87 protein-coding genes, 1 pseudogene and 1 riboswitch (1 of these 89 only partly in view) are annotated in these 115,343 nt (G+C 67.5%); of the genes and pseudogenes, 27 read left to right on the top strand and 61 right to left on the bottom strand.

The window, feature by feature from the left end:
- Together M8R19_RS18560 and M8R19_RS18555 are read right to left on the bottom strand one after the other, a co-directional pair.
- Positions 1-753, bottom strand: the 5' portion of a protein-coding gene (locus tag M8R19_RS18560; RefSeq protein ID WP_249918548.1) for a ParA family protein. It extends 15 nt beyond the left edge of the window; 753 of the gene's 768 nt are visible here — the first part of the coding sequence; the start codon lies at positions 751-753; the stop codon falls past the left edge of the window.
- 89 nt (positions 754-842) lie between these two features.
- Positions 843-1,736 (bottom strand): LysR family transcriptional regulator, encoded by an 894-nt coding sequence (locus M8R19_RS18555; RefSeq protein ID WP_249918547.1) that lies wholly within the window; start codon positions 1,734-1,736, stop codon positions 843-845.
- Between the two features lie 183 nt (positions 1,737-1,919).
- Between M8R19_RS18555 and M8R19_RS18550 the strand changes: the two genes are divergently transcribed.
- Both M8R19_RS18550 and gabP read left to right on the top strand, forming a co-directional pair.
- Positions 1,920-3,242, top strand: coding sequence for an MFS transporter (locus M8R19_RS18550; RefSeq protein ID WP_249918546.1), 1,323 nt, complete (start codon positions 1,920-1,922; stop codon positions 3,240-3,242).
- Between the two features lie 261 nt (positions 3,243-3,503).
- Positions 3,504-4,898, top strand: a complete 1,395-nt coding sequence (gene gabP, locus M8R19_RS18545; protein WP_249918545.1) for a GABA permease — start codon at positions 3,504-3,506, stop codon at positions 4,896-4,898.
- A 149-nt stretch (positions 4,899-5,047) separates the two neighbouring features.
- Here gabP and hemE read toward each other — a convergent pair whose 3' ends face one another.
- The 11 genes from hemE to M8R19_RS18490 all read right to left on the bottom strand — a co-directional run bounded on the left by hemE (position 5,048) and on the right by M8R19_RS18490 (position 20,773).
- A complete protein-coding gene (gene hemE, locus M8R19_RS18540; protein ID WP_249918544.1) occupies positions 5,048-6,112 on the bottom strand; it encodes a uroporphyrinogen decarboxylase in 1,065 nt (354 codons plus the stop codon).
- Positions 6,113-6,312: 200 nt separating this feature from the next.
- Positions 6,313-7,731 carry a glutamate synthase small subunit GltD family protein gene (locus M8R19_RS18535; protein ID WP_116424170.1) on the bottom strand — a complete coding sequence of 473 codons (1,419 nt, stop codon included), beginning with the start codon at positions 7,729-7,731 and terminating at the stop codon, positions 6,313-6,315.
- A gap of 27 nt (positions 7,732-7,758) precedes the next feature.
- Entirely contained in the window at positions 7,759-12,204 is a 4,446-nt protein-coding gene (gltB, locus tag M8R19_RS18530) for a glutamate synthase large subunit (RefSeq protein WP_249918543.1), read from the bottom strand.
- Positions 12,205-12,423: 219 nt separating this feature from the next.
- Positions 12,424-14,100, bottom strand: a complete 1,677-nt coding sequence (locus M8R19_RS18525) for an AAA family ATPase (RefSeq protein WP_074985590.1) — start codon at positions 14,098-14,100, stop codon at positions 12,424-12,426.
- A gap of 6 nt (positions 14,101-14,106) precedes the next feature.
- Entirely contained in the window at positions 14,107-15,213 is a 1,107-nt protein-coding gene (aroB, locus tag M8R19_RS18520) for a 3-dehydroquinate synthase (RefSeq protein WP_249918542.1), read from the bottom strand.
- Between the two features lie 51 nt (positions 15,214-15,264).
- Positions 15,265-15,783: a shikimate kinase AroK gene (aroK, locus tag M8R19_RS18515; protein ID WP_024128057.1), complete on the bottom strand. Its 519-nt coding sequence runs from the start codon at positions 15,781-15,783 to the stop codon at positions 15,265-15,267.
- 8 nt (positions 15,784-15,791) lie between these two features.
- Positions 15,792-17,879 (bottom strand): type IV pilus secretin PilQ, encoded by a 2,088-nt coding sequence (locus M8R19_RS18510; protein ID WP_074985595.1) that lies wholly within the window; start codon positions 17,877-17,879, stop codon positions 15,792-15,794.
- A 56-nt stretch (positions 17,880-17,935) separates the two neighbouring features.
- Positions 17,936-18,460 (bottom strand): type 4a pilus biogenesis lipoprotein PilP, encoded by a 525-nt coding sequence (gene pilP / locus M8R19_RS18505; protein WP_074985598.1) that lies wholly within the window; start codon positions 18,458-18,460, stop codon positions 17,936-17,938.
- The gene (gene pilO, locus M8R19_RS18500) at positions 18,457-19,113 is read right to left on the bottom strand and encodes a type 4a pilus biogenesis protein PilO (RefSeq protein WP_009613645.1); all 657 of its coding nucleotides are present in this window, start codon (positions 19,111-19,113) and stop codon (positions 18,457-18,459) included. The genes pilP and pilO overlap by 4 nt, the downstream gene beginning before the upstream one ends.
- Positions 19,110-19,709, bottom strand: coding sequence for a type 4a pilus biogenesis protein PilN (pilN, locus tag M8R19_RS18495; protein WP_009613648.1), 600 nt, complete (start codon positions 19,707-19,709; stop codon positions 19,110-19,112). The genes pilO and pilN overlap by 4 nt, the downstream gene beginning before the upstream one ends.
- Positions 19,709-20,773: a pilus assembly protein PilM gene (locus M8R19_RS18490; RefSeq protein WP_009613650.1), complete on the bottom strand. Its 1,065-nt coding sequence runs from the start codon at positions 20,771-20,773 to the stop codon at positions 19,709-19,711. The genes pilN and M8R19_RS18490 overlap by 1 nt, the downstream gene beginning before the upstream one ends.
- 185 nt (positions 20,774-20,958) lie before the next feature.
- Here M8R19_RS18490 and M8R19_RS18485 point away from each other — a divergent pair, with 185 nt between their 5' ends.
- Positions 20,959-23,391 carry a penicillin-binding protein 1A gene (locus M8R19_RS18485; RefSeq protein WP_249918541.1) on the top strand — a complete coding sequence of 811 codons (2,433 nt, stop codon included), beginning with the start codon at positions 20,959-20,961 and terminating at the stop codon, positions 23,389-23,391.
- Positions 23,392-23,788: 397 nt separating this feature from the next.
- On the opposite strand, the gene M8R19_RS18480 is transcribed toward M8R19_RS18485, so the two are convergent.
- The 8 genes from M8R19_RS18480 to tkt all read right to left on the bottom strand — a co-directional run bounded on the left by M8R19_RS18480 (position 23,789) and on the right by tkt (position 31,627).
- Complete coding sequence (locus M8R19_RS18480; protein ID WP_249918540.1) at positions 23,789-24,295, bottom strand: M48 metallopeptidase family protein; 507 nt, start codon at positions 24,293-24,295, stop codon at positions 23,789-23,791.
- A gap of 61 nt (positions 24,296-24,356) precedes the next feature.
- Complete coding sequence (locus tag M8R19_RS18475; protein ID WP_249918539.1) at positions 24,357-25,127, bottom strand: class I SAM-dependent methyltransferase; 771 nt, start codon at positions 25,125-25,127, stop codon at positions 24,357-24,359.
- Between the two features lie 43 nt (positions 25,128-25,170).
- Positions 25,171-25,593, bottom strand: a complete 423-nt coding sequence (locus tag M8R19_RS18470) for a hypothetical protein (protein WP_502942910.1) — start codon at positions 25,591-25,593, stop codon at positions 25,171-25,173.
- A gap of 67 nt (positions 25,594-25,660) precedes the next feature.
- Entirely contained in the window at positions 25,661-26,725 is a 1,065-nt protein-coding gene (gene fba, locus M8R19_RS18465) for a class II fructose-bisphosphate aldolase (protein WP_074985612.1), read from the bottom strand.
- Positions 26,726-26,818: 93 nt separating this feature from the next.
- The gene (locus M8R19_RS18460) at positions 26,819-27,160 is read right to left on the bottom strand and encodes an MliC family protein (protein ID WP_116424165.1); all 342 of its coding nucleotides are present in this window, start codon (positions 27,158-27,160) and stop codon (positions 26,819-26,821) included.
- Positions 27,161-27,276: 116 nt separating this feature from the next.
- Positions 27,277-28,440: a phosphoglycerate kinase gene (locus M8R19_RS18455; RefSeq protein ID WP_074985618.1), complete on the bottom strand. Its 1,164-nt coding sequence runs from the start codon at positions 28,438-28,440 to the stop codon at positions 27,277-27,279.
- A gap of 27 nt (positions 28,441-28,467) precedes the next feature.
- Positions 28,468-29,517: an erythrose-4-phosphate dehydrogenase gene (epd, locus tag M8R19_RS18450; RefSeq protein WP_116424164.1), complete on the bottom strand. Its 1,050-nt coding sequence runs from the start codon at positions 29,515-29,517 to the stop codon at positions 28,468-28,470.
- 112 nt (positions 29,518-29,629) lie between these two features.
- Positions 29,630-31,627, bottom strand: coding sequence for a transketolase (gene tkt, locus M8R19_RS18445; RefSeq protein WP_249918538.1), 1,998 nt, complete (start codon positions 31,625-31,627; stop codon positions 29,630-29,632).
- A gap of 302 nt (positions 31,628-31,929) precedes the next feature.
- Between tkt and M8R19_RS18440 the strand changes: the two genes are divergently transcribed.
- From M8R19_RS18440 to ligB, 3 genes are all read left to right on the top strand, one after another.
- A complete protein-coding gene (locus M8R19_RS18440) occupies positions 31,930-32,931 on the top strand; it encodes an ArsR/SmtB family transcription factor (protein WP_043313171.1) in 1,002 nt (333 codons plus the stop codon).
- A 16-nt stretch (positions 32,932-32,947) separates the two neighbouring features.
- On the top strand, positions 32,948-34,138 hold the full coding sequence (gene metK, locus M8R19_RS18435) for a methionine adenosyltransferase (protein ID WP_058070747.1): 1,191 nt from the start codon (positions 32,948-32,950) through the stop codon (positions 34,136-34,138).
- A 1,105-nt stretch (positions 34,139-35,243) separates the two neighbouring features.
- Positions 35,244-36,908 (top strand): NAD-dependent DNA ligase LigB, encoded by a 1,665-nt coding sequence (gene ligB, locus M8R19_RS18430; RefSeq protein ID WP_249918537.1) that lies wholly within the window; start codon positions 35,244-35,246, stop codon positions 36,906-36,908.
- 4 nt (positions 36,909-36,912) lie between these two features.
- On the opposite strand, the gene M8R19_RS18425 is transcribed toward ligB, so the two are convergent.
- Complete coding sequence (locus M8R19_RS18425; RefSeq protein WP_249918536.1) at positions 36,913-38,214, bottom strand: ferredoxin reductase family protein; 1,302 nt, start codon at positions 38,212-38,214, stop codon at positions 36,913-36,915.
- 170 nt (positions 38,215-38,384) lie between these two features.
- Here M8R19_RS18425 and M8R19_RS18420 point away from each other — a divergent pair, with 170 nt between their 5' ends.
- Entirely contained in the window at positions 38,385-39,128 is a 744-nt protein-coding gene (locus M8R19_RS18420; protein WP_249918535.1) for a metallophosphoesterase, read from the top strand.
- Here the strand turns inward: M8R19_RS18420 and M8R19_RS18415 are convergent.
- Positions 39,107-40,096 (bottom strand): CE1 family esterase, encoded by a 990-nt coding sequence (locus M8R19_RS18415; protein WP_249918534.1) that lies wholly within the window; start codon positions 40,094-40,096, stop codon positions 39,107-39,109. The genes M8R19_RS18420 and M8R19_RS18415 overlap by 22 nt on opposite strands.
- A gap of 146 nt (positions 40,097-40,242) precedes the next feature.
- Between M8R19_RS18415 and M8R19_RS18410 the strand changes: the two genes are divergently transcribed.
- On the top strand, positions 40,243-40,629 hold the full coding sequence (locus tag M8R19_RS18410; RefSeq protein WP_249918533.1) for a DUF1090 domain-containing protein: 387 nt from the start codon (positions 40,243-40,245) through the stop codon (positions 40,627-40,629).
- Positions 40,630-40,717: 88 nt separating this feature from the next.
- On the opposite strand, the pseudogene M8R19_RS18405 reads toward M8R19_RS18410, so the two are convergent.
- From M8R19_RS18405 to M8R19_RS18390, 4 genes and pseudogenes are all read right to left on the bottom strand, one after another.
- Positions 40,718-40,786, bottom strand: a pseudogene (locus tag M8R19_RS18405) (hypothetical protein); the annotation flags it as partial.
- A 186-nt stretch (positions 40,787-40,972) separates the two neighbouring features.
- On the bottom strand, positions 40,973-41,431 hold the full coding sequence (locus M8R19_RS18400) for a c-type cytochrome (RefSeq protein ID WP_074985423.1): 459 nt from the start codon (positions 41,429-41,431) through the stop codon (positions 40,973-40,975).
- 131 nt (positions 41,432-41,562) lie between these two features.
- Positions 41,563-41,949, bottom strand: coding sequence for an MAPEG family protein (locus M8R19_RS18395; protein ID WP_249918532.1), 387 nt, complete (start codon positions 41,947-41,949; stop codon positions 41,563-41,565).
- 119 nt (positions 41,950-42,068) lie between these two features.
- On the bottom strand, positions 42,069-42,899 hold the full coding sequence (locus M8R19_RS18390) for an EamA family transporter (RefSeq protein ID WP_074985427.1): 831 nt from the start codon (positions 42,897-42,899) through the stop codon (positions 42,069-42,071).
- Positions 42,900-43,053: 154 nt separating this feature from the next.
- On the opposite strand from M8R19_RS18390, the gene M8R19_RS18385 reads away from it, so the two are divergent.
- On the top strand, positions 43,054-43,668 hold the full coding sequence (locus M8R19_RS18385; RefSeq protein ID WP_009613681.1) for a LemA family protein: 615 nt from the start codon (positions 43,054-43,056) through the stop codon (positions 43,666-43,668).
- Positions 43,669-43,670: 2 nt separating this feature from the next.
- Positions 43,671-44,558 (top strand): TPM domain-containing protein, encoded by an 888-nt coding sequence (locus M8R19_RS18380; protein WP_249918531.1) that lies wholly within the window; start codon positions 43,671-43,673, stop codon positions 44,556-44,558.
- A 3-nt stretch (positions 44,559-44,561) separates the two neighbouring features.
- Here the strand turns inward: M8R19_RS18380 and M8R19_RS18375 are convergent, their stop codons facing one another.
- From M8R19_RS18375 to M8R19_RS18355, 5 genes are all read right to left on the bottom strand, one after another.
- Positions 44,562-45,338 carry an ABC transporter ATP-binding protein gene (locus M8R19_RS18375; protein ID WP_043313159.1) on the bottom strand — a complete coding sequence of 259 codons (777 nt, stop codon included), beginning with the start codon at positions 45,336-45,338 and terminating at the stop codon, positions 44,562-44,564.
- The gene (locus M8R19_RS18370) at positions 45,338-46,144 is read right to left on the bottom strand and encodes an ABC transporter permease (protein ID WP_009613685.1); all 807 of its coding nucleotides are present in this window, start codon (positions 46,142-46,144) and stop codon (positions 45,338-45,340) included. The genes M8R19_RS18375 and M8R19_RS18370 overlap by 1 nt, the downstream gene beginning before the upstream one ends.
- Before the next feature lie 60 nt (positions 46,145-46,204).
- Positions 46,205-47,212: an ABC transporter substrate-binding protein gene (locus M8R19_RS18365; RefSeq protein WP_249918530.1), complete on the bottom strand. Its 1,008-nt coding sequence runs from the start codon at positions 47,210-47,212 to the stop codon at positions 46,205-46,207.
- 140 nt (positions 47,213-47,352) lie between these two features.
- On the bottom strand, positions 47,353-47,760 hold the full coding sequence (locus M8R19_RS18360; RefSeq protein ID WP_074985434.1) for an acyl-CoA thioesterase: 408 nt from the start codon (positions 47,758-47,760) through the stop codon (positions 47,353-47,355).
- A 116-nt stretch (positions 47,761-47,876) separates the two neighbouring features.
- Complete coding sequence (locus M8R19_RS18355; protein ID WP_249918529.1) at positions 47,877-48,785, bottom strand: LysR family transcriptional regulator; 909 nt, start codon at positions 48,783-48,785, stop codon at positions 47,877-47,879.
- A 214-nt stretch (positions 48,786-48,999) separates the two neighbouring features.
- Here M8R19_RS18355 and M8R19_RS18350 point away from each other — a divergent pair, with 214 nt between their 5' ends.
- The 7 genes from M8R19_RS18350 (at position 49,000) to M8R19_RS18320 (ending at position 58,885) form a co-directional block, all read left to right on the top strand.
- The gene (locus M8R19_RS18350) at positions 49,000-50,181 is read left to right on the top strand and encodes an acyl-CoA dehydrogenase (protein ID WP_009613692.1); all 1,182 of its coding nucleotides are present in this window, start codon (positions 49,000-49,002) and stop codon (positions 50,179-50,181) included.
- Positions 50,182-50,271: 90 nt separating this feature from the next.
- Positions 50,272-51,495, top strand: a complete 1,224-nt coding sequence (locus tag M8R19_RS18345; protein WP_249918528.1) for a CaiB/BaiF CoA transferase family protein — start codon at positions 50,272-50,274, stop codon at positions 51,493-51,495.
- A gap of 149 nt (positions 51,496-51,644) precedes the next feature.
- Positions 51,645-51,748, top strand: a riboswitch (S-adenosyl-L-homocysteine riboswitch).
- 22 nt (positions 51,749-51,770) lie between these two features.
- Positions 51,771-53,180, top strand: coding sequence for an adenosylhomocysteinase (gene ahcY, locus M8R19_RS18340; protein ID WP_074985439.1), 1,410 nt, complete (start codon positions 51,771-51,773; stop codon positions 53,178-53,180).
- A gap of 123 nt (positions 53,181-53,303) precedes the next feature.
- The gene (metF, locus tag M8R19_RS18335) at positions 53,304-54,152 is read left to right on the top strand and encodes a methylenetetrahydrofolate reductase [NAD(P)H] (RefSeq protein ID WP_249918527.1); all 849 of its coding nucleotides are present in this window, start codon (positions 53,304-53,306) and stop codon (positions 54,150-54,152) included.
- Positions 54,153-54,221: 69 nt separating this feature from the next.
- A complete protein-coding gene (locus M8R19_RS18330) occupies positions 54,222-55,286 on the top strand; it encodes a hypothetical protein (protein ID WP_249918526.1) in 1,065 nt (354 codons plus the stop codon).
- Positions 55,287-55,533: 247 nt separating this feature from the next.
- Positions 55,534-57,540, top strand: coding sequence for an RNA helicase RhlE2 (gene rhlE2 / locus M8R19_RS18325; protein ID WP_249918525.1), 2,007 nt, complete (start codon positions 55,534-55,536; stop codon positions 57,538-57,540).
- A gap of 142 nt (positions 57,541-57,682) precedes the next feature.
- Positions 57,683-58,885 carry an ISL3 family transposase gene (locus tag M8R19_RS18320; protein WP_249916914.1) on the top strand — a complete coding sequence of 401 codons (1,203 nt, stop codon included), beginning with the start codon at positions 57,683-57,685 and terminating at the stop codon, positions 58,883-58,885.
- A 589-nt stretch (positions 58,886-59,474) separates the two neighbouring features.
- Here the strand turns inward: M8R19_RS18320 and M8R19_RS18315 are convergent.
- The 7 genes from M8R19_RS18315 to pip all read right to left on the bottom strand — a co-directional run bounded on the left by M8R19_RS18315 (position 59,475) and on the right by pip (position 68,044).
- Positions 59,475-60,209: an amino acid ABC transporter ATP-binding protein gene (locus tag M8R19_RS18315; protein ID WP_249918524.1), complete on the bottom strand. Its 735-nt coding sequence runs from the start codon at positions 60,207-60,209 to the stop codon at positions 59,475-59,477.
- Positions 60,202-61,164, bottom strand: a complete 963-nt coding sequence (locus M8R19_RS18310; protein WP_074985447.1) for an amino acid ABC transporter permease — start codon at positions 61,162-61,164, stop codon at positions 60,202-60,204. Before M8R19_RS18310 ends, M8R19_RS18315 begins: the two co-directional genes overlap by 8 nt.
- A gap of 72 nt (positions 61,165-61,236) precedes the next feature.
- Positions 61,237-62,034: a transporter substrate-binding domain-containing protein gene (locus M8R19_RS18305; protein ID WP_249918523.1), complete on the bottom strand. Its 798-nt coding sequence runs from the start codon at positions 62,032-62,034 to the stop codon at positions 61,237-61,239.
- A gap of 236 nt (positions 62,035-62,270) precedes the next feature.
- Positions 62,271-64,856 (bottom strand): glucans biosynthesis glucosyltransferase MdoH, encoded by a 2,586-nt coding sequence (mdoH, locus tag M8R19_RS18300; protein WP_249918522.1) that lies wholly within the window; start codon positions 64,854-64,856, stop codon positions 62,271-62,273.
- Positions 64,849-66,423: a glucan biosynthesis protein G gene (locus M8R19_RS18295; RefSeq protein WP_116424150.1), complete on the bottom strand. Its 1,575-nt coding sequence runs from the start codon at positions 66,421-66,423 to the stop codon at positions 64,849-64,851. Before M8R19_RS18295 ends, mdoH begins: the two co-directional genes overlap by 8 nt.
- 215 nt (positions 66,424-66,638) lie before the next feature.
- The gene (gene dtd / locus M8R19_RS18290) at positions 66,639-67,076 is read right to left on the bottom strand and encodes a D-aminoacyl-tRNA deacylase (protein ID WP_116424149.1); all 438 of its coding nucleotides are present in this window, start codon (positions 67,074-67,076) and stop codon (positions 66,639-66,641) included.
- Positions 67,073-68,044: a prolyl aminopeptidase gene (gene pip / locus M8R19_RS18285; protein ID WP_116424148.1), complete on the bottom strand. Its 972-nt coding sequence runs from the start codon at positions 68,042-68,044 to the stop codon at positions 67,073-67,075. Before pip ends, dtd begins: the two co-directional genes overlap by 4 nt.
- A gap of 111 nt (positions 68,045-68,155) precedes the next feature.
- Between pip and M8R19_RS18280 the strand changes: the two genes are divergently transcribed.
- The 4 genes from M8R19_RS18280 to M8R19_RS18265 all read left to right on the top strand — a co-directional run bounded on the left by M8R19_RS18280 (position 68,156) and on the right by M8R19_RS18265 (position 70,091).
- Positions 68,156-68,590, top strand: a complete 435-nt coding sequence (locus tag M8R19_RS18280; RefSeq protein WP_074985453.1) for a hypothetical protein — start codon at positions 68,156-68,158, stop codon at positions 68,588-68,590.
- Positions 68,587-69,060, top strand: coding sequence for an NUDIX domain-containing protein (locus tag M8R19_RS18275; RefSeq protein WP_249918521.1), 474 nt, complete (start codon positions 68,587-68,589; stop codon positions 69,058-69,060). The genes M8R19_RS18280 and M8R19_RS18275 overlap by 4 nt, the downstream gene beginning before the upstream one ends.
- A gap of 44 nt (positions 69,061-69,104) precedes the next feature.
- Entirely contained in the window at positions 69,105-69,566 is a 462-nt protein-coding gene (locus tag M8R19_RS18270; protein WP_167858372.1) for a M23 family metallopeptidase, read from the top strand.
- A gap of 93 nt (positions 69,567-69,659) precedes the next feature.
- Complete coding sequence (locus tag M8R19_RS18265) at positions 69,660-70,091, top strand: hypothetical protein (protein WP_009613720.1); 432 nt, start codon at positions 69,660-69,662, stop codon at positions 70,089-70,091.
- Positions 70,092-70,651: 560 nt separating this feature from the next.
- Here M8R19_RS18265 and hutG read toward each other — a convergent pair.
- The 8 genes from hutG to hutU form a co-directional block, all read right to left on the bottom strand.
- Positions 70,652-71,455 (bottom strand): N-formylglutamate deformylase, encoded by an 804-nt coding sequence (gene hutG, locus M8R19_RS18260; RefSeq protein ID WP_249918520.1) that lies wholly within the window; start codon positions 71,453-71,455, stop codon positions 70,652-70,654.
- On the bottom strand, positions 71,448-72,656 hold the full coding sequence (gene hutI, locus M8R19_RS18255; RefSeq protein ID WP_249918519.1) for an imidazolonepropionase: 1,209 nt from the start codon (positions 72,654-72,656) through the stop codon (positions 71,448-71,450). Before hutI ends, hutG begins: the two co-directional genes overlap by 8 nt.
- The gene (gene hutH / locus M8R19_RS18250) at positions 72,653-74,185 is read right to left on the bottom strand and encodes a histidine ammonia-lyase (RefSeq protein ID WP_249918518.1); all 1,533 of its coding nucleotides are present in this window, start codon (positions 74,183-74,185) and stop codon (positions 72,653-72,655) included. Before hutH (M8R19_RS18250) ends, hutI begins: the two co-directional genes overlap by 4 nt.
- 13 nt (positions 74,186-74,198) lie before the next feature.
- Positions 74,199-75,014, bottom strand: coding sequence for a quaternary amine ABC transporter ATP-binding protein (locus M8R19_RS18245; protein ID WP_051878578.1), 816 nt, complete (start codon positions 75,012-75,014; stop codon positions 74,199-74,201).
- Positions 75,011-75,865, bottom strand: coding sequence for an ABC transporter permease (locus M8R19_RS18240; protein WP_061563013.1), 855 nt, complete (start codon positions 75,863-75,865; stop codon positions 75,011-75,013). Before M8R19_RS18240 ends, M8R19_RS18245 begins: the two co-directional genes overlap by 4 nt.
- A 62-nt stretch (positions 75,866-75,927) precedes the next feature.
- The gene (locus tag M8R19_RS18235; RefSeq protein ID WP_074985466.1) at positions 75,928-76,896 is read right to left on the bottom strand and encodes an ABC transporter substrate-binding protein; all 969 of its coding nucleotides are present in this window, start codon (positions 76,894-76,896) and stop codon (positions 75,928-75,930) included.
- A gap of 74 nt (positions 76,897-76,970) precedes the next feature.
- On the bottom strand, positions 76,971-78,386 hold the full coding sequence (locus M8R19_RS18230) for a purine-cytosine permease family protein (RefSeq protein WP_074985468.1): 1,416 nt from the start codon (positions 78,384-78,386) through the stop codon (positions 76,971-76,973).
- Between the two features lie 137 nt (positions 78,387-78,523).
- The gene (gene hutU, locus M8R19_RS18225; RefSeq protein WP_116424142.1) at positions 78,524-80,200 is read right to left on the bottom strand and encodes a urocanate hydratase; all 1,677 of its coding nucleotides are present in this window, start codon (positions 80,198-80,200) and stop codon (positions 78,524-78,526) included.
- Positions 80,201-80,735: 535 nt separating this feature from the next.
- Between hutU and hutH (M8R19_RS18220) the strand changes: the two genes are divergently transcribed.
- Positions 80,736-82,265, top strand: coding sequence for a histidine ammonia-lyase (gene hutH, locus M8R19_RS18220; RefSeq protein WP_249918517.1), 1,530 nt, complete (start codon positions 80,736-80,738; stop codon positions 82,263-82,265).
- 235 nt (positions 82,266-82,500) lie between these two features.
- Here hutH (M8R19_RS18220) and M8R19_RS18215 read toward each other — a convergent pair whose 3' ends face one another.
- Together M8R19_RS18215 and hutC are read right to left on the bottom strand one after the other, a co-directional pair.
- The gene (locus tag M8R19_RS18215) at positions 82,501-83,088 is read right to left on the bottom strand and encodes a HutD/Ves family protein (protein ID WP_249918516.1); all 588 of its coding nucleotides are present in this window, start codon (positions 83,086-83,088) and stop codon (positions 82,501-82,503) included.
- Positions 83,085-83,795, bottom strand: a complete 711-nt coding sequence (hutC, locus tag M8R19_RS18210; RefSeq protein ID WP_074985492.1) for a histidine utilization transcriptional repressor HutC — start codon at positions 83,793-83,795, stop codon at positions 83,085-83,087. The genes M8R19_RS18215 and hutC overlap by 4 nt, the downstream gene beginning before the upstream one ends.
- Before the next feature lie 257 nt (positions 83,796-84,052).
- On the opposite strand from hutC, the gene M8R19_RS18205 reads away from it, so the two are divergent.
- Entirely contained in the window at positions 84,053-85,417 is a 1,365-nt protein-coding gene (locus tag M8R19_RS18205; RefSeq protein WP_249918515.1) for a formimidoylglutamate deiminase, read from the top strand.
- A gap of 377 nt (positions 85,418-85,794) precedes the next feature.
- Here M8R19_RS18205 and M8R19_RS18200 read toward each other — a convergent pair whose 3' ends face one another.
- The 7 genes from M8R19_RS18200 to M8R19_RS18170 form a co-directional block, all read right to left on the bottom strand.
- Entirely contained in the window at positions 85,795-86,355 is a 561-nt protein-coding gene (locus tag M8R19_RS18200; protein ID WP_249918514.1) for a lipocalin family protein, read from the bottom strand.
- A gap of 1 nt (position 86,356) precedes the next feature.
- Complete coding sequence (gene bamE, locus M8R19_RS18195; RefSeq protein WP_009613753.1) at positions 86,357-86,611, bottom strand: outer membrane protein assembly factor BamE domain-containing protein; 255 nt, start codon at positions 86,609-86,611, stop codon at positions 86,357-86,359.
- A gap of 69 nt (positions 86,612-86,680) precedes the next feature.
- Positions 86,681-87,289, bottom strand: coding sequence for a DUF924 family protein (locus M8R19_RS18190; protein ID WP_249918513.1), 609 nt, complete (start codon positions 87,287-87,289; stop codon positions 86,681-86,683).
- Positions 87,289-88,299 (bottom strand): class 1 fructose-bisphosphatase, encoded by a 1,011-nt coding sequence (locus M8R19_RS18185; protein WP_043268378.1) that lies wholly within the window; start codon positions 88,297-88,299, stop codon positions 87,289-87,291. Before M8R19_RS18185 ends, M8R19_RS18190 begins: the two co-directional genes overlap by 1 nt.
- Positions 88,300-88,468: 169 nt before the next feature.
- Positions 88,469-90,385, bottom strand: coding sequence for an esterase EstP (gene estP / locus M8R19_RS18180; protein ID WP_249918512.1), 1,917 nt, complete (start codon positions 90,383-90,385; stop codon positions 88,469-88,471).
- Between the two features lie 134 nt (positions 90,386-90,519).
- Positions 90,520-91,884 carry a DUF3999 domain-containing protein gene (locus M8R19_RS18175; protein WP_249918511.1) on the bottom strand — a complete coding sequence of 455 codons (1,365 nt, stop codon included), beginning with the start codon at positions 91,882-91,884 and terminating at the stop codon, positions 90,520-90,522.
- Positions 91,881-95,486 carry a DUF2339 domain-containing protein gene (locus M8R19_RS18170; protein ID WP_249918510.1) on the bottom strand — a complete coding sequence of 1,202 codons (3,606 nt, stop codon included), beginning with the start codon at positions 95,484-95,486 and terminating at the stop codon, positions 91,881-91,883. Before M8R19_RS18170 ends, M8R19_RS18175 begins: the two co-directional genes overlap by 4 nt.
- A gap of 527 nt (positions 95,487-96,013) precedes the next feature.
- Here M8R19_RS18170 and M8R19_RS18165 point away from each other — a divergent pair.
- Positions 96,014-96,253: a hypothetical protein gene (locus tag M8R19_RS18165; protein WP_064584754.1), complete on the top strand. Its 240-nt coding sequence runs from the start codon at positions 96,014-96,016 to the stop codon at positions 96,251-96,253.
- 112 nt (positions 96,254-96,365) lie between these two features.
- Here the strand turns inward: M8R19_RS18165 and M8R19_RS18160 are convergent, their stop codons facing one another.
- Both M8R19_RS18160 and M8R19_RS18155 read right to left on the bottom strand, forming a co-directional pair.
- Entirely contained in the window at positions 96,366-96,758 is a 393-nt protein-coding gene (locus tag M8R19_RS18160; RefSeq protein WP_249920194.1) for a DUF2846 domain-containing protein, read from the bottom strand.
- 689 nt (positions 96,759-97,447) lie between these two features.
- A complete protein-coding gene (locus M8R19_RS18155; protein ID WP_249918509.1) occupies positions 97,448-105,622 on the bottom strand; it encodes a two-partner secretion domain-containing protein in 8,175 nt (2,724 codons plus the stop codon).
- A 191-nt stretch (positions 105,623-105,813) separates the two neighbouring features.
- Here M8R19_RS18155 and M8R19_RS18150 point away from each other — a divergent pair, with 191 nt between their 5' ends.
- Entirely contained in the window at positions 105,814-106,461 is a 648-nt protein-coding gene (locus tag M8R19_RS18150; protein ID WP_181926027.1) for a DUF746 domain-containing protein, read from the top strand.
- 53 nt (positions 106,462-106,514) lie between these two features.
- On the opposite strand, the gene typA is transcribed toward M8R19_RS18150, so the two are convergent.
- Positions 106,515-108,335: a translational GTPase TypA gene (gene typA, locus M8R19_RS18145; protein ID WP_009613807.1), complete on the bottom strand. Its 1,821-nt coding sequence runs from the start codon at positions 108,333-108,335 to the stop codon at positions 106,515-106,517.
- Between the two features lie 132 nt (positions 108,336-108,467).
- A complete protein-coding gene (thiI, locus tag M8R19_RS18140) occupies positions 108,468-109,955 on the bottom strand; it encodes a tRNA uracil 4-sulfurtransferase ThiI (protein WP_249918508.1) in 1,488 nt (495 codons plus the stop codon).
- Positions 109,956-110,286: 331 nt separating this feature from the next.
- Here thiI and glnA point away from each other — a divergent pair, with 331 nt between their 5' ends.
- The gene (gene glnA, locus M8R19_RS18135) at positions 110,287-111,696 is read left to right on the top strand and encodes a glutamate--ammonia ligase (RefSeq protein ID WP_074980078.1); all 1,410 of its coding nucleotides are present in this window, start codon (positions 110,287-110,289) and stop codon (positions 111,694-111,696) included.
- A 570-nt stretch (positions 111,697-112,266) separates the two neighbouring features.
- On the top strand, positions 112,267-114,492 hold the full coding sequence (locus tag M8R19_RS18130; protein ID WP_502943067.1) for a mechanosensitive ion channel family protein: 2,226 nt from the start codon (positions 112,267-112,269) through the stop codon (positions 114,490-114,492).
- Between the two features lie 15 nt (positions 114,493-114,507).
- Here M8R19_RS18130 and M8R19_RS18125 read toward each other — a convergent pair whose 3' ends face one another.
- Positions 114,508-115,278, bottom strand: coding sequence for a bactofilin family protein (locus M8R19_RS18125; protein ID WP_074980084.1), 771 nt, complete (start codon positions 115,276-115,278; stop codon positions 114,508-114,510).
- Positions 115,279-115,343 lie beyond the last annotated feature (65 nt).

The raw sequence follows: 115,343 nt of genomic DNA, 5'->3' as shown, positions 1-115,343 counted from the left end.
ACTGTGCAGTTCGACGAACTGCTGGGTCAGCTTGTGGCGGGGGTCGAGGTAGATCAGCGGGGTGCAGGCCTGGTGCGACTCGCGCATCTTCACCGAGCTCATCAGGTACACCGGCAGCACCGGCATTTCCTCTTCCACCAGTTCGTCGAGCAGTTGCTGTGGCAGGCTGGCGCGCGGCTGGAACTGGTTGACCACGATGCCCTCCACTTCCAGGTCCTCGTTGTGGTCCTCCTTCAGCTCCTCGATCTCGCGCAGCAGGCCGTACAGCGCCTGGCGGGAGAAGCTGTCGCAGTCGAAGGGGATCAGGCAGCGGTCGGCGGCGATCAGCGCGGATACCGTGTAGAAGTTCAGCGCCGGCGGGGTGTCCAGGTAGATGCGGTCGTAGTCCTCGGCCAGCTCGTCGAGCAGTTTGCGCAGCTTGTTGATCTTGTGCTTGGCCTCGAGCTTGGGCTGCAGGTCGGCCAACTCGGCGGTGGCGGTCACCACATGGAGGTTTTCGAACGGCGTCTCGTAGATGTCCACCTTGCCCTTGCGGGCGAAGGGGCCGCTGGAGAGGCTCTGCTTGAAGAAATCGGCGATGCCCATGGGCACGTCGTCGCCGGTCAGGCCGGTGAGGTAGTGGGTGGAATTGCCCTGGGCGTCCAGGTCCACCAGCAGCGTGCGGTAGCCCTCGGCGGCGCTCACGGCGGCCAGGTTGCAGGCAATGCTCGACTTGCCGACCCCGCCCTTCTGATTGAAAACCACGCGACGCATGAGCACCCCTCCAAGCCGTTCAAGTGACACCGGATTCTATGCAATGCCCATGACAAGGGCGAGCACTTGCGCATGCCGCCGGGCGGCGTCTAACCCGCCGCGCCTCGGGTGACCAGCTCGATGAAGGCCAGCGCCGCCGGCGAGGTCTCGCTGCGCCGCCGCACCAGCCACACCGAACTGGTCGCGCCGGGGTCCAGCAGGGTGCGGTAGACCACCCCGTCCACCCGCGTGCGGCGGAACGAGCCGGGCAGCATGGAAACCCCCAGCCCCGCCGCCACCAGGCCGATGATGGTCATGGCCTCGCCGGCTTCCTGGCTGATGCGCGGGGTGAAGCCGGCCTGCCGCGCCAGCGCCTGCAACTGGTCGTAGAGGCCGGTGCCGTAGCTGCGCGGGAAGAACACGAAGGGCTCCTCGGCCAGCGCCGCCAGCTCCAGCCCTTCCAGCGACTCGCGGGCCAGCGGGTGGTCAGCGCGCAGCACCGCCACCAGTGGCTCGCTGAACAACTCCACCGCCTCCAGCGAGGCCGGCAGCTGGAAGGAACGGATCACCCCGACCTGCAGGCGCTCTTCCTGCAGTGCTTCGACGATCTGCCGGCTGCTCATCTCCTGCAGGTCCAGGTGCACTTCCGGGTAGGCCTGGCGGAAGGCGTGGATGCTGCGCGGGATGGCCGAGGTGAAGGGCGCCGAGGCGGTGAAGCCGATGCGCAGCTCGCCCAGTTCGCCCTGGTGCGCGCGGCGCGCCAGGAGCACCGCGCGGTCGACCTGGGCCAACACCTGGCGGGCCTCGTCGAGGAACAGCCGGCCGGCTTCGGTCAGCGCCACCCGGCGGTTGGTGCGCTCCAGCAGGCGCGCGCCTATCTCCTCCTCCAGCGCCTGGATCTGCTGGCTCAGCGGCGGCTGGGAGATGCCCAGGGCCTCGGCGGCGCGGCCGAAATGCAGTTCCTCGGCGACGGCGATGAAGTAACGCAGGTGGCGCAGCTCCATGGGAACTCCGAATGAGTCGAATTACATATCAAACGTGTCGATCAATATATTGGAAATAATAAAAGCCCTTCCTTATCCTTGTCACACAAGCCCAATAACGACTTTCCACTTTCTGCCAGCCTGGCTGCGCGGGCCGATTTCGCTCGCCGCGAGGCACACCCCTTTCCAGAATCGAGGTGAGTTGTGAGTCACTCTGCCGTGCGGGCTTCGTCGGATTCCGAACCCGCCTTGCTGCAGGCCGCCGAGGCGGCCAACCAGGCGCTGGCCGGCGCCGTGAACGACATCGAGAGCTACATCGAGAAAGGCACCCCGGCCTTCATGCGCACCTCGCTTGCGCTGTTCTCCGGCGGCTTCGCCACCTTCGCCCTGCTCTACTGCGTGCAGCCGATGATGCCGGTGCTGTCGCAGACCTTCGCCCTCAGCGCCGCGCAGAGCAGCCTGGTGCTGTCCATCGCGACCATCATGATGGCCCTCGGCCTGCTGGTCACCGGGCCGATTTCCGACGCCATCGGGCGCAAGCCGATCATGGTCGCCTCGCTGGCCTTCGCCGCCCTCTTCACCCTGGCCAGCGCGGTGATGCCGACCTGGCACGGGGTGCTGGCCATGCGCGCGCTGGTCGGGCTGTCGCTCAGCGGCCTGGCGGCAGTGGGCATGACCTACCTGAGCGAGGAAATCCACCCGCAGCACATCGGCCTGTCCATGGGGCTGTACATCGGCGGCAACGCCATTGGCGGCATGAGTGGGCGGCTGATCACCGGCGTGCTGGTGGACTTCATGTCCTGGCACGCGGCCATCGCCATCCTCGGCGGCCTGGCCCTGGTGGCGGCCGTGGTGTTCTGGCGCATCCTCCCGGAGTCGCGCAATTTCCGCCCCACCCCGCTGAACCTCCGGCAACTGGCCGACGGCTTCGCCTCGCACCTGCGCGACGCCGGCCTGCCCTGGCTGTTCCTCGAGGGCTTCCTGCTGATGGGCGCCTTCGTCACCCTGTTCAACTACATCGGCTACCGCCTGCTGGCCGATCCGTACCACCTCAGCCAGGCCGTGGTCGGCGTGCTCTCGCTGGTGTACCTGGTGGGCATCTACAGCTCCGCCTGGGTCGGCTCGCTGGCCGACCGCCTGGGCCGGCGCAAGGTGCTCTGGGCGGTGATAGTGCTGATGCTCAGCGGCCTGCTGCTGACCCTGCTGCCGGCGCTGCCGCTGATAGTCGCGGGCATGCTGCTGTTCACCTTCGGCTTCTTCGCCGCGCACTCGGTGGCCAGCAGCTGGATCGGCCGCCGCGCGCTCAAGGCCAAGGGCCAGGCCTCGTCGCTGTACCTGTTCAGCTACTACCTGGGCTCCAGCGTGGCCGGCACCACCGGCGGGGTGTTCTGGCACCACTTCGGCTGGACCGGCGTCGGCCTGTTCATCGCCGCGCTGCTGAGCACCGCCGTGCTGGTGGCGTTGCACCTGGCGCGCCTAGCAGTGTTACCGCGCACCCTTCCCGCACTGAGCACCTCGCATAGCTGAGTAGTTTCTACACACTCAGTTATGCCTCTGTCGGTGATAGATATGCCAGCGTCGCCTCTGGATATGACATTCCCATGATCGCGACGCCCCTATCCCGGGGCGTCGTGGCGCTTCTACCCAATTCTTTCGCGCCTACGACCAAGGTCGTAACAAAATGTGGCGCGCATCTTGCGTTCAGGAAAAGGAACACCTCGTTGGATTATCAAAACGGCTTCGGCTGCGCAGGACGCATTTCCTTCCTTTTCTCGCTGTAGGTAACGCATGAGCAGTACCCCATCCGCCGGTCTGGCCCAGGGCCTGAAGAACCGTCACGTCACCATGTTGTCCATCGCCGGGGCCATCGGCGCCGGCCTCTTCGTCGGCTCCGGCCACGCCATCGCCGAAGCCGGCCCGGGCGTCATGGTTTCCTACCTGGCCGCCGGCCTGCTGGTGGTCCTGGTCATGCGCATGCTGGCCGAAATGGCCGTCGCGCAGCCGGACAGCGGCTCCTTCTCCACCTACGCCGACCGCGCCATCGGCCACTGGGCCGGCTTCACCATCGGCTGGCTGTACTGGTGGTTCTGGGTGCTGGTGATCCCGCTGGAGGCCAACGCCGCCGCCGCCATCATCCACGCCTGGATCCCCGGCGCGCCGATCTGGGTCCTGGCCTTCGTGATCACCGCGGCGCTGACCGTGACCAACCTGTTCAGCGTGAAGAACTACGGTGAGTTCGAGTTCTGGCTGGCGCTGATCAAGGTCGGCTCGATCATCGCCTTCCTGGTCATGGGTTGCGCGGCCATCTTCGGCGTCTCGCTGAACCCCGAGGTCAGCGGCATCAGCCACCTGTACGCCGAGGGCGGCTTCCTGCCCAAGGGCTGGGGCGCCGTGCTGGCGGCCCTGCTGACCACCATGTTCTCCTTCATGGGCTCGGAGATCGTCACCATCGCCGCCACCGAGTCCAAGGACCCGGCGCAGCAGATCACCCGCGCCACCAACTCGGTGATCTGGCGTATCGCGCTGTTCTACCTGCTGTCGATCCTGATCGTGGTCTGCCTGGTGCCGTGGAACGACCCGCGCCTGGTGAGCATGGGCTCCTACCAGACCGTGCTGGAGCATCTGCATGTGCCCTACGCCAAGCTGATCGTCGACATCATCGTCCTGGTCTCGGTGACCAGCTGCCTGAACTCGGCGCTCTACACCGCCTCGCGGATGATGTACTCGCTGAGCAAGCGCGGCGACGCCCCGCGCATCGCCCAGGTGACCAGCGCCAGCCGCACCCCGGTGTACGCCGTGCTGCTGTCCACCGCCATGGCCTTCCTGTGCACCTTCGCCAACTACCTGGCCCCGGCCGAAGTGTTCAACTTCCTGCTGGCCAGCTCCGGCGCCATCGCCCTGCTGGTGTACCTGGTGATCGCCATTTCGCAGCTGAACATGCGCAAGAAGCTGCTCGCCCAGGGCCACCAACTGACGCTGAAGATGTGGCTGTTCCCCTGGCTGACCTGGGCGGTGATCATCTTCATCAGCGCCGCGCTGGTGATCATGATGATCCGCCCGGACCACCGCATGGAGGTGGTCGCCACCGCCCTGCTGACCATCGTGGTGGTGTGCTCCGGCCTGTTGGTCTCGAACCGTCGCAAGGCCCAACGCGCCACAGGCTACGCGGCCGACGCCGCCTGACGCAGCGCCCATGAAAAAGCCCCGCCATTGGCGGGGCTTTTTCGTTGGGTGCATGTTTTGTAGGAGCGCGCCCTGCGCGCGAATCGCGGGCAGGGCCCGCTCCTACAGGCTGGCACCGAATTTTCCGACCATGCCCGCAGGGCGAAGCGTCAGTGATACTGCGCCGACAGCTCGTGCACCGCCTCGAAGAAGACGCCGGCATGGGCCGGGTCGACTTCCGGGGTGATGCCGTGGCCGAGGTTGAACACGTGGCCGCTGCCCTGGCCGTAGGCGCCGAGGATGCGCGCCACTTCGCGGCGGATGGCTTCCGGGTTGGCGTAGAGCACCGACGGGTCCATGTTGCCCTGCAGCGCCACCTTGTCGCCGACGCGGGCGCGGGCGCTGCCGATGTCGCAGGTCCAGTCCAGGCCCAGCGCTTCGGCGCCGGTGTCGGCCATGGATTCCAGCCACAGGCCGCCACCCTTGGTGAAGAGGATCACCGGCACCTGGCGGCCGTCGTGCTCGCGGATCAGGCCGTCGACGATCTTCTTCATGTAGGCCAGGGAGAACTCCTGGTACGCCGCCGCCGAGAGGCTGCCGCCCCAGGAGTCGAAGATCTGCACGGCCTGGGCGCCGGCGCGGATCTGCCCGTTGAGGTAGCTGGTGACCGACTGCGCCAGCTTGTCGAGCAGCGCGTGCATGGCCTGCGGGTTGTCGTAGAGCATCGCCTTGGACTTGCGGAAGTCCCTGCTGGAGCCGCCTTCGACCATGTAGGTGGCGAGGGTCCAGGGGCTGCCGGAGAAACCGATCAGCGGCACCCGGCCGTTCAGTTCGCGGCGGATGGTGCGCACGGCGTCCATGACGTAGCCCAGGTCCTTCTCCGGATCGGGGATCGGCAGCGCCTCGATGTCGGCCAGGCTGGAGACCACCTTCTTGAAGCGCGGGCCCTCGCCGCTCTCGAAGAACAGACCCTGGCCCATGGCGTCGGGGATGGTGAGGATGTCGGAGAAGAGGATCGCCGCGTCCAGCTGCGGGTAGCGGTCCAGCGGCTGCAGGGTCACCTCGCAAGCCAGTTGCGGGTTCATGCACAGGCTCATGAAGTCCCCGGCCTTGGCGCGGGTGGCGCGGTATTCCGGGAGATAGCGGCCGGCCTGGCGCATCATCCACACGGGGGTAACGTCGACGGGCTGCTTGAGCAGGGCACGGAGGAAGCGATCGTTCTTCAGGGCAGTCATGGCGGCATCCGGCAAAAAAGTGCGGGCATTTTCGCAAAGCCCAAAGCAAAAGGCACGGCGGGGGCCGTGCCTTTTGTCCATCGCGGCATTCTGCCGCAGCGCTGGTGCTTCTGCTCTTCGTAGGAGCGAGCTTGCTCGCGAACAAACCCCTGCAGCGGGGCTAGGGTTCGCGAGCAAGCTCGCTCCTACAAGAGCAGGCGTCAGACGCCGAGGTAGTCGAGGATGCCTTCGGCGGCCGTGCGGCCTTCAAAGATCGCCGTCACCACCAGGTCGGAACCGCGGACCATGTCGCCGCCGGCGAAGATCTTCGGGTTGCTGGTCTGGTGCTTGAACTGCGCGGCGGCCGGGGCGATGACGCGGCCCTGGCTGTCGATCTCGACCTGGTGCTGCTCGAACCAGGGCGCCGGGCTCGGGCGGAAGCCGAAGGCGATCAGCACGGCTTCGGCCGGGATGATCTCCTCGGAGCCCGGGATCGGCTCGGGGCTGCGGCGGCCACGGGCGTCCGGTTCGCCGAGACGGGTCTCGACCACCTTCACGCCTTCCACCTTGTCCTCGCCGACGATGGCGATGGGCTGGCGGTTGAAGAGGAACTTCACGCCCTCTTCCTTGGCGTTCTTCACCTCTTTGCGCGAACCGGGCATGTTCTCTTCGTCGCGGCGGTAGGCGCAGGTCACGCTCTTGGCGCCCTGACGGATGGAGGTGCGGTTGCAGTCCATCGCGGTGTCGCCGCCGCCCAGGACCACCACGCGCTTGCCCTTCATGTCGACGAAGTCCTCGGGGGACTTCTCGAAGCCGAGGTTGCGGTTCACGTTGGCGATCAGGAAGTCCAGCGCATCGTGCACGCCGGGCAGGTCCTCGCCGGGGAAGCCACCCTTCATGTAGGTGTAGGTGCCCATGCCCATGAACACGGCATCGTACTCATCGAGCAACTGCTCCATGGTCACGTCCTTGCCGATCTCAGTGTTCAGGCGGAACTCGATGCCCATGCCGCTGAAGACTTCGCGGCGACGCGACAGCACGTGCTTTTCCAGCTTGAACTCGGGGATGCCGAAGGTCAGCAGGCCGCCGATTTCCGGGTTGCGGTCGAATACCACCGGGGTCACGCCGTTGCGCACCAGCACGTCGGCGCAGCCCAGGCCGGCCGGGCCGGCGCCGATCACCGCGACGCGCTTGCCGGTGGGCTTGACCTTGGACATGTCCGGGCGCCAGCCCATGGCGAAGGCGGTGTCGGTGATGTATTTCTCCACCGAGCCGATGGTCACCGCGCCGAAACCGTCGTTGAGGGTGCAGGCACCCTCGCAGAGGCGGTCCTGCGGACACACCCGGCCGCAGACTTCCGGCAGGGTGTTGGTCTGGTGCGACAGCTCGGCGGCGGCCAGGATGTTGCCTTCGGAAACCAGCTTCAGCCAGTTGGGGATGAAGTTGTGGACCGGGCACTTCCACTCGCAGTACGGGTTGCCGCAGCCCAGGCAGCGATGGGCCTGGTCAGCCGCCTGCTGCGGCTTGAACAGGTCGTAGATTTCCACGAACTCGCGCTTGCGCTGGCGCAGCAGTTTCTTCTTCGGATCCTTGCGCCCGACTTCGATGAACTGGAAGTCATTGTTGAGACGTTCAGACATTTCAAGACCTCTTCAGACTTCAGGCGCTTATTGCGGGTTGGCACGGGTGCTGGTCAGCAGGGAACCGAGGCTCGCGGCCTTCGGTTTCACCAGCCAGAACCGACGCAGGTAGTCGTCGAGGTTCTCCAGCAGGTTCGCACCCCACTCACTCGCCGTTTCCTCGACATATTCCACCAGGACCTTGCGCAGGTGGCTGCGCTGGGCCTCCATCGCCTCGCCGCTGATCCGCTGGATTTCCACCAGCTCATGGTTCACGCGGTCGACGAAGGTGTTGTCCATGTCCAGGACGTAGGCGAAGCCCCCGGTCATGCCGGAGCCGAAGTTGTAACCGGTCTTGCCCAGTACACAGACGAAGCCGCCGGTCATGTACTCGCAGCAGTGGTCGCCAGTGCCTTCCACAACCGCGTGGGCGCCGGAGTTGCGCACGCCGAAACGCTCGCCCGCGGTGCCGGCGGCGAACAGCTTGCCGCCGGTGGCGCCATACAGGCAGGTGTTGCCGACGATGGCCGACTCCTGGGTCTTGAACGGGCTGCCCTTGGGCGGGGTCACCACCAGCTTGCCGCCGGTCATGCCCTTGCCCACGTAGTCGTTGGCGTCGCCTTCCAGGTACAGGTGCAGGCCGCCGGCGTTCCACACGCCGAAGCTCTGCCCCGCGGTACCCTTGAAGCGGAAGGTGATCGGCGCCTTGGCCATGCCCTGGTTGCCATGCACCCGGGCGATCTCGCCGGACACGCGCGCGCCGATGGAACGGTCGCAGTTGCAGATGTCCAGCTCGTACTCGCCGCCCTTGGCGCCTTCGATGGCGCCGCGGGCCAGCTCGACCATCTTCTCGGCCAGCAGGCCCTGGTCGAACGGCGGGTTCTTCTCGACTTCACAGAACTGCGGCTTCTCGGCCGGGATCAGGTCGCTGCCCAGCAGCGGGGTGAGGTCGAGGTTGCCCTGCTTGGCGGTTTCGCCGGGCAGGATTTCCAGCAGGTCGGTACGGCCGATCAGCTCGGCGAGGCTGCGCACGCCCAGCTTGGCCAGCCATTCGCGGGTCTCGCTGGCGATGAAGGTGAAGAAGTTCGTCACCATCTCGACCGTGCCGATGAAGTGGTCCTTGCGCAGCTTGTCGTTCTGGGTGGCCACGCCGGTGGCGCAGTTGTTCAGGTGGCAGATGCGCAGGTACTTGCAGCCCAGGGCGATCATCGGCGCGGTACCGAAGCCGAAGCTCTCGGCGCCGAGGATGGCCGCCTTGATCACATCCAGACCAGTCTTCAGGCCGCCGTCGGTCTGCACGCGGACCTTGCCGCGCAGGTCGTTGCCGCGCAGGGTCTGGTGCGCCTCGGCGAGGCCCAGCTCCCAAGGCGAACCGGCGTACTTGATGGAGGTGATGGGCGAAGCACCGGTACCGCCGTCGTAGCCGGAGATGGTGATCAGGTCGGCATAGGCCTTGGCCACGCCGGCGGCGATGGTGCCCACGCCCGGCTCGGAGACCAGCTTCACCGACACCAGCGCCTGCGGGTTGACCTGCTTGAGGTCGAAGATCAGCTGCGCCAGGTCCTCGATGGAATAGATGTCGTGGTGCGGCGGCGGCGAGATCAAAGTCACGCCGGGCACCGCGTAGCGCAGGCGGGCGATCAGGCCGTTGACCTTGCCGCCGGGCAGTTGGCCGCCCTCGCCAGGCTTGGCGCCCTGGGCCACCTTGATCTGCAGGACCTCGGCGTTGACCAGGTATTCCGGGGTCACGCCGAAGCGGCCGGTGGCCACCTGCTTGATCTTCGAGCTCTTCAGCGTGCCGTAGCGCGCCGGGTCCTCGCCGCCCTCACCGGAGTTGGAGCGCCCGCCGAGGCGGTTCATGGCTTCGGCCAGGGCCTCGTGGGCTTCCGGCGACAACGCGCCGAGGGAGATGCCGGCGGCGTCGAAGCGCTTGAAGATCGACTCCAGCGGCTCGATTTCGTCGAGGCTCAGCGGCTGCGCGGCGGTCTTCACCTGCAGCAGGTCGCGGAGCATCGACACCGGGCGCTTGTCCACCAGCGCGGTGTATTCCTTGAACTTCTCGTAGTCGCCCTGCTGCACGGCGGCCTGCAGGGTGTTGACCACGTCCGGGTTGTAGGCGTGGTACTCGCCGCCGTAGACGAACTTCAGCAGGCCGCCCTGCTGGATCGCCTTGCGGTTGTTCCAGGCCTCGCCGGCGAGCAGCTTCTGCTCGTTCTCGATGTCGAGGAAGCGCGCGCCCTGGATGCGGCTGGGCACGCCCGGGAAGCACAGGCCGGTGACCTCGTCGGCCAGGCCGATGGCTTCGAACAGCTGGGCGCCGCGGTAGGAGGCGATGGTGGAGATGCCCATCTTCGACAGGATCTTCATCAGGCCCTTGGAGATGCCCTTGCGGTAGTACTTGAACACCTCGTAGAGGTCGCCCAGCACTTCGCCGGTACGGATCAGGTCGGCCAGCACCTCGTAGGCGAGGAACGGGTAGACCGCCGAGGCGCCGAAGCCCACCAGCACCGCGAAGTGGTGCGGGTCGCGGGCGGTGGCGGTCTCCACCAGGATGTTCGAGTCGCAGCGCAGGCCGGTCTGCACCAGGCGGTGGTGCACGGCGCCCACGGCCAGGGCCGCGTGCACCGGCAGCTTGCCAGGGGCGATGTGGCGGTCGGAGAGCACCAGCAGCACTTTGCCGGCGCGCACGGCTTCCTCGGCCTGATCGGCGATGTTGCGCACGGCCGCTTCGAGGCCGACGGACTCGTCGTAGTTCAGGTCGATGTGGTGGCGGTCGAAGCCCGGGCGCTCCAGGTTCATCAGGCTGCGCCACTTCGCCGGGGAGATCACCGGGGTGGTCAGGATGGCCTGGTTGGCGTGGTGCGGCGACTCTTCGAAGATGTTCTGCTCGACGCCCAGGCAGGTCTCCAGGGACATCACGATCGCCTCGCGCAGCGGGTCGATCGGCGGGTTGGTGACCTGGGCGAAGACCTGGCGGAAGTAGTCGTAGGGCGAGCGGATGCGCTTGGACAGCACCGCCATCGGGGTGTCGTCGCCCATCGAGCCGACCGCTTCCTGGCCCTGTTCGGCCAGCGGGCGCAGCACCTGGTCACGCTCCTCGAAGGTGACCTGGAACATCTTCATGTACTGCTTGAGCTGGTCGCTGTCGTAGCTGGCCACGCCCTGGTCGTCTTCCAGGGTCGCCTGGATGCGCAGCGCACTCTGGCGCAGCCACTGCTTGTACGGGTGACGCGACTTCAGGCGGTTGTCGATGTCCTCGGTCTGCAGCAGCTGGCCGGTCTCGGTGTCCACCGCGAGGATCTGCCCCGGGCCGACGCGGCCCTTGGCCAGCACGTCCTCGGCCTTGTAGTCCCACACGCCGATTTCCGAGGCCAGGGTGATGTAGCCGTTCCTGGTGGTGACCCAGCGCGCCGGGCGCAGGCCGTTGCGGTCGAGCAGGCAGACGGCGTAGCGGCCGTCGGTCAGCACCACGCCGGCGGGGCCGTCCCACGGCTCCATGTGCAGCGAGTTGAATTCATAGAACGCACGCAGGTCGGCGTCCATGGTCTCGACGTTCTGCCAGGCCGGCGGGATGATCATGCGCAGGCCGCGGAACATGTCCATGCCGCCGGTGACCATCAGCTCGAGCATGTTGTCCATGCTCGAGGAGTCTGAACCCACGCGGTTGACCAGCGGGCCGAGCTCGTCGAGGTTCGGCATGAACTCGTTGACGAACTTGCTGCGCCGGGCCTGGGCCCAGTTGCGGTTGCCGGTGATGGTGTTGATCTCGCCGTTGTGCGCCAGCAGGCGGAACGGCTGGGCCAGCGGCCACTTCGGCAGGGTGTTGGTGGAGAAGCGCTGGTGGAAGACGCAGATGGCGGTCTTCAGGCGCTCGTCGGAAAGGTCCGGATAGAAGGCGGCGAGGTCCGCCGGCATCATCAGGCCCTTATAGATCATGGTCTTGTGCGAGAAGCTGCAGACGTAGTGGTCGGCATCGGCGGCGTTGGCCACCGAGGAGCGCCGACGGGCGCAGAACAGCTTCACGGCGAAGTCCTGGTCGGACAGCCCTTCGCCACCGACGAACACCTGCTCGATCTGCGGCAGGCGCTCCAGGGCCAGGCGGCCGAGCACGCTGGTGTCGATCGGCACCTTGCGCCAGCCGACCAGCTGCAGGCCTTCGGCCTCGATCTCGCGATTCATGTTCGCGCGAGCGGCCTCGGCCTTCACCGGGTCCTGGTTGAAGAAGACCATGCCCACCGCATACTGGGCGGGCAGATCGGTCGCGAACTCGGCCTTGGCCACCGCCCGCAGGAACGCATCGGGCTTCTGGATCAGCAGCCCACAGCCATCCCCGGTCTTCCCGTCCGCGTTGATCCCACCTCGGTGGGTCATGCAGGTCAGTGCTTCGATGGCGGTTTGCAGAAGTTCATGGCTTGGCTCGCCCTGCATATGGGCGATCAGGCCGAATCCGCAGTTATCCTTGAACGTCTCAGGATGGTACAGACCTGCTTTCATAGGGAACTCTCACCGGCAAAACTTTTTTAATTCAGCGACTTCGCCTGTCTTCTCGCTCAAGCGGCAAGTTTCCGACAGGCAAAGGGAGGCCATTGTACATAGGTACAAGGCGCCTCACAAATTTTTGGCGAGAGGCTGAAACTGGATGTCGCATTCCTGAAAGAAAAAACCCGCCAGTCGTGCTTGTGACTGGCGGGTTTTCATTTTTGCGACAGCGCGTCAGTGGGCGCTGGCGATTTCCTGCTGGATGCTGGCGAAGGTGCGCGGCCAGGGTTTGCCGCCCTGGGCCTTGGCCGACAGGCTCTTCACCGCGGCCACGGCGGCGGCGCGGCTGGGGAAGCTGCCGTAGGTCACCACGTAGAAGGGCTTGCCCTGCAGGGTCTTGCGGAAGTAGCGGTACTCGCCGCCGCCCTGCTTGCTGATGTAGGCCTTGGCGCTGGCCTCGGAGCCAGTGCCCAGCACCTGCACAGCATAATTCCCCGCGGGCTGCGAGCGATACCACTGGCTACCGGCACCACCGGCGGCGGCGCTGGCCTTGGCCGGGGCCGCAGGCTTGCTCGGCGCAGCCTTGGCCACGGCCTTGGGTTCTGCCGGCTTGGCCGCGGGCTTGGCGACCGGTTTCACCGGCTCGGCCTTGGCCACCGGTTTGCTGACCGGGGCCGGGGCAGGCGTCGAAACCACCGGCTGCGCCGGAGCGCTCGCCACGCTCGGCGCCGACGGCACCGGATTCAGCGGTTGCGGCGCGCTCTTTCCGGCCAGCGGCGCGAGCGGCGGTGCAGAGGTGGTCACGGTCGGCGGCACGCCGGGCGCGGGCATGGCGCCTTCGTCAGCGTCTTCCTGGCCACCGGCCTGGGCCATGGGCTCGCGGATGACCGGCTGGGCCTCGCCCACCAGCGGCAGCGGCACCGGCTGGTTGGAACCGGCGAACTCCACCGAGGGGCCGGAGCCCGAGGCCGGCGCCTGGGCGGCGCCCGGCTGCGCGGCGGACCCCATCGGCAACTGCGCGGAAGCCTGGGTGGCGGCGCTATCCGGCTTGCTGGTGCGGCCCTGCATGAACCAGGCGGCGACAACGCCGATGGCGACCACGCCGAGGATCAGCAGATGTTTCTTCGGCAGGCGCAGGCTGGCGCCAGGAGCGGCCTTGCGGGCGCCGCCACGGTCGGCCAGCATCGCCTCGATCAGGGCGTCGCGGGCCACCTGGTTGATCGAGCCCGGCCAGCCGCCGGACTGCTCGTGGATATCGGCCAGCAGGTCGTCGGAAATCAGCTCCGCGCCCTGCCCTGCGCCTTCCAGGCGCTGCGCCAGGTATTCGCGGGTTTCTTCCTCGCTGTAGGGCTGCAGTTCGATGGCGTGGAAGCGCTCCTCGCCCTCGGACAGCGCCTCCAGCCGCGACAGCAGCTCGGGCTCGCCGAACAGGAACACGTGCAGGCGCGCCTCGCTGTTGCCGGCGGCCAGCAACAGCAGCACTTCCAGGGCGCCGTCACGCAGTTGCTCGGCATCGTCCACCAGCAGGTAGACGTCCTGCCCGGTGATCGCCAACTGGGCGACCTTGGCCAGGATGGCCTCGATGCTCACCTGGGTGATGCCAAGGCCCTGGGCCAGTTGGCGCATCAGGGTGGCTTCGTCGGCCGCCGAACGGCCGGAGATCACCACGCTGGACACCGCATCCTTGTTGGTGCTGGCCACCAGAGCCTGGCGCAGCAGCGTCTTGCCGCTGCCCAGGGGGCCGGTCACCGCCAGCAGCAGGTGGCTGTAGCGCGCCAGGTGGTGCAGTTGGCCCAGCACCGGCTTGCGCTGTGCCGGGAAGAACTTGAAGCCAGGAACCCGCGGAGCGAAGGGGTCGTGGCTGAACTGGTAGTGGGCCAGGAAGGCCTCATCGGCATGCAAGCTGGACATGGGACCTCAATGTTCTCCTAACTGATCGACCAGGGCCTGGTAATCAGTACGCAGGGTTTCTTCCAGAATCTCACGAGGGAAGTCCGCAGTGACCACCGCATCCCCCAGCCCTTTCAGCAATACGAGGCGCAGACGGCCGTCGAGCACCTTCTTGTCCACCGCCATGTGCTCGAGGAAGTCCCCGGCGCTCATTTCCTTCGGCGGCACCACCGGCAGTTTCGCCCGCTGCAGCAGGCGCACGCCACGGTCGCGCTCGGCGGCGGTCAGCCAGCCCAACAGATGCGACATCTGCAGTGCCATCACGGTTCCCGCACCCACGGCTTCGCCGTGCAGCCAGACGCCATAGCCCATGTGGGTCTCGATGGCATGACCAAAGGTGTGGCCGAGGTTCAGGGTGGCGCGCACCCCGGATTCCCGTTCGTCGGCGCCCACCACCCGGGCCTTGGCCGCGCAGGAGCGCTCGATGGCTTCGGCCAGGGCGGCGGAGTCGAGCGCCAGCAGCGCGTCGACGCTGTCTTCCAGCCAGGCTAGGAAAGGCTCGTCGCAGATCAGGCCGTACTTGATCACTTCCGCCAGGCCGGCGGACAGCTCGCGCTCCGGCAGCGTGCGCAGCGAGGCGGCATCGATCACCACCGCCTGCGGCTGGTAGAAGGCGCCGATCATGTTCTTGCCCAGCGGGTGGTTGATACCGGTCTTGCCGCCCACCGAGGAATCCACCTGGGACAGCAGGGTGGTCGGCACCTGGATGAAATCGACGCCGCGCTGGTAGCAGGCCGCGGCGAAGCCGGTCATGTCGCCGACCACGCCGCCGCCGAGGGCGATCAGGGTGGTCTTGCGATCATGCCGCGCCTGCAGCAGGGCATCGAAGATCAGCTGCAGGGTTTCCCACTGCTTGTAGGCTTCGCCATCGGGCAGGACCACGGAAATCTGCGCGTAGTCGGCCAGCGTCTTCTGCAGACGCGCCAGGTACAGCGGCGCGATGGTCTCGTTGGTGACGATGGCGACCTGCCGCCCACGGATATGCGGCGCGAAATAACGCGGATCGTCCAGCAGCCCTTCGCCGATGTGGATCGGGTAGCTGCGGTCGCCGAGATCGACAGTGAGTGTGCGCATGAAGCCCCCAGACAGGAAAGGGCACTAGGATAACGCAGAACCGCGCGCCCTTTAATGGCGCTCCAGCCTGCGCAGGCGATCGAGTATCTCCAGCACCACCAGGCGCGGTGGCCGCTCGTCGGTTTCCACCACCACGTCGGCGATCTCCCGGTACAGCGGATCGCGCAGTGCCATGAGGTCGCGCAGGATCTGCCCCGGGTTGGGCTTCTGCAGCAGCGGCCGGTTCCTGTCGCGGGCGGTGCGGGCGATCTGCTGGTCGACCGAGGCGTGCAAGTAGACCACCTTGCCGCCGGCCTTGAGCGCGGCGCGGTTGGCCTCGCGCAGCACGGCGCCGCCGCCGGTGGCGATCACCACGCCGTCGCCGTCGCAGAGCTCGGCGAGCATGGCGCTTTCCCGCTCACGAAAGCCGGCCTCCCCCTCGACGTCGAAGATCCAGGGGATGTTGGCTCCGCAGCGCTGTTCGATCTCCTTGTCGGAGTCCTTGAAGTCGAGGTGCAGCTCTTTGGCAAGAAGACGCCCGATGGTGCTCTTTCCAGCACCCATCGGGCCTACCAGAATCAAATTGGGCACGGCATTGATCAACGATCGATGGCAATGGCCTGATTATTCATGATCCGGGGAGTGAGGAAAACCAGAAGCTCGTTCTTGGTGTCCGTCACATAGTCGTTCTTGAACAGGCGGCCGACGACCGGTACGTCGCCGAGGAACGGGACCTTGGAGGTGGTCTTGGTCTGGGTGTTGGAGAACACACCGCCGATGACGATGGTTTCACCGTCGTTGACCAGCACCTTGGCGTTGACCTCGTTCTTCTTGATCGGCGGCACGCCGAGCAGCGCGTTCTGGTAGTCGGGCTCGTCCTTGTTCACCTTGACCTGCATGATGATGCGGTTGTCCGGGGTGATCTGCGGGGTGACCTCCAGGGACAGCGCAGCCTCCTTGAAGGACACCGAGGTGGCGCCGCTGGAGCTGGCTTCCTGGTAGGGAATCTCCGAGCCCTTGAGGATCTTCGCGGTTTCCTTGTCCGAGGTGACCACCTTCGGCTGCGACACCACTTCGCCGTTGCCGGTCTTCTCCATGGCGTTGAGCTGCAGGTCCAGGGTGGTGTTGTCGGTGACGAAGCCGATGCCGATGCCGGAGGTCGGCGTCGCGGTGGTCACGCCCAGGTCAACGAAGGTATTGCTCGTGCTGTTGGCGCCACCGGTGATGTTGAAGTTGCCGCGATTGCTCAGCGAACCACCCCATTGCACCCCCAGCTCCTTGGTGTAGTCGACGCTGGCCTCGACGATGCGCGCCTCGATCATCACCTGGCGTACCGGGATGTCCAGCTGCGAGACGATGCGGCGCAGCTCGTCCAGGCGGTCCTGGGTCTGGTAGGCGATGATGGCGTTGGTGCGGTCGTCGACGGTGATGGAGCCACGGTTGTCGGTGCCGGCGGCAGGCTGGGCGCCCGGGCCGGAACTGGTGCCGGTCACGGACTGGAACAGCTTGGCGATGTCGGAAGCCTTGGCGTAGTTCACCTGGATCAGTTCGCGACGCAGGGGCGCCAGTTCGGCGATCTGCTTCTGCGCTTCCAGCTCCTGGCGCTCACGCGCGGCGATCTCGTCGGCCGGTGCCACCAGCAGGACGTTGCCGACCTTGCGCTTGTCCAGGCCCTTGGTCTTGAGCACCAAGTCCAGCGCCTGGTCCCAGGGCACGTTCTGCAGGCGCAGGGTGATGTTGCCCTGCACGGTGTCGGAGGCCACCAGGTTGAGGTCGGTGAAGTCGGCGATCAGCTGCAGCACCGAGCGCACGTCGATGTCCTGGAAGTTCAGCGACAGCTTCTCGCCGGTGTAGGCGAAGCTGTCCTTCTTGCGCTTCTCGGCCTCGTTGCTGGTCATCGGCTTGATGCTGACGGTCATGCGGTTGTCGGTCTGGAACACCAGGTAGTCGTACAGGCCGCTGGGCTCGATGACGATGCTGGCCTTGTCGCCGGCCGCCGAGGCGTTGACGAACTGCACCGGAGTGGCGAAGTCCTTCACGTCCAGGCGCACGCGCAGGCTGTCGGGCAGCTGGGTGCGCGGGAAGTCCAGGCGGATCTTGCCGCCCTGCTCCTGGATGTCCGGGCTGACGCTCGGGTCGGACAGGTCGATGACCACGTTGCCCTCGCCCTGCTCGCCACGCTGGAAGTCGATGTTGCGGATCGCCTTGCCCACCGGCACGTAGGGCTTGGGCTGCGCCGGGCGAGGCGCCGCGGCATAGGCCGGGGCCGCGCTCGGCGCGGAGCTGGCCGCCGCCGCGGGCGCGCCACCACCCTGGCCGACCAGGATGATCAGGTCGTTGCCCTGGGCGCGGGTGGAATACGGCACCAGGGTGGTCAGGTTGATGATCAGGCGGGTGCGGTCCTTGGCCTCGACCACGGTCAGGCTGCGCGCATTGCCCACGCCCAGCTCGCGGTTCTTGCTGCCCAGCTTGTTCTGCACGCCCGGCAGGTCCAGGGCGATGCGCGCCGGCTGCTCGATGGTGTAGCCACGCGGCGCGGCCACCGGCTCGTCGAAGCCCAGCTTGAGCTCCACGCGATCCCCCGGCAACGAGGCCACATCGACGCGCTGCAGGTTGGCGGCGAGCAGGCTCGGCGCGAAAAGGCCGGCCAACAGGGCAAAGCCCAGGCGGGTCATAGTTCTGTTCATCGTCGTCTGTATCCGTCGTGCAGACAGCAGTTTGTTATCCATGGTCATCCCCGCCCTTAGGAGCGCTCCTTGAGAGTCAGGCTGCGCGGACGCTCGAGCCAGCCACCCTCACCGTCAGGAACGATCTCGACTACATCGATCTTGCCTTCGCTGATGGAAACGATCTTCCCATCGTTGCGCCCCAGATAATCCCCCACCTTGACCCGGTGCACCCCTCCTGCACCGCGGACCAGGGCGAACGTACCCTCCTGGTTGGACAGTGTCCCCACCATCTCGAAGGTCTCGATGTTGAAACCTTCGAGGAACTGCTTGACCCGCGTTTCGTCGGGCTTGACCACCTTGGAGCCCTTCTGCTTGATCGCCAGGTCGATCTTCACCGGCGGCTGGAACGGGCTGCGCAGGGACGAGGCGTTGTAGGTGAAGGCCTCGTAGGGCTGGAACTTGGGCAGGGGCTCGATGGCCCCCTTGGGCCGCGCACGGACTTCGTCCATGTACGCCTGCAGGTCGGCGAAATCGCCACCCGAACCGCAACCATTCAGACTCAGCAGCAACAGGCCACACAGCATCAGGCGCTTGTTCATTTCTTCGCCCCCGCCTTGTTGGCCGCCGGCTTGGCCTGCACGCCCTTGTCGTTATAGCGGTAGGTCTTGGCCACGATGGTCATGCGCAGCTTGGTGGTACTGTCCGCACTCACGGGTTTGATCTCGAAGTCGTGCAGGGTGACGATCCGCGGCAGGCTGGCCACGCCGCTGACGAAGGTCGCCAGGTCGTGGTAGCCGCCGACCACGCTGATCTGTATCGGCAGCTCGATGTAGAACTGCTGGGTGACTTCCGGCAGCAGCTTGATTTCCTCGAACTCCAGGCCGCTGCCCAGGCCGGTGCGGGTGATGTCCTCGAGCAGCCCGGGCACCTCGGTGTCGCTGGGCAGCTGGCGCAGCAGGGCGCCGAAGGACTCTTCCATCTCCTTCATCTGGTTCTTGTAGGCTTCCAGGTTGGCCGCCTGGAAGGCCTTGGTGCCGAACTGCTGCTTGAGCGTCTCTTCCTCGGCCCGGCGCTGGTCCAGCTCGCCTTGCAGGTCCTTGAGGTGGAACTGGTAGCCGAGCACCAGCACCAGCACCATCAGCAGCGCGCCGGCGATCACCTTGGCCGCGGCGGGCCAGGAACCGACGTTGTTGAAGTCCAGCTCGTTGATATCGATCTTGCGCAGGCTTTGCAGGGAATCGGCCAGACTCATTTCTTGGCTCCTTGCGCGACTGTCTTCTTCTCCTGCTCCTTGACCTTCTCGCCGGGCTGCGTCTGCTGCACGGTGAGCTGGAAGGTGTTGGCCTGGTCGACGGCGCCCTGGGTGACCGCCTTGACCTCGGTGAGGTTGGGCGAGGTCAGCCAGTCGGAGGCATCCAGGTTGCGCATCAGGTTGGACACGCGGTTGTTGGACTCGGCGGCGCCGGCGATGGCGATGGTGTGGCCGTTCATTTTCAGGCCGGTGTAGTACACGCCATCGGGCAGGGTGCGTACCAGCTGGTCGAAGACGCGCCCGATGATCGGCCGGTTGCCCTGCAGGTCCTGGATGATCTTCATCCGCTCCAGCAGTTGCTGACGGCGCGTCTTCAGCTCGCTGATCTCCTTGATGCGGGCGTCCAGCACGGCGATTTCCTTGCGCAGGAAGTCGTTGCGCGCGCTCTGGTTCTCGATCGCCGAGCTGAAGTACTGGTCACCGAGGAACACCAGGCCGCCGGAGACCAGCAGCACGCCGCCCAGGGCGACCAGGAAGCGCTGCTTGCGCTCCTCGCGCAGCTGCTCCCGCCATGGCAGTAGGTTGATGCGCGCCATCAGTCGAAACTCCTCATCGCCAGACCGCAGGCAATCATCAGCGCCGGCGCGTCACTGGCCAGCGCCCCGGCATTCACCTTGTTGCTCAGCACCATGTCGGCGAAGGGGTTGGCCACCAGCGTCGGGGTGCCGATCTTCTGCTGGATGAGCCGGTCCAGGTCGGGAATGGAAGCCGTGCCGCCGGCGAGCAGGATGTAGTCGACGTCGTTGAACTGGCCCGCGGCGAAGAAGAACTGCAGGGAGCGCGAAACCTGCTGCACCACCGCATCCTTGAACGGTTGCAACACTTCGCTGTCGTAGTCATCCGGAAGACCGCCCTGCTTCTTGGCAAGGCCGGCTTCCTCCACCGACAGGCCGTAGCGGCGCTGGATCTCCTCGGTGAGCTGGCGCCCGCCGAACAACTGCTCGCGGGTATAGATGGTGCGGCCGTGGTGGAGGACGCTGAGGGTGGTCATGGTGGCGCCGATGTCGACCACCGCGACGGTCAGCTCGTCGGCGTTGCCGCCCAGTTGGTCGCCGAGCAGGCCGAAGGCGCGCTCCAGCGCGTAGGCCTCGACGTCCACCACCTTGGCGGTGAGCCCGGCCAGGGCCAGCGCGGCCTCGCGCACCTCGACGTTCTCCTTGCGGCAGGCCGCCAGCAGCACGTCGACGCGCTCGGCGTTGCGCGCGGATACGCCCTGGACCTCGAAGTCGATGGCGACTTCCTCCAGGGGATAGGGAATGTACTGGTCGGCTTCGATCTTGAGCTGGTTCTCCAGCTCGTCTTCGGAAAGCCCGCCGTCCATCTCGATGGTCTTGGTGATGACCGCCGAGCCGGCGACCGCCACGGCAGCCGTCTTCACGCCGGTGCGCGCCTTGGCGACCACCCGCGACAGCGCCTGGCCGACCCCCTCCAGTTCGGCGATGTTTTTCTCGACCACCGAGTTCGGCGGGAGCGGCTCTACGGCGTAGGCCTCTACCTTGTAGCGCCCGCCCGAACGGCTCAACTCGAGGAGTTTGACCGAAGTCGAACTGATGTCGATCCCCAGCAGTGTGTTCGCTTTCTTAGTGAAGAGCCCTAGCACGACTGATTTCCTATCAGCATCCGAGACTTACGGACGATTTATGTTTTTTGACATTAGATACCAGACTTGACACCCGCGCAAATAGCTCGCCGGCAAAAAAACTGCTTATAATGTGATCAGCTTTTCCCTTTTTGCCGCGCCTTTCGCTTAACTCTCTCTTTTCTCTGGAAATCCAAGACCTGCCAATGCGCCTGCTGAAGTTTCTGTGGTGGACTTGCGTCACCCTTTTTTGTGGAGTGCTGCTCGGTTTAAGTGGCGCCTACCTGTACCTGAGCCCCAGCCTGCCTTCGGTCGACGCCCTGCGCAACGTGCAGCTGCAGATTCCGCTGCGGGTTTACAGCAGTGATAACAAATTGATAGCAGAGTTCGGCGAGATGCGCCGCACGCCTATCCGTTTCGCTGACATCCCGCCGGATTTCATTCACGCCCTTCTGTCGGCCGAGGACGACAATTTCGCCAATCATTATGGCGTGGACGTGAAGAGCCTTATGCGCGCTGCCGCGCAATTATTGTCGACCGGTCACATCCAGACCGGCGGCAGCACCATCACCATGCAGGTGGCGAAGAACTACTTCCTCACCAACGAGCGCAGCTTCTCGCGCAAGATCACCGAGATCCTCCTGGCCCTGCAGATCGAGCGCGAGCTGACCAAGGACGAGATCCTCGAGCTGTACGTCAACAAGATCTACCTCGGCAACCGCGCCTACGGCATCGAGGCCGCCGCCCAGGTGTACTACGGCAAGTCGATCAAGGAACTGAGCCTGGCGCAGATGGCGATGATCGCCGGCCTGCCCAAGGCGCCCTCGCGCTACAACCCGCTGGCCAACGTGGCGCGCAGCATGGAGCGGCGCAACTGGATCCTCGAGCGGATGAACAAGCTCGGCTTCATCGACCAGGCCCGCTACCAGGAAGCCGTCGCCGAGCCGGTGGGCGCTTCCTACCACGTGGCGAGCCCGGAACTGGCGGCCCCGTACATCGCCGAGATGGCCCGCGCCGATATGGTCGGCCGCTACGGCGGCAATGCCTACACCGAGGGCTACCGAGTCTACACCACGGTGCACAGCGACCTGCAGCAGTACGCCAACGACGCCCTGCGCGAAGGCCTCCAGGAATACGACCAGCGCCACGGCTACCGCGGCCCCGAGGCGCGCATGCCGGGCAAGTCTCTGGACGCCTGGCGCCTGGCGGTGGCCCAGCAGCGCCCCATCGGCGGCCTGGAGCCGGCCATCGTCACCCGCGTGGAGAAGAGCGGCGTGATGGTCGTCACCCGTGACGGCAAGGACGACACCATCAGCTGGGACAACATGAAGTGGGCCCGCCCCTTCCTCAGCAGCAACAGCATGGGCCCGGCGCCGCGCCAGCCCGGCGACGTGCTGCAGCCCGGCGACCTGGTCCGCGTGCAGCGCAAGGACGACGGCGCCCTGCGCCTGACCCAGGTGCCGGCGGCGCAGAGCGCGCTGGTCTCGCTGAACCCGGACAACGGCGCCATCATGGCCCTGGTCGGCGGCTTCTCCTTCGAGCAGAGCAGCTACAACCGCGCCGTCCAGGCCAAGCGCCAGCCCGGCTCCAGCTTCAAGCCGTTCATCTACAGCTGCGCGCTGGACAACGGCTTCACCGCCGCCAGCCTGGTCAACGATGCGCCCATCGTGTTCGTCGACGAGTACCTGGACAAGGTCTGGCGGCCGAAGAACGACACCAACACCTTCCTCGGCCCCATCCCCCTGCGCGAGGCGCTGTACAAGTCGCGCAACATGGTCTCGATCCGCACCCTGCAGGCCCTGGGCGTGGAGCGCGCGCGCCAGTACATCAGCCGCTTCGGCTTCGATGTCCAGGAGCTGCCGCCGAACCTGTCCATGGCGCTGGGCACCGCGACCCTGACGCCCCTGGAGATCGCCGGCGCCTGGAGCACCTTCGCCAACGGCGGCTACAAGATCAGCCCCTACGTGGTCGACCGCATCGAAAGCCGCGACGGCCAGGTGCTGTACCAGGCCAACCCGCCCAGCGTGCCGGTGGAGGACAACCCGCAGGTCGCCGACAAGGAGGCCGCGCAGCCCGTCGCCGCGCCGGTGGAGGACGACGACCCGGCCCACGCCAGGACCACCCTCGAGCCGGCGCCGGCCGAACGCATCATCGACGCCCGCACCGCCTACATCATGACCAGCATGCTGCAGGACGTGATCAAGCGCGGCACCGGCCGCCGCGCCCTGGCCCTCAAGCGCGACGACCTGGCCGGCAAGACCGGCACCACCAACGACTCCAAGGACGCCTGGTTCTCCGGCTTCAACGCCGACTACATGACCACCGTGTGGGTCGGCTTCGACCAGCCGGAAAGCCTCGGCCGCCGCGAGTTCGGCGGCAACGTGGCGCTGCCGATCTGGATGCGCTACATGGGCTCGGCGCTCAAGGACAAGCCCTCGCACACGCTGCCCGAGCCTTCCGGCCTGGTCAGCCTGCGCATCGACCCGCTCAGCGGCCGCGCCGCGCCGCCGGGCACGCCGGGCGCCTACTTCGAGCTGTTCAAGAGCGAAGACACCCCGCCGCCCATGAGCGAACTGGGCAGCGGCGCGCCAGGCACGCCGCTGCCGGCCGACGAAGGCGCGCCGATGGATCTGTTCTGATCGAGAGCGCTGGTTTTACGGGAACGCCGTTCTCCTGAGGGGGGCGGCGTTTTTCGTGGAACGGATCGCGGATGAATCCGCTCCTACGGCATGAGCGAACGTGGCTTTTCGTAGGATGGTGTTGAGCGAAGCGATACCCATCAGCGCAACCGCATGGGTTTCGCAAGCTCAACCCATCCTACGAAAAGCAGCTCGGCGCAGTCGGTGAGACAGTTGCTCCTACATGGGAATGGCGCGCCCTACGTCCGCGACGATTTTTCCCCCAAATGGGAAAAAATTCCGAAAAGACTGATGGCAATATGCCAAGCCTTTTGATTACTCTCCGGATGCGGCGGGGGAAGGCTCCCGTGCGGTCGAACCCCATCCGATCGCCGGGAGCTTCCCGCGGCAACCCAGTCTATGCGCCGGGAGTTCCGCCCAGTTCGCGCCAGGTCAGGTAGACGCGCAGGTCGAATTCCAGCTGGTGATAGCCCGGCAGCATGTATTCGCAGAGCTGGTAGAAGGCCTTGTTGTGGTCGCGCTCGCGCAGGTGCGCCAGTTCGTGCACCAGGATCATCCTGAGGAATTCCGGCGCCGCGTCCTTGAACAGCGAGGCCACGCGGATTTCCTTCTTCGCCTTCAGCTTGCCGCCCTGCACCCGCGAGATCGCGGTGTTCAGCCCCAGGGCGCGCTGCACCACGTCCAGCTTGCTGTCGTAGAGTACCTTGTCCACCGCCGGCGCGTTGCGCATGTGCTCCTGCTTGAGCTGCATGGCGTAGGCGTACAGCGCCTTGTCGCTCTGCACCTCGTGGCGCCCGGGGTAGCGGCGCTGCAGGTACTCGCCCAGGCGGTCCTCGGCGATCAGCTGGCGGACCTGGTCCTGCAGCTGTTGCGGGTAGGCCTGGAGGTAGCGGAGCGGTTGCATGAAGGTCGGTTCGCGGTGACGGGGCGCGCAGTCTAGCCGATCCGCGCGCCCCTTCGCAGGCTCAGTCCAGCACCACCGCCGAATAGGCCTCGGTGCGGTAGGGGAAGGCCACCTCGGCCTGGTCCTTGAGGGCCGGGTGGGTGGCGATCAGCTCGCGCAGGCGCTGCTCGACCCGCGCCTTCTGTTCCGCCGGCAGCGCGGCGATGAAGCTGATCGACAGTGTCCGCGCCACTATCACCTGCTCCGGCGGGCCGACGTGGCGGTAGCTGAACTCGCGCAGCTGCAGCGGGCCGAAGGGCGCGCCGGCGAAGGCCCGGCGCCATTCGCCGGTGTGGAAGCGCGGGGTGCTGCCCTCGTAGGGCGCGACTATGTGGGTCAGCTCGGCGACCCAGTCCACCCGCTCGTCGCGGACGTTCCATACCAGCCCCAGGTGGCCGCGCGGGCGCAGCACGCGGTGGATCTCGCGCAGCGCCTCGGGGTTGGCGAACCAGTGGAAGGCCTGGGCGCAGAGCACCGCATCCAGGCTGGCGTCGGCCAACGGCATGCCCCGGGCCGTGCCTTCCAACACGCGCACGTCGGGCAGTTCCTGGTGCAGGCGCTCGCGCATGGCCGCCACCGGCTCGATGGCGGCCACCTCGGCGCCGGTGCGCAGCAGCAGGCGGGTGAACTTGCCGGTGCCGGCCCCAAGGTCGACCACCTTGCTGCCGGCATGGATGCCGAGGCTGCCATCGAGCCAGCCGAGCAGCTCGTCGGGATATTCGGGACGCCCGTGGGCGTAGGTCTCGGCCTCCTGGCCGAAGCCCTGCTGGGCGCTGGCGTGGACGCTGTCCATGGAACGGCTCTCCTGTAGGGGATCGCCCTCCGGTATAGCACACTCAGCGCAGGCGGCAGGCCTTGCCTTCCAGGTAGTCGCGGTAGCAGGCGAGCAGCCTGGCCTCGCTGATCCGGCAGCGCTTCTGCCGGCACTGGCTGTGGAACTCGAAGCGCCCGCCGTCGGGCTCGGCGAGCTGGATGCGCAATGCCGGCCAGCCCTTGTTCGGCGCCTTCTCCGGGGTGCTCAGCAGGCGGCCTTCGCTGACCACCAGGGGCGCGCCGGCCGCAGCGTAGTCGAAGACGAACAGCAGCGAGCGCGAGGTCTTCAACGTGCACTCGGTGTGGCTCAGGCAGTTCTGCGCATCCACCGGCAGGTCGACCGCCGACGCTCGCGGCGCGGGGGCTGCGGCGGGTGCGGGCGTGCCGGGCGGCTGCGCAGCACAACCGACGAGCAGGAGCATCAACAGGGGAACGAGCCAACGCATGGCGGACTCCGGGGCGTGGATACGAAAGAGCCCCGCCGGGGCGGGGCTCTTCAGGGGCGGGGCCGGATCAGTTGATCTTCGGCTCCAGCTCGCCCTTGGCGTAGCGCTGGAACATGCCTTCCAGGGAGATCGGCTTGATCTTGGAGGCGTGGCCGGCGGTGCCGAAGGCTTCGTAGCGGGCGATGCACACGTCGCGCATGGCTTCGATGGTCTTGGCGAAGTACTTGCGCGGGTCGAACTCGCTCTTGTTCTGCGCCAGGAAGCGACGGATGGCGCCGGTGGAGGCCAGGCGCAGGTCGGTGTCGATGTTCACCTTGCGCACGCCGTACTTGATGCCTTCGACGATTTCTTCCACCGGAACGCCGTAGGTTTCCGGGATTTCGCCGCCGAATTCGTTGATGATCGCCAGCCAGTCCTGCGGCACCGAAGAGGAGCCGTGCATCACCAGGTGGGTGCCCGGGATGCGCGCGTGGATCGCCTTGATGCGGTCGATGGCGAGGATGTCGCCGGTCGGCGGCTTGGTGAACTTGTAGGCGCCGTGGCTGGTGCCGATGGCGATGGCCAGGGCATCGACCTTGGTTTTCTTGACGAAGTCGGCGGCTTCTTCCGGGTCGGTCAGCAGTTGGCTGTGGTCCAGCACGCCTTCGGCGCCGACGCCGTCTTCCTCGCCGGCCATGCCGGTTTCCAGGGAGCCCAGGCAGCCCAGCTCACCTTCCACGGACACGCCGCAGGCATGGGCGAAGGCCACGGTCTGCTGGGTCACGCGGACGTTGTATTCGTAGTCGGCCGGGGTCTTGCCGTCTTCCTTCAGCGAGCCGTCCATCATCACCGAGCTGAAGCCCAGCTGGATGGAGCGCTGGCACACGTCAGGGCTGGTGCCGTGGTCCTGGTGCATGCACACCGGGATGTGCGGGAATTCTTCGATGGCCGCCAGGATCAGGTGGCGCAGGAAGGGCGCGCCGGCGTATTTGCGGGCGCCGGCCGAGGCCTGCACGATCACCGGGGAGTCGGTCTTGTCGGCCGCTTCCATGATGGCGCGCATCTGCTCGAGGTTGTTGACGTTGAAAGCCGGGACGCCGTAGCCGAACTCGGCGGCGTGGTCCAGCATTTGGCGCATGCTGATGAGTGCCATGTTTTCACTTCTCCCAGGAAGTTGGGCTCGTTCTATGGTTCGACAGCCTGCCGCAGGGGCAGGCCGCATTCAAGTCTGTTGCGCCGCGCGGTGCTAGCGTGCGCGGCAGCCGCGGCCGATCAGGTCGTTGCTTTCCACCCAGTAGATCAGCCCCTGGTCGCCGGTGACGCTGAAACCGACCAGTCCATCGCTATAGAAAGCACCGGACCCGCCGGGTTCCTCCTCCAGGTGATGGACGACGTCGTCCTCGCCCAGGCGCAGGTCCACCACCGACGAGCGGGCGCCTTCGACGTAGCGCCAGATCACCACGGCGCCGCTGTCGCAGGTCCAGTGGTTCCAGCCGCCTTTGGCGGTGCCGGCGCCGCTTCCCGCAGGGTGGCTGGAACAACCGGCCAGCAGGGCGCCCAGGGCCAGGGCGGCGAGGTAACGCTTCATCGGGCAATTCTCCCTCTCACGGCGATGCCGTATGTCCATTCAGCCCCGCGCCGCCCCAACGCCCCGGTTCAGGGGCATTTCACCGGCTTGTCGGTTGGGGGCGGACGCCGCCAGGCTTACTGCTTGGCGCGCTGCTCCAGCACTTCCACGGCCGGCAGGACCTTGCCTTCGACGAACTCGAGGAAGGCGCCGCCACCGGTGGAAATGTAGGAGATCCGCTCGCCAATGCCATATTTGTCGATGGCCGCCAGGGTGTCGCCGCCGCCGGCGATGGAGAATGCCGGGCTCTCGGCGATGGCCAGGGCCAGGGTCCTGGTGCCTTCGCCGAACTGGTCGAACTCGAAGACGCCCACCGGGCCGTTCCACAGGATGGTCTTCGACGACTTCAGCAGCTCGGCGAACTGCGCGGCGGTCTGCGGGCCGATGTCGAGGATCATGTCGTCGTCGGCGACGTCGGCGATGGCCTTGACGGTGGCGGCGGCGCTTTCGGCGAATTCCTTGGCCACGACGACGTCGACCGGCAGCGGCACGCTGACCTTGGCCGCGATGGCCTTGGCGGTGTCGACCAGGTCGGCCTCGTACAGCGACTTGCCGACCTTGTAGCCGGCCGCGGCGAGGAAGGTGTTGGCGATGCCGCCGCCGACGATCAGCTGGTCGCAGATCTGCGCCAGGCTGTTGAGCACGTCGAGCTTGGTGGAAACCTTGGAGCCGGCGACGATGGCCGCCATCGGCCGCGCCGGGTTGCCCAGGGCCTTGCCCAGGGCGTCCAGCTCGGCGGCCAGCAGTGGGCCGGCCGCGGCGACCTTGGCGAACTTGGCCACGCCGTGGGTCGAGCCCTCGGCGCGGTGGGCGGTGCCGAAGGCGTCCATGACGAAGACGTCGCACAGCGCGGCGTACTTCTGCGCCAGCTCGTCGGCGTTCTTCTTCTCGCCCTTGTTGAAGCGCACGTTCTCGAACAGCACCAGCTCGCCCGGCTTGACCTCGACACCGTCGAGGTAGTCGCGCACCAGCGGCACATCGCGGCCCAGGGCCTTGCTCAGGTAGTCGGCGACCGGCTTGAGGCTGTTCTCCTCGGAGAACTCGCCCTCGGTGGGGCGGCCCAGGTGCGAGCAGACCATCACCGCCGCGCCCTTCTCCAGGGCCAGCTTGATGGTGGGCAGCGAGGCCAGGATGCGGGCGTCGCTCTTCACCACGCCGTCCTTCACCGGCACGTTGAGGTCCTCGCGGATCAGCACGCGCTTACCTTGGAGGTCGAGGTCGGTCATCTTCAAAACGGTCATGACATCAGTCCTGTCTGGGCTGGTTGTTTAACGTTCACTGGCGGCGACCCGCAGGAAGTGCCCCGCGGTGTCGAGCATGCGGTTGGCGAAGCCCCACTCGTTGTCGAACCAGGCCAGCAGGTTCACCAGGCGCGGCCCGGAAACGCGGGTCTGGCTGCCGTCGACGATCGCCGAGTGCGGGTCGTGGTTGAAGTCGCAACTGGCGTGGGGCAGCTCGGTGTAGTCCAGCAGGCCCTTGAGCGGCCCGCTGCCGGCGGCCTCGCGCAGCACCCTGTTGATCTCCGCAGCGGAAGTGTCGCGGGAAACCTGCAGGGTGATGTCCAGGGCCGAGACGTTCACCGTCGGCACCCGGATGGCTTTGGCCTGGATTCGCCCGGCAAGTTCCGGGAGCAGGCGCTCGATGCCCCGCGCCAGCCCCGTCGACACCGGGATCACCGACTGGAAGGCCGAGCGCGTGCGGCGCAGGTCCTCGTGGTGGTAGGCGTCGATTACCGGCTGGTCGTTCATCGCCGAGTGGATGGTGGTGATCGAGACGTACTCGATGCCCACGGCCTCGTTCAGCAGCTTGAGCAGCGGCACGCTGCAGTTGGTGGTGCAGGAAGCGTTGGAGACCAGCTTCTCGGCGCCGGACAGTTGCTGCTGGTTGATGCCGAAGACCACGGTGGCGTCGACGTCGGCCTCGCTGGCCATGGGTTGGGAGAACAGCACCCGCGGCGCGCCGGCGGCAAGGAAGCGCTGGCCATCGGCGCGGCTGTGGTAGACGCCGGAGCATTCCAGCACCAGGTCGAGGTCCAGCGCCGCCCAGTCGATGGCCTCGGGCTCGGCCTGGCGCAGCACCTTCACGCAGTCACCGCCGACGTGCAGGCAGCCGTCGGCCACGCTCACCTCGCCGGGGAAGCGGCCGTGGGTGGAGTCGAAGCGGGTCAGGTATTCCAGGCTCGGCAGGTCGGCCAGGTCGTTCAGCGCGACGATGGAAAAGCCGGCCTTCGCGCCGCGCTCGTGCAGGGCGCGGAACACGCAGCGGCCGATGCGGCCGTAGCCATTGAGGGCGACACGGTAGGACGGATTCCGGGGCATTCGGGCCTGCCTAATCACAAGCCGCTCGAAAGCTGGAGGCTGGAGGCTGGACGAAACAGCAGCTCGGCGCCGCTTGTCGTCCAGCCTTCAGCCTCCAGCCTCCAGCGTCTTTTCAGTCTTCCAGGAGTTCTTCGGCAACCGCGAGCACGTTTTCGACGGTGAAGCCGAAGTGCTCGAACAGCGCCGGCGCCGGGGCCGACTCGCCGAAGGTGGTCATGCCGATCACGCGGCCTTCCAGGCCCACGTACTTGTACCAGTAGTCGGCGTGGGCGGCCTCGATGGCGATGCGCGCGCCGACCTGTACCGGCAGCACGGCCTGCTTGTAGCCGGCGTCCTGCTGCTCGAAGACGCTGGTGGAGGGCATGGAGACCACGCGCACCTGGCGGCCTTCGGCGCTGAGCTTGTCATAGGCCTGCACGGCCAGGCCGACTTCCGAGCCGGTGGCGATCAGGATCAGCTCCGGCTCGCCGGCGCAGTCCTTGAGCACGTAGCCGCCGCGGGCGACGTTGGCCAGTTGCTCGGCGTCGCGCGCCTGGTGCGGCAGGTTCTGGCGGCTGAAGATCAGCGCCGAGGGGCCGTCGTTGCGCTCGATCGAGTATTTCCAGGCGATCGCCGACTCGACCGCGTCGGCCGGGCGCCAGGTGTCCAGGTTCGGCGTCAGGCGCAGGCTGGCCAGCTGCTCGATGGGCTGGTGGGTCGGGCCGTCCTCGCCCAGGCCGATGGAGTCGTGGGTGAACACGTACAGCACGCGCTGCTTCATCAGGGCGGACATGCGCACCGCGTTGCGGGCGTATTCCATGAAGATCAGGAAGGTCGCGCCGTAGGGGATGAAGCCGCCGTGCAGGGCCACGCCGTTCATGATGGCGCTCATGCCGAACTCGCGCACGCCGTAGAACACGTAGTTGCCCGAGGCGTCGGTGGGGGTCACGCCCTTGCAGCCCTTCCACAGGGTCAGGTTGGAGCCGGCCAGGTCGGCGGAGCCGCCGAGCAGTTCCGGCAGCAGCGGGCCGAAGGCGTTCAGCGCGTTCTGGCTGGCCTTGCGGCTGGCGATGGTCTCGCCCTTGGCGGCGACTTCGGCGACGTAGGCCGCGGCCTGCTCGGCGAAGTCGGCCGGCAGCTCGCCCTTGACGCGGCGCTGGAACTCGGCGGCCAGTTCCGGGTGCGCGGCCTGGTAGGCGGCGAAGCGCTGGTTCCACTCGGCCTCGCGGGCGGCGCCGGTTTCCTTGGCGCTCCACTCGGCGTAGATCTCGGTGGGGATTTCGAACGGCGCGTGGTTCCAGCCCAGCGCAGCGCGGGTGGCGGCCACTTCGTCGACACCCAGGGCGGCGCCGTGGCTTTCTTCCTTGCCCTGCTTGTTGGGCGAGCCGAAGCCGATGATGGTCTTGCAGCAGATCAGCGTCGGCGCGTCGCTCTTGCGCGCGGTCTCGATGGCAGTCTTGATCTCGTCGGCGTCGTGGCCGTCGACGTTGCGGATCACCTGCCAGCCGTAGGCCTCGAAGCGCTTCGGGGTGTCGTCGGTGAACCAGCCGTGGACCTCGCCGTCGATGGAGATGCCGTTGTCGTCGTAGAAGGCGATCAGCTTGTTCAGGCGCAGGGTGCCGGCCAGGGAGGCGACCTCGTGGGAGATGCCTTCCATCATGCAGCCATCGCCCAGGAAGGCGTAGGTGTAGTGGTCGACGATGCCGTGGCCTTCGCGGTTGAACTGCGCGGCCAGCACCTTCTCCGCCAGGGCCATGCCCACGGCGTTGGCGATGCCCTGGCCGAGCGGGCCGGTGGTGGTCTCGACGCCGGCGGTGTAGCCGTACTCCGGGTGGCCCGGGGTGCGCGAGTTGAGCTGGCGGAAGTTCTTCAGGTCGTCGATGCCCAGGTCGTAGCCGGTCAGGTGCAGCAGCGAGTAGATCAGCATCGAGCCGTGGCCGTTGGACAGCACGAAGCGGTCGCGGTCGGCCCACTGCGGGTTGCCCGGGTTGTGCCTGAGGAAGTCGCGCCAGAGCACTTCGGCGATGTCCGCCATCCCCATGGGGGCGCCGGGGTGGCCGCTGTTGGCTTTCTGCACGGCATCCATGCTCAGTGCGCGGATGGCATTGGCTCGCTCACGACGGCTGGGCATCGCTGAATCTCCTGCGGGGGCTGCTTCGATTGATCGAAGGGATGAAAAAAGGCGGACATTTTCGCCCAGCCGGCCATCGCGGGGCAATGACAATCGGGCCGCAGGCTACAGGCGGCAGGTTTCTGGCGCGAGCCGCCTTTGGTAGGAGCGAGCTGGCTCGCGAACAAGCGCCGTGCCAGCCCGGTTCGCGAGCAAGCTCGCTCCTGCAGTCCTGGCGTTGCCGCGACCTTCCGTCTCCAATATCAAAACTTTTTGATACAGCCGTTGCCACCATCGCCCCAGGCCTCTAGACTCCGCCCCCTATGAGCCTGCGCATGCCCCTGATCCGCCACGATGCCTGCGACGAGCTGGCCGCGCTGTGCAAGGCCGGCGGCGACCCGCTGCGGCTGAACGTGCTGCGGGTGCTGGCCAACGATTCGTTCGGTGTGCTGGAGCTGGCGCAGATCTTCGCCATCCGCCAGTCGGGCATGAGTCACCACTTGAAGGTGCTGGCCCAGGCCGGCCTGGTGGCGACTCGCCGCGAAGGCAACGCGATCTTCTACCGCCGCGCCCTGCCCCAGGCCGACAGCCTCGGCGGCAAGCTGCACGGGGCGCTGCTGGCGGAAGTGGACGAGCTGGCGCTGCCGCCCGAGGTGGACGCCCGCGTCGCCGCGGTGCATGCCCAGCGCGCCGCGGTGAGCCGCGACTACTTCGCCCGCAGCGCAGAGAAGTTCCAGGCCACGCAGGACCTGATCGCGGGGCTGCCGCAATACCGTGAAAGTGTTCTGGCGCTGCTCGACGCACTGAGCTTCGCCCCCGGCGCCACGGCGCTGGAAGTCGGCCCCGGCGACGGCGGGTTCCTCCCCGAGCTGGCCCGGCGCTTCGCGCGGGTGACCGCGCTGGACAACAGCGTGGCCATGCTCGACCTGGCCCGCCGGCGCTGCCTGGAGGCAGGGCTGACGAACGTGCGGCTGGACCTGGCCGACGCCCTGCAGGACGCCGCCGAGCCGGCCGACTGCGTGGTGCTGAACATGGTGCTGCACCATTTCGCGGCGCCCGCCGAGGCCCTGCGCCAGCTGGCGCGCCTGGTGAAGCCGGGCGGCAGCCTGCTGGTGACCGAACTGTGCAGCCACGACCAGAGCTGGGCCCGCGAAGCCTGCGGGGACCTCTGGCTGGGGTTCGAACAGGAAGACCTGGCCCTTTGGGCCGATGCCGCGGGGCTCGCCCCCGGCGAGAGCTTGTACATTGGTTTACGTAATGGCTTTCAGATCCAGGTGCGGCATTTCGCCAAGCCGGATTCGCGAAGCGTCCTCACCCACCGGTAAAGACAGGAACCGTTAGATGAGCGAATACTCGATTTTCACCTCCGAATCCGTATCCGAAGGCCATCCGGACAAGATCGCCGACCAGATCTCCGACGCGGTGCTGGACGCCATCATCGCCAAGGACAAGTACGCCCGCGTGGCCTGCGAGACCCTGGTGAAGACCGGCGTCGCCATCATCGCCGGCGAAGTCACCACCTCGGCCTGGGTCGACCTCGAAGACCTGGTGCGCAAGGTCATCATCGACATCGGCTACAACAGCTCCGACGTCGGCTTCGACGGCGCCACCTGCGGCGTGCTGAACATCATCGGCAAGCAGTCGGTGGACATCAACCAGGGCGTCGACCGCGCCAAGCCCGAAGACCAGGGCGCCGGCGACCAGGGCCTGATGTTCGGCTACGCCAGCAACGAGACCGACGTGCTGATGCCGGCGCCGATCTGCTTCTCCCACCGCCTGGTCGAGCGCCAGGCCGAAGCGCGCAAGTCCGGCCTGCTGCCGTGGCTGCGCCCGGACGCCAAGAGCCAGGTCACCTGCCGCTACGAAGGCGGCAAGGTGGTGGGCATCGACGCCATCGTGCTGTCCACCCAGCACAACCCGGACGTCTCCTACGCCGACCTGCGCGAAGGCGTGATGGAGCTGATCATCAAGCACGTGCTGCCGGCCGAGCTGCTGCACAAGGACACCCAGTTCCACATCAACCCGACCGGCAACTTCGTCATCGGCGGCCCGGTGGGCGACTGCGGCCTGACCGGGCGCAAGATCATCGTCGACTCCTACGGCGGCATGGCCCGCCACGGCGGCGGCGCCTTCTCCGGCAAGGACCCGTCCAAGGTCGACCGTTCGGCTGCCTACGCCGGCCGCTACGTGGCCAAGAACATCGTTGCCGCCGGCCTGGCCGAGCGTTGCGAGATCCAGGTGTCCTACGCCATCGGCGTGGCCCAGCCGACCTCCATCTCGGTGAACACCTTCGGCACCGGCAAGATCAGCGACGAGAAGATCGTCCAGCTGGTTCGCGAGCACTTCGACCTGCGTCCGTACGCGATCACCAAGATGCTCGACCTGCTGCATCCGATGTACCAGCCCACTGCGGCCTATGGTCACTTCGGCCGCAACCCGTATGAGCTGACCTACGGTGACGATACCTTCACCGCCTTCACCTGGGAGCGCACCGACAAGGCTGCCGCCCTGCGTGACGCGGCTGGCCTGTAAGGTTCGCCCGACGGAATAGCCCTGCTCCGGCGGGCTGTTCACGGTAAGAAAGAATGCCGTTTCTCTGGTTGGGGGAAACGGCATTTTTCATATGGGGTGGGGCTTGGGCTTCGCTTGCGGCTCTTGGTCCTGCGCGCCCAACCTAACCCCGTCATTCCCGCGAACGCGGGAACCCAGCTGCCTTCTTGCTCGGTGTAGCGCGCCGCTCCGAGTGCGTTGATGTTTCTTGTTTCGCCCCCTCGGGCGAGTCCCTTTTGTCAAACGCCACAAAAGGAACCAAAAAGGCTTGCCCCAACATACGGGCCCGATAAAGCCGGGCTACTCTCGCGAATTCCCCCGCCACGGAGGCCCGCCCCGAGGGTACGTCCCTGTAGCCCGCGGGGCTCTCGCGACATCCATGTCGCATGACCTCCTGAGCGCGGGTTTCGCTCGGCCTTCTGAAGGGGCGTTTCGGTGCGCGCGGATGTTTCTCTGGAAGTCCAAGAGCAAACGCGCTTTTGCTTTTGCTTTTCGTAGGAGCGAGCTTGCTCGCGAACCGTCCGTCACTGGGTTCCCGCATTCGCGGGAATGACGAGGGAGATAAGGAGTTTCAGGATGACTCTAGATTCCCCTCCCACTCCGAACAGCCCCCTCTCCCTTCAGGGAGAGGGCTGGGGAGAGGGCGCTCTTCACCCCAACACCTGCACCCCGGCAAACCCCGTTCGCGAGCAAGCTCGCTCCTACAGTCATGATGACATCGGCGCACTGGCCAACGGCGTATAACCGCGAACGGTTATACGCCCTACGAACCCGCCGGCTGATACTGCGTTATCCACTCACGCCGAACGGCCCCCTCTCCCTCTGGGAGAGGGCTGGGGTGAGGGTTGCGGACTTCGCCCACACACCTCTGCCAACCCTGACTCCGCTCCCCCTCCCTAACCCTCCCCCGCAAGCGGGAGAGGGGACCGTTCGGCGTGAAGTGAAATCCCGACGCTCCCGGAATCCATCCACAAAGCGCTGTTCGCAATGAAGCCACATCCCAGAAACCTCCCACAGCCCACCCGGCCCCTTCGCGGCGGCGGCGCACCTAGCCTGGAACCCCCTCCAGGCGCAAGGAAGCCCGCCGATGAAAGCCCTGCTCGCCTCAGCCCTGCTGCTTCTCCCCACCCTATCCCTGGCCTGCCCCGGCTGGCCTGAACAGCGCGCCCGCGAAGAACTGCTGGGCCTGCGCCAGCAGCTGGAAGCCTGGGACCAGGCCTACCACCAGCGCGGCGAAAGCCCGATCGCCGACGAACTCTACGACCAGGCCCGGCAGCGCTTCAGCCTTTGGCGCGGCTGTTATCCACAGCTCGCCATCGAGCCGCCCCCGCCGCTGCCGGCCAGCCGCGGCAAGCTGCGTCACCCCGCGGCCCATACCGGCCTGGACAAGGCCGCCGACGCCAGCGAAGTCCGCCAGTGGATGGCCGGGCGCGAGGACCTCTGGGTGCAGCCCAAGATCGATGGCGTGGCCGTGACGCTGGTCTACCAGGACGGTGAACTGGTCCAGGCCATCAGCCGCGGCGATGGACTCCACGGCCAGGACTGGACCGCCAACGCCCGCCGCCTGCCGGCCGTGCCGCAACGTCTGCCCGCCGCGGGCCGGCTGGTGTTGCAGGGCGAACTCTACTGGCGCCTGCCGGGCCACGTGCAGGCGCAAAGGGGCGGCCTCGGCGCCCGCGGCAAGGTCGCCGGGCTGATGGCGCGCAGCGCGCCGGGCAAACAGGTTTCGCAGGTCGGCCTGTTCGTCTGGGAGTTGCCGCACGGCCCCCAAAGCATGGCGCAGCGCCTGGAGCGCCTGAAGGCGCTGGGCCTTGCTGATAGCGCAGCCCTGACGCTGCCGGTGGCGGGCTTCGAGGACGCCCAGCGCCAGCGCGAGCACTGGTACCGCAGCCCCCTGCCCTTCGCCAGCGACGGCATCGTCGTCCGCCAGGGCTCGCGCCCCGCCGCGAAGGCCTGGCAGGCCGGCAGTGCCAGCTGGGCGCTGGCCTGGAAATACCCCTACCGCCAGGCCCTGGCCGAGGTGCGCCGGGTACATTTCCGCATCGGCCGCACCGGACGGGTGACGCCGCTGCTGGAGCTGCAGCCGGTAACGCTGGACGACCGCCGCATCGCCCAGGTCAGCCTCGGCTCGACGCGGCGCTGGCAGGCCCTGGACATCCGCCCCGGCGACCAGGTGGCCATCGCGCTGGCCGGCCTGACCATTCCTCGCGTGGAAAGCGTGGTCTGGCGCTCGCCGCAGCGCCTTGCGGTAGAGCCCCCGGAGTCCGGGCGCTACCACGCGCTCAGCTGCTGGCGGGCAACGCCCGGCTGCGAGGAACAGTTCCTCGCCCGCCTCGCCTGGCTGGGCGAAGAACAGGGTTTGGCCCTGGAAGGCGTGGGGCCTGGGACTTGGCAGACGTTGCTGGAAGCCGGCCAGATTGCCGGCCTGCTCGACTGGCTGGAATTGCCGCCGGAAGCCCTGCGCCAACTGCCGGGCTTCGCCGAGCACAGTGGCGAACGCCTGCACGCCCAGTTTCGCGCCGCGCGGCAACGTCCCTTCCAGCGTTGGCTGCGGGCGCTGGGCGTACCCCAGGTCGACAGCCTGCCGGCCACCGCGGACTGGGCCGAGCTGAGCGCCCGGCAGGCCAGCGACTGGCGCCAGCTGCCGGGTGTCGGGCCAGTCCGGGCCCGGCAGTTGCAAGCCTTCTTTGCCGACCACGAGGTGCAGCGCCTGGGCGCGCAACTCGCCGCGGCCGGGGTAGCCGGCTTCTGAGCCCTCAGCGCAGGCGGAAGGCTTCCTGGTGGAAATTGCGCGCCGGCATGCCGCGCCGGCCGAGGTCGCGCCGCAGCAGGTCGGCCAGGCCCTGCGGGCCGCAGAACCACAGGCTCGGCCAGCGGCCGTCGGCGTCCGGCGCCATGCTCAGGTCGTCGCCGCGCAGGTAGCCCTCCTCGGCGCTGTAGTGGACCTTCAGCGCCACGCTGGACAGGCCGTCGCACAGCTCGCGCAGGCGCCCCGCGTAGATGGCATCGGCGGGGCTGCGCACGCAGTAGTGCAGCTCCACTTCCGGCGCATCGGCCGGATGCTGCTGCAGCGCCTCCAGCCAGGCCAGGAAGGGCGTGATGCCGATGCCGCCGGCGATCCACACCTGGCGCTCGCCGCCGCGGCGGAAGTCGAAGCAGCCATAGGGCCCCTCGACCTTCACCGCATCTCCCGGCGCCAGGGCATCCTGCAGGCGCCGGGTGTAGTCGCCCAGGGCCTTGATGCTGAAGCGCACCTCGCCATTGCCCTGGTCGGCGCTGGAAATGCTGAAGGGATGCTGCCCCTCCAGGCGGTCGCAGGTGAGGAAGGCGAACTGCCCGGCCTTGTGCCGCCAGTTGCGGCCGAGCCGGCAGGTGACCTCCAGCATGCGCTCGCCGGGCCGCGCCACCGCCGCCACCACGCCCTGGTACGTGCGCCGCCGACCGATGCGCCCGCTCAGGGCGATCAGCGCGCACACCGAGCCCAGCGCCGCGCACAGCGCCAGCAGCCAGCCGAGCGGCTGCGCCCAGTAGCCGGCCGGCGCCAGCACCACGCCATGGAAGGCCAGCACCAGGTAGACCAGCGCCAGCGCTTTGTGCACGTAGCGCCACAGGTGGTAGGGGAAGCGCTGCCAGAGCGTCAGCACCAGCATGGCGGCGAGCAGCCAGGCCGACCACTCGCCCAGCTCCTTGGCCGAGCCGCGGAAGAGCTCGAGGAAGGTCTCCACCCGCGGCCCCTTCGCTGGCTTGGCGACGAACTTCGCCAGCAGCGGCCCGCCCAGTTCCAGCAGGTAGTGCAGCAGGCCCAGGCTGATGGCCAGGATGCCCGCCCAGCGGTGCACCCGGTACATGCGGTCGAGCCCGCCCAGCGGCCGCTCCAGCCAGGCCGGGCGCACCGCCAGGAGCATGATCAGCGACATCAGCGCGAAGGCGACGACGCCGCTCAGCAGGATGGCCTGCTTGCGCAGGACCCAGATATCGAAGGTGGCGGGCGGATCGAGCACGAGCGCCAGACCAAACGCCGCCAACACGGTGGCGATGACGATTCCTATGAACTTCATGTGGCCTCCCTGATTGCGAGCCTGGTCCGAGACTGGGCGCGCGGCCTTAATCATCCCTGAAGTTCATAGGGGAATTTTCCGCTGTTCGGCCTTGCCATGATCCAGGTCAAGCGCTGGGCAAGGCCGCGGGCGTGCCGCACAATGCCGGACCTGGCCAGGAGACAACCCGCATGCGTATCCGCGTCCTTTCCGACCTGCACCACGAGCACTTCGGCGGCCGCCGCGAGCTGCCCGCGGTGGACGCCGACCTGGTGGTGCTGGCCGGCGACATCCATGAGCACCTGCAGGGCCTGCACTGGGCCCGCGAGGCCTTCCCCGACACGCCGGTGGTCTACGTCGCCGGCAACCACGAGTTCTACCATTCCGACCTGCCCGAGCTGACCCAGGCCATGCGCAACCTGGCCCGCGCCCTGGACATCCACTTCCTGGAGAACGACGCGGTGATCATCGACGGCGTGCGCATCCTCGGCGCCACCCTGTGGACGGACTTTCTGCTCTACGGCGAGGAAACCCTGCCGCTGACGCTACAGCGCGCGCTGCGCCTGATGCCCGACTTCAGCTGCATCGACTGGTTCACCGCGCCCTTCACCCCGGCGCTCAGCCAGCAGCTGTTCGAGGCCTCGCGGGACTGGCTGGCGGCGCAGCTGGCCGAGCCCTTCGCCGGGCCGACCGTGGTGGTCACCCACCATGCGCCCAGCGCCCGCTCCATTCCGCCGCAATACGTCGGCGACAGCCTATCGCCGGCCTTCGCCTCGGACCTGGAGCACCTGGTGCAGCAGTGCGACCTGTGGCTGCACGGCCACGTGCACGATGCCCTGGACTACCGCATCGGCCGCGCCCGCGTGGTGGCCAACCCGGGCGGCTACCCGGGCGAGAAGGGCGGCTTCGACGCCTACGGCACCGTGGAAGTCTGAGCCACCGGCAACTGGTTGAAGAAGCGCCAGATCTCCGCCGGCCCGTCCAACTCGGGGTCGGCGATGCCGAACAGACGCGGCGGCCGATAGCCCGGCTGCGACAACAGATGGCCGCCGCCGTGCACGCTCACCAGTTCCACCGGCGGCATTCCCTCGCCCTGCCACTGCCAGCGCTCCGACCAGACCGGGCCGGGGCGCGTCAGCGGCTCGCGCTGCGCCGGCGCGCTGATGCCGTTGCGCCGCGCCAGCTCACCGGCCGAAGCCTCGCTGGAGAGCACCTCGCCGCGGTCGCCGAAGCCGAACAGCTTCACCCGCCCGCCGCCGTAGGGGTTGATCGGGTCGCGCGTGCCGTTCATCAGCAGCGCCGCCACCGCCCGCCGCGACTCGCTACAGGCGTCGTTCGCCGCGCTCGGCAGGCTGGCCGCCACCAGGGCGATGCCGGCCAGCGGCAGCTCGGACTCCGCGGCCATGCGCAGGGCCATCTGCCCACCGTTGGAGTAGCCGGCGAAGAACACCCGCTGCGGGTCCACCTGGCGCTCGCGCTGGATCCGCCGCACCAGCCGGGTGAGGAAGGCCACGTCGTCGATGTTGCGGGTGCGCGCGCTGTAGCTGGCCACCTTGCGGCAGTCGTTCCAGTGGCCCTCGAAACCGTCCGGGTAGAGCACCAGGAAGCCGTCGCGGTCGGCCAGGGCGTCGAAGCCGAAGCCACTGTCGCGGCGCATCAGCTGGCCGTTGCTGCGCGAGGCGTGCAGCACCACCAGCAGCGCCGGGTTCGGCGCCAGGTTGGGCGGCACGTAGAGCACGTAGCCGCGGCGCAGGCCGCCGGCGCGCAGGGAGCTGTCCTCGCTCACCCCGGTGAGCATCGGCGGGCGCAGCTGCTCGCCGGGCAGCAGGTACCAGGCGCCCACCAGCAGGGCCGCCAGCAACAGCAGGATCAGCGCCTGAACCAGGCGAATCGCGATACGCATCCAGCCTCCCCCGCTCCGCCCGACGGAGCGTGCCCAATGGATCGACCAGGCCGCGGACTGCCATGGGGCAACCCCCACACGCGCGCTTAATGGCAAACTCTAGACGTTCGTCATCGATATCTCTTTTGGTAACGCAGGACCCGAGAATGTTCCGATCCATTACCCTCAGCCTCGCCGCACTGCTCTGCACCGGCGCCTTCGCCGCGCAACCCGAGCAGCCCCTGAGCGGCTGCGCCGCCAAGCAGGCGGCCATCGCCGGCAAGCTGGAAGAAGCCCGCGCCCGCGGCGACAAGGGCGCCATCGCCGGTCTGGAAACCGCCCTGGAAAAGGCCCGCACCTACTGCACCGACGGCGACCTGACGCAAAAGCGCACCCAGCGCGTGCTGGACGCCGAGCGCGAAGTCAGCCAGCGCGAAAGCGACCTGCGCAAGGCCATGAACAAGGGCGACGCGGAGAAGATCGAGAAGCGCAAGGACAAGCTGGCCGAGGCCCGCGCGGAGCTGGAGCAGGCGAAGCGGGAGTTGGAGGAGTGAGAGCAGGGCTGGTTGCCTGGCTGGCTACCTGTAGGAGCGCGCCCTGCGCGCGAATCGCGGGCAGGGCCCGCTCCTACGGGGGTGTGCCTTAATCGCGTGGGGCGTAGGCGAAGACGTCAGCGCGCATCGGGTGGGCGTCCATGCCGGCGGCCACCAGTCCCGTAGGATGGGTTGAGCCCCTGCGAAACCCATGCGGTTGCGCTGATGGGTATCGCTTCGCTCAACGCCATCCTACGAGAAGCCGCGCCGGCCTAGACCGTAGGAGCGGAGCTTCTCCGCGATAGCCGTCATCTCCGGCGCGATTCGCGGATGAGATCCGCTCCTACAAAAAGCGGAGCGCCCGTCAAAGCGCCCGGAATTTCTTGTGGCAAGCCTCGCAGGCATCTTCCACCGCGGCCAGGTCCTTGCGCACGCCATCGGTGGTCGGGGTGGCCTGGCGGGTGTTGGCCTCCAGCGCGGCGGCGGCCTGCTGGAAGGTCTTGGCGTCGGCCTGGAATTCCAGTTGGCGCTGCCACAGCTCGTCCCTGGCGCGGCTGTCGCCGCCCTCGTCGGTCGGCTTGCTGGTGGGGAAGTACTGCCAGGGCTGGCTGGCCAGCTCGTTGAGCTTGACCGAGTCGGCGCGGAATTTCTCGGCGTCGAAGACGACGCGGCCGCGCAGCATGCCACCCATGTCCTCGCTGGCATGCAGCATCTGCTTGAAGATCGCCTGGCGCTTGGCCAGCGGGGAATTCGGATCGAGACGGTGGCAACCGGCCAGGGCGGCACCGGCCAACAGCAGGACGAGCAGGGTCTTCAGCTTCATGAGCGGACTCTTGTAGGACAGGCCAGACACGGGAGCGGCGGATTATCCGCCGCTGCCCGGCATTGATCCAGAGCCCGCGCGCCCGCCTGCGGCCATCCGCCGCAGCGATGCGCGAACCGTTCAGCTGCGGTTCAGGCGGAGACCACAAAGAAGGCAGCGATCAGCGCCATGCCGACGAACCACACCAGCGAACGCAGCAGCGCCAGGTCGGCGAGGTAGAAGATCAGGTAGAGCAGGCGGCTGGTGAGCCAGGCGATGGCCAGGGTATCGAGGGTCGCCGGCTCGGCATTGCCCACCACGTAAGCCACCAGCACGGCGATGGCGAAGGCCGGGGTGACCTCGAAGCTGTTCAGTTGGAAGGCGTTGGCGCGCTTGCGGTAGCCCTCCAGGCCGGCCAGGAAGGTGCGCGGGTCGTGGTTCTGCCGGGGGCCGAAGCCGCCGCCGGTGAACTTGGCGATGCTGGTGCCCAGGTAGGGCAGGAAGAATGCGATCAGGATGCACCAGAAGGCGATGGGCATGAACGGAGGTCTCGTCGGCTGGGAAGGTGGCAGGTTGCCGCCAAGCATAGGCGAACGTCAGTGGCCGGCGGGCGGATGCGTGCGCCAAAGCGGCCAATCTCGCGGCCTGTTCGCCAATTTCAGAGCTTCATTACCAGCATCCCCGCCAACACCAGGCTGCAGGCCAACAGGCGCGGCAGGCCGAAGGGCTCCTTGAGGAAGCGCATGCCGAACAGCACCACCAGCACCACGCTGGTCTCGCGCAGCGCCGCGGCCTCGGCCACCGAGCCCAGCTGCATGGCCCAGAGCACCAGGCCGTAGCTGGCCATCACGCAGATGCCGACGCTCAGGCCGAGCTTCCACTGCGTCTGCCAGAAACGCGCGAAGGCGCGGGTGCGAGCGCTCAGGGCGAGCAGCGGGAAGGGCACGCCGGAGAGCAGCGTCAGCCACACCAGGTAGTCCAGCGGCTGTGGCCAGCGCTTCAGCGCGTGGCCGTCGGTCCAGGTGTAGCTGCCGATGCACAGGCCCATCAGCAGCACCACGGGGAAGGCGATCCAGGGCAGCCGCGAACCGCCGCCGCCCTTGAGCAGGAACAGCATGCCCAGCGGGATCAGCAGGATGCCGAGGACCTGCCGGTCGCTGAGCTGCTCGCCACCCACCAGCAGCGTCAGCGCCAGCACCACCAGCGGCGACAGGCCGCGCATCAGCGGGTAGACCAGACCGAGGTCGCCGACCTTGTAGGCCTGGATCAGCAACACCCGGTAGACCAGCTGCAGGGCCACGGCGCTGCCCAGCCAGGGCCAGACCTCGGCCGGCGGCAGGCTGATCCAGGGCAGCAGGGCGAGGGCCACGAGCAGGCCGACGAGGTCCATGCAGGCCACCACCAGCAGGCGGTCGGCGCTGAATTTGACGAGGGTGTTCCAGGCCGCGTGGAGCACGGCGGCGAGCAGCACCAGGGCGGTGGCGAACAAGGCGGGGCTTCCTGGTATAGACCAGTTGCGATTCTAGCGCCTCGCCCCCCATGCCCGGCAAGCCTCGGAAAGGCCTGAAGTGCGTATACAGCTCCGCACCGAGGGGCATGACTGGTCTAGACTGGGGGTTTCGCGATCGCCAGAGTCCCCTGCCATGCCCCGAATGCTCAAGTTCCTGTGCTGCTACGTCCTCGTCTCCCTGCTCACCGGCTGCGGCTACAACGCCATGCAGGCCGGCGACGAGCAGGTCAAGGCGGCCTGGTCCGAAGTGCTCAACCAGTACCAGCGGCGCGCCGACCTGGTGCCCAACCTGGTCAACACCGTGAAGGGCTACGCCGCCCACGAGGCCGCCGTGCTCACCCAGGTCACCGAGGCCCGGGCCAGGGTCGGCAGCACCACCCTCAACGCCGACCAGCTCGGCGACGCGGCGGCCATGCAGCGCTTCCAGCAGGCCCAGGGCGAACTCAGCTCGGCGCTCTCGCGGCTGCTGGTGGTCACCGAGAATTATCCACAGCTCAAGGCCGACGGCCTGTTCAAGGACCTGCTGACGCAGCTCGAAGGCACCGAGAACCGCATCACCGTGGCCCGCGGCCGCTACGTCAAGGCGGTGCAGGACTACAACGTGCTGATCCGCCAGTTCCCGCAGGTGATCACCGCGAAGATCTTCGGCTACCAGCCCAAGGCCAACTTCAGCGTGGAGAACGAGGCGGCCATCTCCACCGCGCCCAAGGTCGATTTCGGCACGCCGCAGCCGCAACCGGCGCAATGAGCATGCGCGCCTGGCTGCTGGCGCTGGCCCTGCTGTGCTGCGCGGGCCTGGCGCGGGCCGAGGTGGCCGTGCCGCAGCTGAGCGCGCGGGTCACCGACCTCACCGCCACCCTCGACGCCGAGCAGCGCGAGCGGCTGGAGCAGCAGTTGGCGGCGCTGGAGCAGCGCAAGGGCGCGCAACTGGCGGTGCTGATGATCCCCAGCACCGGCGAGGAGAGCATCGAGCAGTACGCGGTGCGCGCCTTCGAACAGTGGAAGCTGGGCCGCAAGGGCGTGGACGACGGCGTGCTGCTGGTGGTGGCCAAGGACGACCGCGCCCTGCGCATCGAGGTCGGCTACGGCCTGGAAGGCGCCGTCACCGACGTGCTGGCCGGGCGCATCATCCGCGAGCAGATAGTCCCGCACTTTCGCGAAGGCGATTTCGCCGGCGGCGTGCAGGCCGGGGTGGACAGCCTGGAGAAGCTGATCGACGGCGAGGCGCTGCCCGAACCCCAACAGGCCACCCAGGGCGACGACCTGGGCCTGCCGGCCGGCAGCCTGCTGCCGCTGTTCGCCCTGCTGGCCGGCGTGCCGCTGCTGGGGCGCCTGCTGCCGCTGCCGTTCATGCGCCAGCGCAGCTTCGGCCGCTACGTGATCTGCAGCATCGCGGTCGGCGTGCTGGCCGGCGTGCTCAGCCTGGTGCTGACCTTCAGCTTCGCCGCGCTGGTCAACAACGGCGTCAACGCCTTCGTCTTCGCCCTCATCGCCTACCCCTTCTTCCTGCTGCCGGCCGGCGTCTTCCGCGGCGGCGGCGGTTTCGGCGGGGGCGGCTTCGGTGGCCGGGGTGGCGGTGGAGGCTTCGGCGGTGGCGGCGGTTCCAGCGGCGGCGGCGGGGCCTCCGGCCGCTGGTGAGCCTCAGAGCACCGCGGCGCCGGCCTCTTCCTCGCGGATCGAGCGCAGCACCTGGCGCTGCAGCTCGATGAACTCGGCGCTGCCGGCCATCTCCTCGCGGCGCGGGCGCGGCAGGCCCACGTCGAAGGTGGTCTTGATCCGCCCCGGGCCCAGGCCCATGACCACGATGCGGTCGGACAGGTAGACCGCCTCCTCGACGTCGTGGGTGACGAACATCACCGTCAGCCGGTGCGTCTCCCAGATACGCGTGAGCAGCTCCTGCATCTGGTGGCGGGTCATGGCGTCCAGGGCGCCGAAGGGCTCGTCCATCAGCAGGATCTTCGGCCGGTAGGACAGCGCCCGGGCGATCGCCACGCGCTGCTTCATGCCGCCGGACAGCTCGGTGGGATAGGCGTCGGCGAACTTCTCCAGCTTCACCAGCTGCAGGTGCTCGGCGGCGATCTCGCGGCACTCGGCGCGCGAGCGGCCGGCGGCCTTGAGGGCGAATTCGACGTTCTGCCGCGCGGTCAGCCAGGGCAGCAGGGTGTAGGCCTGGAACACCACGCCGCGGTCCAGGCCGGGGCCGGCGATGGGCACGCCGTCGACCTTGACGCTGCCGCTGTCGAAGTCCTCCAGCCCCGCGGCGATGGACAGCAGGGTGCTCTTGCCGCAGCCGGAGGTGCCGACGATGGAGACGAACTCGTTGTCCGCCAGGGTCAGGTCGATGTTGCGCAGCACCTCGCGGCGCTCTCTGCCGACCGCGAAGCTCTTGTTCAGGCCGGAAATCTCCAGGGTCGCCATCAGCCGCGCCTCCGGTTGTAGCGGAACAGGACGCGCTCGGCGGCGCGCATGGCCTGGTCGGTGACCAGCCCCAGCAGGCCGAGCAGCAGGATGTAGCCGATGATGGTGTCGGTCTGGAAGAAGCGCTGCGACACCACGATGCGGTAGCCCAGGCCCGAGGTGGCGGCCACCAGCTCGGCCAGCACCAGCCAGGTCCAGGCCCAGCCCAGGCTGATGCGCAGGGCGTCCCAGATGCCCGGCAGGGCGCTGGGCAGGACGATCTTCAGGAGGATGCGCCTATCCGGCATGCCCAGGGTCCGGCCGAGGCCGACGAAGTCCGGCGGCACGCGCTTGATGGCGTCCATCACCATCAGCACCTGCTGGAAGAAGGTGCCGATCCAGATGATGAGGAATTTCTGGAAGTCGCTGGTGCCGGCCCAGAGGATGCTCAGCGGCACGAAGGCCACCACCGGCATGTAGCGCACGAAGTCCACCAGCGGTTCGGTGGCGGCCTTCCAGAAGCCGTAGCAGCCGGCGAACACGCCGATGACGATGGACATCGCCGAGGAAATCGCGAAGGCCACCAGGATGCGGTAGACGCTGACCTTCAGGTCGGCCCAGAGGGTGCCGTCGGCGGCCAGCCTGAGCATGCGCGCCCAGACGTCGCCGGGCGCCGGCAGGAAGATCTTCGGCACCGCGCCGCTGGCGCCGGCCGCCCACCAGGCCAGGGCCAGCAGGACGAATACGCCGCCGCCGATCAGCAGCAGGTGGGTGCGCGCCAGCGGCTTGCCGATGACGAACAGCGGGGAGGGTTTACGGGCGTTCATTCTGGGCTCGGGGTAGCGAGTGGAACGCGCACCGGCCCTGTGGCCGGCGCGCGGGGTGCGTCACAGCGCCTCGGCGAAGCGCGCGTCGACGGCCTGTTCCGGGGTCACCGGCTGCTGGATGATGCCGGCTTCGCTGGCGGCCTTCTGGATGTGCGCGAAGGAGTCCTTGACGAAGGCGCCCTTCAGCTCGGTCTTGTTCTCGTCCAGGGAATAGAAGCGCACGCCGTCGAAGGCGCTCGCAAGCTCCGCCGGCTCGGCGCCGACGCCCTTGGCGATGGCCGCGCGGCCTTCGGCGGTGTGGGCCTGGTAGTGCTTCAGGCCGGCTTCCCAGCTCTTGAGCAGGGCCAGCACCTGGCCGGGGCGCTGCTTGAGCACCTCGTCGCGGACCACGAACACGTCGCTGATGATGCCCGGGTCGTCCGAGCCCTTGTACAGCAGGTTCACTTTCGGGTTCTGCTGCCTGGCGGCGCTCAGGTAGGGCTCGTAGGTCACCGCCGCCGGCACCTGGCCTGCGATCAGCGCGGAACCGGCGTTGGCCGCCGGCATCGGCACCGGCTGCACGTCGGCCAGGCTCAGGCCGGCCTTGCGCAGGGCGCTGTGCAGGAGGATGTCGCTGGTGGTGCCCTCTTCATAGGCGACCTGCTTGCCCTTGAGGTCCTTCAGCGTCTTGATCGAGGGGTCGACGATCAGCGCGTCGGCGCTGGTGCTCTGGTCCAGCAGCAGGACGATCTTCACCGGCAGGCCGGCGGCGACCATGGCCATGGCGGTGTGGGTGGCGAGGTTGCCGCCGTCGATCTGGCCGCTGGCCAGGGCGGCATTCATGTCCTTGTCTTCGGTGAAGTTGACCAGCTCGACCTTGTCCAGGCCGTTGGCCTTGAAGGCCCCGGCCTGTTCGGCGACGTACCACTGGCCGTAGCCCAGCCAGGGCTGCATGCCCATCTTGAAGGTGCCGGCCTCGGGCTTGAGGTCGGCCTTGGGCTCGGCGGCCTGGGCGGCGCCGCCCAGCAGGATGGCGCAGCAGGTGGCTGCGACGAGGCGGCGCAGCGTGGATGCGATGGGCGCTTGCATGGTGTCTCCCCGGTCTTCTTCTGTGGTGGTACGACGGGGGAGCGCTGGCCCGCACCCGCCGTGGGCGGGCACAGGCTCACACGAAACCGCGCGGATGCAAAGCCTCCGGCGTCGCTGCGGGTCCGGAGGCAGGCCCCGGCTCAGGCCTCGTTGATGTCGTCGTCCTTGAACTGGTCCTTGATATAGGTGATCTCGGTCTTGCCGTGGGGCGCCGGCAGGCCGTCCGGTCCCATGTTGACGAAGACCATCTTGTCGATGGTGAGGATGCTCTTGCGGGTGATCTTGTTGCGCACGTGGCAGGTCAGGGTGATCGAGGTGCGGCCGAAGTCGGTGGCGGTGATGCCCATCTCGATGATGTCGCCGGTGCGCGCCGAGCTGACGAAGTTGATCTCGGAGATGAACTTGGTGACCACGCGCTGGTTGCCCAGCTGGACGATGGCGTAGATGGCCGCTTCTTCGTCTATCCACTTCAACAGGCTGCCGCCGAACAGCGAGCCGTTGGGGTTGAGGTCTTCGGGTTTTACCCATTTGCGGGTGTGGAAATTCATGGGAACTCCTTGCTGGTTGCGCCTCGTGAGCGCGATGCCTTGTCGGCAAGTTGACGGGTCGAGCCCCGCCGGCTGCGCAATTATCGCGCGGATCGCCGCTTCTCGCCCGGCCCGGATCAGCCCAGGCCGGCTTCCTCGCGGTAGATGCGCGCCTGTTCCACCAGCCAGTCGCGGAAGGCGCGGACGATGGCGGACTCCACCTTGCGCTCGGGAATCATCAGGTAATAGGCGTGTTCGCTCAAATAAGCATGTTGCATCGCCACGATCAGCCGGCCCTCGGCCAGCTCGCGCTGGATCAGCATCGGCGGGATCAGCGCCACGCCCATGCCGAGCATGGCCGCCTGGGCGAGCATGGAGAACAACTCGTAGCGGGTGCCGCTCATGTCGTGGGCGACGCTCATGCCCAGGGAGCCGAACCACTGGCGCCAGGCGTAGGGCCGGGTGGTCTGCTGCATCAGCGGCAGCGCGGCGATCTCTTCGGCGCCGAGGCTGGCGCGGCCTTCGAGCAGCTCGGGGCTGCACACCGGCACCGGGTTCTCGCGCATGAGGAAGTGCTTCACCGTGCCGGACCAGGCGCCGTCGCCGAAGTACAGCGCGCAGTCGAAGTCGGTGTCGGCGAAGAGGAAGGGCCGGGTGCGGTTGGTCAGGTTCACCGTGACTTCCGGGTACAGCCCCTTGAAGGCCTTGAGCCGCGGCAGCAGCCACTGGGTGGCGAAGGTCGGCACCACCGCCAGCTCGATGCTGCCGCCGCCCTGCTGACCCATCACCGCCAGGGTGTCGCGCTCCACCGCGTCCAGCCGCGCGGCGATGCGCCGGCTGTAGCCCAGCCCCGCCTCGGTGAGCTTGACGCCGCGCCGCGAACGGCGGAACAGCTCGACGCCGAGGAACGCTTCCAGCCCGGCGATCTGCCGGCAGATGGCGCTCTGCGTCAGCGACAGTTCCTCGGCGGCCTTGGTGAAGCTTTCATGGCGCGCCGCCGACTCGAAGCTGACCAGCGCCGCGGTGGTGGGGATCTTGCGCCGCATCGAATGCCTCTTGGGAATCTCGTGATCCGCGAAGCCCGGGAAACAGGCCATTCAAACATTCGTTTCATGGGACCCGGGCGATCACGGAGTGAGAAAATAGCACAACAGCGTGCGAATTAGTCGGTTGCCGCACCGGTCGGCGGCTGACTAGGATCGACCGCACTGCGTCCGCCTAAACTGGTCGGACACCCTGTCACTGCCCCGAGGTAACCCGATGGCCACCAAAGCAAGCTTCAACTGGGAAGACCCGCTGCTGCTGGATCAGCAACTCACCGAAGAAGAGCGCATGGTTCGCGACAGCGCCCAGCAGTTCGCCCAGGACAAGCTGGCCCCGCGCGTGCTGGAGGCCTTCCGCCATGAGCAGACCGACCCGGCGATCTTCCGCGAGATGGGCGAGACCGGCCTGCTCGGCGCGACCATCCCCGCCGAATACGGCGGCAGCGGCCTGAACTACGTGTGCTACGGCCTGATCGCCCGCGAGGTCGAGCGCGTCGACTCCGGCTACCGCTCGATGATGAGCGTGCAGTCGTCCCTGGTCATGGTGCCGATCTACGAGTTCGGCAACGAAGCCACCAAGCAGAAGTACCTGCCGAAACTGGCCAGCGGCGAATACATCGGCTGCTTCGGCCTGACCGAGCCGAACCACGGCTCCGACCCGGGCTCGATGATCACCCGCGCCAAGAAGGTCGACGGCGGCTACCGCCTGTCCGGCGCCAAGATGTGGATCACCAACAGCCCGATCGCCGACGTCTTCGTGGTCTGGGCCAAGGACGACGAAGGCCAGATCCGCGGCTTCGTCCTGGAGAAAGGCTGGGAAGGCCTGTCCGCCCCGGCCATCCACGGCAAGGTCGGCCTGCGCGCCTCCATCACCGGCGAGATCGTGATGGACAACGTGTTCGTCCCCGAAGAGAACGCCTTCCCCGAAGTGCGCGGCCTGCGCGGCCCGTTCACCTGCCTGAACTCGGCGCGCTACGGCATCTCCTGGGGCGCCCTGGGCGCCGCCGAGGCCTGCTGGCACACCGCCCGCCAGTACACCCTGGACCGCAAGCAGTTCGGCCGCCCGCTGGCCGCCAACCAGCTGATCCAGAAGAAACTGGCCGACATGCAGACCGAAATCACCCTGGCCCTGCAAGGCTGCCTGCGCCTGGGCCGGATGAAGGACGAAGGCACCGCTGCGGTGGAAATCACCTCGATCATGAAGCGCAACAGCTGCGGCAAGGCCCTGGACATCGCCCGCATGGCCCGCGACATGCTCGGCGGCAACGGCATCTCCGACGAGTTCGGCGTGGCCCGCCACCTGGTCAACCTGGAAGTGGTGAACACCTACGAGGGTACCCACGACGTCCACGCGCTGATCCTCGGCCGCGCGCAGACCGGCATCCAGGCCTTCTTCTAAAAAAGCGGCTTCAGGCGGCAGGCTTCAGGCGGCAGGCAAGAGCGCTCCGCCTGAAGCCTGCAGCCTGTGGCCTGCAGCCCAGGAGCTTCTATGTCCGGCGCCCTGTCCCATATCCGCGTTCTCGACCTTTCCCGCGTCCTGGCCGGCCCCTGGGCCGGGCAGATCCTCGCCGACCTCGGCGCCGAAGTGATCAAGATCGAACGCCCCGGCAGCGGCGACGACACCCGCGCCTGGGGCCCGCCGTTCCTCAAGGACGCCGAGGGCCGCGACACCAGCGAGGCGGCCTACTACCTGTCGGCCAACCGCAACAAGAAATCCCTCACCATCGACTTCACCCAGCCCGAAGGCCAGCACCTGGTGCGCGAGCTGGCGGCCAAGGCCGACATCGTGCTGGAGAACTTCAAGGTCGGCGGGCTGAAGAGCTACGGGCTGGACTACGAGTCGCTCAAGCAGCTCAACCCGAAGCTGATCTACTGCTCCATCACCGGCTTCGGCCAGACCGGCCCCTACGCCAAGCGCGCCGGCTACGACTTCATGATCCAGGGCCTGGGCGGCCTGATGAGCATCACCGGCCGTTCCGACAGCGAAGAAGGCGCGGGCCCGGTGAAGGTCGGCGTGGCGCTGACCGACATCCTCACCGGCCTGTATTCGTCCACCGCCATCCTCGCCGCCCTCGCCCACCGCGACGTCAGCGGCATCGGCCAGCACATCGACATGGCCCTGCTCGACGTGCAGGTGGCCTGCCTGGCCAACCAGACGCTGAACTACCTGACCACCGGCATCCCGCCGCGCCGGCTGGGCAACGCCCACCCGAACATCGTGCCCTACCAGGACTTCCCCACCGCCGACGGCGACATGATCCTCACCGTCGGCAACGACGGGCAGTTCCGCAAATTCTGCGAACTGGCCGGGCACCCGGAATGGGCCGACGACGAACGCTTCGCCAGCAACAAGGCGCGGGTCGCCCACCGCGACGTGCTGATCCCGCTGATCCGCCAGGCCACGGTGATGCGCACCACGGCCGAATGGATCACCGCGCTGGAGCAGGCCGGCGTGCCCTGCGGGCCGATCAACGACCTGGCCCAGGTGTTCGCCGACCCGCAGGTGATCGCTCGCGGCCTGCGTGTGGACCTGCCGCACCCGCTGGCCGGGACCGTGCCCCAGGTGGCCAGCCCGATCCGCCTGTCGCAGACCCCCGTCGAGTACCGCAACGCCCCGCCGACCCTCGGCCAGCACACCGAGCAGATCCTCGAGAACGTGCTCGGCCTGGACGCCGCCGCCATCGGCAAGCTGCGCGAGCAGGGCGTGATCTGAACCCGCGCGCCGCCGCGCCAGGGTATTCACGGCCCCTGGCGCGGCGCGGGCGGGCCCGGCGGACGACGGAAAACCTTTGGCTTGCCGCCCGGCATCGCTATAATCCGCAGGCTTCACCGGCCGGCTCCGCTCCGGCCGTTCCCGCCACCCGTTCCGAGGGGCGCTGCAGCAAGCCAAGGCTTGTCAGGCTCGGACGGGGCGCGTCCCGGTCGGCGTCCGCCGGCCGTTAACGCATCAACGGCGCCCATTCGCAGACAACGAATGGAGAGTTACGCATGAGCGCTGTCATGACGCCTGCCGGTTTCACCGACTATAAAGTCGCCGACATTTCCCTGGCCGCCTGGGGCCGCCGCGAGCTGATCATCGCCGAGTCCGAGATGCCGGCACTGATGGGCCTGCGCCGCAAGTACGCCGCCAGCCAGCCGCTCAAGGGCGCCAAGATCCTCGGCTGCATCCACATGACCATCCAGACCGGCGTGCTCATCGAGACCCTGGTCGCCCTCGGCGCCGAAGTGCGCTGGTCGTCCTGCAACATCTTCTCCACCCAGGACCAGGCCGCCGCCGCCATCGCCGCCGCCGGCATCCCGGTGTTCGCCTGGAAGGGCGAGACCGAGCAGGAATACGAGTGGTGCATCGAGCAGACCATCCTCAAGGACGGCCAGCCGTGGGACGCCAACATGGTGCTGGATGACGGCGGTGACCTGACCGAGATCCTGCACAAGAAATACCCGGCGATGCTGGAGAAGATCCACGGCATCACCGAAGAGACCACCACCGGCGTGCACCGCCTGCTCGACATGCTCAAGGCCGGCACCCTGAAAGTCCCGGCGATCAACGTCAACGACTCGGTGACCAAGAGCAAGAACGACAACAAGTACGGCTGCCGCCACAGCCTCAACGACGCCATCAAGCGCGGCACCGACCACCTGCTGTCGGGCAAGCAGGCCCTGGTGATCGGCTACGGCGACGTGGGCAAGGGCTCGGCGCAGTCGCTGCGCCAGGAAGGCATGATCGTCAAGGTCGCGGAAGTCGACCCGATCTGCGCCATGCAGGCCTGCATGGACGGCTTCGAAGTCGTCTCGCCGTACAAGAACGGCCTGAACGACGGCACCGAGGCCAGCGTCGACGCCGCCCTGCTGGGCAAGATCGACCTGATCGTCACCACCACCGGCAACGTCAACGTCTGCGACGCCGGCATGCTCAAGGCCCTGAAGAAGCGCGCCGTGGTCTGCAACATCGGCCACTTCGACAACGAGATCGACACCGCCTTCATGCGCAAGACCTGGGCCTGGGAAGAGGTCAAGCCGCAGGTGCACAAGATCCACCGCACCGGCAAGGACGGCTTCGATCCGCACAACGACGACTACCTGATCCTGCTTGCCGAGGGCCGCCTGGTGAACCTGGGCAACGCCACCGGCCACCCGAGCCGCATCATGGACGGTTCCTTCGCCAACCAGGTGCTGGCGCAGATCCACCTGTTCGAGCGCAAGTTCGCCGACCAGCCGGCCGCCGAGAAGGCCAAGCGCCTGAGCGTCGAAGTGCTGCCGAAGAAGCTCGACGAGGAAGTCGCCCTGGAGATGGTCCGCGGCTTCGGCGGCGTGGTCACCCAACTGACGCCGAAACAGGCCGAGTACATCGGCGTGACCGTCGAAGGTCCGTTCAAGCCGGATACTTACCGCTACTAAAAAGCCGCTGGAAGCCGGAGGCTGGAGGCTGGACGAAAAAGCGCACCGATCTGCCTTTTCGTTCAGCCTTCAGCCTTCAGCCTTCAGCGATCACGTCCCGACAGCCTCTTGCGGATCTGTTCCATGACGACATCCGATCGCCGCTTCAGCTTCGAGTTCTTCCCCGCCAAGACCGAAGCCGGGCATGAAAAACTGCTGGCCACCGCGCGCCAGCTGGCCGGCTACAAGCCGGACTTCTTCTCCTGCACCTACGGTGCCGGTGGTTCCACCCGCGACCGTACCCTGGTCACCGTCCTGCAGCTGGACGGCGAGGTGAACGTCCCCACCGCGCCGCACCTGTCCTGCGTCGGCGACACCAAGGCCGAACTGCGCGCCCTGCTCGCCCACTACAAGGACGCCGGCATCCGCCGCATCGTCGCCCTGCGCGGCGACCTGCCCTCGGGCATGGGCATGGCCAGCGGCGAGCTGCGCTACGCCAACGAACTGGTGGAGTTCATCCGCGCCGAGACCGGCGACCACTTCCACATCGAGGTCGCTGCCTACCCGGAAGTACACCCGCAGGCGCACAATTCCGAGCACGATCTGGCCAATTTCGTACGCAAGGTCAAGGCCGGTGCCGACAGTGCAATCACGCAGTATTTCTTCAACGCCGACAGCTATTTCCACTTCGTCGAGCGTACACAGAAGTTGGGCATCGACATCCCGATCGTCCCGGGCATCATGCCGATCACCAACTACTCCAAGCTGGCGCGTTTCTCGGACGCCTGTGGCGCCGAAATCCCCCGCTGGATCCGCAAGCAGCTGGAAGCCTATGGCGACGACATCGCCAGCATCCAGTCCTTCGGCGAGCAGGTGATCACCGAGATGTGCGAACGTCTGCTGGACGGCGGCGCCCCCGGGCTGCATTTCTACACGCTGAACCAGGCCGACCCCAGCCTGGCACTGTGGAAAAACCTGAAGCTGCCCCGCTAGCGCAACGGTGCTCCGCCGCCCGCAACGGGCGGCGGTTCACCGGCCAGGACGCTAGAGGTTCCACATGGCATGGCACATGCCCCCTCTCTGATCTACCTCGTGTACGGTCGCCAGACCTACCATCAGGAAGCCCTGTTCAGCATCGCCAGCGCCATCGCCCGGGCACGGGAAACACCGCAGCTGCGCCTGGACATCCAGGTCGTCACCGATGACGGCGTCCCCTACGCCGGGCTGCCGGTGCGGGTGCGCCACATCGACGCAGGCACCCTGGCCGGCTGGTACGGGCCCCACGGCTACCACTTCCGCGCCAAGCACGTGGCCCTGCGCCAGGTGCTCGACGAACTGCCGGCCGCCGTGCTGATCGATACCGACACCTTCTTCCACGCCTCGCCCGCCCATCTGCTCGCCCGCGTGCGGCCCGGCGCCCTGCTGTGCAACGCCGTCAACCAGCGCCTGGGCGACTCGCCGGCGCCCGTCTACCGCCAGCTGATCGAGCCCCTGAAGGCCCGCGGTCTGGCCGACGAACGGACGCCGCTGATCAATTCCGGGGTGATCGGACTGACCCGTGAAGACGCCGTCGTACTCGACCGTTCGTTGGAATTGATGGATGACCTCTACCCAATTGCCCGCGCAGCCTATAATCTTGAAGAGTTCGTTCTGGCGATTGCGGCCTACAGACAACTGGAACCCGTCGGTTGTACCGACCTCATCCACCATTATTGGAGCCGCAAGCAGTTGTTCCGGGCGAAAGTCCAGGCCTGGCTGCACAAGCACCGAACGTCCCTTCTCAGCCCCCTGGCTCTCGACGACACCCAACTGGTGACCGACCGCCTGCCGCGTCCACCACGGGCCGCGCGCCTGCTGTACAAGCTGAGAACACTGCCGTTGCCGGCCCCGATGCGCCAGTTCAGCCTGGAGCTGTTCTATGGGTGCCACGACTACGACAACGAGTTCGACCGGGCCTGCGGCCCCGTCTGGTGGGAAAAGGCCGCGACCAACGTCATCGAGCGCCATCCCGACCAGCCGGTGCAAGAGCAGCTCGGTGAATGGCTGAACCACAAGGTGTTGCGCCATCTCCTCGGCCCCAGGCTCGAGGCGATACGCCGGCACCTACGCCAGCAGGACCTGCTCTGAACGGCAGGCCAGCGCTGGCAGCGCCTCTGCCCTTCCGGGGCCGGGCGCAACCCCAGGCCGGCGGCCCTTGCCGTCGGCCCCCGGAGGAGCCCGCGAGGGCCCCTGCCAGTAGCTCGGCCCTGGGTGCATACGCAGCGCCCCGCGCCGTCCCTCTTCCCGCCACGGGAACGAGGGTACAGAGGAGTTCGAAGAACTTGGTGACTTCACATTCGCCGGCCAGCCGCCGGCTCATATAGGAATACCCCGCATGTCCTTTTCCTCCCTCGGTCTCTCCGAGGCGCTGGCCCGCGCAGTAGAGGCGGCGGGCTACAGCCAGCCCACCCCTGTCCAGGAGCGGGCGATTCCCGCCGTATTGCAAGGTCGCGACCTGATGGTCGCGGCCCAGACCGGCACCGGCAAGACCGGTGGCTTCGCCCTTCCGGTGCTCGAGCGGCTGTTCCCCGAAGGCCACCCCGACCGTGAACACCGCCACGGCCCGCGCCAGGCGCGCGTGCTGGTGCTGACGCCGACCCGCGAGCTGGCCGCCCAGGTCCACGACAGCTTCAAGGTCTATGCCCGCGACCTGCCCCTGAAGAGCGCCTGCATCTTCGGCGGCGTCGGCATGAATCCCCAGGTCCAGGCCATGTCCAAGGGCGTCGACGTGCTGGTGGCCTGCCCCGGCCGCCTGCTCGACCTGATCGGCCAGGGCAGCGTCGACCTCTCCCGCGTGGAGATCCTGGTCCTCGACGAAGCCGACCGCATGCTCGACATGGGCTTCATCCACGACGTCAAGAAGGTCCTCGCCAAGCTGCCGCCCAAGCGCCAGAACCTGCTGTTCTCGGCAACCTTCTCGAAAGACATCACCGACCTCGCCAACAAGCTGCTGCACAACCCCGAGCGCATCGAGGTCACCCCGCCGAACACCACCGTCGAGCGCATCGAGCAGCGCGTGTTCCGCATCCCCTCGGTACAGAAGCGCGCCCTGCTGGCGCACCTGGTGACCGTGGGCGCCTGGGAACAGGTGCTGGTCTTCACCCGCACCAAGCACGGCGCCAACCGCCTCGCCGAGTACCTGAGCAAGCACGGCCTGCCGGCCGCCGCGATCCACGGCAACAAGAGCCAGAACGCGCGCACCAAGGCCCTGGCCGACTTCAAGACCAACGATGTGCGCATCCTGGTGGCTACCGACATCGCCGCCCGCGGCCTGGACATCGACCAGTTGCCCCACGTGGTCAACTACGAGCTGCCCAACGTCGAGGAAGACTACGTCCACCGCATCGGCCGCACCGGCCGTGCCGGGCGCAGCGGCGAAGCCATCTCGCTGGTGGCCCCGGACGAGGAGAAGCTGCTCAAGGCCATCGAGCGCCTGACCAGGCAGCAGATCCCCGCCGGCGATACCCAGGGCTTCGACCCCGAGGTGGCGCTGCCGGAAGTGGCCCTGCCCGAGCCCAAGGAACAGCCCCAGCGCCAGCCGCGCAAGGACAAGGCCAAGCGCGAGCGCAAGCCCAGGGACAAGGAGCCGCAGCAGGCGCAGCCCGCCGCCGAGGCAGCCCATGCCGACGCCGGCGCCGAGCAGGGCGACAAGCCGGCCGGCAAGCGCCGCCGTCGTGGCGGCCGCGGCAAGAAGAAGGGCGAGGCCCAGGGTGACCAGCAGCCGGGCCAGCAGGCCCAGCGCGGCGACGGCCAGGCCAAGCAGCCCAGGCAACCCAAGCCGGCCGCGCAGAACGACGACCGCGACCCCGAGGAATTCCTCGACGACGACTACGACAACTTCGGCAACCGCGCCGACTACGTCAGCCCCTTCCCGGACAAGGACGTGCAACGCGGCCAGCGCCGTCGCGGCGGCCAGCCCCAGGGCCAGGGCCAGGGCCAGGCGTCCCAGGGCCAGCGTGCCCGCGGCCAGGGCCAAGCTCAGGCTCAGGGCCAAGGCCAGAAGCAGGGCAAGCCGGGCCAGAAAGGCACCAGCCAAGGCGGCCAGGGCGCTCGTGGCAAGAACGCCAACGGCCAGGCCCGCGGCGGCCAGGGCGGCAACGCCCAGGGCAAGCAGCGCGCCGCCCGCAAGCGCGGCGGCAAGGGCCAGCCCTCGCTGATGAGCGATGCGCCGCTGCGCGAGCCGAGCGAGTACGGCGCCGCCAAGCCGACCCGCCAGCCGGTGGTGATCAACAAGCGCGACCTGGTCCGCGGCGACCGCTTCCCCACCGCCGAGCAACTGGAAGAACTGGAACCGCGCCGCGACAAGGGCGAACGCCCGGCGCTGCTGACGCGTAACCGTTGAGTGCCAGTTGTTGAAGAAGCCGCCCCGAGGGGCGGTTTTTTCTGGTTCTTCGCGGAGTCTGGGGAAAGAGCGGATTGACAGTCAGGGAAGCGGGTAGATTGGCAGTCGCCAAACGAACCAACCCCCACCCCCTGCTGTCGCCGTGCATCCTATTGATCTTGCTGCTTTCTGGCCAGGCTACGAAGTCATCGCCTGCCACCCATCTGCCGACAGCACCCTGCTGATCGAGCTCAAGCCTCACGCCAGCGCTGTCCCCAAATGCGGGCGCTGCGGTCAGGCCAGTCCATTAATCCACGAACGGCGGATTCGCCGGGTGCGTGATCGCGATCTGTTCGACCAGCGCGTCCTGCTCCAACTGCCGGTGCGCCGCGTCGACTGCCTGCGCTGTGGTCGGGTGACCGAGCGGATCGACTGGCTGGAGCCAGCGTCGCGCTTGACCCAGCGCTTGCGCATCTGGCTCGAGGCTTTGCTGCAATTACTGCCCATCAGTCACGTCAGTCGCCTCGTCGGTCTGCATTGGCACACGCTCAAGCAGCTCGACAAACGTCGTCTAGAGGCCGCAGTCGGTGCTTTCGAGCCGGGTGACGTTCGCCGTCTGGTGATGGACGAGTTCGCTCTTCACAAAGGACATCGTTACGCCACCGTGATCATGGATGCGCAGCGGACACGCGTGCTGTGGGTCGGGCATGGCAACAGCCGCGAGGCGATTCAGCCGTTCTTCGAACTGCTCGGTGAGCGCTGCCAGCAAATCGAGGCCGTGGCGATGGACATGAACACCGCCTTCGATCTGGAAGTAAAACAGCATTGCCCCCGTGCCGAAGTGGTCTACGACCTATTCCACGTGGTGGCTCGCTATGGCCGGGAGGTGATCGACCGCATCCGTGTCGATCAGGCCAACGCGCTACGCCAGGACAAAGCGGCACGCAAGGTAATCAAGCAGAGTCGTTGGTTGCTGCTGCGCAATCGCGAAAACCTCAAGGATCAGCAAGCCGTGCAGTTGCAGGAAATCCTCGAGGCCAACCAGCCACTGGCCACGGTCTACGTGCTCAAGGATACGCTCAAGGAAATCTGGTACGCCCCCAGCGTGCGGGAGGGTTGGCGCCGCTGGCGGGACTGGTTGCGCCACGCCAGGGACAGTGGCCTGGCCCCGCTGCAACGCTTCGCTCGCAATCTGCGCAAATACGTCCGAGGCATCCTGGCCAGCGCTCGCTTCCCCATGCACACCAGCCTGCTGGAAGGGGTAAACAACCGCATCAAGGTGATCAAGCGCATGGCCTATGGCTTCAGGGACTCCGCCTACTTTTTCCTGAAAATCAAGGCCGCCTTCCCCGGGAAAGCGCGATGAACCTTTTTTCTTGCCGACGGAAAAGGCTGCACCGCGATACTTTCGTAGGATGGGTCGAGCTTGCGAACCCCATGCGGTCATGGTGATGGGTATCGCTTCGCTCCACCCATCCTACGGAGCTTGTCCGTACGCAGGTCTGTAGGAGCGAGCTTGCTCGCGAATGGTATTCGCGGCAGGCATTTGCTAAGAGCACCCTCTCCCCAGCCCTCTCCCTGAAGGGAGAGGGAGCTTGTCCGTGCCGAGAGAGGTCTTGGCGTCAATCGGAAACTTCATAGCAGCCGGCTAACACCGGAATACCCGAGCACACCGAACGGCCCCTCTCCCTTCAGGGAGAGGGGGCTTGTCCGTACCGAGAGAGGTTCTGGCGCCAATCGGAAACTTCGTGGTAGCCGGCTAACGCCGAAACACCCGGGCACACCGAACGGTCCCCTCTCCCTTCAGGGCGGGGCGCGCAGCCGAGGGTTAGGGAGAGGGAGCGGAGTTGAGCCGACACGCCGTCGCCAAAGGGAGACACCGTTCGCGAGCAAGCTCGCTCCTACAAGTGACAAAAAAGCCGCCCCAAGAGGCGGCTTCTTCATTCACCAAGCACTCAAAGCACCTGCCGCAAAAAGCTCTGCGCCCGAGGATCGGCCGGCTGTTCGAAGAACTGCGCCGGCGGCGCATCCTCCAACAACTTGCCGTGGTCGAAGAACAGCACGCGGTCGGCCACTTCGCGGGCGAAGCCCATTTCGTGGGTGACGCAGACCATGGTCATGCCTTCCAGCGCCAGGGCCTTCATCACGTCCAGCACCTCGCCGACCATCTCCGGGTCGAGCGCCGAGGTCGGTTCGTCGAACAGCATCACCTTCGGCTCCATGCACAGCGCGCGGGCGATGGCCACGCGCTGCTGCTGGCCGCCGGACAGGCGCGAGGGATATTCGTTGGCCTTCTGGCCGATGCCGACCTTGGCCAGCAGCGCCTTCGCCTTCTCCTCGCGCTCGGCCTTGCCGCGCTTGCGCACCACCTTCTGCGCCAGGCACAGGTTCTCCAGCACGGTCATGTGCGGGAACAGGTTGAAGTGCTGGAACACCATGCCGACTTCGCGGCGGTAGGCGTTGATATCGGTCTTCGGGTTGGCCAGGTCGACGCCGTCGATGCTCACCGAGCCGGAGTCGAGCTCCTCCAGGCCGTTGAGGCAGCGCAGGAAGGTGGACTTGCCCGAGCCCGAGGGCCCGATCACCACCACCACCTCGCCCCTGTCCACGCGGGTGGTCACGTCGTCCACCGCGCGCACCACGTGGCCGCGGGTGTCGAACACCTTGGTCAGGTTGCGGACTTCAATCACTTTGTCCGAGCCTCCGTTCCAGCCGGCTCGCCATATGCGACAGCGGCAGGTTGATGACGAGGTAGAGCGCGGCCACGCAGAACCAGATCTCGAAGGTGGAGAACGAGGTGGTGATGGCCTCGCGGCCGCTCTTGGTCAGTTCGGTGATGGCGATCACCGAGACCAGCGAGGTGTCCTTGACCAGGCTGATGAACTGCCCGGCCAGCGGCGGCAGCACGCGCTTGAAGGCCTGCGGCAGGATCACGTGGCGCATCGACTGCGCCGCGCTCAGGCCCAGGGAGCGCGCCGCCTCGTCCTGGCCGCGGGCGATGGACTGCACGCCGGCGCGGACGATCTCGGCTACGTAGGCGCCGGTGAACAACGCCAGCGCGGCCACCCCGGCGAACTCGCGGGACAGGTTGAGCACGGTGCCGATGAAGAAATAGAAGATGAAGATCTGCACCAGCAGCGGCGTGCCGCGCACCAGCTCGACGTAGAGCGTCGAGAGGTCGTGCAGCGTGGGGTTCTTCGACAGCCGGCAGAGGCCGGTGAACAGGCCGATGGCCAGGCCGATCGCGCCGGAGACGAAGGAGATCCACAGCGTGGTCCACAGGCCCCAGGCCAGCGGGCCGGCGGCCCAGTGGCGCTGCACGCCGACCACGTCGCCTTCGCCGACGTCGTCGTTCTCGGAGAACTGCAGGCTGTCGCCGGCCACGTTCAGCACCTGCTGCCTGCCGTCGTCGTCGACCAGGGTGACGCGGGCCTCGCGGCCGGAATCCTCGATCTTCTCCACCCGCGAGACGGCGTCCGCACGTTGCGGTTCCTCCGCCTGGTAGGCGAAGTACTGGGGAACGCGGTTCCAGCGCCACTCGTAGGAAATCAGCGAGGTGGAATACCAGATGGCCAGGCCGATCAGCAGGAGGATCAGCGCGGTCAGCCCATGCCAGGGCCAGGTGGGGCGTTTGCTTCTAGTCACGTATCTTTACCGTGAAAATGCGAACGCGCAGGCCGGGGCCTGCGCGTCGGGGTCGATCGGCGCGGGACGGGATTATTCCATGTCCTTCAGCCAGTCGGTGCTCTTGAACCACTTGTCGTGCAGACGATCGTAGGTGCCGTCCTCGTGGATCTGCTTGAGGAAGTTGTTGATGAAGTTGATCGAGTCGTAGTCGCCCTTCTTCAGGCCGAAGGCCAGCGGCTCGTAGGTGAACGGCTGGTCGAGGAACACCAGCTTGCCGGCGCCGAACTTGCCGACCGCGACCACGTTGTAGGGCGAGTCGTAGATGAAGGCGTCGGCCTTGCCATTGACCACGTCCATGACCGCCTCGGGCTCGTTGTCGAAGCCGTGGTACTGGGCCTTGGACAGCTGCTTCTTGGCGACGAACTCGCCGGTGGTGCCGATCTTCGAGGTGATGCGGTACTTGGCGTCGTTCAGGTCCTTGTAGGACTTGATGGCGCCTTCCAGCTCCTTGCGGATCAGCAGGGTCTGGCCGACCACGATGAAGGGATCGGAGAAGTTGACCCGCAGGTTGCGTTCCTGGGTCAAGGTCATGCCCGAGCCGATCATGTCGAACTTGTCGGTCAGCAGCGCCGGGATGATGCCATCGTAGCTGGTGGAGACCAGCTCCAGCTTGACGCCCATGGCCTTGGCCATGGCCTTGAGCAGGTCGACCTCGAAGCCGACGATCTGGCCACGCTTGTTGGTCATCTCGAACGGCATGTAGGTCGGGTCCATGCCCACCCGCAGGCTGCCGCGCTTGACCGCTTCGTCGATGGCGCCGGCTTGCGCCGCGTTCACGCCGACCAGGGCGCAGACGCCCAGCAGCAGCGATGCCAGATACTTTTTCATTCCCCACACTCCCAGACAGTCGAAATTGAGTCGTGCGCACGTCGGCACGGCATCCAGCTGCGGTCTTTATGCCGCGCGAAGCCTCGCCGGGCGCTGAAGGGTGCGAATCCTACCCTCTGTCGCCGTCCGTCGGGAGTCTTTCTGGATCGATGGCGCAGGTTAGCAGCAGTAAAGCGCCGGGAAAACCGTTGCAAGGCGTTGCCACTCCCCGCCTGGTGACGGGGAGCGGCTCGCGGTCAGGACTGCGCGGCGGGCAGGCCCACGCCGGCGCCGGCCGGCGGCGCCAGCGGCAGCGCCGGGCTGTGCGCGTCGGCCTGCACGGACTTGCGCCAGGGCTCCAGCCAGTTCTCATGGCCGCCTTCCCACACCTGCAGGTGCAGGCGCGACAGCGCCACCGGGTCGCTCAGCAGGGCCAGGCGGGCCTCGCCGGCGACGGCCTGCGGACCGCCTTCCAGGGCCTGCTGCACGCGCCGCTGGCGCGCCGCCTCGATGGCCTCGGAGCGCGCGTGGCGCGCGGTGCCCATGGCGCAGGCCAGGGCGTTGAGCAGCGGGTCGGAAACGCTGCGGACGAAGCCGTCCTTCAGCGCCTGCCAGCGGTTCTGGTAGGTGTACTCGTCGGTGGAACGCAGCTCGCGCGGGGTGTCGTATTCCTCGGGGATGAGGAACAGCTTCTCGTCGCGCGAGGCCAGGCCCAGGTTGACGCGGCTGGTGATCACCGACACCGGGATGGACAGCATCAGCGAACCGACGATGGGCGACAGCCACCACAGGAAGCGCGGGTTCAGCCACACCACCAGCAGCGCCCAGGCCAGGCCCAGCAGGGTCTGCATGCCGTGGCGGCGCAGCGCCTCGCTCCAGGGCGTGGCGTCGTCGTCACGCTGCGGCGACTTCCACTGCGCTTCCCAGCCGAGGAACGCGGCCAGCACGAAGCGGGTGTGGAAGAGCATGCGCACCGGCGCCAGCAGCACCGAGAAGAGCATCTCCAGGAGCATGCTCAGGGTGACCTTGATCACGCCACCGAAGGCCTTGGCGCCCTTGGCCCAGATCAGCATGACGCTGAGCAGCTTGGGCAGGAACAGCAGGGTCAGGGTGGTGGAGAACAGCGCGATGGCCTTCTCCGGGTGCCACTGCGGCCAGATCGGGAACAGCTGGCGCGGCTCCAGGAAGTACTGCGGCTCCATCAACTGGTGCACCGCCAGCAGCGCGGTGGACAGCACCAGGAAGAAGAACCACAGCGGCGCCGACAGGTAGGACATCACCCCGGTGAGGAACACCGCGCGGTGCACCGGGTGCATGCCCTTGACCAGGAACAGGCGGAAGTTCATCAGGTTGCCGTGGCACCAGCGGCGGTCGCGCTTGAGCTCGTCCAGCAGGTTCGGCGGCAGTTCCTCGTAGCTGCCCTCCAGGTCGTAGGCGATCCACACGCCCCAGCCGGCGCGGCGCATCAGCGCGGCCTCGACGAAGTCGTGGGAGAGGATGGCCCCGGAGAACGAGCCCTTGCCCGGCAGCGGCGCCAGGGCGCAGTGCTCGATGAAGGGCTTCACCCGGATGATCGCGTTGTGCCCCCAGTAGTGCGACTCGCCCAGTTGCCAGAAGTGCAGGCCGGCGGTGAACAGCGGGCCGTAGACGCGGGTGGCGAACTGCTGCATGCGCGCATAGAGGGTGTCCATGCCTGAGGCCTTGGGCGCGGTCTGGATGATCCCCGCCTCCGGGTTGGCTTCCATCAGCCGCACCAGCTTGGCCAGGCAGTCGCCGCTCATCACGCTGTCGGCGTCCATCACCACCATGTACTTGTACTGGCTGCCCCAGCGCCGGCAGAAGTCGTCGATGTTGCCGCTCTTGCGCTTCACCCGGCGGCGGCGGCGGCGGTAGAACAGCTTGCCGAAGCCCTTGGTCTCCTGGCACAGCTCGATCCAGGCCTGTTCCTCGGCCACGGCGATGTCGGCCTGGTAGGTGTCGCTGAGGACGAAGAAGTCGAAGTGGTCCAGCTCGCCGCTGGCGGCCACCGACTCGAAGGTGGCGCGCAGGCCGGCGAAGACCCGCGGCACGTCCTCGTTGCAGATCGGCATGACGATGGCGGTGCGCGCGTCGGCCGCGATCGGCTCGTTGCCGGCGCTGCTGCCGGAGATGCGGTAGCGGTCGCGGCCGCTGAGCAGCTCCCAGAAGCCCATCAGCGCGGTCCAGAAACCGGCCGAGACCCAGCAGAAGAGGATGGCGAAGAGCAGCAGCACGCCGAACTGGATCAGGTACGGCAGCACCTGCTGCAGGGTCTGCAGCCAGGTCTGGCGGTTGATCTCTTCCAGGTCGATCAGCGCCCAGCCCTGGTACGGCAGGATGCCTTTCATGTAGTAGGTGGCGATGCTGGTCTGGCCGAGCATCAGCAACAGCAGGATCATCCGGCGCAGCGAGCCGACCCGCTGCCAGCGGGCCTTGGGCAGGTCACGCGCGGGCTTGGACGGGTTGCCGCGGCCGAGCAGGCGGCGCCAGCCGCGCACCAGCACGTTGGTCCGCCAGGGCTCGGGGAGCACCTTGGTACGCTGGATCGGCGGCGCCGCCTTGAGGTAAGCGCGGCCGTTGTCGTCCAGGCCGAGCATGCCGGTTTCCTGCAGCTCCTGGCCGTAGCCGAGCAGCAGGCGCGGGCCGATGGAGCCCAGCGCCGCATCGTCGGTGGCGGCCGGCGCGGTGCCGGCCTCCTCCGCCAGGCGCTGGTGCAGGTCACTGAAGGAAGCGCTGCGCGCCAGGCGCTCGCGCCCTTCCGCGGTCAGCGGAAGGTGCTCGAGGTATTCGCCCAGCGGAGCCTTGTGGGTGGTCGTGTTATTCATCGGCAGGCAGCTGGTAGCTCCAGGTTTCGGACAGGGTCTGTCCATCTTTGACCAGGGCCGCACGCATTTCGGTCGGCTTCTTCGGGTCCTTCACCTTGATCCGAAGGGTCAGGCGCCAGCCCTGGGTCACAGGGTTGTAGCGCAGGTTGTTTTCCTTGACCTCGGCGTTGTCGTCGGTGCTCACCTGGGTGGTCACCGCGGCGTCGGCCGGCAGGACCTTGAGGTTGGCGCCCTCGAAGTCCACCACCAGGGCGGTGCTGCCGTCGGGCTGGCGGATCAGGTTGGCCTGCTTGACGTCACCCACCGAGCGCAGGGTCTGCTTGACCTGGGCGACCTTCTGCGAATGCAGGGCGTCCTCGTCCATGGTCCAGTGCATGCGGTAGGCGTATTCCAGCGGCTGGCCGGCCTCCGGGCGCTTCTCCGGGTTGAAGAAGGCGACGATGTTGTCGTTGGTCTCGTCCGGGGTGGGGATCTCGACCAGTTCGACGCTGCCCTTGCCCCAGTCGCCGCGCGGCTCGATCCACAGGCTCGGGCGCAGGTCGTAACGGTCGTCCAGGTCTTCGTAGCGGCTGAACTCGCGGCCGCGCTGGAGCAGGCCGAAGCCTTTCGGGTTCTCCACCGCGTAGCTGCTCACCGACAGGTGTTTCGGGTTGTTCAGCGGACGCCAGATCCACTCGTCGTTGCCGGCATGGATCTGCAGGCCGGTGGAGTCATGCAGCTCCGGACGGAAGTTGTGCTGCTCCGAGGGCTGGTTGGAGCCGAACAGGAACATGCTGGTCAGCGGCGCCATGCCGAGCTTGGTGACCTTGTCGCGCAGGAACACCTTGGCCTGCACGTCGACCACGGTGTCCTTGCCGGGGCGCAGGACCAGGCGGTAGGCGCCGGTGGCGCGCGGCGAGTCGAGCAGGGCGTAGATCACCAGGTGCTTGTCCTGGGGCTTGGGCTTCTCGATCCAGAACTCGCGGAAGCGCGGGAACTCCTCGCCGGAGGGCAGCGCGGTGTCCAGCGCCAGGCCGCGGGCGGAGAGGCCGTAGACGTGGCCCTTGCCGACCACGCGGAAGTAGCTGGCGCCGAGGAAGGTGGCGATCTCGTCGAGCTTGTCGGCCTTGTTGATCGGGTAGAGCACGCGGAACCCGGCGTAGCCGAGGTCCTTGGTGGCATTGGCGTCGAACTGCAGCGTACCGAAGTCGAAACGCGCGGGATCGTACTTGATCTCCTTGACGCTGGTGGCCGTCACCTCGTTGATCTTCACCGGGGTGTCGAAGTGCATGCCCTGGTGATAGAAGCTGAGCTTGAACGGCTCCTTCTCGTCGGCCCAGTAGGCCTTGTCCATGCGGAAGCGGATCTGCTGGTAGTCGGCGAACTTCATTTCGCTGAATACCGAGGGCAGGTTGCTGGTCGGCGCGCTGTACTTCTCGCTGGCCAGCTTCTTCGCCTCGCCGGCGACGTCATCGATGGTGAAAGCCCAGGCGTGAGAGGCGCCCAGGGCCAGGAAAGCGGAGCCGACCAGCATCAGGTCGCGCAGGAAATTACGGGAAGCGGTGTGTTGAACGGAACGAAAAATCACGAGTCCCCCTCGTCCGTGAACTTGAAAAAACCAAGGCCGGCCCTGGCAATGCCAAAGTGCCGGCGATTGAATTCCGACCCCGGTGAGCCCGAATGATTCCCCGCGATCGCGAAGAACCCTTGCCCGGCCTTGTGGCCTGGGCTCCCGGGGAGCCATTGTTCTAATTGCATGCGAGTTGCCATCATCCTGCGGCCCGATTACGGACTGCCGCCTGTTCAAGCCTCCAGAAGAAAGGTCACCGGCCCGTCGTTGACCAGGTGGACCTGCATGTTGGCGCCGAACCGGCCGGTAGCGACCAGCGGATGACGGGCTCGTGCCTGATCCACGAGATGTTCGAACAGTTCGGCGCCCCGGGCCGGCGGCGCCGCGCTGGAAAAACTCGGCCGCAGGCCCTTGCGGGTGTCGGCGGCCAGGGTGAACTGCGAGACCAGCAGCAGACCGCCGCCGACATCGCCCAGAGAAAGGTTCATCTTACCTTCAATATCGGCGAACACTCGATAGTTAAGCAGCTTGTGCAGCAGCCGCTGGGTGCTCGCCTCATCGTCCTCGGGCTCCACGCCGACCAGCGCCAGCAGGCCCTGGTCGATGGCGCCGACGATTTCCCCGTCGACTTCCACCCGCGCGGCGCTCACGCGCTGGATCAGCGCCTTCATTCGGCCTCCGGGGGGAGGTTGAGCAGGCGCCGGCCGATTTCGTTGGTGGCGCGCACCAGGGCATCGGCGATGCCCGGCTCGCTGGCGGCGTGGCCGGCATCGCGGACGATCTGCAGCTCGCTGTTCGGCCAGGCCTTGTGCAGCGCCCAGGCGTTGTCCAGCGGGCAGACCACGTCGTAGCGGCCGTGCACGATGACGCCGGGCAGGTGGGCGATGCGGTGCATGTCGCGCAGCAGCTGGTCCGGCTCGAGGAAGGCGGCGTTGACGAAGTAGTGGTTCTCGATGCGGGCAATGGACAGCGCGCGGTGCGGGTCGCTGAAGCGGTCGACCACCGCCGGGTTGGGCCGCAGCGTCGCGGTGCGCCCTTCCCAGGTGGACCAGGCGCGCGCGGCGTGCATCTGGGCGATCTGGTCGCTGCCCACCAGGCGCTTGCGGAAAGCCTGCATGAGGTCGCCGCGCTCGTCCGCCGGGATCGGCGCCAGGTAGTCCTCCCAGTAGTCGGGGAACAGCTGGCTGGCGCCCTCCTGGTAGAACCAGCGCAAATCCTGCGGGCGGCACAGGAAGATGCCGCGCAGGATCAGCGCGTGGACGCGCTCGGGGTGCGCCTGGGCGTAGGCCAGCGACAGCGTCGAGCCCCAGGAGCCGCCGAACAGCACCCACTTCTCGATGCCCAGGTGCTGGCGGATGCGCTCCATGTCGGCCACCAGGTGCCAGGTGGTGTTGTCGTCCAGGCTGGCGAAGGGCGTGGAGCGCCCGCAGCCGCGCTGGTCGAAGGTGACGATGCGGTACAGGTTGGGGTCGAAGAAGCGCCTGGACAGGGCGTCGCAACCGGCACCCGGGCCGCCGTGCACGAAAAGCACCGGCAGACCGTCCGGTATGCCGCTTTCATCCACATAAAGGAGGTGCGGTTCATCGACGGCCAGCTGGTGCCGGGCGTAAGGCTTGATTTCCGGATACAAAAGCTGCATGGCGCACTCCTGAATCTTTACGTACGGTCCGTCCCTCGACCGGATACCATCCCTTGCGTGTCGGGCATGATACCTGTGCCCGCGCAAAACCGATAAAGGAGTTCACTCGGGATGCCGAGGAAGTTGTATCTTTGCCTGCTGTGCGTCATTTGTCTGCTGGGCGGATGCAGCAGCGACTCCCCCCAGGACCAGTTGAACGACGCGGTGCGCCAGCTGCAGCGCAACCTCGACGAGCGCGCCACCAGTGCCGTGCTGGCGCAGTTGCACGAGGATTTCCGCGCCCAGGGCGAGTACGACCGCGACTGGGTGCGCCGGACCCTGGCGCAGGTGTTCGTCCAGCAGCCGCGGGTGCGCTTCATCACCCTGGGCCGCAGCAGCCGCGTCGACCGCAACTACGCCGACGTCGGCCATACCCGGGCGGAACTGGCGCTGACCGGCGGCGACGACCTGCTGCCCGAGCGCAGGCGCAACCGCCCCTACAGCGTAAGCCTGGAATGGCGACGCGAGGGTGACACCTGGAAGCTGGCGAGGCTCGACTGGCGATGAACCCACTGCAACACCGCATCCGCGCCGCCGGCCTGCTGGTCCGCGAGCAGAGCATCCTGCTGGTGCGCCACGAGGTCGACGGCGACGTCTACTGGATTCCCCCGGGCGGCGGCTTCGAGTCGCACAGCGACCGATCGACGCGCGACACCGTGAAGCGCGAATGCCGCGAGGAAACCGGGCTGGAGGTGGAGGTCGGGCCGCTGGTGTACGTCCGCGAATTCGCCGAGCCGCTGGCCGGGCGCTTCCACATGGAGCTGTTCTACCGCGTCGACGCCTGGCGCGGCGACCTGAGCCTGGACAACCTGCGCGGCCTGGGCGGCGACGAGTTCGCCATCCACGAGGTGGCCTGGGTGCAGCGCGCCGACCTGGCCACCCTGCCCTCCTTCTACCCCGCCGAGCTGCTCGACGACGTCTGGGAACGCCTGGCCGCACCGGCGCCGCTGATCCGCCACCTGGGCCTGCAGGTGTGAAACGCCGCTGGCTCCTGCCGCTCGCGGCGCTGCTGGTCCTGCCGATGTTGTTGCCGGAGCACCCGGTCATCCCGGTGCAGGGCGCCAGCCAGCGCGACTGGAACCGCCGTTCGTTCTGGTACGAACCCTGGGGCATTTCCGGGGTGCACAAGGGCATCGACATCTTCGCCGACGCCGGCGCCCCGGCGCTGTCGCCGGTGCCGGGGCTGGTGCTGTACCGCGGCGAGATCGGCCTGGGCGGCAAGGTGGTGCTGATCCTCGGGCCGAAATGGCGCCTGCACTACCTGGCGCACCTGCAGGCCTGGAACGTGGCGCCGCTGCAGCCAGTGGGCCGCGGCCAGGTGGTTGGCGCGGTGGGCAGCTCGGGCAACGCCGCCGGCAAGCCGCCGCACCTGCACTACGCGGTGCTGTCGCTGCTGCCGCGGCCCTGGGCGGCCACCGACGAGACCCAGGGCTGGAAGAAGATGTTCTTCATCGACCCCGGGCAGTTCCTCCTGGCGCGCTGAACGGCGAACTTTGGAAACACTCCCGGCGTGGCCGCAAGGCGCGCATCTGCGCTACGGTGCCGGGCTCCCCTTCATCCCGAAAAGGAGTTCGACATGCTGGCCAGGCCCCTCGCCCTGCCCCTGCTGCTGTGCCTCGCCCTGCTCGCCGGCTGCGGCAAGGACGACCCGCAGGCCGCCCTGGAAGCCGCCGTGCAGCAATTGCAGGCGAACATCGAAGCGAAGAAGACCGGCGCCGTGCTCGACCAGTTGGCCGACGATTTCCGCGCCCAGCAGGTCAACGACCGCGACTGGGCCCGGCGCACCATGGCGGTGCTGTTCCTCCGTCACCAGAAGATCGGCGTGCTCGCCCCGGCGAAGAACAGCTGGATCGACCCGGCGGTTTCGCGCCGCGGCTACACCGAAGCCAAGGTCGGCCTGACCGGCGCCGAGGGGCTGATCCCCGACAGCGCGCGGCTGTATGACGTGAAGCTGGAGTGGTGGCTGGAAGACGGCGAATGGAAGCTGGCGCGGCTGGACTGGGAATGACCGCGCGCCCCGCGCCGAGGTGCTCTTCGTAGGAGCGAGCTTGCTCGCGAACGGATTCCGCAGCGGGGTTCATTCGCGAGCAAGCTCGCTCCTACAAAAAAGCACCCACACCATTCCCCTGTAGGAGCGCGCCCTGCGCGCGAATCGCGGGCAGGGCCCGCTCCTACAGGTTGTCGGGAAGCACGGTATTCCTCCCCCCGTAGGAGCGGACCTTGTCCGCGATAGCCGGACGAACCGGCGCGATTCGCGGATGAGATCCGCTCCTACGCCGCCCCACCCACATCGTCCCCATGTAGGAGCGCGCCCTGCGCGCGATTCGCGGGCAGAGCCCGCTCCTACAGGTTGTCGGGAAGCACGGTATTCCTCCCCCCGTAGGAGCGGACCTTGTCCGCGATAGCCGGACGAACCGGCGCGGTTCGCGGATGAGATCCGCTCCTACGCTGCCCCACCCACGCCGATCTCCTGTAGGAGCGCGCCCTGCGCGCGAATCGCGGGCAGGGCCCGCTCCTACACCCATCCTACGAAAAGCATCTCGGCAAGCGCCGTGCGCAGGCGTTTCGTCAACGGCCGTAACGCTCCCGCCCCCAGGCCAGGAAGGTCTCCAGCATCTTCCGCAGCACCTCGGCGGTCGGGCCGGCCAGGTCTTCGCGGTAGGCGAAGGGCGCCTGTTCATCCATGTAGTTGCACTGCGCGAGCTCCAGTTGCACCGCGTGCACGTGCTGCCCGGGCTGGCCGTAATGGCGGGTGATGTGGCCGCCCTTGAAGCGCCCGTTCAGTACGTGGCTGTAGCCCTCGGCTTCAGCGCACGCCGCCTGCAGGCGCTCGGCGAGGTCCGCCGGACAGCTGTTGCCGGAGTTGGTGCCGATGTTGAAGTCCGGCAGCTTGCCGTCGAACAGGTGCGGGATGTGCGAGCGGATCGAGTGCGCGTCCCAGAGCAGCGCGTAGCCGAACTCGGCCTTCAGCCGCGCCAGCTCCTCGGCCAGCGTTTGGTGGTACGGCGTCCAGACTTCCGCCAGGTAGCGCGCGCGCTCCTCGGCCGAGGGCGCCTGGCCTTCGTGGAACAGCGGGCGGCCGTCGAACAGAGTGTCCGGGTAGAGGCCGGTGGTGGCCGTGGTGTACAGCGGCTTGTCGTCGGCCGGGCGATTCAGGTCGATGACGTAGCGCGAGTAGTTCGCCGCCAGGGTGCTGGCGCCCAGTTCGCGGGCGAAGTCGTACAGGCGCGGGATGTGCCAGTCGGTGTCGGCCAGTTCCTTCGCCTCGTCCACCAGGCCGGCTTCCACGGCCGGGGTCAGGCGCGTGCCGGGGTGCGGCATGCTCACCAGCAGCGGTACACGGCCGCGGCTGAAGCTCAGTACGTTATCCACAGGAGACTTCCTCTGCGTAACGGATGATGCGCTTGGGCAGGTCGCCGCCGAGCCAGTAGGCCAGCTCGGCCGGGCGCTGGATGTCCCAGGCGACGAAGTCGGCGAGCTTGCCCGCCTCCAGGCTGCCGTGGTCGGCTTCCAGGCCCAGGGCGCGGGCGGCATGCAGGGTGACGCCGGCCAGCGCTTCTTCCGGGGTCAGGCGGAAGGCGGTGCAGCCCATGTTCAGCATCAGGCGCAGCGACAGCGCCGGCGAGGTGCCGGGGTTGAGGTCGCTGGCCAGGGCGATGGCCACGCCGTGCTTGCGCAGGGCGTCCATCGGCGGCAGCTGGGTTTCGCGCAGGACGAAGAAGGCGCCCGGCAGCAGCACCGCGACGGTGCCGGCCCTGGCCATGGCGATGGCGTCTTCCTCGGTCATGAATTCCAGGTGGTCGGCGGACAGCGCCTGGTAGCGCGCGGCCAGGCTGGAGCCATGCAGCGACGACAGTTGCTCGGCGTGCAGCTTCACCGGCAGACCCAGCGCCTTGGCGGCCCGGAACACCCGCTCGACCTGCGCCGGAGAGAACGCCAGGTGCTCGCAGAAGGCGTCCACCGCGTCCACCAGGCCTTCCTGCGCCAGCGCCGGGAGGATTTCCGCGCAGATCAGCTCGATGTAGTCGTCGGCGCGATTGGCGTATTCCGACGGCAGAGCATGGGCCGACAGGCAGGTGGCGCGCACCGTCACCGGCAGCACCTCGCCCAGGCGCCGCGCCACGCGCAGCATCTTGCGCTCGCTGGGCAGGTCCAGGCCGTAGCCGGATTTCACTTCCAGCACGGTCACGCCATCGGCCAGCAGCGGCCGCGCGCGCTTGATGGCGCTGGCCAGCAGTTCTTCCTCGCTGGCCTCGCGGGTGGCGCGCACGGTGCTGGCGATGCCACCGCCGGCCGCCGCGATCTCCGCATAGCTGGCGCCCTGCAGGCGCAGCTCGAACTCGGCACTACGGTCGCCACCGAACACCAGGTGGGTGTGGCAGTCGATCAGCCCCGGGGTCAGCCAGGCGCCGCCCAGGTCGTGGCTGCGCTGCACCTCGTGCAGCGGCAGCTCGGCGTGGGGACCGATCCAGTGGATGCGCGCGCCCTCGGTGAGGATCGCCGCGTCCTCGATGATCGAGTACTTGCCGCCGGCCATGGTGGCGGCGTGGCAGTTGTGCCAGAGCTGTTTCATTGCAGTCTCCCGATGCTCGCGCCGACGTTCTGCAGCGCCCGGCGGTCGGCCAGCAGCGCGGCGGCGCGGGCGATGTCCGGAGCCAGCCAGCGGTCGGCGTCGTAGGCCGGCACCTGCTCGCGCAGCAGTTCCCAGGCGCGCTGGGTGCCGGCGCCGAAGCGTTGTTCCTTGAGGAATTCGAAGGCCTGGGCGGCCAGCAGGTATTCGATGGCGAGAATCTGCTGGCAGTTGCCGATGCAGCGGCCGAGCTTGAGCGCGGCGCTGGTGCCCAGGCTCAGGTGGTCTTCCTGCAGGCCGGAGGTGACGTAGTTGTCGACCACCGCCGGCTGCGCCAACTGGCGGTTCTCGCCGGCCAGGGCGGCGGCCACGTACTGCACGATCATCATCCCCGAGTTGACCCCCGGCTGGCTCACCAGGAACGCCGGCAGGCCGCTGACCAGCGGGTTGATCAGGCGGTCCAGGCGGCGCTCGGCGACGCCGCCCAGTTCGGCCACGGCGATGCACAGCAGGTCGGCGGCCATGGCCACGGATTCGCCGTGGGGGTTGGCCTGGGACACCACCCGGTAGTGCTCGGGCGTGCCCAGCACCAGCGGGTTGTCGTTGGCCGAGTTGAGTTCGATCTCCACCTGGCGCGCGGCGTGGGCCAACTGGTCGCGGCAGGCGCCGTGGATCTGCGGCATGGAGCGCATGCTCAGGGCGTCCTGGGTGCGGATGCCGCGGCTGCTGGCGAGCACTTCGCTGCCGTCGAGCAGCGCGCGCAGGTTCTCGCCCACCAGCTGCGCGCCGGGGTGCGGCTTGAGCGCGAGGATTTCCGCGTCGAAGGCGTCGGTCTGCCCGCGCAGGGCCTCGAAACTCATGGCGCCGATGACGTCGGCCCAGTGCGCCAGGCGCGTCGCGTCTTCCAGGGCCAGGCAGCACAGGCCGGTCATGCAGGGCGTGCCGTTGACCAGGCTGAGCCCGTCCTTGGCGCCCAGTTCCACTGGCGCCAGGCCCTCGGCGTCCAGCGCTTCGGCGGCGCTGACGATGCGGCCCTGGTAGCTCACCTCGCCGACGCCCAGCAGGGCCACGCCGACGTGGGCCATGTGCGTCAGGTAGCCCACCGAGCCCTGGGCCGGCACCCGCGGGGTGATGCCGCGGTTGAGCAGTTCCAGCAGCGCCTGCACCACTCGGCGGTGCAGGCCGGACTTGCCGAGGCTGTAGTTGGCGATGGCGACGCAGATGATCGCGCGCGTCTGCTCGTCCTTCAGCGCCTCGCCGACGCCGCAGGCGTGGCTGAGCAGGGTGTTGCGCGACAGCTGGGCCAGCTGCTCGCCTTCGAGCACCACGTTGCACAGGGCGCCGAGGCCGGTGCTGATGCCGTAGGCGCGCTCGCCGCGTTCGACGATGCGCTCGACGATGCCGCGGGCGTTGTCGATGCGCGCCCAGGCCGCCGCCGAAAGCTCCAGGCGCGCGCCATGGCGGGCCACGGCGACCACGTCCTGCCAGTGCAGGGGCGCGTCGCCGAAGGTGATGATGGAAGCGGAGGACATCGGAACTCCCGGACTACAGGTTGGCCACGCGGCGCTGGACGAAGCGGTCGACGTACTCGTCGGCCGGCTGGTGGAGGATTTCCCGCGGGGCGCCGACCTGGATCAGCTGGCCGTCCTTGAGGATGGCGATGCGGTTGCCGATGCGCACCGCCTCGTCGAGGTCATGGGTGATGAAGACGATGGTCTTGTGCAGGGTCTTCTGCAGTTCCAGCAGTTGGTCCTGCATGTCCGCGCGGATCAGCGGGTCGAGGGCGCTGAACGCCTCGTCCATGAGGATCACGTCGGTGTCGGCGGCCAGCGCGCGGGCCAGGCCGACGCGCTGGCGCATGCCGCCGGAGAGCTGGTGCGGGTAGGACTTCTCGTAGCCCTTCAGGCCCACGGTGGCGATCCAGTGCAGCGCGCGCTCCTGGCACAGCGCCTTGCTCTCGCCGCGGACCTTGAGGCCGTAGGCGACGTTGTCGAGCACGCTCTTGTGCGGCAGCAGGCCGAAGCTCTGGAACACCATGCTGATCTTGCGCCGGCGGAAGTTTTCCAGCTGGCGCGAGTCGTAGCGCAGGATGTCTTCGCCGTCGACGAGTATCTCGCCGCTGGTGGGGTCGATCAGGCGGTTGAAGTGGCGCACCAGGGTCGACTTGCCGGAGCCGGACAGGCCCATGATGACGAAGATTTCACCGGCCTCGATGGACAGCGACAGGTCGTTCACCCCGACCACGCAGTCGGTGGCGGCCAGCACCTCGGCCTTGCTCTTGCCCTGGCGGATCATCGCCAGCGCGGCGTCGGCGCGGGCACCGAAGATCTTGTAGACGTTCTTGACCTGGATCTTGCTCATTTGCTGGCCTCGTGGTGACGCGAGCGGCCGTAGGCCTGGGTGATGCGGTCGATGACCACGGCGAGGATGACGATCGCAAGACCGGCCTCCAGGCCCTTGCCGACGTTGAGCGTCTGGATGCCCACCAGCACGTCCTCGCCCAGGCCGCGGGCGCCGATCATCGAGGCGATCACCACCATCGACAGGGCCATCATGGTGGTCTGGTTGATGCCCGCCATGATGCTCGGCAGGGCCAGCGGCAGCTGCACGCCGAACAGCTGCTGGCGGCGGTTGGCGCCGAAGGCGGTGACCGCTTCCATGACCTCGCGGTCGACCTGGCGGATGCCCAGGTCGGTGAGGCGGATCAGCGGCGGCGCGGCGTAGATCACGGTGGCGAAGATCGCCGGCACCTTGCCCAGGCCGAACAGCATCAGCACCGGGATCAGGTACACGAAGCTGGGCATGGTCTGCATGATGTCCAGCAGCGGCAGCAGGATGGCGCGCAGGCGGTCGCTGCGGGCGGCGAGGATGCCCAGGGGAATGCCGATCAGCACCGAGATGAGGGTGGCCACCATCATCAGCGCGAGGGTCTGCATGAGCTTGTCCCACAGGCCCACCGCGCCGACCAGGAACAGCAGGCCGGTGATCACCAGGGTCGGCACCAGGCGCCGGGTGGCGTGCCAGGCGATGCCGGCGACGATGGCCAGCATCAGCCACCAGGGCGTGGCGCGCAGCAGGCTTTCGAGGTTGACGATGGCCCACAGCAGGGTGTCGGAAATGTGCCGGAAGACGTCGCCGTAGTTGGTCACCAGGGCGTCGACCCAGCCGTTGACCACGTCGGCGATGGAGAAGGTGAAGCGTTCAGGGAACATGGCTCGTACTCGCAAGGATTAGGCATCGCCGGGGAGGCCTGGCCTCCCCGGCTCGGGCAGCGTCAGAGCGCGGCCTGGATCTTCTTCGCGGCGTCTTCGCTGACCCAGGCGGTCCACACCTCAGGGTGCTCCTTGAGGAAAGCCTTGGCCAGTTGTTCGGAGGACAGTTTTTCCTTGGCCATCTTCGCCAGGTTCTGGTTCAGCAGGTCGATGGGCAGGTTGACCTTCTCCAGCACCGCGACCAGCTCCGGCGCCTGGTCATGGAAGCTGCGCGACAGGCCGACCTGGATCTTCACGTCCTTGTTCACCCCCGGCTCGTCCAGCTTGACCAGGTCGGCCTGGCCCATCAGCGGCGTCGGCGACCAGTAGTAGAAGAGGATCGGCTCCTTGCGCTTGTAGCTGGACAGCACCGCGGCATCCAGCGCCGGGCCGGTGCCCGGGCGGAAGTTGGTGTACTTGGCCTCCAGGCCGTACTTCTTCAGCATCTCGGAGTTTTCCAGCTCGCAGGTCCAGCCGGCCGGGCAGTTGTAGAAGCGGCCCTTGCCCGGCTCTTCCGGGTCGCGGAACAGCTCGGCGTACTGGCCCAGGTCGGTGATCGCCTTGAGGTTCGGCGCCTTGGCCTCGATGCCGCGGGCCTTGTCGCCCTCGATCACGAAGCGCGGCACGTACCAGCCCTCGGTGGCGCCGACGATGGGCGCGCCCACGCCGACCACCTTGTTGGCGGCGGCGGCCTTGTTCCAGGCGTCGCTGCGGCCGATCCACTCTTCGCTGAAGATCTGGATGTCGTTGTTGGCCAGGGCCTGCTCCATGGTGATGGAGTTGCCCGGCAGGCTGTCGGTCTCGCAGCCGTAGCCGTTCTTCAGGATGAACTGCATGACGTCGGTGAGCAGCATGCCGCTCTCCCAGTTCAGCCCGGCGAACTTCACCGGCTTGCCGCTCTCGCACCAGCCCGCCGCCTGGGCCGATGCCATGGAACCCAGCAGCCCGGCGGAAAGGATCAGGCCCAGCAGCGTCTTCTTGGAATTGTTCATCTGATGCTCCTAAACGTGGAAAGGGAGTTGGGCAGTACAAGGGCCGCGCCCGTGCGGGGCGCGGCCGGGCCGGTTCAGGTACGGGCCGGCAGGATCAGCCGGTCCGGCACCGCCCGGCTGCTGCGCCGGGCGACCAGGTAATAGAGGACGGCGGGCACCACCAGGCCGATGATCCAGGAGATGTCCACGCCGCCCAGGTAGTCCACCAGCGGGCCGGTGTAGAACTTGGTGGAGATGAACGGTAGCTGAACCAGCACGCCGATCACGTACACGCTGATCCCCGGCAGGTTCCAGCGGCCGTAGCGGCCGTCCGGGTCGGCCAGCGCCGGCACGTCGTAGCGCTCGCGGGTGATCAGGTAGTAGTCCACCAGGTTGACCGCGCTCCACGGGGTGAAGAAGGCCAGCAGGAACAGGATGAAGGACTTGAACGCGCCGAGGAACGAATGCTGGCCGAGCAGCGCGACCAGGGTCGCGGCGCCGACGATCAGCAGCACGAACACCAGGCGCTGCCGGGGCGTGACTTCGACGTGGCCGCGGAAGCCGCTGATGATGGTGGCGATGCACATGAAGCTGCCGTAGGAGTTCAGCGTGGAGATGGTCACCTTGCCGAAGGCGATGCTGAAGTACAGCAGCGCCGCGGTGGCGCCGCTGCCGCCCAGGCCGACGATGTAGGCGACCTCGCGGCCGGCGAACTGACCGTTGGCCATGGCCGCGGCGAACACCCCGAGGACCATCGCCACCTGCGCGCCGATCACCGAACCGGCGCCGACGGCGAGGAAGGTCTTCACCGACGAGGTCTTGCTCGGCAGGTAGCGCGAGTAGTCGGCCACGTAGGGGCCGAAGGCGATCTGCCAGGACGCGGCCAGGGACACCGCGAGCAGGAAGCTGCTCCAGCTGAAATGACGGATCTGCAGCAGCGCGCCGACGTCGGTCTGGGTCATCAGGCGGCTGAACAGGTAGACGAAGGCGATCACCCCGATGATGCTGGCGAGGCGGCCGATGAAGTGGATCACCCGGTAGCCGAGCACGGTCGCCAGGACGATGACACTGGCGAAGATCAGGATGCCGGCGCTGTCGCTGACGCCGAACAGCTGGCCCAGCGCCTGCCCGGAAAGCACCGTGCCGGTGGCGGTGAAGCCCAGGTACATGAGGCACACCAGCACGATCGGGATGGCCGCGCCGTAGACGCCGAACTGCACCCGGCTGGAGATCATCTGCGGCAGGCCCAGCTTGGGCCCCTGGGCCGCGTGCAGGGCCATGACCGCGCCGCCGAGCAACTGGCCGATGAGCAGGCCGATCAGCGACCAGAACACGTCGCCGCCCAGCACCACGGCCAGGGCCCCGGTGACGATGGCGGTGATCTGCAGGTTGGCGCCCAGCCACAGGGTGAACTGGCTGTAGAGCTTGCCGTGGCGCTCGGCCTCGGGGATGTAGTTGATCGAGCGCCGCTCGATCAGCGGCTTGCTGGAGTTCTCACTGGCCTGGGACATCGCTTTTCTTCTCCACCCCGGCGCCGGGCCGGGGTTCTTGTTGTGTCAGAGGACGGATTCCGCTCGGCCCGACCGCCGCGCCCCCACCCGCGCGGCGGTTCCTCCCTGGCCCGGGGCGGCGGGGCCGCCCCTGTGCCTCACTTGCCGGTGATCATCGGCAGGTTCAGGCCCTGTTCCTTGGCGCAGTCGATGGCGATCTGGTAGCCGGCGTCGGCATGGCGCATCACGCCGGTGCCCGGGTCGTTGGTCAGCACGCGGGCGATGCGCGCAGCGGCTTCGTCGGTGCCGTCGCAGACGACCACCATCCCCGAATGCTGCGAGAAGCCCATGCCCACGCCGCCGCCGTGGTGCAGCGAAACCCAGGTGGCGCCGCTGGCGGTGTTCAGCAGGGCGTTGAGCAGCGGCCAGTCGGACACGGCGTCGGAGCCGTCCTGCATGGCCTCGGTCTCGCGGTTCGGGCTGGACACCGAGCCGGAGTCCAGGTGGTCGCGGCCGATCACGATCGGCGCCTTCAGCTCGCCGCTGCGGACCATCTCGTTGAACGCCAGGCCGAGCTTGGCGCGCTGGCCCAGGCCGACCCAGCAGATGCGCGCCGGCAGGCCCTGGAAGCTGATGCGCTCCTTGGCCATGTCCAGCCAGCGGTGCAGGTGGGCGTCGTCGGGGATCAGTTCCTTGACCTTGGCGTCGGTCTTGTAGATGTCCTCGGCGTCGCCCGACAGCGCGGCCCAGCGGAACGGGCCGATGCCGCGGCAGAACAGCGGGCGGATGTAGGCCGGGACGAAGCCGGGGAAGTCGAAGGCGTTGGCCACGCCCTCTTCCTTGGCCATCTGGCGGATGTTGTTGCCGTAGTCGAAGGTCGGCACGCCCTGCTTCTGGAAGTCGAGCATGGCTTTGACGTGCACGGCCATGGACTGCTTGGCGGCCTTGACCACGGCGGCCGGCTCGGTCTGCGCGCGGTCGCGGTACTGCTCCCAGGTCCAGCCGATCGGCAGGTAGCCGTTGAGCGGGTCGTGGGCGCTGGTCTGGTCGGTGACCATGTCCGGGCGCACGCCGCGACGCACCAGCTCCGGGAGAATCTCGGCGGCGTTGCCCAGCAGGGCGATGGAGATGGCCTTGCCTTCGGCGGTGTACTTGGCGATGCGCGCCAGGGCGTCGTCCAGGTCCTTGGCCTGTTCGTCGACGTAGCGGCTGCGCAGGCGGAAGTCGATGCGGCTCTGCTGGCACTCGATGTTCAGCGAGCAGGCGCCGGCCAGGGTCGCGGCCAGCGGCTGGGCGCCGCCCATGCCGCCCAGGCCCGCGGTCAGCACCCAGCGGCCCTTGAGGTTGCCGGCGTAGTGCTGGCGGCCGGCTTCGACGAAGGTTTCGTAGGTGCCCTGGACGATGCCCTGGCTGCCGATGTAGATCCAGCTGCCGGCGGTCATCTGGCCGTACATGGCCAGGCCCTTGGCGTCCAGTTCGTTGAAGTGTTCCCAGGTGGCCCAGTGCGGCACCAGGTTGGAGTTGGCGATCAGCACGCGCGGGGCGTTGGCGTGGGTCTTGAACACGCCGACCGGCTTGCCGGACTGCACCAGCAGGGTCTCGTCGTCGTTCAGTTCCTTGAGGGTGGCGACGATCCTGTCGTAGCACTCCCAGTTGCGCGCGGCGCGGCCGATGCCGCCGTACACCACCAGTTCCTTGGGGTTCTCCGCGACTTCCGGGTCGAGGTTGTTCATCAGCATGCGCAGCGGGGCTTCGGTCAGCCAGCTCTTGGCGTTCAGCTGGGTGCCGCGCGGGGCGCGGATTTCGACGTCGCGGAATTTGCTGGATTCGGTCACGGCAGGCTCCTTCAAGGCAGTCTTGGGCTCGGATGCGAAAGCCGGGGCGTTCGGCTTCCGGCAACGGGATTCGGGTTGGGCATCGGTGCAGGAAGCGGGGCCTCCTGTCACGTATATGCTTGTACATACAAGTATAAGCAAAGGAAAGGCCAAGTCCCCCGCCGGGCGTTTCTGGCGCGGTGGAAATAGAACTCAAGTAATTGATTTAAAAAGAATTAATAGAAGGACTCGTACAGCGGAGCGGGTCCAGGAAGGCAGCTACATATGTCAGTCATACGCACCAGAACGGTGATCGCCTGCTCCATTTCGTAGCATTCGGTAACGCCTGGCCGTTACAGCTCGCCTCATTTACAGGGGGTGCCGCTGCCCTTCCTTATTTCCCGGCGGGGGACGCCGCGCCCCGCTCGCGCGCGCAGGCATGGCGTCGGCGCAATCCGGTCCGACAGAATGGCTCGCTTATTGCTCATACTTGTATATACAGGAATAGATAGTCTCGCCGCCGAGCGCGGTAACACTCCGGAACACGGGAGCCGTCATGTCCGAAACCCTGCAGATCACCCCCGGCCAGTTTTCCCTCGACCAGCTGCGCGCCATCCATCAGCGGCAACCCGCGCTGCAACTGGATGAAGCCTGCCGCGCGAACATCGAGAACAGCGCCCGCACGGTCAGCCAGATCATCGCCAACCAGCGCACCGTGTATGGCATCAACACCGGCTTCGGCCTGCTGGCGCGCACCTCCATCCCCGAGGATTCGCTGGTCACCCTGCAGCGCAACCTGATCCTCTCGCACTGCACCGGCACCGGCCCGTTGCTGGACGACGCCAGCGTGGCGCTGATCATGGCGCTGAAGATTGGCTCCCTGGCCCGAGGCTTCTCCGGCGTGGGCATGGCGGTCATCGACACCCTGCTCAAGCTCTACCAGGCGCGCGTCTACCCATGCATCCCGTCCCAGGGCTCGGTGGGCGCCTCCGGCGACCTGGCGCCGCTGGCGCACATGTCCTCGGTGCTCATCGGCGTCGGTCAGGTGCGCCACCAGGGCCGCGTCATGGAGGCCAGCGAAGGCCTGGCCATCGCCGGCTGCCAGCCGCTGGTGCTGGGGCCCAAGGAGGGCCTGGCGCTGATCAACGGCACCCAGGTGTCCACCGCCCTGGCCTTGCGCGGGCTGTTCGCGGCGGAGAAGCTGTTCGTCTCGGCGGTGGTCGCCGGCAGCCTGACGGTGGAAGCGCTCAAGGGCTCCTACGTGCCCTTCGACGCGCGCATCCAGGCGGTCCGCGGCCAGCCCGGGCAGATCGACGTGGCGGCCTTCTACCGCGAGCTGCTGCACGACAGCCAGATCAACCAGTCGCACATCGACTGCAAGCGCGTGCAGGACCCCTACTCGCTGCGCTGCCAGCCCCAGGTGATGGGCGCCTGCCTCGACCACCTGCGCTTCGCCGCCGGGGTCTTCCTGCGCGAGGCCAACGCGGTGTCGGACAACCCGCTGGTGTTCAGCGCCGACGGCGACGTGCTCTCCGGCGGCAACTTCCACGCCGAGCCGGTGGCCATGGCCGCCGACGTGCTGGCCCTGGTCATTGCCGAGATCGGCGCCCTGTCGGAACGGCGCATCGCCCAGCTGGTGGACCCGGCGCTGTCCGGCCTGCCGGCGTTCCTGGTCAAGGAAGGCGGGCTCAACTCCGGCTTCATGATCGCCCAGGTGACCTCGGCGGCCCTGGCCTCGGAGAACAAGACCCTGGCCCACCCGGCCTCGGTGGACAGCCTGCCGACCTCGGCCAACCAGGAAGACCACGTGTCCATGGCCACCTTCGCCGCGCGCCGCCTGCAGGACATGGCCGGCAACAGCTCGGCGGTGGTCGCCATCGAACTGCTGGCCGCCGCCCAGGGCGTGGAATTCCACGCGCCGCTGCAAAGCTCGCCGCAGTTGCAGGAAGTGCTGAAGATGATCCGCGCCCAGGTCCCGGCCTACGAGCAGGACCGCTACTTCGCCCCGGACATCGCCGCGGCCCGCGCCTGGGTGGAGGAAGGCGTGCTCAGCCGCTGGCTGGATTACTCGCGGCTGTACGGCTGATCGGACGACGGTGGCGTTCTACGCTACCGCAGACGTGGCCCGCGCCTACACCGCCTTGCCGAGGTGCTCTTCGTAGGATGGGTTGAGCCTGCGATACCCATCGCGCCATGGTGATGGGTATCGCTTCGCTCAACCCATCCTACGGGGTGTCGTGTTTGCTGGGCCATGCCCGCGAAAGCACCTGCAAGGCGCTTCTCCCACTAACGAAAAAGGGCTCCCCCGGCAGTCTTTTCCCTCAGCGTGATTCGAGTTCGATCACGCAGATGTCGGCACTTCCCGCCACGCTCAGCCGCCACTCCCGCAGCCGCTCCTCGCCCTCGGCAAGCAGCGTGTCATGCAGCCCCAGCACAGCAGCGGCCCCGCCATCCTGGCTGACGTGAACCCCCTCGCCCGCACTGAACAGCAGCACGGTCGAAGCGCTGCTGAAGAAGTGCGCCTCACCGCCCACCCGCAGCCACTGCAGGCGTGCGCGGTAGCGCGCGGGCGAATAGATCAGGTTGAAGTCGCGGATGGCGCCGCCGAGCAGCTCGCAGTCCACCGCGCTGGCGCCATCGAAGGCGAAGGCGTCCAGGGCGCGCAGCTCGCGGGACGCCACGCCATCGACGGTCAGGCGCATGCCCTCGCCTTCCAGCACGGTGATCACGCGTTGATAACCGCTGAAGGCGGAGAACGGCCCCGGCGCGCCGACGTCGGCGATCGACAGGCGCCAGCCGAAGCCCTCCAGGCCGTCGCCGGTGTCGCGGAGGATTTCGCGGGTGCTGCCCGCGCCGTTCCTCCAGGGCATCACCGGGTAGTCGGCGGCCCGCAGCAGGCGATGGTTCATGAGGAGAAGCGTCCTTCCAGGCGGTAGCGCGAGCCCGGGTAGAGCAGGCGCGCGCTGGTCACGGTGTTGCGCCCCGACCAGGTGCGCCGGCGGATCATCAGGCACGGCTCGTGGCGGTCGATGTTCAGCAGCCTGCATTCCTCGGCATCGGGCAGCACCGCCTCGACCACGTGCTCGCCCTCGCTGAGCGGCGCGACCTGGGTGAGGTAGGCGAACGGCGTCTGCCCGCTGAAGTCCTGCTTGAGGTAGTCGGGGGCCACGGCGGCGTTGACGTAGCGGTCCTCGATCTGCACCGGCACGTCGTTCTCGAAGTGCACGATCAGCGAGTGGAACACCCGCTGGCCTTCGCGCACGTCCAGCGCCAGGGCGCGCTCGGCGCTAGCCTTCTCCTCTTCCAGGCGCACCACCACGCAATGGTGGCGATGGCCGCGCGCCTCGATTTCCTCGGCTATGTTCTGCACCTGGAACAGCGCCGACTGGCCCTTGGGTTCGGCGACGAAGGTGCCGACACCCTGCATGCGCACCAGCAGGCCGTCGTTGGTCAGCTCGCGCAGGGCGCGGTTGATGGTCATGCGGCTGACGCCCAGCTCGCTGACCAGCTCGCTCTCCGAGGGCACCCGGTGGTGCGGCGGCCAGGCGCCGGACTGGATCTGCTGGATGATCATCTGCTTCACCCGCGCGTACAGCGGGGCGGGCAGATCGCCCATCTGCGAGGCCAGCGAGGAGCCCTCCGCGGGCGGGGTGGGCGTGGACGATGCGGGCACGGGGGTACTCCTTGTCGGGGCGACGGTGGGCAGTGGCGGGAAGGCAGCGGCGCGATGCGCTCTTGTCCTCCGGCATGTACCGGAATCGACCGGTGCATACAAGTCCCGCGGCGACCGCCGGGCACGTCTCGTAGTTTACGGCCATCCTAAACGTCTGTATATGTATATACAAATTCGAAGAGCCCTGCGAGGACCCCAGCATGCCTGCCCTGTTCGCCGAACACGCCCTGCTCCCCAGCGGCTGGGCCCGCGATGTCCGTTTCGAGGTTGCCGCCGACGGCCTGCTGACGCGGGTCGAGGCCAACGCCAGCGCCGAAGGCGCCGAGCGCCTGCGCGGGCCGGTGCTGCCGGGCATGCCCAACCTGCACTCGCACGCCTTCCAGCGCGCCATGGCGGGCCTGGCCGAGGTGGCCGGCAACCCCAACGACAGCTTCTGGACCTGGCGCGAGCTGATGTACCGACTGGTCGGCCGCATCACCCCGGAGCAGTTGCAGGTCATCGCCCGCCAGCTGTACATCGAGATGCTCAAGGCCGGCTACACCGGCGTCGCCGAATTCCACTACGTGCACCACGACCTGGGCGGCCAGCGCTACGCCGAGCCGGCCGAGCTGGCGCTGCGCGTCAGCCAGGCCGCGCGCGAGGCCGGCATCGGCCTGACGCTGCTGCCGGTGCTGTACAGCCATTCCGGCTTCGGCGGCCAGCCGCCCAGCGAAGGCCAGCGCCGCTTCATCAACGGCACCGACGCCTACCTCGAACTGATCCACGGCCTGCAGCCGCGCCTGGCGGCGCAACCGGCGCAGCGCATCGGCCTGTGCTTCCACTCGCTGCGCGCGGTGACGCCGCAGCAGATCACCGAGGTGCTGGAGTCCGACAGCAGCGAAGGGCCCATCCACATCCACATCGCCGAACAGCAGAAGGAAGTCGACGACTGCCTGGCCTGGAGCCAGCGCCGGCCGCTGCAGTGGCTGTACGACAACATCGAGGTGGACGAGCGCTGGTGCCTGGTCCACGCCACCCACGCCGAGCCCGACGAAGTCGCCGCCATGGCTGCCAGCGGCGCGGTGGCCGGCCTGTGCCTGACCACCGAGGCCAACCTCGGCGACGGCATCTTCCCGGCGGTGGACTACCTGGCCCGCGGCGGGCGCCTGGGCATCGGCTCGGACAGCCACGTGTCGCTGAGCGTGGTGGAGGAACTGCGCTGGCTGGAATACGGCCAGCGCCTGCGCGACCAGAAGCGCAACCGCCTGTACCGCAGCGACCAGCCCAACATCGGCCAGACGCTCTACGAAGCTGCCCTTGTGGGCGGCGCCCAGGCCCTGGGCCAGCCGGTGGGCGAACTGGCCGCGGGCCGCCGCGCCGACCTGCTGGTGCTCGACGGCAACGATCCCTACCTGGCTACGGCCAAGCCCGAGACCCTGCTCAACCGCTGGCTGTTCGCCGGCGGCGACCGCCAGGTGCGCGATGTGATGGTCAACGGGCAGTGGGTGGTGCGGGAGCGCCGGCATGCGCTGGAAGAGCAGAGCGCCGGGGAGTTTGCGGGGGTGTTGCGGGAGTTGTTGGGGTAAGGCGCTCCGTGCTCGGCACCGAGCGGCCTGGGGCCAAGGTCAAACGGCGGATAACGCGGAGCGTTATTCGCCCTACGCCTGGCTTTCGTTGATTGTGGTGTTTGCCGGCAGATTCATCTCCGGGGCAAGCCCTTTTCCCTCTCCCTAACCCTCTCCCTGAAGGGAGAGGGGACTGTTGGGCAGGGTCCGGTATTCTGGAGTTAGCCGGCAGCTCCAACGGTTTCCAACTGAAACCATCACCTCTCTCGGCATGGACTAGCCCCCTCTCCCTTCAGGGCGGGGCGCGCAGCCGAGGGCTGGGGAGAGGGAGCGGAGGTGAAATAACGCACCTGCGTCACCGGCAGACACCACCACCCCACAAAACATCCATCCCTCAATCAATTCCCCGCGATCGCACTATCCTTACTCCGCCAGATCAGATCGCTCGTGTCATACCCCTTGCGATTGGCCTCAGCCAGCAGGTGGCGCAGCGTCGCCGCGGGCAGGCTGGTCTGCCGCGCCAGCAGCCACAGGTGGTCGCGATCGCGGTTGCCGACCAGCGCGGTCTGGTAGTCCTCGTCGACGTAGAGCACCTGGTAGTCGCCGCGCACCACGCCGGGGAGCAGCCGCGACGCCCAGTTATCGAAGCGCACCCAGAAGGCATCGGTGCTGCCCGGCGTCTGCGGGGTGGCCGTGCCGGTCACCTGCTTCCAGCTGCCGTCGGCGGTGCGGCAGCGGTTGAGCAGGCCGATGCTGCCATCGGCGCGCACGTGGTAGTGGGCCTCGGACTGCAGGCAGGCGCGCTGGAAGAACATCGGCTTGCGCGCCAGCTCGTACCAGGTGCCGGCGTAGCGCTGCGGGTCGACCTGCATCGTTTGCGGCCGCTCCTCGGCGTGCCCGGCGCAGCCGCCGATGCCGGCCAGCGCGACGGCGGCGAGCACCCGCAGCGCGGCGTTCATCTCACTTCAGGCCCTGGCCGGAGAACATCAGCACCTTGTCGCCGGCGTACTGCACGCTGATGAAGGTCTTGTCGTCGCCCCAGGTGCAGCTGGACACGCCCAGCGCGCCGGAGCACTCGGTGGGCTTGCCGAGCAGGGCCTCCACCTCGGCCTTGTCCATGCCGGCCTTGAGCTTGGAATAGTTTTCCTGGTTGAGCTTGCTGCAGGCGGCCATGGCGATGCAGACGGCGATCAGGGCGATACGGCGGAAGGACATGGGCAACTCCATTGTCGGATGGTCCATTGGACAAGCGTGGCACAGGCCACGCGAAACGCACCCTTGGAGTCAGAAACGCGAGCCGGGTTCCTTGAGGAAGGCGACTTCCTCGGCGCTGGATTCGCGGCCAAGGATGGCGTTGCGATGGGGGAAGCGGCCGAAGCGCGCGACCACCGCGCGGTGGCGCTCGGCGTAGTCGAGGAAATCGGCGAACAGCGCCTTGTCGTCCTCGGCGGCCTGCTCGCGCAGTTCGGCGAAGCGCTGCACCGCCTGCTCCTGCTGCGCCAGGTCCTCGGCGTGCTCCAGCACCAGGTAGACAAAGACCCGCTCGATGGGCTGCAACTGGCGGTCCAGCCCGGCCGCAAGACCGCGACGCACCAGCGCCTGGGCGCGGGCGTCACCGTCGTAGGCGCGCGGCGTGTCGCGGAAGATCATCCGCGGCAACTGGTCCAGCAGCAGGATCAGCGCCAGCCAGCCCTGGGCCGAGCCGGCCCAGTCGGCCAGCCCGCCGTCCAGGGCCTGGCGCACCAAGCCGCCGAAACGGTTGTCCGAAGCCACGTCCTCGCAGGCGCTCTTGCCGAACCACAGGCCATTGCGCTGGGCGGCGACGTCGCTGGCGCGCAGGGCGTCGCCGAACCACCAGTCCAGCAGCGCCTGCCAGGCGGGTACCGCGCTCATCAGGCCTGGTGGTAGCCGGTGACGCGCTCGACCTCTTCCTTCGAACCGAGGAACACGGCCACGCGCTGGTGCAGCGAATCCGGCTGGATGTCGAGGATGCGCTGGGTGCCGTTGGTGGCGGCGCCGCCGGCCTGCTCGATGATGAAGGACATCGGGTTGGCCTCGTACATCAGCCGCAGCTTGCCGGGCTTCTCCGGCTCACGGGCATCGCGCGGGTACATGAAGATGCCGCCGCGGGTCAGGATGCGGTGCACGTCGGCCACCATGGAGGCGATCCAGCGCATGTTGTAGTTCTTGCCCAGCGGGCCTTCCTTGCCGGCCAGCAGTTCGCTGACGTAGCGCTGCACCGGGGCTTCCCAGTGGCGCTGGTTGGACATGTTGATGGCGAACTCGGCGGTGCTTTCCGGCACGCGGATGTTGTCGTGGGTGAGCACGAAGCTGCCCAGCTCGCGGTCCAGGGTGAAGCCCTTGACGCCGTCGCCGAGGGTCAGCATCAGCATGGTCTGCGGGCCGTAGATGGCGTAGCCGGCGGCGACCTGCTTGGTGCCCGGCTGGAGGAAAGCCTGCTCGTTGAGGCTGTCGTTCTGGCTCAGGTGCTGCTCGGGGCAGCGCAGCACCGAGAAGATGGTGCCGACCGAAACGTTGACGTCGATGTTGCTGGAGCCGTCCAGCGGGTCGAACACCAGCAGGTAGGCGCCCTTGGGGTACTTCCCGGGGATCTGGTAGGCGTTGTCCATCTCCTCGGAGGCCATGCCGGCCAGGTGGCCGCCCCACTCGTTGGCTTCCAGGAGGATTTCGTTGGACATCACGTCCAGCTTCTTCTGCACCTCGCCCTGCACGTTCTCGGTGCCCATGCTGCCCAGCACGCCACCCAGGGCGCCCTTGGACACGGCATGGCTGATTTCCTTGCACGCACGCGCCACCACCTCGATGAGGAAGCGCAGGTCGGCCGGGGTGTTGTGGCTGCGGGTCTGCTCGATGAGGTAGCGGCTGAGGGTAACGCGGGACATGGAAGGGCTCCGGGGGAGAGGTAGGAAAAAAACTGCGCGCATTCTAGCGTGGAATCGGCCACGCCGCCTCCCGTACGGCGCGTCCGTCCTGAGGTTGGAGCGCGCCGCCGGTGGTCGGTTCCCTCGTCGCTGCGGCCGTCAGTCGCGGCGGCTTGCTGGCGTGCCGGGCTTAGAAGTCCAGGCTCAGCGCCAGGCTCACGCCCTGCTGCAGGTCATCGTCGCTGCGGTGCGCGCTGTAGCCGCCACGCAGCGAGAGTTCCGGGGTCAGCTTCTGGGCGAAGCCCAGGGTCGCGCGCTGCAGGTGGCTCTGCGGGGTGTAGCCCTGCAGGGTGAAGCCGTTGGCCGGCAGGCTGGTGAAGGCCATCCCGATGTTCTGGGTGTCGTCGGCGTATTCACGCTCCACCGCCACTTCGCCGAACAGCTGGGTCTGCTCGCTGAGCGCGTACTTGCCCTGCAGGCCGGCGCCGAGACGGCGGGAGTAGCGCTTCTGCTCGTCGAACGACAGCGAGGTGGAAGCGTTGCCCTCGTCGTAGCCGTCCACCTTCACCCGCGCCCAGTCGGCGCTGACGAAGGGCGACAGGTGCCAGGCCTCGCCACCCTGGGCGATGTCGTAGCCGATCCGGCCGCTGAAGGCGAGCAGGTTGCCGTTGGTGTCGCCCTTCTCCTCGACGGTGCGCGGGCCGATGGCGAACTTGCGGTTGGCCTCGTCGTAGTCGAGGTAGCCGCCGGTCACCGCGGCGTCGCCCCACCAGCGATCCTGCTGGTACTGCACGAAGAGGCTGCCCAGGTAGCTGTTGAGCTTGTAGTCGGAATCCTCGGCGCCGGCCTCCAGCTTCTGCCGGTAGAAACCGGCGGCGATGCCGGCGCGCCAGGCGTCGTCCAGGCGCAGCGAACCGCCCAGGGTCAGGTTGTAGCCGAAGCCGTCGCCGCTGGCGGCGCTGTCCTGGTCGTCGTAGTCCAGGTGCTGGCCGCCGCCGGTGACGAAGCCACGCCACTGGCCGACGCCCTGCCAGTTCTCCCAGTCGGCCAGCCACTGGCTGCGCAGCTCGTCCTGGTAGGCGCGCAGGGTGCCGTGGGCCATTTCCGGCAGCAGGGTGGCTTCCCAGGGCGCGGACAGCACCGAGTAGGCGTAATCGGCGATCAGCGTCTGGCCGGCGATGGTCGGGTGCACGCCATCGTTGAAGATCAGCTTGGTCGGGTCGGCTCCGGCGCTGCCGCCGATGCCATAGACGGGGTTGACCGGGCAGCCGTCGCCGCTGAAGCAGGTGCCCACCAGGTTCTGTCCGGTGGCCAGTCCATAGGCGCCAGGGTTGGCCAGCACTTCCTTGAGCATCAACGGGATGTTCAGCGGGATCACGTTGGCGCCGCTGCTGGCCAGCTGGCTGACCAGCTCTTCGTTGAAGATGCCGCTGAGCTGGGTGCCCAGTTCCTCGAAGCCGGTGCCATTGGTGGCCGGGGTCAGGCCCAGGTCGGGCAGCAGCCAGACCACGATGTAGCGGGCGCCGGCCTGGCTCAGGGCCTGGGCGCTGTCCGCCAGGCGCCCGGCGGCGGCGCGGGCGGTCGGATCGTCGACGATACGGAACTGCAGGAAGTCGTTGCCGCCGCCGGTGAGGTAGTAGAGCGCATTGGGGTCGGCGAGGCGGCCGACCAGGTAGCCGTCGCGGGTGCGCGTCTGGCCGTTGGCGCTGACCACCGAGCCGCCGGCGGCGGTGATGGAATCGTAGATCTGGTCGGTGCGGTAGCCGCCCACCGCCCAGTTGTTGCCGTCCGGCAGGCCTTCGGCGGCGTTCACCAGCGAGGTCGAGGGGCCGAGGTCGCCGGCGGCGACACCCAGCTTGCCGCCGAGGATCATTGCCGCGGTGGGCCCGAAGACCTCGCCGCTGCCGTCCAGATAGGTCGGCCCCACGCGGTTGGTGAAGCGGGTGGAGGCGCCGGCGGGGCCGCCGGCGTCGGGGAACTGGCCGGCGTCGCTGAGGCTGTCGCCGAACACCACCAGGGTCGAATACGGGGAAGGTGACGCCAGGGCCTGGCTGGCGATGCCGAGCAGGCAAGCGGCGGCCAGGGGTGAAAGCACCTGTTTGATCATGCGGCTGACTCCATGCTTGTTCTTATAGGTAGAGTGCAACGCCGTTAACAGTATCAGAACAATCGCGCAGAGTAGCGTTCTTGACGCATTTCCCTACATAAGCTGGCGTAATTTCTCCATTTCCCGGTATTTGCTCATTGTCCGGCGCGCTGCCCGCGCAACAGGCTGAAGGCCATGCCGCCCAGCAGCAGCACCCCGCCCAGCAATACGGCCCATAGGCCGATGCGCTTCCAACTGCCGTCGCCGGCGCTGGCGGCTTCCGCCGGGGCGGCCTGCAGGGCCCCGTCCAGGCTGGCCTGGCCGACCTGGGCCGGCTTGTCCGGCTGGTAGCCGGGGATCAGCACGCTCAGGGGCAGGCTGGCGGAGGTGGCGTCGCGCTTGCCGAGGGCCAGTTGGTAGGGCGCGCTGCCGCGCACCAGGAACACCAGCTCGCGGGCGCGCATGGCCACCCGCAGGTTGGGCGCCGTGTCGCCCAGGCCGGTACCGCGCGCGTCGGTGACCAGGCGCAGCTGGCGCACCGGCTGGCCGGCCAGCAGCAGTTCGTCCTGGCGCACCTGGCGGCCGTCCACCGGCAGGTCGTAGAGCACCCCGCGGGCCAGCGGGTACCAGTCCTCGCGGCTGCCCTGCCCCGTTGCGTTGCGCGCGGACAGCGCCACCGGCGCCATCAGGTGCTGCGCCGCCGCGCCCAGTTCGAAGCGCACCCGCTCCAGCGGCAGCGCCTGGGGCAGGTCCCAGCGGTAGCTGCCGTCCGCCTCGCGGTGCCCGGCGATGGGCTCGGACCACACCAGTGGCGTGCTCGCGGCCTGGTCGGTGCGGCCCAGCAGGCGCGCGCCCTTGAGCGTCACCGCCGCGTTGCCGGCCGGCCACGACAGGCGCAGGTAGCGCGCCTTCTGCCCGGGCAGGGCCACCTCGCTGACGTCCATGCGCTCGCCGTTGAAGCTCAGGCGGGCGAGCTGGCCGTCGCCCCAGCTGCGCCAGTGCTGCAGGTCGTCGCTGGCCTCGATGCGGAAGTGCTGGAAGCCCTCGGCCTCGCTGCTCCAGTCCAAAGCCAGGCGCTCGAAGGGGAAGTCGGCGTCTCCGGCGTCCAGCAGCCAGCCGCTGCGCCGCTCGCCCGTTGGCGCGGGCGCCGCGTCGGGCAGCACTTCCACCAGGGTGCCGGTGGTGCTGCGCTGGATGCGCAGGCCGGCCTGGCGGCCGGGGTCGGCTTCGGCGCCATACAGCGGGAACAGCCGGGCCGCGGCTTCATGGGCGGTGCTGCTGCCCTGCACCGCCGCCGCGCTCAGGGCGTAGGGCAGCGCCTCGCCCTCCTTGTCGAACACCCGCAGGTCGCGCAGGTCGGCATGGGCGGCGGCCAGTTGCACGCTCATCGGCAGTTGCAGGCGGTACCAGGGGCCGTCGCCCTGCAGGCGCAGGGGCACCTGCTGCGGGTAGTCGGCGGGGTTTTCCGCGGCCTGGGCCAGCCCGGCGGCCAGGCAGAGGATGAGGGAAGCCAGCTTCATGCGGGGGGTTGCTCCTGTTGCTCTGCCACCCGGTGCGGCGGCAGCGGGGCGAAATAGCCGACGACCAGCAGCAGCACGCCGACGCCGATGAAGGAAACGATGCGCTCCAGGCTGCCGCTGTTGCCCAGCTCGACGAAGAACAGCTTGACCACCACCACGCCGATCAGCGCCGCGCCGACCATCCACAGGTCGCGCCGCCCGCGCAGGTGGCCGCCGACCATCAGGCCCAGGGCGATCAGCGTCCAGACGATGGACAACCCGGCCTGCACCAGCATCGACTCGCGCAGCGGCTCCAGGGCGAAGGGCACGCCGCCCCAGTGGTGCGCGGTGCGGCACACGGCCAGGGTCAGCAGGGCGAACAGCGAGGCGCCCAGCAGCGCCTGCGCCGGCAGGCGCACCTGCTCGCCGGAAAGGCCCAGTTGCGGCAGGCCCTCGCGGCTCCACTGGAAGACCGCCGCCAGCACGATCAGCATGCCCAGCTCCAGCGGGTTGAGCAGCGGCAGGTAGGGCAACGGTTGCGCCGCGCCGTCGCTGACCAGGTTGACCAGCCAGAACCAGCCGAGCAGCGCCAGCGCCACCGGCGCCGCGGCCAAGGCGCGGTACTCCCGGGGGAAGGCCGCCACCGGCCAGGGCAGCGTGCGGCGCGCGCCCATGAGGATCAGGTAGAGGCTCGGCACCAGCGCCCAGCCCAGCCAGCGCCAGGCGTTGTAGTGCTCGGCCAGGGCGAGGAACAGGTAGCGCAGCTGCAGCGCCAGCACCGCGAGCAACAGCCAGCAGCCGAGCACGTGGGCGCCGCGCAGGGGCAGCGCCGGCAGCAGCGGCTCCAGGCGTTTGAGCGACCAGAAGTGCGCCACGAACAGCGCGCCCCAGCCCAGCCAGCCGAGCTCGCCCAGCGGCTGGTATTCCAGCTGCCAGGCACTGGCCAGCGCCAGGACGCCCGCCGGCGCCAGGGCCAGGCAGGCGAGCGCCAGGGCCCGCCACTGCTCGCGGCGGGCGACGAGGGTCCAGAGCACCACGCTGACGGCCGCCACCAGCAGGGCGACATGCTCACGCCGCGGCGCCGGGACGAAGCGGGCGATCTCGCACAGCGCGGTCAGCGCCCACCAGCCGGCGCCCCAGGCCAGCAGCAACTGCGACAGCCGCTCCAGGGTCAGCGCCCCCAGTTGCAATGCCCGCCCGCCCTGCCCCGCCCGGTGCAGGCGCCAGGCGCCGACCAGCGCCGCCAGGGCGAGCACCGCCGGGCACCAGAAGCCGCTGTGGGCCAGGGGCGTCAGGCCTTCGCCGGAGAGCCCGGCGAACAATGACGAGCCGCCGAACAACAGCGCCGCGCCGCCCAGCACCTGCAGCAGCAGGCCGAACACGAAGCTCGCGCGCTGCTGCAATGCCAGGCTCAGCCAGAGGATCAGCAGGCCGCTGCCGGCCCACACCGCCGCGGCGCTGCGCCAGGGCAGGACGAACAATACCGCCAGGTTGACGAAGGCCAGGCCGGCCAGCAGCACCGCGCTGAGGCCGAGCATCAGCCGGCGGTCGTCGCGCACCAGCGGGTCGCGCGCGGCGAGGATCATCCCGGCGATCAGTGCCAGGCCGATCAGGCTGGCGCCGAACAGGCCGGTCCAGCCGCTGCCGAGCACCCCGGCACCGCCGTCGGCCGCCCGCAGGTCGGCGAGGAACAGCGCGCCGCCGAGCAACTGCACGGCGAAGGCGCAGAACAGGAAGGTCCGCGAACCCAGGCGCAGCCCGGCGAACACCGTAGCCAGGCCGGCCAGCGCCCAGGCCATGGCAGTGCCCGGCACGGCGAAGCACAGCGGCGCGATCAGGTAGAGGAAGGCCAGGCCGCAGGCCGCCAGCACCGGCTGGCAGCGCGGCTCCCAGGGCCAGAGGCCGGCGTCGCCGTGGCGGCGCAGCTGCCAGTAGCTGAACAGCAGCGCCACGCCGAGCATCAGAGCCCCCAGCGGCGCGCCGTCCAGCAGGTTATCCACACCCGGCTGCAGGCCCATCAGGAAGGCGATGGCCGCGCCCACCTGCAGCAGCAGCGCGAACATCCGCGCCAGCCGCCGCCCCTGGCGCAGGCCCAGCCAGTAGATGCCGGCGCCCTCCACAGCCCAGGCCGCCGAGGTCCAGCGCGCGTCCAGGCCCAGCGGGATGGCCAGGCTGCCGAACACCACGCCCAGCGCCAGGCAGGCTTCCACCAGCAGCAGGGCACGGCCGGCGGTGCGCCCGGCCAGCAGGCGCGCCAGGCCCATGTAGAACAGCCCCAGCGCCAGCGCGCTGAACGCCGGGCCGAATTCCAGGTGGCGGATCAGCGCGTACTGCAGGCCGAAGCCGATCAGCGGCGCGCCGAACAGCACCGTGCCGTCGACGTAGTCGGTCTGGCGCAGCGACCAGCGCAGCGTCTCATCGCGCCCGGCGCCCTCCTCCAGCCCGGCGGCCTCGCGCAGGCGGCGGCGGGCGAAGAGCAGGCCGATGGCCACGTACATCAGGAAGAACAGCAGCAGGAAGGGCTCGGTGCTGGCGAACAGCTCCGGCGTGTAGGAACGCAGCCCCCAGGCGAAACCGATGCCGAAGGTGCCGAAGAAGCCGATCAGGTTGAGCAGGCGCCAGGCGCGGAACCAGGCGATGGCGAAGATGCCGGCGTTGAGCAGGGCGAAGTAGCTGAACAGGGCGACGTGGTTGCCGGCGCCGGTGGAAGTCAGGATGGGCGCGGCGAAACCGCCCAGGGCCGCCGCGGCGGCAAGGCCGAGGGCATCCTGCAGCACCGCCAGCACGGCGGAGAACACCGTCACCGCCACCAGCAGGCCAAGGGCCTGGCCCGGCGTCAGCAGCGGGTGCAGGCGCATGGCGGCGAACACCGTCAGGTACAGCACCGCGATGCCGGTGCCTTGCAGCAGCAAGCCGTAGGTCGCGCGCTTGTGCCGCAGCCACCAGCCCAGGGCCAGCAGGGCGATGGCGGCGGCGGCCACGCCCATGTAGCGCAGCTCGACGGGGACGACCACGCGCTCGGAGGCGTAGCGCAGCAGGAAGGCCAGGCCGAGGAACAGCAGCAGCACGCCGACGCGCAGCACGGTATTGCCGCCGAACAGCCAGTCGCGCGCGGCACCGAAGGCACGGTCGAACCAGGACGGGCCGGATGGAGCGGCCGGTTCGGCCTCCCAGGCCGAGGCTTCGCGCGCCGCGGGGGCCTCGACGGCGGGCGGGATCGGGGCTGGCGGCGGCTCCTGGGGCTGCAACGACCAGTCCGGCGCAGCGCTGGCCGCAGCCGGCGCTTCGGGCAGCTCGATCTCCCATTCCAGCTCCGGCCCAGGCTCGGCGACGGCTTCCGGCGCAACGACGGGCTCCGCCGGCTCGGCGGGCGGCACAGGCGCTACGGCCCCGCCCTGCTCCAGGCGCAGCAGACGCTGGTACAGCGCCTCGGTACCCGCGTCGAAACGCTCGGCGAACTGCTCCAGTTGCCGGCGCAACGCCGCGTTCTGCCGCTGCAGGCCATGCAGCGCCAGCGCCTGGCCGAACAGCAGCCCCAGCCCGGCGCCCACCAGGCCATCGGTGATCGACTCGTCCCAGGCGGCGCCCAGCACCAGGCCGATCAGCATGAAGATCCATTGCATGCATTCACATCCTTGAAAGGGAAACGCCCCCATCCAGCGGCGCGCAAGGCTCCGAGTATATCGCCCCGCGCGGCGCAGGCACCCTGATTCCACAGGATATGACGCCAGCGCCGGGACGCCAGCCACAAAGCACAAGGAACGGCAGGCGCCGGAAGTATCGGCTGGGCGAGAGAGTCGGGCCCGGGCAGACCGGCAAGGGTCATGAAGCGCCTCCTTGTCCGAGACGCGTGTCTCCTGCCGATACGGCTCCCCCGCTTTCTTGACGCCTCCGATTGACAGCCTTGGGGTAGCGCCCTAACGTGGCTCGGCCGCTCAACAGGGCGGCTCGGGATTGGCGTCCCGATGGACAAGAGAAGGCGCATGGGCATCCGCTCGGCGCCGTGCATGGCTGCACCTGCGTTATGGGCGGGCCGTGCGGGGCATCTTCGGATGCGCCGGTTTCCTTGTCCCGGTACGCCAACCTGTACGGTCCGCCCTCCCTGATTGGCGTCAGGAGGCGGAAACCCCATCGACAAGAGGCCCACTCCATGAACCTTGCAGCCCAAGTGCTACCCCATCCCCTGACAAGCACCGCCCCATCGGAGCTCTACGACGCCGCGCAATCCCGCCAGGCGGCCCTGGTCAACCTGCTGCGCCTGCTGGCCGGCGCGCCGGACCTGGGCGCGCCCACCGAGGAAGTGCTGGACGGCACCTTCAGCGCGCTGGAATACCTGGCGGCCGACGCCGAGCGGCTGTACGCCGCCGCGGAGCAACGCACCCGACCGTAGGGCGCATAACGCGAAGCGTTATCCGCCGTTGCCGGATGACGCTTCGCTCCGCGACCCGCGCAGTTTCGGATCTAGAGCAGAAAGATGAATCCGTCTCTCTGCTCCCTGCAGGTTATTTACGTTCCTTGGCCACGCTACCCACACTGGCATCCTTGACCAGGTAACGGCCCTCGGTATCGCCAAGCAGCACCAGGCTGTTGCGCGCCATCAGCATCCCGACTTCCACTTCCTGCTTGATGAACACCACTTCGCCGGCCCGCACCTCGAAAGACAGGTCCGCCCAGTTTTCCGCCTTGGAACTGATGGTGTGCTTGCCTGGCTCGACGTAGAAATAGATGTACTGATTGCCACGGTTGTAGCCCATCTCCGAGGCGTCTTCGCGGTCATCCAGGAACACGTTGAAGCGCACCAGGCCACCGGCGTTGCTCGGCCGCACCACATAAACCAGCCCCTGGTCGGCAGTGGTGGCCTTGGGCAACTCGTACCCGGCAACTTCCGCCTGCATTTTCTCCATCGACGGCGCCGAGGCGCAGCCATAGATAAGCGCGATGCTGGCCAGCGCAAGCAGTTTGAGCATTCTCACAACGACTTCTCCCTTTCCATATGGTTGTAGCCGCCGCCCTTTCTTCCAGAGGCAACGGCAGTGCCTGCCTTTGCCAATGCCGGTGCGTCGAAAGATCGACTCGGCAGCGATGGCAAAAGGCCGCAAACCTTACCCTGAATGCAGTCTGGAAGGCCATCTGAAAGACTCGATCGGATTCTAACGAGGGAGGGTTTTCTCCTGCACTCCAATCCTGCCCGGGCAGTCGGCTTTAGAACAGGAAAAATAAATCCGCCCCTTTTCACCTCATCAATCAACACTATAAAATAATAATAAACACCCTTCCCGGCACTTACCACCAATTCCTGTCATAGCCATTAAACGCAAACATTAATAAGTACACACCAAGGGCGAATACCCCCACCAGAAACCTAACCTCCTTTGGATGATCCTTTTCGATTGCCCCTCCAGGCGCCAGATAAATAACTCTATCTGCTAAATAGCAGTAAAACCCCCAGCCAAAAAAGCCTGACCAGTTACGACCACCCAAAAATTATTCCACTCGCCAATAAATCTCAATGAGTTTCCAAACCCACTCACAATCAAAAAAGCAAGAACAACCAATCTATATCTTTTCAAGAAACCAAATAGCCTCATTTAAAGTTATTCCTTCCACTTTCAATAATACCGTCCCAAGCCCCCATAACATTTAGCACGTTCGCAATCTTCCCTGCAGCCTCTGGGGATAGGCCTCTAGAGCGTGCATAAGATTCGAACCCAGAACTTAATGCAGCGGATGTCAATGCACCGGAGAAATCACTTTTCATGTACCCCGACATAAGAGCAGGTATATTTGAAGCAAAGGCTAACCCTGTCGCAGCGCCTCCAGAGGACACTATCGCCCCCATACTCAGAATTTTACCTAAGCCATTAAGTGATTTTGCATCAGCAGCCTTTAGGTATCGCAAGGTCTCTGCATTTGATAAATCTATATTTGCACCAACAGCGATACACTCAGCAGATGCGCAGGGCAAAAACCGTGGAGAATAACTAACACCCTCAACTGTAATGGGAACTGTATATCTGCCAGTTTCATCTAAAACATACCCCGTTAACCGGTCGCGTGACTCACTACCAGCAGCAGGCGCCTTGGCCCAATCCTGGCCCGGGGCTATAGGGAATGCTGCCCAGCTATACGCATCAGTGCTGGACTGAATATAGGTAACGATGTCCAGATCGAGCTTGGCGAACTGCTGTAGATACTGGCCGTTATCCAGCTCCACCCAATTTCCTCCTGTATCGTAGATGTCTTCCCTATTGGCGAGGATGTCCGTTCCGGCCCCGATATCGCTGCCTTTCACATTGGAGAGTCGCAGTTGCTCTTCAATCTGCTCGGCAGTGTATTTACCCCCACTACGCTCTGCGAGGCTCCTAGCTAGCTCCTTGTCTGTCGGGTGCAACTGCCGGTTGTAGGCCATGCCATTCTTGGCAATATCTCCTCCCATCTGCAGATCGCCATTGACACTACCCGCCGCTACGATGCCGGCCAATTGTGCCGCAGCCTGCTGCATACGTTTGGCCTTCTCGCTGTCGCCCTCCAGGAAACCACTGGTGAGCACATTGGCCAGCGCTTCGCTCGCGCCCGCAGCCATGGCACCCGTCTTGAAGTCCCCCCCCATGGCCTCAGCCAGTAAGCCTCCCGCAATGGCATGCGCCACGGTGTTCTGTACCCCGCCGCTGGGGAATCCCAGATCGCCGACATATTTGAACGCGGAGGCTTGCAGGATGCCGTAGAGGGCGCCTTGCATGGAGTCGCTGAAGTTGCCTTGACCTAGAAGGTCATTGGCTGCACCAGTCAACGCACCTTGTGCCAGTTGCATACCCGCAAAGCGTGACCAGGCCTCGGGGTTGGCAAGGTCTGGAATGGCGCCAATGCCCTTGCCTGCTGCCGTGGTGGTGTTCGTGGTGGGATCGGTCTTGCCGCCGAACCATTCGGGCCCATATGCCGCCATGGAGCCCGCTACCCCCGCGGCGATCATGGCCTGCTTGAGGCTGTCGCTGCTCAGGGCATCGTCCAGAGTAGCTCCGAGGTTCCCCTGGCTGTTGATGAGACTGATACCGGCGGTGGACCCCAGTGAGGCGGCAGCGCTGGCCAACGCCACGTTGCCCCAACCCGCCGCGACTGCTGCCCCCGTTGCACTGACTCCCGCAGCGGCCATAGCGGTGCTGGAACCTGCAGTGGCCCCTGCTGCTGTGCCGACTGCGGTACTTGCGGCCCCATATGTGGCAACGCTGAGGATGATCGCTACCGCCAATTGTGCAGCCGGCCCCATTCCCGAACTGCTGTACTTCCAGCCGTCGTGGACTTCCTGCACCCGCCGCCAATCCACATCCCCCCGCGCCTCGGCCTCTTTCAGCCAGGCCAGGTCGGGATCGGCCTGCACCATGGCGTCGATGGTCTGCCCGACGCTCTTCTGGTCGATGTGCTTGATGTCGATCTTCAGGCCTTCCACGGACTTGATCGCCAGTTCGCCCTGGGCGATCAGTTGGCTCTGGCGCAGGGTCTCGTCGGTCTGGCCCTTGCCCTTGGCGGACTGCCAGGCCAGGTTGCCCTTGCTCTTTTCGTGGCTTTCCTGGTGCAGGTCCTTGACCGCTTCGAAGGTCACCGAGCCACCGCTGAGGAGGGTGATGTCGTTGCCGCTTTCGAGCTTCGCGCCCTGGTATTTCTGGTCGCCGCCGCTGAGCAGGGTGATGTCGGAGCCGGCGCTGATCTGGCTGCCCACCGCCTTCACGTCGGTGACTTCGTCGCGCTGGGTCTTCTTGCTGCCGAAGCCGCCCTTTTTCTCCTCGCTGTACAGGGCGTAGTCGCTGTCGTAGTCCGCCAGCAGTTCCAGCTTGTCGCCGGCCACCAGGTAGGCTTCGTTGCCCGCGCTGATCTGGCTGGCCACCAGGGTGAGGTTCTGCCCCGCGCTGACGACCACGTCCCCGCCCGCGCTCAGGCTGCTGCCCTGCTGCCGCACCTGGTCGTCCTGCTGCTCGACCTTCTTGCCGCCGCCCTTGTACTTCGTCTGGCTGTGGTCTTCGTTCGCCGCCGAGGCGAGGGTGACGTCGCGGCCGGCGCCCAGGGCGATGTCGCCCGTGGCGTCGATGTGGCTGGCGATGACCCTGAGGTCGCGGCCGGCGCTGGCATCGAGGTTGCCGCCGACGCTGATTTCGCTGGCGTGCTGGGTGGTGCTGGCGAGGCTGCCCTGCATGCGCCGGCTCTGGAAATCGGCTCTGTCGGTTTCCTCGGCGGCCTCCAGGCGCAGGTCGCGCCCGGCCTGCAGGTAGGCGTCGCCGCCGGCCTGGATCGCGCTGCCGACGCTGAGCAGGTCGCGCCCGGCGTTGATCGCCAGGTCGCCGCTGGCTTCGATGCGGGCGGCGGCGTTGGCGATTTCCTTGTGGATGCGGTCGTTGCCGGCGCTCAGGTCGAGGGTGGTGATGCTGCGTTCGTTGATCACGTCGCCGGTCAGCGCGGTGAGGCTGACGTCGCGCCCCTTGAGGATGCCGCCGGCGGTGTTGCGGATGCTCTCGGTGGCCAGCAGGTCGAGGCGCTTGCCCGCTTCGATCAGGCCGCTGTTGCCGATGTTCGCCGCGCTGGCGCCGAGGTCGCCGCTGGCGCGCAGGGTGCCGGCGTTGTTCAGTGCACCACCGCTGATCAGGCTCAGGTTCTGGCCCTGGATCAGCGCGCCGTTGGGCGCCAGGCGGTTGTCGGCCTGGGCCAGGTAGAGCACCGGCACCAGTACCTTCTCGCCGTTCACCACGGCCTCTTCCAGCCAGACGATGTCGTGGGTCAGCGCCGCCACCTGTTCGGCGGTCAGGCCCACGCCGACCGTCAGGTTGAGGCTGTCCTTGTAGGCGATGGCGTTGTCCATCAGGTACTTGAACAGCGCCTCGTCGCTGGCCATGCCGTCGATGAAGCGCTGGCCGGTGCGGGCCACCAGCGCCTGCTGGATCAGGCGCTGCTCGTAGAGGCCGTCGCCCAGGCGCTTCTGCGCCTGGTCCGGGTCGTAGCCGAGCAGGCCCAGCAGGTAGTCGGAGCCGAGGAAGCTCTTCAGGCTGGTCAGCTCGGGATTGGTCTCGATCAGGTACTTGTGGCTGTTGCCGGGCGCGGCGTTGCCCGGCACGCCCTGGACGCGGGAAAGCCCCTGGCCGAGGCCGGCGAGATCGGGCCCGTTCCGGGCGCCGGCGCTGCCGTCCTCGCCGCTGAGGCGGAACAGGCCGTTGCCGCCGCTGGGCAGGCTGAAGCCGGGAAGTTCCAGTGGGTTGACCTGCTGCTGCGCCAGGTCCGGCGGCAGCTGCGAGGTGATGGCGAACTGGCCGGTGGCGGCGCCGGTGGCCGTGCTCACGTCGCGCGGGTCGATGCTCTGGGCGCCGGCGTCGCGGCGCACCACGCTGTTGTCGAATTGCTCGCTGGCGATGATGCTGACGTTGCCCGCGGCCTGGATCACCGCGCTGGCCGCCGGGGCGCCGGACACCTGCACCTCGGAGATCATGAGGTTGTGGAAGTTGTGTTCCGGGTAGCCGCCGGACTCCAGCACCTGCTGGCGGCTCAGGGCGCCGGGGTCGTAGTCCGGCGAGTTGGGGTCGTTGTAGCGGTTGTAGAGTTCCTGGTTGCTGCGGAACGTCCAGTAGTAGGCGTCGGTGCGGGTGTAGAAGGCCCCGTCCAGGTGCCGCTCCACGCCACCGGCCGCGCCCTGGTTGCGGAAGCTGGCGGCCTGGATGTCGATGTCGCCGCCCGAGGCGATGCTGCTGTAGAGGTTGGCGAAGGCGCCGCCGCGGAAGATGAAGTCGCCGCCGGCGGTGATCGTCGCCTGGGGCGAGTCCTGGGTGATGACGTCCTCGTAGCGCTCCCAGGACTGGAAGCGGAATTCGCAGCCCTTGCCGTCGCACATGTCGTCGGCGTACAGGCGGATGTTGCCGGCGACGATGTGCTGGCCGATGCGGAAGTCGTCGCCACGGCGGTTGTCGAAGTCCTGCGCCAGCAGGGTCAGGGCGCCGGCGCTTTCGATGCTGCCGGAGACGTTCTCGACCTTGGCCGCCCAGCCGTTCTGGTCGTTGGCGGCGATGTGCAGGTTGCCGAGGCTGTAGAGGTCGCCGGCGCGGTTGCTGAAGGTGCCGACCCGCAACGCCATGTCGCCGCCGCTGAACAGCAGTCCGCCCTGGTTGAGCAGGTTGCCGGCCTCCACGCGCAGCCCGGCGGCGCTGCCGAGGCTGCCGAAGTTGTCGAGGCTGGCGACGCGCACGCCGAGGTCGCCGGCGGAGCTGATGCGGCCGTGGTTGCTCAGGCCGTTGGCGGTGACGCTGGCCGCGCTGCCGCCGGCGATGCTGGCGGCGGCGCCGAGTTCGACCTGCCTCGCCCCAAGGCTCAGGTCGCCCAGGCTGGTGAGGCGCCCGGCGCCACCGTAGGTGCCGCTCAGGTTCAGGCTCAGGCCGGCGTCGCTGGCGATCAGCCCGTCGTTGCGCCAGTGGCCGCCGCTGCCGTCAAAGCCCTGCACGGCCAGCAGCTGGCCGTCGCTGCCGAGCTGCAGGCGGTCGACGTTGAGGGTGAGCTGGCGGGCCTGCAGGCTGCTGTTCAGGGTCCAGTCCGGCGCGTTGATGTCCAGCGCGGACTGAGTGATAAAGTGGCCGCCGGCCTGGCCGAGTTGCCCCAGGTCGACGAGGAACTGGCCGTTGCCGGCGTGCAACACGGTGCCGCCGGCGTTGTGCAGGGCGCCGCCGCTCAGTTGCAGGGTGTCGGCGGCGGTTTCCAGGGTGCCCTGGCGATTGTCGAGCAGGCCACGGGTGGCGATCCGCGTGCTGCCGCTCTGGCCCAGGGCGCGCAGGCGGCCCTGGGCGTTGCTCAGGCTGGCGGCGTCGAGGCTCAGCCAGTCGCCGGCTTCGATCAGGCCGCCGTCGTTGTTCAGGGCGCCCCGCAGGCTGAAGTCGATACCTTTCGCGCCGACCTTGCCGTTGCCGTTGAGGAAGTCGCCGGCGGCGAGGGTCAGCTGGTTGCCCGCGTAGAGACCACCGTCGCGGTTGTCCAGGGCTGCGCCGCCGGTGTCGATCTTGGCCTGGCCGGCGGTGGCGGCGAGATGCCCCTGGCGGTTGCCGATGCCTCCGGTGGCCTGGGCGTCCAGGTTCACGCCCTGGGCCACGCCGGCGTCGTTGCCGAAGTAGCCGGTGACGATCCGGAGCAGGCCCTGGGCGGCATTGAGGATGCCGCCGCTGTTGTCGATGCTCGCGGCGCCCAGGTCGAGCTTGCCGCCGTCGCTCTGGATGCGGCCCCAGGCATTGTTCAGCGCACCGCTCAGGGCGAGGCTGGCGTCGCCCTGGCTGGAAACCTGCCCCTGCTGGTTGTCGAGGCCGGCGGCGCGCAGGCTGAGGCTGTCGACGCTGTGGACGAGGCCGTCGTTGCCGTTGAGCAGGCGGCCGCCGAGCGCCTCGATGCGCAACGCGCCCTGGCTGGCCAGGGTGCCGCGATCGCGGTTGTCCAGGCCGCCCTGGCCGAGGATCAGCTCGAGGGTGGACTGGCTGGACAGCTGGCCGCCACGATTGTCCAGGCTGGCGGCCTTGAGCAGCAGGCCGGCGCCGCTGCTCAGGCGGGCGTTGTTGGCGTTGATGAGCGCGCCGCTCAACGTCGCCTCCAGGGCCCCCTGGCTGAGCAGTTGGCCACCGCTGTTGTCCAGGCTACGGCCCTTGAGCAGCAGGCTGCCGGCGCTGATCTGCCCACCCTGGTTGAGCAACCGGGTGGCGGCGTGGCTGAAGTCGAGCCGGCGCTGGGCGTCGATCAGGCCGGCGTCGCGGTTGTCGAGGGTGTCGGCGATGGCGAGTTCGACGTTGCCCTCGGCGGAGACGATGCCGCCGCGGTTGTCCAGGCTGGCCGCGCTGATCCGCTGGTCCCCCTGGCTGACCAGGGCGCCTTGGCTGGCGTTGTTCAGTGCGCCGGCGAGGCTGACGGCGAGCGCGCCGGCCTTGCTGGAGAGGGTGCCGCCCTGGCTGTTGTCCAGGCTGCCGCCGCCGACGCTCAGCCCCTGCCAGCCGGACAGCAGGCCCAGGCTGGCGTTGAGCAGCCGGTCGGCCTGCAGGTCGAGCCGTCCGGCGCTGATGATGCGGCCGCTGTCGCGGTTGTCCAGCAGCCGGGCGCCGAGGGCGAAGCTCTGTTGACTGGAGATTTCGCCGCCACGGTTATCCACCGTGCCCAGTTGCTTGAAGCGCAGGGTGCCGGCGCTGAGCAGCCCGCCCTGGCTGTTGTCCAGGTCGCCGCCCTGCAGGTCGAGGCCGAGCGCGCCGTTGCCCAGCAGGCGCCCGCCGCGCAAGCTCAGTTGCCGGGTGCGGATGTCGGCATCGGCCTGGGTGGAGATTTCGCCCCGGCTGCTGTCGATGTGCTGCGCCGCCAGCGTGAGATTGCCGGCGCTGTGGATGAGGCCGTCGGCGCTGTTGTCCAGCTTGCCGGCGAGGCTGGCGTGCAGGGTGCCGCGGCTGGTGAGGGTGCCCTGGCCGCTGTTGTCGAGGCTGGCCAGGTCCAGGCGCAAGCTCTGCTCGGCGGCGAACAGGCCGAGGCGGTTGTCCAGGGCGCCGCCGCTGATGTGGATATGCTGGCCGCCGATCTGGCCGTTGCGGTTGTCGAGCACGGCGGCGCGGGCCCGCAGCTGGCGCGTGGCGATCAGGCTGCCGCTGTTGCGCAGGTTCTGCGCATCGATCGCCACGTCGCCGCGGGCATTGCGACTGTTGTCGGCATTGACGCCGGCCTCGATCACGCCGCTGTTGCTGAGCTGGTTCGCCTTCAGTTCGATGGCCGAGCCCGCCGCCAGGCTCTGCGCATTGCTCAGCGCCCCGCTGGCCTGCACGCTGGCACTGCCCCCGGCATAGGCCGGGCCGTTCAGTGCCACGTCCTGGCCCTTCAGAGCCAGGTCCCCGCTGGCCGCCACCTGGGCCAATTCCAGCCTGCCGTTGGCATCAATGCGGATGTCGCCGGCGCTGGCCGCCATGTTGCCGGCCAGTTTCACGCCCACGCCCTGTTCGGTGCCCACCAGGCGGATGGTGTTGGCGTACATGCCGCCGAGGGCGGAACTGTCGATGGCCAGTTGCGGCTTGGCGCTGCCGTCGTCGGGCTTGGCGGTGGCGGCCAGGGTTTGCGCGTCCACTGTGTTGCGGCCGGCCACCACGGTGAGCTGCCTGGCGTACAGGTCGGCGTTGAGCTTGGCGCTGCGGGTGATCAGCTCGAACTGGTCGAGGTTGCTGGCATTGAGCCCGGCGCCTTCGATGGCGATTTCGCCGCCGTCGACGTCGTAACCCTGCAGGCGTTCGCCGGCCAGGATCGGCTTGCCGGTGCTGAGGGTGGCGCGCGGGGTGTTGATGAAGCCGCAGCCGTTGCAGGTGATGCCGTGGGGGTTCGCGACTATGACGTGGGCGCCCTGCCCGGCCACTTCGGTGTAGCCCTTGAGTTGCGAGGGGCTGCCGCCGGTGACTTCGTTGAGGATCTTCTGCGCCGCCTGGCCCTTGAGATTGGGGTTGCCAATGATGATCCCGCCCAGTTGGGTGCCCTGGGTCTTGCCGGTGGCGTTGTTGAGGATCAGGCCCTGCTGGCCGACGTTGTAGTCGCTGAATTTATTGTGCGAGAGGCCGCTGCCATTGGGCGTGGCGATGTTGACGATGGGCACGCCGTTGCCCGCCGCGCCGATCTGCGTGTTGCCACCGGCGGCCGCATCCACCGCCAACTGGGCGGCGGTCGCGATTATGGGCTCGAGGAACAGGATGCCGGCCAGGGCGCTGGCGATGGCTTGATAGAGGGGGCGGCGGATGTCCATATCGGGGGGCTCGCGCGGGGTAATCGTTGACCCGGCGGACTCTATTCCCCTACTCGGCATGGGGCCTTGAGGAGTTCCAGCCTCCTTGCGTAGGCCTTTTCCGAACTATGCCCAGTCACCCACGGAGCACATTCACAAGGTGCCGGCGCCGCAGCTCAAATAGCGCTCCGATGTCACGCAAAGCCCGCCCCATGCCCCGCCGCCAACTCGACCACGCCTTGCCCATCCTCGACCGTGGCCAGGACATCCCCCGGCACGAAGACCCCGCACTGACCGCCTTCCTGCAACGGCACATCGACGAAGTCCTGTCCAAGGACCCAACACCGCCGCCCTGCCATCACTGCGGTAGCCACCAGGTGGTGTTGCGCTACCGGGGCAGGCCGCCGAACGGCATTCCCTATTTCAATTGCCGGCACTGCGGCAAGGGCTTCAACCGGCGTACCGGTACGGCGCTGCAGAGCTTCCTGCGCTGCGACAAGCTGGAGGCGTTCCTGCCCCTGCTGTCGCAACAACGCTCGATAGCCAATGCCAGCGAACGGCTGGGGGTGTCGCACAGGATGCTGTCCCGCTGGGTCAGGGCGTTCCGCCAGTGGCTGCTGAGGCTCGACCCCAGCGGCGAATGGGAGGCGAAGGTCAAGCTGGGCATGCGGCCCGAACTGCCCGCCCTGAAATGCCCACGCTGCGGTAACCACGAGCACTTTTTCCGCATGGGCTTCGTCGACGGCCGGCACCAGGGCAAGCGGATGTTTCAGTGCAAGGCTTGCCGGCGCTGCGTGAGCGAGCCGGACGAGCATTTCAGGATGCGCATCGCAAGCCGATCAGGCGCCACGGAAAAATGAAAAAGGCCCCGCCGGATCGCTCCGGCGGGGCCTTCTTCATGCTGCGGTCGGGATCAGACCTTGGCGCGTTCGTAGCGCTTGCGGTCGTTCTCGTTCAGCAGTTTCTTGCGCAGGCGGATGGACTTCGGCGTCACTTCCACCAGCTCGTCGTCGGCGATGAATTCCAGCGCCTGCTCCAGGGTGAAGCGGATCGGCGGAACCAGGGCGATGACTTCGTCCTTGCCGGACGCGCGCATGTTGTCGAGCTTCTTGCCCTTGGTGGGGTTGATCACCAGGTCGTTGTCGCGGCTGTTGATGCCGGCCAGCTGGCCTTCGTAGATCTCGTCGCCCGGGCCGAGGAACAGCTTGCCGCGGCTTTGCAGGGTTTCCAGCGAGTAGGTCAGCGCGGTGCCGGTGGCCATGGAGACCAGTACGCCGTTCTGGCGGTTGCTGACTTCGCCGGCCTTGATCGGGCCGTAGTGGCTGAAGGTCGAGGTCAGGATGCCGGTGCCCGAGGTCAGGGTCAGGAAGTTGTTGCGGAAGCCGATCAGGCCGCGCGCCGGGATGGTGTATTCCAGGCGCACGCGGCCCTTGCCGTCGGGGATCATGTTGCTCAGATCGCCCTTGCGCAGGCCCATCTGTTCCATCACCGAGCCCTGGTGCTGCTCTTCGATGTCGATGGTGACGTTCTCGTAGGGCTCCTGCTTCTCGCCGGCCTCGTTCTCGATGATCACCACTTCCGGACGGCCCACGGCCATCTCGAAGCCTTCGCGGCGCATGGTTTCGATCAGCACGGACAGGTGCAGCTCGCCACGGCCGGAGACCTTGAATTTCTCCGGGCTGTCGCCTTGCTCGACGCGCAGGGCCACGTTGTGCAGCAGTTCCTTCTCCAGGCGCTCCTTGATGTTGCGGCTGGTGACGAACTTGCCTTCCTTGCCGGCGAACGGCGAGTCGTTGACCTGGAAGGTCATGCTCACGGTCGGCTGGTCGACGGTCAGCGGCGGCAGGGCCTCGACGTTCTGCGGATCGCACAAGGTGTCGGAGATGAACAGTTCTTCCATGCCCGAGACGCAGACGATGTCGCCGGCTTCGGCTTCCGGCACTTCGACGCGCTGCAGGCCGGAGTGGCCCATGATCTTCAGGATGCGGCCGTTGCGCTTGCTGCCGTCGTCGCTGACCGCCACCACCGGGGTGTTGGACTTGACCTTGCCGCGGGTGATGCGGCCGATGCCGATCACGCCGAGGAAGCTGTTGTAGTCCAGCTGCGAGATCTGCATCTGGAACGGGCCGTCGACGTCGACCACCGGGGCCGGGACGTGGTCGATGATCGCCTGGAACAGGGCGTCCATGTTGTCGTCCATCTTCTCGTGGTCCATGCCGGCGATGCCGTTCAGGGCGCTGGCGTAGACGATCGGGAAGTCGAGCTGCTCATCGGTGGCGCCGAGGTTGTCGAACAGGTCGAAGATCTGGTCGATGACCCAGTCCGGACGCGCGCCGGGGCGGTCGATCTTGTTGACCACGACGATCGGGCGCAGGCCGGCCTTGAAGGCCTTCTGGGTCACGAAGCGGGTCTGCGGCATGGGGCCGTCCTGGGCGTCGACCACCAGCAGCACGGAGTCGACCATGCTCATCACGCGCTCCACCTCGCCACCGAAGTCGGCGTGGCCGGGGGTGTCGACGATGTTGATGTTGTAGCCGTTCCACTTGATCGCGGTGTTCTTCGCCAGGATGGTGATGCCGCGTTCCTTTTCCTGGTCGTTGGAGTCCATCACGCGCTCGGACTCCGCTTCTTTGCGGTCGAGGGTGCCGGACAGCTTCAGCAGCTTGTCCACCAGGGTGGTCTTGCCATGGTCGACGTGGGCGATGATGGCGATGTTGCGGAGATTTTCGATCACGGTGTCTGTCTCGATAAAGAAAGCTTCAGGCTGCAGGCGTCAGGCTGCAGGCGATTTGTGCAAATCCGGTTACAGGGTCGGGAGGCCGCAGTTGCTGCGGCTCCACCGCATTGCGGGTCGGTCGGGCGCCTATCACTGCCTGCCGCCTGCCGCCTGCGGCCTGTCGCCTGCAGGTCGATAGACCCGCACATTGGTGTGCCCTTCGTTGACCAGGTGGTGGGCGTGCAGGCGGCTCATCACGCCCTTGTCGCAATACAGGAGGTACTGGCGGTTGGGGTCCAGTTCCTTGAACTTGCTGTTGATCGCGTAGAACGGCATGGCCAGCACTTCGATGCCTTCCAGCGCCAGGGGTTCATCTTCCAGGGCGTCGGGGTGGCGGATGTCGACCACGATCTGCCCGGGCAGCACCTCGCCGACCATTTCCACCGGCAGGTCCTTGCCCAGCTCGTCGATGACACGGTCGACGGTCATCTGCGTGGCGCGCTCCAGGGCGCGGTCGAGCACGGCCATGTCGAACTTGGTCTCTTCGTGCTCGACGCGGTAGGGCTTGGCCTGGGTGGTCGGGTTCACCGAGATCACGCCGCAGTACTCGGGCATGTGCTTGGCGAACTCGGCGGTGCCGATCTTCGTCGCGGTGTCGATGATGTCCTGCTTGTGGCTGACGATCAGCGGGCGCAGCACCAGGGTGTCGGTCACCCGGTCGATCACCGAGAGGTTCGGCAGCGTCTGGCTGGACACCTGGGAGATCGACTCGCCGGTGACCAGCGCGTGCAGCTCCAGGCGCTCGGCCACGCGGCTGGCGGCGCGCAGCATCATGCGCTTGAGGGTCACGCCCATGTAGCTGTCGTCGACCTTGGTGAGAATCTCGCCGACCACTTCCTCGAAGGGCACGCTGACGAACAGCACGCGCTGCGAGCGGCCGAACTTCTCCCACAGGTAGTGGGCCACTTCCATCACGCCCAGCTCGTGGGCGCGGCCGCCGAGGTTGAAGAACACGAAGTGGCTGATCAGGCCGCGGCGCATCATCTGGTAGGCCGCCACGGTGGAGTCGAAGCCGCCGGACATCAGCACCAGCACCTGCTCCAGGGCGCCCAGCGGGTAGCCGCCCAGGCCCTCGTGCTGGGCGTGGATGACGTACAGGCGGTCGTGGCGGATTTCCACGCGCACCTGCACTTCCGGGTTCTTCAGCGACACCCCGGCCGCGCCGCAGTGCTGGCGCAGGCCGCCGCCGACGTAGCGTTCCACGTCTATGGAGGTGAAGGCGTGCTTGCCGGCGCGCTTGCAGCGCATGGAGAAAACCTTGCCCGGCAGCAGGTGGCCGAAGTGCTGCTTGCACTTCTCGAGGATGTCGTCGAAGTCGCCCAGTGGGTATTCGTGCACTTCCAGGAAGTGGCCGATGCCCGGCACGCAGGTCAGGCGCTCGATCATCTCGCGCAGGGCCTTGGCGTCGGTCACCCGGGTTTCCACTTCAAGATTGTCCCACTCGCCCTCGACCAGCAGCGCCGGGTCCAGGTCGCGCAGCACGGTGCGGATGTTCTTCGCGAGCTGGCGGATGAAGCGCTTGCGCACCGGCCGGCTCTTGATGGTGATTTCCTGGAAGACCTTGACGATGAGTTTCATGCGGGACAGGCGCGAACGCGAAAGGACGAAAAAAAGGGGCGGAATTATACCCGAAATTGCTCAAGACTTGAGCAGTCGGGCGCAGATTCTTTTTAGTGCACCAAAATGGACTCATGCACCATTGTGTAGCACCAAATCGGTGCAACAATTCCGTCATCCGCGCCAGCTACCGTGCGCAAAGCCCTGTAGCGCGGGGCCCTGTCCAAAATCGGGCACTGGCACGCTACTTGCTCTCTTGTGAGGCAGGTTGCCCTGGCGGAGTATTCCGGCCGGCATCACCCGATACTGGGGCACAGAAAGCTCCCAGCTCTAATCCCTCCTGGAGGACAGCATGTCGTACAAGTCGCACCAACTGATCAAAGACCATGACGTGAAGTGGGTAGACCTGCGCTTCACCGATACCAAAGGCAAGCAGCAGCACGTCACCATGCCGGCCCGCGACGCGCTGGACGATGACTTCTTCGAAGCCGGCAAGATGTTCGACGGCTCCTCCATCGCCGGCTGGAAAGGCATCGAAGCCTCCGACATGATCCTGCTGCCGGACGACAGCACCGCCGTGCTGGACCCGTTCACCGAAGAGCCGACCCTGATCCTGGTGTGCGACATCATCGAACCGAGCACCATGCAAGGCTACGAGCGCGACCCGCGCAACATCGCCAAGCGCGCCGAGGAATACCTGAAGTCCACCGGCATCGGCGACACCGTCTTCGTCGGCCCGGAGCCGGAGTTCTTCATCTTCGACGAAGTGAAGTTCAAGTCCGACATCTCCGGCTCGATGTTCAAGATCTTCTCCGAGCAGGCTTCCTGGAACACCGACGCCGACATCGAGTCGGGCAACAAGGGCCACCGTCCGGGCGTGAAGGGCGGCTACTTCCCGGTACCGCCGGTCGACCACGACCACGAAATCCGTACCGCCATGTGCAACGCCCTGGAAGAAATGGGCCTGGTGGTCGAAGTTCACCACCACGAAGTCGCCACCGCCGGCCAGAACGAAATCGGTGTGAAGTTCAACACCCTGGTAGCCAAGGCTGACGAAGTCCAGACCCTGAAGTACTGCGTACACAACGTCGCCGACGCCTACGGCAAGACCGTGACCTTCATGCCGAAGCCGCTGTACGGCGACAACGGCTCGGGCATGCACGTGCACATGTCCATCTCCAAGGATGGCAAGAACACCTTCGCTGGCGAAGGCTATGCCGGCCTGTCCGACACCGCCCTGTACTTCATCGGCGGCATCATCAAGCACGGCAAGGCCCTGAACGGCTTCACCAACCCGTCGACCAACTCCTACAAGCGTCTGGTCCCGGGCTTCGAAGCCCCGGTCATGCTGGCCTACTCGGCCCGCAACCGTTCCGCCTCGATCCGTATCCCGTACGTCTCCAGCCCGAAAGCCCGCCGCATCGAAGCGCGCTTCCCGGACCCGGCTGCCAACCCCTACCTGGCCTTCGCCGCGCTGCTGATGGCCGGCCTGGACGGCATCCAGAACAAGATCCACCCCGGCGATGCCGCCGACAAGAACCTGTACGACCTGCCGCCGGAAGAGGCGAAGGAAATCCCGCAGGTTTGCGGCAGCCTGAAAGAGGCGCTGGAAGAACTCGACAAGGGCCGCGCGTTCCTGACCAAGGGCGGCGTGTTCACCGACGAGTTCATCGACGCCTACATCGAGCTGAAGTCCGAGGAAGAAATCAAGGTGCGCACCTTCGTGCACCCGCTGGAATACGACCTGTACTACAGCGTCTGATCCACGAATACCTATAAGTAGCGGCAACATTAAGGCCTCCTTCGGGAGGCCTTTTTTATTGTTGGTGCCCCGGACTGTCGCTTTTCGTAGGAGCGAGCTTGCTCGCGAACGGTGTTTGCCGGTGGGGGCGGTGCGCATCCTCAAGAGCGCCCTCTCCCTAACCCTCTCCCTGAAGGGAGAGGGGACCGTTCGGCGTGCGCTGATGCTTCAGCGTTAGCCGGCTTGTACCGAGTACCCGGCTGACACCAAATCCCTTCTCGGCACGGACTAGCCCCCTCTCCCTTCAGGGCGGGGCACGCAGCCGAGGGCTGGGGAGAGGGAACGGCGTCAAACCGAAACACCCAGCCCACCTGCCCCCCCTTCGCGAGCAAGCTCGCTCCTACAATTCCAGGGAAGCATGGCTTTTCGTAGGATGGCGTTGAGCGAAGCGATACCCATCACCACGGCAGCATGGGTATCGCAAGCTCAACCCATCCTACGAAGAGCGCCTCGGCGCAAGACAGTTGCTCCTACAAAGCGAGCACCTCCCCTCCAATTCGGCAATTCGGCTCAGCCCCCGGCATCTGTATGATGTGGCGAGTTTCGCCCTGCTCCGGAGTGCCATTCGTGACCGATCTTCTTCGCCGCTTCCTGCTGCTGTGCTGCCTCAGCCTGGGCCTGCTCCTCGCCGGGCCGGCGTCCGCCGCGCTGCCGAGCATTCCCGGCGTGACCGGGAGCGATGCCAAGGTCAGCGACGCCCAGTTGCAGCAGTCGCTGGACCAGGTGATCAAGACTCTGGAGAACGACCAGCAGCGCAGCGACCTGCTGAAGAAGCTCAAGCAGCTGCGCGACGCCACCAAGAAGGGCGCGGAGGACCAGAGCGGCGTGCTCGGCCTGCTCGGCGACACCCTGGGCAGCCTGGAGAAGCGCTTCGAAGGCGCCAACAGCCCGACGCTGCGCTGGAGCGGCCTGTTCCAGCAGGCCGGCGTGGAGCTGCAGGAGCGCACGCCGTCCTGGCAGGAATGGCCGGGGATGATCCTCGACTTCTCCCTGGTGATCCTCCTCTGGGCCTGCCTGGCCCTGGGCCTGCGCTGGCTGGCGCGGCGCATGCGCGAGCGCTTCGGCCTGGCCGACGAACTGCCGCAGCACCCCAAGACCCGCGACCTGCTGCTGTTCGCCCTGCGCAAGCTGGGGCCCTGGCTGGTGGCCTTCCTGATCACCGTCTACCTGTCCGTGGTGCTGCCCAGCTCCCTGGGCAAGCTGGTGGCCATGGTGATCGCCTACGTGCTGGTGTGCGGCACGCTGTTCTCCGCGCTCTGCGTGATCTCCCTGTCGCTGCTCGGCGGCCCGCACCGCACGCGCGCCCTGGACATCCTGCGGCGCCGCGCCTTCCGCCCGCTGTGGCTGATCGGCAGCCTGGCCGCCCTGGGCGAGGTGATGCACGACCCGCGGGTGACCGACAGCCTCGGGCAGAACACCGCCCTGACCGTGGGCTCGCTGGCGAACATCTGCGCCGCGCTGTTCACCGCCCTGTTCGTCCTGCAGTTCCGCCGGCCCATCGCCCACCTGATCCGCAACCAGCCGCTGGAGCGCCGCCTCAAGCGCCGCAGCCTGCACGAACTGGTGGAGCTGGTCGGCTCGCTGTGGTACGTGCCGGTCCTGCTGCTGGTGGGCATCTCGCTGTTCGCCACCGTGGTCACCGCCGGCGACAGCAGCTACGCCCTGCGCCGGGCCCTGCTGTGCGCGCTGATCGCGGTGGTGGCGATGACCGTCAACGGCCTGATCCGCCGTGCCCACCTGCGCTCGGCGCAACGCAGCAGCCGGCGCAGCGCGCCCTACATCGAGCAGTTGCAGAACTTCGGCTACACCCTGCTGCACCTGGCCACCCTGCTGGTGTTCCTGGAAGTGGGCCTGCGCGTCTGGGGCATGTCGCTGATCGGCTTCGCCGAGGGCGACGGCTCGCAGATCAGCCTCAAGCTGATCAGCTTCGGCAGCACCCTGCTGGTGGCCTGGCTGATCTGGATCCTCACCGACACCGCGGTGCAGCACAGCCTCGGCCTGGGCGGGAAGAACCGCGCCAACACCCGCGCGCTGACCATGCTGCCGCTGATCCGCAACGTGCTGTTCATCACCATCGCGGTGATCGCGCTGATAGTCGCGCTGGCCAACATGGGCATGAACGTCACGCCGCTGCTGGCCGGCGCCGGCGTCATCGGCCTGGCCATCGGCTTCGGCGCGCAGTCGCTGGTGGCCGACCTGATCACCGGGCTGTTCATCATCATCGAGGACTCGCTGTCGATCGACGACTACGTCGACGTCGGCGGCCACCTGGGCACGGTCGAGGGCCTGACCATCCGCACCGTGCGCCTGCGCGACCTGGACGGCGTGGTGCACACCATCCCGTTCAGCGAGATCAAGAGCATCAAGAACTACTCGCGGCAGTTCGGCTACGCCATGTTCCGCTGGCCGGTGCCGGCGAGCATGCCGATCGACGACGCCCTGGCGCTGGTGAAGGATGTGGCCGGCGAGCTGCGCAACGACCGCAGCATCAACCGGGCGATCTGGTCGCCGCTGGAAATGCAGGGCGTCGAGAGCTTCGACAACGGCCAGGCGATCCTGCGCTTCCGCTTCAAGACCGCGCCGATCCGCCAGTGGGAAGTGCAGCGCGCCTTCAACCTGCGCCTGCGCCAGAAGCTGGACAAGGCCGGGCTGGAACTGGCCATGCCGCGCCTGAACGTGCAGCTCTCACGCATGCGCAAGCCGCGCGAGGAAGACGGCCCGCAAGGCCACGCCGAGCCCGCCGACGGCGGCATCTGAGGCCGCCGGCGCGGTTCAGACCGGCTCGCGCGGGGCCTCGGCGCCGGCCCGGGCGTTGACCTGGGCGCCCTTCTCGGCCGTCACCTGGCCATAGACCTTGCAGCCCTCGTTGATCCGCACCCGCTCGGCGTTGATGCTGGTCGGCGAGCCCTGCGCGCCGACCACGCAATCGCGCCCCAGGCTGACGCTGCGCCCGGCGCTCAGCGGCCCGGCGACGCGCGAACGGCGGCCGACGCGCACCGACCCCCGGGCCAGAATGGCGCCGGCCACTTCCGCGCCTTCGTCCATCCACACGCCACCCTCGACCCGCACCGAGCCGAGCACGCGGGAATAGCGGCCGAGGTACAGGTCGCCGCGCACCAGCAGGTCGCCCTCCAGGCAGCCGCCGGCGGCCACGCGGTACTCGCCCTCCTCGACCTGGCGCCGGCCGCTGCCGGCAGCGACGATCCCGGTCGGCGTGCGCGAACAGTCGCCGAAGCGGATCTCGCCCGCACAGATGCGCCAGAACTGCAGCGGCGGGCGGATGCGCACCAGCCCCTCCACCACCAATGGCCCGTGCAGGCAGCGATCGGCCGGGTGCAGGCCCAGCGGCAGGTAGAGCAGGTTGTTCGGCGCCGTGCTGGCCTGCGGCTTCGGCAACGACGGCGGCTCGGGCAGTTCGCAGGCGTGCCAGGTGGCCGCGGCGGCGCCGGCCGGCACGCTGGCGGTGCTGACGACGGGCAGCGGCAACAGGCGCGGCAAGGCCACCAGCAGCAGGGCGATGAACAGCGGCAGCAGGAGGGTCATGCTCGGCGCCTCCCGCTGAAGGGGCCGGCCCGCAGGCGGCGTGGCGAAGGGATGGACATGGCGTT

Source organism: Pseudomonas sp. R3.Fl (genome assembly GCF_023516765.1).
GTDB classification, from domain to species: domain Bacteria; phylum Pseudomonadota; class Gammaproteobacteria; order Pseudomonadales; family Pseudomonadaceae; genus Pseudomonas; species Pseudomonas citronellolis.
This window is presented reverse-complemented; position numbering and strand designations above follow the sequence as displayed.

Excerpts from the sequence above, each read along its gene's own strand:
- metK (WP_058070747.1), top strand. The coding sequence starts at position 32,948 with ATGAGCGAATACTCGATTTTCACCTCCGAATCCGTATCCGAAGGCCAT.
- estP (WP_249918512.1), bottom strand. The coding sequence starts at position 90,385 with ATGATCAAACAGGTGCTTTCACCCCTGGCCGCCGCTTGCCTGCTCGGC.
- M8R19_RS18160 (WP_249920194.1), bottom strand. The coding sequence starts at position 96,758 with ATGCAGGCGGAAGTTGCCGGGTACGAGTTGCCCAAGGCCACCACTGCC.
- M8R19_RS18370 (WP_009613685.1), bottom strand. The coding sequence starts at position 46,144 with ATGAACGCCCGTAAACCCTCCCCGCTGTTCGTCATCGGCAAGCCGCTG.
- M8R19_RS18245 (WP_051878578.1), bottom strand. The coding sequence starts at position 75,014 with ATGAGCAAGATCCAGGTCAAGAACGTCTACAAGATCTTCGGTGCCCGC.
- M8R19_RS18470 (WP_502942910.1), bottom strand. The coding sequence starts at position 25,593 with ATGCGTTGGCTCGTTCCCCTGTTGATGCTCCTGCTCGTCGGTTGTGCT.
- pip (WP_116424148.1), bottom strand. The coding sequence starts at position 68,044 with ATGCAGCTTTTGTATCCGGAAATCAAGCCTTACGCCCGGCACCAGCTG.
- thiI (WP_249918508.1), bottom strand. The coding sequence starts at position 109,955 with ATGAAACTCATCGTCAAGGTCTTCCAGGAAATCACCATCAAGAGCCGG.
- M8R19_RS18385 (WP_009613681.1), top strand. The coding sequence starts at position 43,054 with ATGCCCCGAATGCTCAAGTTCCTGTGCTGCTACGTCCTCGTCTCCCTG.
- M8R19_RS18190 (WP_249918513.1), bottom strand. The coding sequence starts at position 87,289 with ATGAGCGCGGTACCCGCCTGGCAGGCGCTGCTGGACTGGTGGTTCGGC.
- M8R19_RS18375 (WP_043313159.1), bottom strand. The coding sequence starts at position 45,338 with ATGGCGACCCTGGAGATTTCCGGCCTGAACAAGAGCTTCGCGGTCGGC.
- M8R19_RS18215 (WP_249918516.1), bottom strand. The coding sequence starts at position 83,088 with ATGAACCATCGCCTGCTGCGGGCCGCCGACTACCCGGTGATGCCCTGG.
- glnA (WP_074980078.1), top strand. The coding sequence starts at position 110,287 with ATGTCGTACAAGTCGCACCAACTGATCAAAGACCATGACGTGAAGTGG.
- aroB (WP_249918542.1), bottom strand. The coding sequence starts at position 15,213 with ATGCGCACACTCACTGTCGATCTCGGCGACCGCAGCTACCCGATCCAC.
- M8R19_RS18205 (WP_249918515.1), top strand. The coding sequence starts at position 84,053 with ATGCCTGCCCTGTTCGCCGAACACGCCCTGCTCCCCAGCGGCTGGGCC.
- M8R19_RS18235 (WP_074985466.1), bottom strand. The coding sequence starts at position 76,896 with ATGAACAATTCCAAGAAGACGCTGCTGGGCCTGATCCTTTCCGCCGGG.
- M8R19_RS18360 (WP_074985434.1), bottom strand. The coding sequence starts at position 47,760 with ATGAATTTCCACACCCGCAAATGGGTAAAACCCGAAGACCTCAACCCC.
- M8R19_RS18415 (WP_249918534.1), bottom strand. The coding sequence starts at position 40,096 with ATGCGTATCGCGATTCGCCTGGTTCAGGCGCTGATCCTGCTGTTGCTG.
- M8R19_RS18240 (WP_061563013.1), bottom strand. The coding sequence starts at position 75,865 with ATGTTCCCTGAACGCTTCACCTTCTCCATCGCCGACGTGGTCAACGGC.
- M8R19_RS18395 (WP_249918532.1), bottom strand. The coding sequence starts at position 41,949 with ATGCCCATCGCCTTCTGGTGCATCCTGATCGCATTCTTCCTGCCCTAC.
- M8R19_RS18425 (WP_249918536.1), bottom strand. The coding sequence starts at position 38,214 with ATGAAGTTCATAGGAATCGTCATCGCCACCGTGTTGGCGGCGTTTGGT.
- M8R19_RS18265 (WP_009613720.1), top strand. The coding sequence starts at position 69,660 with ATGCTGGCCAGGCCCCTCGCCCTGCCCCTGCTGCTGTGCCTCGCCCTG.
- M8R19_RS18400 (WP_074985423.1), bottom strand. The coding sequence starts at position 41,431 with ATGAAGCTGAAGACCCTGCTCGTCCTGCTGTTGGCCGGTGCCGCCCTG.
- M8R19_RS18350 (WP_009613692.1), top strand. The coding sequence starts at position 49,000 with ATGGCCACCAAAGCAAGCTTCAACTGGGAAGACCCGCTGCTGCTGGAT.
- M8R19_RS18270 (WP_167858372.1), top strand. The coding sequence starts at position 69,105 with ATGTTGTTGCCGGAGCACCCGGTCATCCCGGTGCAGGGCGCCAGCCAG.
- M8R19_RS18150 (WP_181926027.1), top strand. The coding sequence starts at position 105,814 with ATGCCCCGCCGCCAACTCGACCACGCCTTGCCCATCCTCGACCGTGGC.
- M8R19_RS18175 (WP_249918511.1), bottom strand. The coding sequence starts at position 91,884 with ATGAAGCTGGCTTCCCTCATCCTCTGCCTGGCCGCCGGGCTGGCCCAG.
- M8R19_RS18440 (WP_043313171.1), top strand. The coding sequence starts at position 31,930 with ATGAGCCTGCGCATGCCCCTGATCCGCCACGATGCCTGCGACGAGCTG.
- fba (WP_074985612.1), bottom strand. The coding sequence starts at position 26,725 with ATGGCACTCATCAGCATGCGCCAAATGCTGGACCACGCCGCCGAGTTC.
- M8R19_RS18305 (WP_249918523.1), bottom strand. The coding sequence starts at position 62,034 with ATGAAAAAGTATCTGGCATCGCTGCTGCTGGGCGTCTGCGCCCTGGTC.
- M8R19_RS18200 (WP_249918514.1), bottom strand. The coding sequence starts at position 86,355 with ATGAACGCCGCGCTGCGGGTGCTCGCCGCCGTCGCGCTGGCCGGCATC.
- M8R19_RS18555 (WP_249918547.1), bottom strand. The coding sequence starts at position 1,736 with ATGGAGCTGCGCCACCTGCGTTACTTCATCGCCGTCGCCGAGGAACTG.
- M8R19_RS18155 (WP_249918509.1), bottom strand. The coding sequence starts at position 105,622 with ATGGACATCCGCCGCCCCCTCTATCAAGCCATCGCCAGCGCCCTGGCC.
- pilN (WP_009613648.1), bottom strand. The coding sequence starts at position 19,709 with ATGGCGCGCATCAACCTACTGCCATGGCGGGAGCAGCTGCGCGAGGAG.
- M8R19_RS18480 (WP_249918540.1), bottom strand. The coding sequence starts at position 24,295 with ATGCAACCGCTCCGCTACCTCCAGGCCTACCCGCAACAGCTGCAGGAC.
- M8R19_RS18525 (WP_074985590.1), bottom strand. The coding sequence starts at position 14,100 with ATGTCCAGCTTGCATGCCGATGAGGCCTTCCTGGCCCACTACCAGTTC.
- pilP (WP_074985598.1), bottom strand. The coding sequence starts at position 18,460 with ATGAACAAGCGCCTGATGCTGTGTGGCCTGTTGCTGCTGAGTCTGAAT.
- M8R19_RS18365 (WP_249918530.1), bottom strand. The coding sequence starts at position 47,212 with ATGCAAGCGCCCATCGCATCCACGCTGCGCCGCCTCGTCGCAGCCACC.
- hemE (WP_249918544.1), bottom strand. The coding sequence starts at position 6,112 with ATGACTGCCCTGAAGAACGATCGCTTCCTCCGTGCCCTGCTCAAGCAG.
- M8R19_RS18475 (WP_249918539.1), bottom strand. The coding sequence starts at position 25,127 with ATGGACAGCGTCCACGCCAGCGCCCAGCAGGGCTTCGGCCAGGAGGCC.
- M8R19_RS18355 (WP_249918529.1), bottom strand. The coding sequence starts at position 48,785 with ATGCGGCGCAAGATCCCCACCACCGCGGCGCTGGTCAGCTTCGAGTCG.
- gltB (WP_249918543.1), bottom strand. The coding sequence starts at position 12,204 with ATGAAAGCAGGTCTGTACCATCCTGAGACGTTCAAGGATAACTGCGGA.
- M8R19_RS18170 (WP_249918510.1), bottom strand. The coding sequence starts at position 95,486 with ATGCAATGGATCTTCATGCTGATCGGCCTGGTGCTGGGCGCCGCCTGG.
- rhlE2 (WP_249918525.1), top strand. The coding sequence starts at position 55,534 with ATGTCCTTTTCCTCCCTCGGTCTCTCCGAGGCGCTGGCCCGCGCAGTA.
- M8R19_RS18280 (WP_074985453.1), top strand. The coding sequence starts at position 68,156 with ATGCCGAGGAAGTTGTATCTTTGCCTGCTGTGCGTCATTTGTCTGCTG.
- M8R19_RS18455 (WP_074985618.1), bottom strand. The coding sequence starts at position 28,440 with ATGACCGTTTTGAAGATGACCGACCTCGACCTCCAAGGTAAGCGCGTG.
- hutH (WP_249918518.1), bottom strand. The coding sequence starts at position 74,185 with ATGTCCTCCGCTTCCATCATCACCTTCGGCGACGCGCCCCTGCACTGG.
- M8R19_RS18420 (WP_249918535.1), top strand. The coding sequence starts at position 38,385 with ATGCGTATCCGCGTCCTTTCCGACCTGCACCACGAGCACTTCGGCGGC.
- M8R19_RS18485 (WP_249918541.1), top strand. The coding sequence starts at position 20,959 with ATGCGCCTGCTGAAGTTTCTGTGGTGGACTTGCGTCACCCTTTTTTGT.
- bamE (WP_009613753.1), bottom strand. The coding sequence starts at position 86,611 with ATGTCCTTCCGCCGTATCGCCCTGATCGCCGTCTGCATCGCCATGGCC.
- dtd (WP_116424149.1), bottom strand. The coding sequence starts at position 67,076 with ATGAAGGCGCTGATCCAGCGCGTGAGCGCCGCGCGGGTGGAAGTCGAC.
- tkt (WP_249918538.1), bottom strand. The coding sequence starts at position 31,627 with ATGCCCAGCCGTCGTGAGCGAGCCAATGCCATCCGCGCACTGAGCATG.
- M8R19_RS18380 (WP_249918531.1), top strand. The coding sequence starts at position 43,671 with ATGCGCGCCTGGCTGCTGGCGCTGGCCCTGCTGTGCTGCGCGGGCCTG.
- M8R19_RS18460 (WP_116424165.1), bottom strand. The coding sequence starts at position 27,160 with ATGAAGCGTTACCTCGCCGCCCTGGCCCTGGGCGCCCTGCTGGCCGGT.
- pilO (WP_009613645.1), bottom strand. The coding sequence starts at position 19,113 with ATGAGTCTGGCCGATTCCCTGCAAAGCCTGCGCAAGATCGATATCAAC.
- hutI (WP_249918519.1), bottom strand. The coding sequence starts at position 72,656 with ATGAAACAGCTCTGGCACAACTGCCACGCCGCCACCATGGCCGGCGGC.
- M8R19_RS18275 (WP_249918521.1), top strand. The coding sequence starts at position 68,587 with ATGAACCCACTGCAACACCGCATCCGCGCCGCCGGCCTGCTGGTCCGC.
- M8R19_RS18330 (WP_249918526.1), top strand. The coding sequence starts at position 54,222 with ATGGCACATGCCCCCTCTCTGATCTACCTCGTGTACGGTCGCCAGACC.
- hutC (WP_074985492.1), bottom strand. The coding sequence starts at position 83,795 with ATGGGCGATCTGCCCGCCCCGCTGTACGCGCGGGTGAAGCAGATGATC.
- M8R19_RS18125 (WP_074980084.1), bottom strand. The coding sequence starts at position 115,278 with ATGACCCTCCTGCTGCCGCTGTTCATCGCCCTGCTGCTGGTGGCCTTG.
- M8R19_RS18410 (WP_249918533.1), top strand. The coding sequence starts at position 40,243 with ATGTTCCGATCCATTACCCTCAGCCTCGCCGCACTGCTCTGCACCGGC.
- M8R19_RS18185 (WP_043268378.1), bottom strand. The coding sequence starts at position 88,299 with ATGTCCCGCGTTACCCTCAGCCGCTACCTCATCGAGCAGACCCGCAGC.
- hutH (WP_249918517.1), top strand. The coding sequence starts at position 80,736 with ATGTCCGAAACCCTGCAGATCACCCCCGGCCAGTTTTCCCTCGACCAG.
- mdoH (WP_249918522.1), bottom strand. The coding sequence starts at position 64,856 with ATGAATAACACGACCACCCACAAGGCTCCGCTGGGCGAATACCTCGAG.
- gabP (WP_249918545.1), top strand. The coding sequence starts at position 3,504 with ATGAGCAGTACCCCATCCGCCGGTCTGGCCCAGGGCCTGAAGAACCGT.
- M8R19_RS18510 (WP_074985595.1), bottom strand. The coding sequence starts at position 17,879 with ATGAACAGAACTATGACCCGCCTGGGCTTTGCCCTGTTGGCCGGCCTT.
- M8R19_RS18130 (WP_502943067.1), top strand. The coding sequence starts at position 112,267 with ATGTGGCGAGTTTCGCCCTGCTCCGGAGTGCCATTCGTGACCGATCTT.
- ligB (WP_249918537.1), top strand. The coding sequence starts at position 35,244 with ATGAAAGCCCTGCTCGCCTCAGCCCTGCTGCTTCTCCCCACCCTATCC.
- ahcY (WP_074985439.1), top strand. The coding sequence starts at position 51,771 with ATGAGCGCTGTCATGACGCCTGCCGGTTTCACCGACTATAAAGTCGCC.
- M8R19_RS18345 (WP_249918528.1), top strand. The coding sequence starts at position 50,272 with ATGTCCGGCGCCCTGTCCCATATCCGCGTTCTCGACCTTTCCCGCGTC.
- M8R19_RS18230 (WP_074985468.1), bottom strand. The coding sequence starts at position 78,386 with ATGTCCCAGGCCAGTGAGAACTCCAGCAAGCCGCTGATCGAGCGGCGC.
- M8R19_RS18165 (WP_064584754.1), top strand. The coding sequence starts at position 96,014 with ATGAACCTTGCAGCCCAAGTGCTACCCCATCCCCTGACAAGCACCGCC.
- epd (WP_116424164.1), bottom strand. The coding sequence starts at position 29,517 with ATGCCCCGGAATCCGTCCTACCGTGTCGCCCTCAATGGCTACGGCCGC.
- M8R19_RS18535 (WP_116424170.1), bottom strand. The coding sequence starts at position 7,731 with ATGTCTGAACGTCTCAACAATGACTTCCAGTTCATCGAAGTCGGGCGC.
- metF (WP_249918527.1), top strand. The coding sequence starts at position 53,304 with ATGACGACATCCGATCGCCGCTTCAGCTTCGAGTTCTTCCCCGCCAAG.